This is a genomic window from Brevibacillus sp. IT-7CA2 (assembly GCF_949767855.1).
In the GTDB taxonomy this organism is placed as follows: domain Bacteria; phylum Bacillota; class Bacilli; order Brevibacillales; family Brevibacillaceae; genus Brevibacillus.
This window is the reverse complement of the sequence record NZ_CATKQT010000051.1, coordinates 288,358-403,700: the sequence shown is the minus strand read 5'-3', so window position 1 is coordinate 403,700 and position 115,343 is coordinate 288,358. Positions and strand designations below refer to the sequence as shown.

The following is a 115,343-nucleotide window of genomic DNA, read 5'->3' as shown; positions in this document are numbered from 1 at the left end:
GAGCAGTACGCCAAAGCATTGGAGAAGTACGACAAGGCGCTCAAGGAAATGAAAGGGCGCGATGATTTTAACGAACCTGAGATTTTGGAGAAGAAAGAAAAGACACAATCGTATGTGCTCGTCATGCAGTGGAAAAAGGAAGGCGATCTCTTGTTTGAGGGGCAGGATTACGCTGGTGCGGAAGCCTATTACCAAAAGGCGCGCAAGCTGGCGTTGGAAACTTCCTTTGTAACAGGAGAAAAGGAGCTGCGTACCAAGCTGGACGAGGTAGCTTCCAAAAAGACCGGTATCGATAAGGAAAAGAAGACGCTCGACGGCGACAAGCTGGAGAAGCAAGGCGACGAGAGCTATGCGGCGCAAGACTTCGAGGGAGCGATCCAATCGTATACGATGGCGCAGGAAATTTATCAGGAGATTGGCGTGCTGGAAAAAGTTTTGGCGATGGAACGCAAGGTGACAAAGGCAGAGGAGAAGCTGAATCCTCCTGCTGTTCCGCCGGCAGGCCAGCCACCTGTGCAAGGGACGAGTGCTGCGAGTCAACCTCCGGCAGTTCCGGTGAATCAAACGGCACCGGTTAATCAGACGGCTCCTGTAAATCAAACGGCTCCGGTAAATCAAACGGCTCCGGTGAACCAGACGGCACCGATTAACCAAACTGCGCCGGTTAACCAGACAGTCCCAGTCAATCCGGTGGCTCCAACGTACCAACCAGTTCCGGCGCACCAAGTAGTGCCGACTAATCAAGCAGTTCCACCTGCCGAGACAGCTCCGGCGACTCAGCCAGTTCAGCCACCGCAAGCTAATCCACCAGCTACAGCCAATCCGACACAGGAGGAGGCAGCGAAAACGCCATGAAAGAGATCGTACTGGATCGTTTGAACAAAATGGAGGAGCTGGAGCAGCGCAGGTTGCTCAAGCAGATCATGAACGGTGTCTTCCTCAACCTGGTCGAGTATCAGGAGGAGATGCAGAAGAAGCTGGAGGAGCGTGTTTTTACTGAGATCGAGGACAAGGAAGATAAGCATGACATCTACGTGACCCTCTGCCATCGCGATGACTTTGATCCGATCCACGAGTATTTGTACCCGATGATTCCTGGCGATGAGGAAAAGAAGATATGTGATCGTAAAGAGTTAGCGGTCAAGCTCAGCAACCAGGAAGAAGCGGTCATGATGACGATCTTTTTAGAATGTGAGTACGACAAGATACAGGCGCTGATGATGAGCAAGCGAACCTTCAAGGGTCGGCTGAATACGGGAGGCAATCACTATCCAATCGAGGTGCGCCTCCAACAAAGCCGTGTGTATATGGAAGAGCTGGAAAAGCTGTACAACATGTTTCAAAAGAACGGGATGCCGTGGAAAACGGTGAATCACCCTTACGCTAGCAAGTTTTTCGATGTCATTCTGGTTGCCTGTGAGGGCACGTTTACAGAAGACGAAGAGATACTGGAAATGTCGATTACCCTCGATGAGTGGGAGCCTTACAAAAAGCTGGACGTTATCCCGTTGTGGAACATCGAGCGTTTGGGTTTAAAAAACATCGGCTTTCCCGTTCCTGCCATTGACCGGGTGAATTTTGAGCATGTCCTGTCGTTACGCAAGACAGGCAGTGAGCACGGATATTTGGTGGATGGAGATGAGGAGCTGATTCGCTACATCAAGCGGTCACCGGAAGAGCTGACGATCGTCTCACCTCAGGAGAAGTCGGGAGTTTGGAACGTATGCAAAATTACACAGCCTGTCACGACCCGCATCGGAAGACTCGATTACGAATTAGTGTCCAATCGCCGCAAAAACAGCTTTGTTGGGAGCTATGCACGGAAGCAGGCGATGACCGTACGAGCCAAAGGAGAGATTATCCGAATCGTCCATTCCTTTGAGGCCGCTGAGCAGTTGGAGCTAGTGAATGTTGAGATCCGGGACAAAAACAATCGGCCTCCCGCTACGTACGGCTTGAATCCGTTCATTAGCGATAACGTTCGTGTAGAAAACGACAAGAAGATCATGGCTCTCGGCTTTCGGAGACGCGGGGCGAACAGCTTTATTCTCCAAGACATGATGAGCTTCCTCGTCTCCGAGGTTCAGATGTATTTTCCGGAATACAAGTGTGAAGGAGAATGGGCTTGAATTACATCTGGGATTTGGTTATTCGTGCAAAACGCGCCGGGATTGCCAATAAAGACATCCAGTTCAAAGCGGCCAAAGTGTATTCCCCCTATATGGAGCTGAGTCATGAGGCCATCAACGCCAAAACGGTGGACAAGACAGTAGAAGTGAATCCGTACTACCGTTTCGACGATATTTTCCGTGACCTTTTTGATGCCAATTACTCGGACGATGCAGAGCTTCGGCATACCTTGTTTGATATCATCATCCATTTGCTGGCCGAGATCGATCTGTCGCAAGGGATGAACAAGCGTGAATACCACATCCGCTTTGTATTGCGCGACTTGGAAGCGGGGCTGTTCGGTAGTCGGGTACAGGAAAATATCCGGCTTTTTACCAAAGAGGAGCGAGAGATTATTGCAGGCAATATTTTGCGCTTGTATGAGACCGGTGAAGCAGTGTACCTGCTCAAGGATACGATGCGCAAAATTTTCTCCCACTCTACCATTTACGCTAATTGCGAAGAAAAAGATGAGCTACTGATTTACGTCGGGCAGTCGGAGAGTGAAACCGCACATGCCAAGCTCGCTTTAATCAAGGATATTTTTTTGCCGGTTCGGTTCCATACAGAGATTTATTGGCGAAATCATTTCGGCATTTTGGATGTCGAAGAAACGATGCAAATCGACAGTGTTGCACTGTACTAAAGGTTTTTGACCGATTGACCCCAACGAAGGTCGGGAGAGAGGAGAGTTGGGATGACTACCTATTCATATAAGCTTCATCTCCAAAAAGGCAGCGGGGATGGAAATCAACGCAATCATCCAGGCGAAGCGACCTACACACAGGACGAGCTGATGGAGATGACGACCTTTCAGCTACGCAATATATGTTACAAGGAAAAGCTAGTCGGCTCTGTCGTGAACAATCTCGATCGGGAGGGACTGCTGCACACGATTCTGCGTTTTCGCGGCGCAGAAGAAAACCTCCTGATTGAGCGTGCTGTTCCAGGTGGTGTTGAACGCCTCGAAGCCGTACTCCACAAATATTTAAACACACCGATGCCAGGTGTAGATACGATCAAAATTCCAGCGAAGATGTGCTTGTACATGGGTCTCGCCATTGACAGGCTGGACAACTATCGCGTCGAATCCTCACAGGGCTTGTCCGAATCCAATGTGCTTCTGGTGAATGACCATATGGAGCTATGTGGCATTCTGCATCTGCACAAAGAAAAAGACGATAGGAGAGCGGGGCATTTTACGCTGCACGCTCACCAAGATGCTCAGTTGAGAAAAACCGTCAATCAAAACTATAGCCTGCTCTTTTTCCGCAAACAGGACTCGGAGTATTTGTACAAGGCGTATCACCAGGACCATCCGTTGCCGCCTGTCAATCTCCACTACTACAAAGTACCGGTGACTGACCTCGAGATCAGGGAATTGGAAGAAACAGATGCCGTTCTCGCGATTGATTTTGGTACCTCCTCGACGACAGCGGGTGCTTTTCTCGACCATCAGTATATCAGCTCCCCTTCTAGCAACGACTTGTTGAATGGACGCATACGCATGAATGCGATCAATTACGTCTCTTTCCCCGATACCACGCAAAAAAACGAGGAATGGATCGAGGTGCTGCCGACGGCTGTCAGTGTAGCGGATTGCTCCTCTCCACACGATGTTCGCTTTCACATCGGTTATGAAGCACTTCGGCACATGAAAAAGAACGGATACAGCACAAACGCGACCGTGTTTCAAGGCATCAAGCGCTGGGTGAACAGCTATCACAAGATCGAAGAGGTCATGGACAGCCAAGGGAATACCGCGACTGTGAAACGAAGCGACATCCTGCGCCAATACCTTCTTCACGTCATTCAAATGGCCGAGCATCAATTCAAATGCCGCTTTCGTCATCTGCATATCACGAGTCCGGTTAAGCTGAAAACGCAGTTTCTTGAGATGTTCACCGAGATTTTACCTGAGTATCGCATCGAATCAGAGCACGCCCTCGATGAAGGAATGGCCGTCCTGTTTAACACGATTGCGGATCAAATTGACAAAAACAGCTTTCTGGACGGTGAGACATATCAAGCGCTCGTCATCGATTGCGGTGGAGGAACGACCGATCTGTCATCCTGCCATTTCCGGATCGAGGACGGACATATCTCCTATCGCATCGATATTGATACGACCTATGAAAACGGCGACACCAATTTTGGCGGCAACAACATTACGTATCGCATCATGCAATTTATGAAAATCGTCTTTGCGGACTATTACGGAAAAGGGCGGCAACTGATCGACATCGACCAGATCATCGACATCCCCGGATCGGAAATATTCCGGTACGTGGATGAATACGGCGTCGACTCCGTCTATGAACGCTTCGAGGCGAGATATCGAGAAGCTGAGGCGATTTTGCCGACTCGCTACAAGGAGTACGAAAACAAGAGCCGGGACGAGTATCAGCGTGTCCGCAACAATTTTCACTTTTTGTGGGACCTCGCTGACCACATGAAAAAAGAGTTTTTCCGCCAGACTGGCATTCTGCGTAATCGCTTCACATCCGATACGGAAAATCGTCAAGAGCCTGATCTAAAGCTGACGGCAGTCGAGCGATGGGTGTTGTCGATACGGGAGGATGGTCGCTTCCGGGATGTGTTTGATTTTCCTGATGTCGTCTTCAACGCCAAAGAGATCAATCACCTGATCAAGGCGGATATTTACGAGATTTTGCGCGACTTCTTGGACGATTTTTACCAGCAGGGAAGGCTGGCTGACTTCTCGATCATCAAGCTGACCGGGCAGTCGTGCCGGATTGATGTTTTCCGTGAAGCGCTCAAAGAGTTTGTCCCTGGACGCAGTATCGAGTTCCGGCAAAAGTCGGAAGATGCGGGCAAGGTGCCAGACCTGAAGCTGTCTTGCTTACGTGGAGCACTGCGCTATCAAAGTGCCAAAAAGGCAGGCTTCATTGAAGCGAACATTACGAATCATGCGCCGATCGTCCCGTATTCCGTCACCGCCTTCACTCATAACAAGCAAGAGAGAGTGCTTATTCACAGTCAGGAAAAGCTGAGTCTCGTGCATGGCTCTATCTCGCGTCCCTACGGCGTGAGCGAGGTTGAATTTTATCTCAAGGAAAATGACGGCCAGCTGCGCCAACGGTACTTGTACATGGATGATCCTGCCCAATACAAAACCGTGTTGTATGAGGACATCGCGAGCAAGTACGGTACACATATCCCGCAGGATGAGACTGACTCGATTCAAAATGGCGAGTCGAAATACTTTGTTTTTGCGAGCGGTAGCGAGTGGGGATTCCATGTCGTGCCAGTAGCTCGTCTGAATGAACAGCTTGTTTTGGGGAAAAAGGTTTTCTTTGCTTTTGAGAGTGACTTGTCCGAGCTGGATTTCTTTGACGGGATGAAATGATCAAATAACCAGGCAGCTTAAATGAACAGGAAGGGGGAACAGCGGTGTTTTCCCATCTCTATCCCAATTTTCATAAAGGGCGAATTCTCAAGCGAGAGATGCTTGAAAATCTGCGTGATTACCCGCGGCATTTTGTAGATTTATACTTTCAGGATTATACAGACGGCATTATTTCCGGGATGGATATAACGATAGGCGAAGGGCACCTCACTGTCGGCAGAGGGATCGTCAAGCATCAAGGACGGATTTATTTGTTCGACCGCGAAGAGCGTGTCCCTTATGAGGCCACAGGTATGGAGACGGTCCTCAAGATTCGCTTTCATGAGGAGACTTCGCTGACTGACTACTACGTTTACGAGACGTCGTATATTCTCGATCAGGAGATAGAGTCACGCCCTGATGAAAGGGAGTTGGGGCGCTTCAAACTCAAGCAAGGAGCAAGGCTTCGCGGTGATTATCAGGATTTAGCCGATATGGCGACCGAATTCAATACGTGGAATATCGTGCATGTCGAACATGCCGGGAGAAACGAGCCAACACTTGCTCCTTACATCCTGCGGTATTTTGCCAATGAAATGCTGAAGACTGTCACCAATCACCCGTATGATCTCGCCTTTGTCATGCAGTGCTTGAATGCGGACAGAGTAGAGCGGGGACTCATTCTTCATTATATAGGCAACAGACTGGGGACTGGTTACCGCGAGTACACGAATCTACAGATTCTCAAATACCTCGCACGCATATTGGATGACGCCAAGAGTGGCGGAAAGTCCTCAAAAACGGAGTGGAAAACAGGCGGGCGTCAGCGGGTTATTGTTGATTAACGAGAGGATGGTGAATGGAAATGGCGCGCATGGATGAAAGCATTATCGGCATGTTGAATGAGCTTTCCGGTGAGGATGCACAGCCAGCAGCAATACGTTTTGGTCCGAAGGGCAAAAACCGACTGGATGTGGTGAACAAATCATTTATTACAGTCGGTGAAGAGAGAATTCCCATGGAGGACAAGCGCGTCCTCGACGATCTCGTACAGATTAGACTCCCAAAGACATTTTCCATCATGAGTCCAGAAGTAGCTGCTCTGAAGTATCCATCGGAACGTAGGCCTTCCCTGATTTTTACGAACGAAACAGCGTCAATTAACCTGGCGTTTACCTATACCGAGAGCAAGCTGATCGATTCTCCTGCACAGCTGAAGGCCTTCATGGATGTCATGAAGCAGGTTTTGCGGAGAACACAGCCGCTCGCCCGTTGGCAGGAGGAAGGAATACGTGAGATTGCGGGGACCAGCGTCGGATTTTTCGAGTTTGTTGCGCCCGCATTGGATACGGACATTTACAACCTGATCAGCTTTGTCTCCCTACAGGGACGCGCTCTTCTCTGCACGTTCAATTGCACGGAGCAGGAGCTGTCAGATTGGAAGTCGGTAGGCTGGGGGATCATGGATTCCTTGTCGCTCGTATCCACCAATTCGGATGAAAATGGGAAGGGAGAAGGGAAAATATGAGTCTTCCTGTCATTGCCTACAACAATTTGCAAATCTCTCCTTATCAATTGACGCATCTGGTAGAACTGACGATTACGAAAAAGATCAATGAGCATGCCCGCCTGACATTTACGGGGATTGTACCAGAAGAATTGAAGGACAGCTATGTAGAAATGACGGAAGCACAGACCCCGATCGAAATCAGTCAGGTGGATAACGAAGGCAACGCCACGCCGCTTTTTGCGGGGATCGTTCTGGAGATAGGCATCAAAGCCGTACGAGACGTGTATTATTTGTACGTCGAAGCCGTCTCGCCTACGTACAATCTCGACGTGAAGCGCAAGAGCCGTTCGTTTCAAAACAAAGCCATGACCTACGGTGCCCTTTTGAAAACAATCGCAGGAGAATACCCAGGCATGGACATTATGGACATGGCCTCCAATGGTGGGAAGCTGGGCTCCTTTACCATGCAGTATCAGGAGACGGATTGGCAATTTCTCAAGCGGCTTGCTTCGCGTTTTCAAACTGGACTGATGCCAGCATCCGTTTTTGAAAAGCCAAAGTTCAGCTTTGGTGTGCCAGAGGGTGCATCGAAAGGCAAGCTGGACGATTTTCATTATCGGGTGCGCAAAAATTTGAATGAATACCGCCATTCCTCGGAAAACGGGGTCAAGGGTGTGGATGAAAATGATTACATCTTTTACGAGGTAGAGACGGATCGCGTGCTCGATTTGGGCAACGGTGTTGATTTCAAAGGGAAGAGCCTGTATGTGTATGAGGCCCATACCGAGATGAAGAAAGGCTTGCTCAAGCACAAGTATTTGCTTGCGTCCAAAAAAGGAATGAGCCAAAAGCCGCTCCACAATTCGCTCATTGTAGGGGCATCGGTGCAGGGGAAAGTCATTGAAGTCTCAAAAGACAACGTCAAAATCCACCTCGATATCGATGAGAGCCAGAGCAAGAGCGAAGCGCACTGGTTCCCGTACTCTTCGGTTTATACAGCCGAAGGAAACAGCGGTTGGTATTGCATGCCTGAGCTCGATGACTACGTTCGCGTCTATTTTCCGAGCAACAAGGAAAGTGACGGGATTGCGATCAGCTCTGTCCGGAAAAATTCAGACGAGGGCGAAACGAACAAGCTCGGGAATCCTGATATCAAATACTTCCGTACGGCCAACGGAAAAGAACTGATGTTCAGCCCGTCGGAGGTATTGCTTAGCGCAAAGGACGGGGAAATCCTCATTCGCATGACCGACGCGGACGGCATCCAGATTTTCAGCAAGAAAAATATCAAGGTTGTCTCCGAAAAGGACATTTTGATGGACTCTGCCACGAAGGTGATTATCTCGGCGAAAGAGGAGATCAGTCTCACCTGCAAAGAGAGCAACATCAAGATGGACGGAAATACAAGCATCGTCGGGCAGGAGCTCAAAACCAATTGACACACATGGTTGCCACGCGGGTAACCGTGTGTTTGGTGTATGCAAAAACGGTGAGAAGAAGGGGGGATTGGCATGGAGAGAGAGGAAGCCTTGCAGCATTTCAAGGAGCACGAGGTGCCGAAGAGAACCATCGCCAGCCTGCATGCCTTGGATGCTTACTATCAGGCGAATAAAGAGAGGTTGGCAAAAGAATTTCTCCGTTCATTTGAAGCCATATGCCGACGCGTGGTTGATAAGCAGGGGCAAGGGACAAAGGGCAAACTGGCGCACTTGACCTATTCCATGCTGCGGACGGAGCTTCTTCTTGGAAGCAGTCATTATTTGCTGGAAGCTACGGACAGCAGTTGGTTTTTCGATCCGGTGGAATGTCAAACCAGCTATGATGCCAGCTGGGCTTTCCGCTTTTTGGATCGGCTCGCAGACGAATGGAACGAGGCTGCCAGAGCGTATGCCGGACATGTAAGACTTCCCGATATCGAACGGATCAAGCTCGTGGAGGCAGAGAAGTTTCATCAATATGTCGTTCACCTGATCCGTTATGCCATGGTGCAGGCTGTACAGCTGGAAGTCTTTCAACAGGTGGACAAGGAGCCGGAGCTGGAGGTGCGTGTCGGAGAATATCTGGATCAAAGCGAGATCGTGTATTGTCTGGACACTCGCCACAAAGATTCCGGGATGATCCGTGCTTGGCTGGAAGAAAAGCAAGAGCTGGAATACGGCTACAAGGTTTTGGCTGGCCTCGATCTGGGGCAAGGGCAATTCGATGGTCTTGATCTTCGTTATTCGGACCTCTCTGACAGTCAGTTAACGAAAGCAACCCTTCGCGAAAGTGTTTTAGTCGGAACGAGATGGCATCGTGCTCAGCTAAAAGCAGTTGATTTCGGAGACAGTCTCATCCATGGAGCGGATTTTACCAGAGCGAATCTACTAGGGGCGAGTTTTCGTGAAGCATCCGGGCCAAGGGGACTTTTGGAACCAGATGCGTGGGAGATGCCTGGTTTTGATGGCGTCTTGTTCGTCGGGGCGGACTTGACCGGGACTGATTTTACTGGAGCCGATCTGCGCGGAGCAGACTTTACAGATGCGATTTTGACCGGAGCGAATTTTAGCGGCGCGCTTTTGGAGAGAGCCGTATTCTCGCAGGAGGCAAGGGAGTCCATTCTGTTGGATGAGCTTCAGGAACGACATGTCATTTGGCGAGAGGGGAGTCAGGTATGAATTATTTCATCTTGTCACAGGACGAACGAATCGCGAGTGCGGTAGAGCCAACTAACGTTTTTGACGTCATTCAGCAGGAGTGGCTCACCCTGGATTATCAGGAAGAGCTGGGCGAGGCGATCATCCAGTTCGACATCAAGCAAAAGAAAGAGAACGACTACCTGGATTTTCTCGACAGACCGATTCCGCTCTATTCCAATCGCTTAAAGACAATCATCCACAAGTTCGCGCCGAAGCTGTTTGTCAAATCTGTCGTGCTGGTAGACAGGGAGCGGATCAAGCAGGATTTGTACTGGCTGATGATCCTGCCGCGTGTGAACTGCCTGTCCGAGCAAAGCGAGCTTCACAGGGACGGCTCCCTCAAAAGGCTGGTTCTCGATCCAGAAAAGATTGGGCGTCATACGATTTTTCAAATCGAAGGCATTCGCGAACCGTATATCATCATCGATTTGCGGCTAGCGGAAGCTTTGCTGCGCAGGGACTTTTTCGGTATCCGCTTGAAAAAAGCAGAGCAAGCAGGGAGGAGAATGAGTCATGCCCATGATTGAAGATGTTGATGTTGTACCGTCGTCCGCTCCGAAGAAAAGCTACGTCGTGGCGGGAGCAATTCTCACGTGCGACTACGGGAGCCAGAAGAACAAGCTGAAAACGCCGTTTAGTCATGGCGTTTACATTCGCAACCAGGCACAAATGAACGTGAATGACTATATGCCGCAAGTGAACATCATGCCGTTTGGCAAATGCAAATGCGAGAAAAATCCAACTGTCGCGGCTGCTACTGCTGCCAACAACGGCGTACTCAAGCCAATGCCATGCGTTCCCGTGGTCACGATGCCCTGGATCGATGGCAAGGCAGATGTACTCGTGGAAAACCATCCCGCCCTGTTAAACACCAGCACGAACATGTGCATATATGGAGGCTGCATTCGCATCGAAGACGACGGACAGGAGCAATAGTGAGGGGGATTGTATGAATACGACAGAGAAGCTGGCTGGCTACGAGAATATCCAGTTGGTCTCACCCTTTGAAATCCAAAGCCTGCAAGATGTCAGAATCGTGAAGAAAGTCAATGAGCACGCCAGACTGTTCGTCACCGCAATTATCCCGGAGGAAAAAAGCGACCGTTACATTGAGATGGCGACGAGTGAGGATGAAGTTGCGCTGAATTTGGTGGAAAACGGTTCGCTTACGAAGACATTGTTCAAAGGACTCGTGGATTCCGTCAGTGTCAACTTTGTTCACGGCGTGTACCATTTGGAGCTGGAAGCGGTCTCGTATACACAGCGAATGGACGGACAGCGCAAAATGCGCTCTTTTCAGCATAAACAAATGACGTATACCAGTCTGCTCGATGAAATCACGAAGGACTATCCCGGTTCGGATTATTTGGACCATGCTTCGAACGGAGCGCCGCTTGGGACCATCGCCATCCAGTATCAGGAGACAGATTGGCAGTTTTTAAAGCGACTGGCCTCCCGCTTCGGCTCTATTCTCATCGCTGAAGCAGTCGCGGATAAGCCAAAGTTCTGGTTCGGCATGCCCGAGGGACGCACTGCTCAACTGACAGACGCCAGCTACACCATCAGCAAAAGGCTATCTCCCTATATGGAAACGACCGAAAACGGCTACGCGGCAGGTATGTCGGAAAACGATTTTCTCACCTATGAAGTAGAAAGTGGACAGGTCCTCCAGCTCGGGGACCGCGTGAACTATCAAGGAAAAGAGCTGGTCGTCGCCGGGTCAACAACAAGGATCGAACATGCCCTTCTCATTCACACCTATCAGCTCATGCCCGAAGCAGGCATCCGGCAAAACCCCATCCGCAACGACGACATATGTGGTGCTGCCCTGGAAGGCAAGATCATCGACATCCAGAAGGACACCGTCAAAATTCACCTCGACATCGATCCGAAGCAGCCCAAGGCAGAGGCGAGCTGGTTCCCGTATGCCACGGTCTACTCGGCGGAGGGCAACAGCGGCTTTCACTGCATGCCGCAAATGGGCGATTCCGTCAAGCTGTACTTCTCCACGCCAGATGAAGAAGGTGCCATGGCAGTCAGCTCCGTGCGAAAAGGGGGAGGCAGCACGGCGAAAACGGGCAATCCCGGCATCAAGTACTGGGGAACCAACTTTGGCAAAGAGCTGATGATGGGCGGCAAGGAGCTCGTTCTTACTGCCAAGGAGAGCAAGGAAGGCAATATTTTTATCAAGCTGCACGAAGAGGACGGCATCGAGATTCACAGCATGCATCCGATCGTATTTTCCTCGGAAAAGGATATGGAGATTACGTCAGATACCAAGGTTGAGATCAAGGCCAAGGAAGCGATCTACCTTATGTGCAGCACCAGCAGCATGATTTTGGACGGAGAAGTGGATCTTCAAGCGCCGAAGATTGAGATGGTCGGGCTGACGAAGGCGCCTGTGGTTGTGGAGGATTTGCCGCAGGAGGAGGAAGAAGAGGAAGAGGAGCAGCAGGAAGAGGAAGAGTCTGGCTGGGGTGGATTTCTGGATGGTGTACAGCTAGCGCTGGATGTTGTGGGACTCATTCCGGGTTTGGGAGAAATAGCGGACTTAGCGAATGCAGGGATCTCGCTCGCACGTGGAGACTATGCAGGAGCGGCGCTATCTCTGGCGGCGTGTATCCCTTTTGCAGGCTGGGCGGCAACCGGAGCCAAGCTGGGAGCCAAAGCGCATAAAGCACTAAAGGGAACGAAAGCGGGACAGAAAGTGCTTGAGGTAGCAGACTCAGCGGCGGATGTAGTGAAGAACGTAGCAAATGTCGTCGAAAGCACCGTAGGGAAGGTCTGGACGGCTGCCCGCAAAACACTAGACGAGATGGATGTGATGCAAGCCGTCCAGCGAATCAAGGAGCAGTTGTACGCTAGCGTCATGGCCGCAAAAGATGCAATCATCAACAAGGCGAAGCAGATGAAAGAACAGCTCAAGCAAAAAGCTAGGAAGCTACGCGATGATATGCAAGAAGGCTTGCAGAATTTAGCGGATAGTTTAAGTCCTCAGTTACAATTGGCGGAAGGGTTTCCAGTAAAATTCTCGAATAAAAAAGATGTGGTGGAGCTTGCCCCTACGGAGAACCAACTGAAGTGGCGCGAAACATATGGTGGACCGAATGGACAGAAGCCTAATCAAAAGCCACCTGAAACCGATGGGACGAGTAAAGGTGGTTTAGGTGGTAAAAAGGCTGAAGATATCGAAAAAGAAATTAAGGATTTAGATGAAGAAATAGCGATATTGAAAAAACAAGGAAATGAAGATGAACTCAAGAGATTAACCCGAAAAAGAAACAAATTGGCCAATAAACTAGATACTAAAGATGATATTAGTAAGAATTTCGACTTAAAATCTGCGAAGGAGTATGAGCGAAAAATCGATAATTCAAAACATTTCCCTCATGATAAAGGTGATTTTGGAGAAGAAGTAACAAAGATTGTAGCGAAAGATAATGGCTTAGGTGATGACGTTTCAGAAATGTTCCAAGTCGGGAGAAACGGTATAGATGCTGCATTCCTATCAAAAGGGCCGCCACCTAAGTTAACATTGATTGAATCGAAAGCATCAGATTCAGCTAGCTTTAGTTATTCCGATAAACAAAAATTGGGCGGAGAAAAATATTTCCAAAATATGATTGATAGTGGTGATGCCAGGTATGTGGATTTTGCTCGAAAATTAAAAAAATTAAAAAAAGAGAATCCCGGACTTCAATATGATTTTATTAGAGTAGAAACAGATATTAAGATAACCAAAACTGGATTCGGAGTAGATGAATTAAAAGTAAAAGATTGGAGTAAAGAAATCGAGTAACCATAAGGAGAATTAAAATGCTCAACCCTAAAAAATTAGAAATGGCGTATAAAAGATACAAGGAAAATTTTACAGATGGTATCCGATATGAAGATATAAAAGAGGAATATGATGATAGCAAGAGAGAAATCACTGATATAGTGGAATACAATACCGTAGAAAAGGATCATATTTTACTAATAAATTTAGCCTCAATTTATTCATATCACTTGTCAAAATGGAAAAACGATGTGCTGGCTAATGGCGGAAGTCAAGCGGAAGGATTAAAAAACATGCAAATGGTAGTATTTTATCAGTGCATGGGGCAAGATCTTTATAAAATCCGGTATCCGCAAATGATAGTAGAATACTCTTTTAAGGGAGTTTTAGCATCTTTAATTCATTTCACGATGTTTGGGTGGGAGAAAGAAGAAAATATATTATTTGATTTTATTGTTGATCATTTCGGCGGGCCTTTAATGGAGGTAAGTGATGACAACAAGCATACTTGGTTTTTACTTGAGTTATACTTGAAATATAGAAATAAAACAATTATGGGGACAAATCAAAAATTACATTTAACTGTTAAAGAAAAGTTTAAGAAAGCTGGGCTACAATGCGGTTTAATACCTGAAGATCTAGATGTTTATAGTGAAGTGTTGGAAAGATGGTCAACACCTAGTTCGGAAGAAATCGAAAATTTGGTCGGGAAAATGGTGTTGTATCATTCACAATTAGCCTCAGAAATAGGACAACTAGGTGAATTTGGTGACTTCAGATATGGATTCTATCCTTTTGAAATTTTGTTCTTGCTTTATGTGAGGAAACAAATGGATTTGTATGTCCCGAAACAATTTGAAGATCTATTGATGAATACCCCAGAAGCGAAGATGGTGTTTGGAGACCCTGAACCATACCCTGAATGGGACCCTTTGTTGCTCCAGATAGATAATTTTTATCGTAAAAATTACCCAGAATATATCCCGAACAAACATGGAGTATTGTTTCGATAAATAATATACGGGGGAAGTCAATATGTATGGTCAAGGTATAGCACAGCTGATATTCCCAGATAGCAAAGATTTAGAAGAATTTATTAGTGATCATGAAGAGCTGGACTTACACGAAAGCTTATTAAAATATGGACTGTCCACAAAGAAATTTTTGTTTCTTGATTATAAAGGTGAGCAGTATCAGGAGATCGTCAATTATATTCTGGATTATGAATTCAGTCTTCAAAATGAATTAGCTTCACAAGAAGAACTTGAAGAGCTCGGAAATTTTGAGTATGAATATGTACCTGAAAAGATAAGGGAAGCAAACAGGATACTATCACAAAGGGGATTTGGATTATTTACTTATCCGACCTCTGGTGACTTTTATGCATTATTCATCGCCCGGCTGGAGAATAAAACAAGATTACTGGAAGTAGAGCTACTTGCTGACGAAAGAATTCCTTTAAAAGAAAGATATATAAAGTATTATTCCTAAGATGGAGAAAACTGCTGATCCATGATTCAAAAGCGGCAGTGACTACGTGGAGACGAGGATTTTAAAACAAAAGAATATTATTCTAGCATTGGTAGACAGGTCAATCATGTGCATTTACTAACATGATTGACCTGTTTTTTTTGTAACTTTTCTTTCCAGCTCAACTAACAGACGCTAGCTACACTATCAGCAAAAGGCTATCTCCCTATATGGAAACGACAGAAAACGGCTACGCGGCAGGTATGTCGGAAAACGATTTTCTCACCTATGAAGTAGAAAGCGGACAGGTCCTCCAGCTCGGAGACCGCATGAACTACCAAGGCAAAGAACTAGTCGTCGCCGGGTCTACAACGAGGATCGACCATGCCCTTCTCATTCACACCTATCAGCTCATGCCCGAAGCAGGCATCTGCCAAAACCCCATCCGCAACGACGACATATGTGGTGCTGCCCTGGAAGGCAAGATCATCGACATCCAGAAGGACACCGTCAAAATCCACCTCGACATCGATCCGAAGCAGCCTAAGGCAGAAGCGAGCTGGTTCCCGTATGCCACGGTCTACTCCGCAGAGGGCAACAGCGGTTTTCACTGCATGCCGCGAATAGGTGACTCCGTCAAGCTGTACTTCTCCACGCCAGACGAAGAAGGTGCCATGGCAGTCAGCTCCGTGCGAAAAGGGGGAGGCAGTACGGCGAAAACGGGCAATCCTGGCATCAAGTACTGGGGAACCAACTTTGTCAAAGAGCTGATGATGGGCGGCAAGGAGCTCGTTCTTACTGCCAAGGAGAGCAAAGAAGGCAATATTTTTATCAAGCTGCATGAAGAGGACGGCATCGAGATTCACAGTATGCATCCCATTGTTTTTTCTTCGGAAAAGGATATGGAGATTACGTCAGACACCAAGGTTGAGATCAAGGCGAAGGAAGCGATCTACCTCATGTGCAGCACCAGCAGCATGATTTTGGACGGGGAAGTTGATCTTCAAGCGCCGAAGATTGAGATGGTCGGGCTGACGAAGGCGCCTGTGGTTGTGGAGGATTTGCCGCAGGAGGAGGAAGAAGAGGAAGTCGTTGAGGAGGAGGAAGAAGAGGAGAAGTCTGGATGGGGCTTCCTCGATAGCTTACAGCTTGGACTCGATATCGTGGGGATGATCCCTGTCATCGGGGAAGTGGCAGACGTCGTCAATGCGGGGATATCTGTCGCACGTGGCGACTATGCGGGTGCCGCTATGTCCCTTGCAGCCGCGATTCCAGGTGCGGGTACGGCAGTAACTGCGGCCAAGCTGACGACGAAAGCAGTGAAGACAACAAAAGCGATGACCAAGGCAACGAAAGCGGTCAAGGCGACGGCCAATGCAGCAAGCGCAGTGAAAGGCAAGGTCGTCACTGCTGCGCGGAACATTCAGGAGAGTATGGATAAGCTTGCCGCTGTGCAGAAGCTGAAGAAGAGCATGGTCGGCAAGTTCATGCAGAAACCTGTTGTGAAAGAAGTGCTCAAAGAAGCCGGATCTGAGGCATTAGATTATGCAACGGACGGTGTCTTCTCGACCGTAACGGGAATGGCCTGGGCTCGGAAAAGAATCAAAGGGAAGCACAAGAAACCAGGCAAGGTAAGAAAGATGAACGTCAAAAAAGTAAAACCGAAAAGCTGCATCAAAGACCCGATCCACGGCGGCACCGGAGCGCAGTTTATCGTTCATCCTGCCCTCAAGCTGTATGGAGCCGAGACGTGGACGTTTGAGCTGCATTACAACTCCCTGCTTTTGCAAGAGGGAGCACTGGGAAAAGCATGGACACACAATTACGAAATGCGCCTGGAATTCCTGGATGAGACACGCGAAGAAATTACGGTGTGGTGGAATGCTGGCCGGGCCAATACCTTTACTCGCGTTCAGGACGGATTATACCGGTCCAGCGATGCGGATGTCTTTTTTGACGAACTGCGGGAAAGACAAGACGGCTATACGCTGTGGGTCAAGGAAACGAGAGAGACGTACGATTTTGCCAGAAATGGACAAGCACTTCGCCATACGGTGGCTGCCGGAATGTCGCTGCTCTTCAGCTATGACCAGCATGGCAGGCTGAATCGCTTGACAGAAGAGCGGAGTCGTCGAGCGTTTTCAATGGAGTATGGGGCGGATGGTTTGGTGTCAGCATTGTCCGATGGGACTCGCTCCCTTCGCTTTTCGTATGATGCCGACCGCAGGCTGACTCGCTACACCAATCCGAATGGTGTTGTCACTGACTTATCCTATACAGGAAATGACCAACTGGAATCTCTGGCATCCGATGGCGTCATCGTCTACACGAATACGTTTGACGAAGAAGGGCGCATCATCTGCCAGACAGACGCGGCGGGCATCCCTGGTTATATTCATTACGATACCGAGAGCCACCCTGGCATGATGGTCACGACCTTCACAGACGGCAATGGGCATGTCGAGATCATGATCCATGACGACAATGGCCAATTGCTGGAGAAGACCGAGAAGGATGGAACCGTCACCAAATACTCCTATAATGAGTGGGGACAAACGACTTCTGAAACAAACGGAGCGGGCGAAACAACCACTTACACGTATGACCATCGCGGGAATCTGGTAAAGGAGACAGATCCTCTTGGCCATACAAAGACGTATACGTACAACGAAAATGACCTACTGACAGCAGAAGAAGACGCGGAAGGCGGAGTCACGACTTACGCCTATGATGAACACGATCGGCTGGTCAGCATTACACGACCAGACGGCTGCACCTCTTCCATCGGGTATAACGAATATGGGCAAAGAAGCACTTATATTGATTTTACAGGAGCAAAAACTACTTATCATTACGATGGACAGGGAATGCTCGTTTCCGCTCAGGACCCAGAGGGCCGCATCTTCCGTGTTGGCTTCGACCCTACAGGCAGGATGACAACCTTTACAGATGCTTTTGGGGGTTCGCTACGTCAGGTATTCGATGCCAATGATAATCTTGTAGGTGTCATAGATCCTCTCGGAAGGATGCATTCCTTCACCTACGATACACAGGATTGTCGGGTAGAGGAGACTACGCCGAGCGGAGTATCGACGAAGATCGATTTCCTGCGTTTTGCAGGAATTGTTCCTGTCTTGCTTTATTCGGGTGGAAAGGGTAATGAACAGAAGGGCAAGCAGGGAAATCGCACCTTACAAGGCATCTTCTATAACCTTGCTATCCAGCAGGTGAAAGTCTCTAAAGTAAGCAAACTCCCCCGTAACCCTTTACTATGAAAGAAAGCAAGAAGAAGGCAAACGAAAGGACAGGCGTTAGTCTGGATCATGCGGCGACTGGTCAACATTATCTACGGCATGATGAAGATCAAGACTCCGTACTTTGCTCCGCCCCTCGTCGAACAAGTAGCCTGATCATAATAGAATGGTAGTAGTTGGAAAATATGACTGCCACCATCCAGGAGAGGGTTAAACCTTATGCTGACATGATTGAGGTTAGCTCTACAGATGGAAATGTTCATATGTATGTTGAATTAGAAACTAAAGCCGAGAAGATTAAAGTGAGGATGAGTTTTAGAGATCCGATATTACAAAGTGACTGAACAATAACGACCTTCCTAATTGGGGAACTAAGGAGCCACCAATACCAAGGTGGTGATATAATGTTTGATATTAAAATTGATATCTATAAATTAGAAAGTGATTAAAAAAAATTATCTAGTTGGGAAGATTGGTACAAAATTGAGAAAGATATTTTTCATACTGATGAATGGCCTAGAACATCCTTTGATAGATTAGAAGAAGATTTGGATAGACCAGTACAAATAATAAAGGGGTGTGAATGGGAACCAACTACTGATTCGTTTGATATTTCTCCTAAAGTTAGTCATTTATATGAAAAAACCAGACAAAAAGTATTTGCTATTCTGGAAACTGAAGCGGATGAGGAAAATAGACAACATCCAGAATTGTACGGCAAAGGTGTATCTATTGCAGGATTTGGACAAGAGATTTTTCGAAACAAGAATGCCCAAAATGCAGTAATGAGTTACTAAAATTCCCACTTAATGAATGGGATTAGGATTAGATATTCCTTTTCTAAAATGAAGGCTATTTTATAGTTTTGAGAGGAAATACCCAGCACCTTGATTGGCTGCTTGCCTTTCAAGGTTTCATTTTTTGGTGGATGGTGACGAGCGAATTAACCATTCAACCAAAAGTTTTCAGAATAAATAAAAGAGTTAAAATAAAAAGGAGGTGGAACTTATGACCGAATTGTTGATCGAAAAAATAGATAAACTTGCTGAGATATTAAGTGATGACCCATTCAATCTGAGCTTTGCTGAAATTGTTAAAAGTCCCACTTCGAAACAATTCACAAATATCGATTGTAGTATTTTGAAAGATTACTACGTGATTACAAATAGATATGAGATAGTAAATGGAGGAGTTATTACTATATTTGGTCAAGGGAGAGTTAACACTATTCGGTCCTATGAAGAGGACATGAAAAGCATTGACGGTGATTGGATGTGTATAGGAAAAATTGAAAGAAACCCTCTGTTTATTCATAAGGCAGATGGTCAGGTAGCTTGTTTATTAGGAGATCCATTCGATCAAAATTATGTTTTGGAATCATATGGAGACGTCCTTAACTTTTTAGAAAACTATCTTTTAGGGGAACAATATAGCGAAATTGGGTTGAAGTTCGTTGAATCTGGAGGGAGTATAGGTACGATTGGCTCTAAAGATGATGAATGGTACAAAGTGCTAGAAGAGATTGGGTACACAAGAAGAGCTTGAGAATTACTCAAACTAAAGAGGTACGGTATTACACTGACTTTCATGATGAGGAAAAACAGCAGGGAAGGAGATTGTGTCATGATCATGAACGATCCGGTTTTTGGTGAGCTTTCATATTTTCTTGTTTGGTCAAAGGACGCGACCATTCATTTTTGCGGGAAAGAAACCGAGATAGCACTCACTGTTAAAGGTGAGGAAGACGGTAAATTTGATGAAGAGCAATACATGGCTTATCAATCATTCATGCAAAATTGGGAGCATCTACAACAGAGTGTTTTGCAAGCGATCCTCGACTACTACAAGCAAAAGCGGCATGAGCTCGGGTATGATATTGAATACCATGAAGATTATCCCTTAATTGAAACACAAGAGCAACTACTCGAAAGAGTCGTTTTGCTTGAAATTGTTGTTCCCTATGGAGATATTTTTGAAGGGCGAGATATCGGATTACTCTTCGATTGCACCTGGGACGAAGAAAATGGTCTAGGACTTCGCCTTCTAAATGAAGAAGTAACGGAAGTCGGCTACCAGGATGTTGCCATTTAACCTTTTGTATGAAAAGTGGAATCATGATAGAATGAGAATGTTGTGCTCTAAATGATAGCAGGAATTCTGCAAGTGAAACTAGATTACACCAAGAACGGTTATATCAAATAGTTTTCACTGAGTGACAATCCAAATCGGCCCAGGCCATTCCTGGGTTTTTTGCGTTTTCCCCAAATCCCACACTTTCCCCTTACTTTTCACGAGGTTATCCCGAACATTCCTGGCCCCCATACGGTACGATTTGTTTGTAAGAAACAATAGGAGCCAGGGAGTGTTCACACATGAAAAAAATGCTTTCCGTATCTGTAATCGCAGCGTGTTTGTTGGCAACGAGTGCGGTAGGAGCTTTTGCGGCGGAGAAAGAAGGAAAAGGAGCAGGGTGGAGCAGCCTGCCTGAAGTTCAATCACTAAAAGCATTGCAAGTAGAGCAAAAAGCTCTCCAAGATAAACTAAAAGCACAAACCCAGACCAACAAACAAGCATGGGACATTCTTTGGGGCGATGTGACGCCAGAAGCACGTGAAACCGTGAAAAGTGCGCTGGCAGAGACAAAGCCACTGCGTGAAGCAAACAAATCGCTGTCTGCTGAACTAAAAGAAGCGAAGAAAGCAAAGGATAAAGAAAAGGTAGCGAGCATCAAGGCTGAAATCGCCGCGAACCATACAGCCATCGAAGAAAAACTGGCGCAGATCCAAACAGAGTTGACGCAGGTAAAAGAGAAAAAAGCGTCCTTCAAAGAGATGAATCAACAATTGAAGCCAATCCGCACTGAAAAGAAAGAGAACAAAGAGCAAGCAAAAGAACTGAAAACAAATGAGAAGAACACAGTGAAAGAAGCAAAAGAAGTATTCAAGGCTGGTGACAAGGAGCAAGCAGCGACATCCTTGCAAGAGGCTGCTGATCTGTTGAAAGATCTGATCGAGGTACAAAGCGAGATTTTGGAGCAAAAGCAAGCAATTTCCGAGATTATTCAATAAGGAACGTCTACGAGAATAGTGACAGCCCGAATCCTGTTATGGACTAGACAGATGTTCCCCCCTCACATAAGAGACAGAAAGCCCGTTGCACGCCAGCGGGCTTTTTTTCATTTCTCCAATTCGTCAAACCTCTTTGAAGTATCTATACTAAAATGGAAGATAAAGACATAGGGGGAGGATGAGTTTCGCATGGATATTCTTGAGAGAGCGAGTACGGTTGAGAGTAGAGAGGATATGGTTCAATTCATTTCTCATTTGATTAAGGATTATCAGCAAAATAAAAAAGAGTGGGCGAATATGTCTCTAGAAGAGTTCCTAAGTGGGATGGAGTCATGGATTGAGGATTGTGATAATATGTTAGCTGATCTTGAAGATGTAGACTGGAATTTATTTACTACTATTTTAATTGCAGGAAGCCGTTATGAGTAAATAGGAAAAGCCCTTGATCCAAATTCAAGGGCTTTTGACGATATAGGGGTTATCGATTTCTTCACCGAGATTATCCAAATCTTGCGTAATATTGATGATAATTAAGTATCTCGATTTCCCTTTATGCTTTCCTAAATCAACAACTTGATGAACTTCGATGATATCGTTCTCATATTGTCGCTGAGAGTAGCATGTTTCAAACAGCGATGATGCAAGGTCAGTGTTGTCCCAATTAGCTATCTCCAATTGTACAAAAACCTGATTTTTCTTTATGTTCATCCGGCTCTTCCCCTTTATTCGTTTTCTGTTTATTTCCTTATCATCCTATAAGTGGTTGTTTGCTTGCAAATCGCAGGAATAGTCGAGGCAAAAGAAGGACTTTCATCAGGCTCCCGAGCAGATACGAAATGGTACGAAGCCTCTCTTCTTGCCTCAAAATCCTATCATTCAGGACTAACGACCCATTCAAAAAATCCCAAAAAATACCGATTGTAAGATTGTGTGTAAAATAATGGTCTTATTTGGAAGGGTGAATCCATTTCCCTAGGAGTATCGGAGGGAGGGGGTTCATCTGGCAGGGAGGGGATACCATGAGCAATCGAACACTCACTTATGGAGATATACAAGTTTCGCCCTATGAATTTACTCATTTGCAAACGATGAAAGTCGTGAAAAAGATGAACGAGCATGCGCGACTGACGCTCACAGGGATTATTTCTGAAGAGCGAAAAGATAGCTACGTAAACCAGACAAATGCGCAAACACTGATCAGTGTGGCACTGGCGGATGAATCGGGCAAGCCGAAAACATGGTTCCAGGGAATCGTCTTGCGCGTCCATGTCAAAGCGGTACGCGGTATTTATTACTTGTCGCTGGAGGCAATTTCTCATACCTATTTGTTGGATGTCAAAACGAGAAAGCGTTCGTTTCAAAACCCGGCGATGACCTATGCGGGACTCGTAAAAACAGTGCTGTCCGGGTACGGAAAAGCTGATTTTATTGACTCTGTTACGAACGGCAAGGCTTTGAATACGTTTGTCATGCAGTATGAAGAAACCGATTGGCAGTTCCTGAAGAGGATGGCGTCGCGCTTTTATACAGGTTTGATCCCGACAACGGCTTTTGACATTCCCAAGTTTTATTTCGGTTTGCCAAAAGGTCAAGATAAAGGAAAGCTTGCGGTTAGTCATTATACGGTGCATAAGCGTGTCGGGGATTATCAGAGTGATGCGGAGAACAAGGTTCCGGGAATCGATGACCAGGACTATACCGTGTATGAAGTACAGAGCGAACGAGTGCTGGAGGTCGGCAATGAGGTGAACTTCAAATCCAGACCACTTGTCGTCGGAGAAGCGGTCACGGAGGTGAAGGAAGGCATTGTCACGCACACATACAAGCTTTATCCACGCCTGGGTCTGGCGCGTAAAAAGCAGTATAACCATGCCATCATCGGGGCGTCCATCCAGGGCCGGGTGCTGCAAGTCCAGAAGGACCATGTGCGGGCCAAGCTGGACATGGATGATCAGCAGGATCAGAGCACGGCATATTGGTTCCCTTACTCCACCATTTATGCCTCCGAGGATCAAACCGGATGGTATGTCATGCCAGAGCTGAACGACCAGATTCGGATTTATTTCCCGAGTAAAAAAGAAGAGGACGGTATCGCGATTAGCTCTGTTCTCAAGGAAATCCCAGACGACGACAAGCCAGCTCCCAAAAAGAAAGCCACACCGAAAAGCAATGCAGGTGGCGGTGGCGGTGGAGACCGGATGAAGGACCCTGCTGTTAAGACGTTTCGTACCAAGTATGGCAAGGAAATCGTGCTAGCTCCTGACAAAATTGTGATCACGACAGGAGATATGTCGATCACGATCAGTGATACGAATGGAATCGATATCAAGAGTAGCCAGAACGTGAACATAACGGCAGATAAGGACATGAAGCTATCAGCTGCTTCTCTTCATATTAGTGCGGATAAAATAGAGCTGAGTGGAAAAGGAAATACGATCAAACTGGAAGACAAGATCGAGCTGAAAGGTTCGGAAATCAAGATGAACTAGAGGGGGCACTTACATCGATGAAGAAAGAGGAAGCGCTCCAGCATCTGCACGATAACACCTTTCTACCAGCATTGGCTGAAAGCGTAGCGGCACTCGAGCGCTATTTCCAGCAAAACAAGGATCAGCTCGTCCGGGAGTTCGTGGAGTCTTTTCGGCAAATGCTCAAGCATATTGACTTCATGCAAAACAACCAGGAGCTTCCTCCCGTCGGTTTTATTCACTACTCGTTGCTTCGGACAACGGTATTGGATGGCACACACACATTTTTGATAGAGGCTTATACGGATCAATGGTACTGGGAGCCAGTGGAATGCTATGCACGGTACGATGCAGCATGGGCTTTGCAAGAGGCGTCCACGCTCATTTCGCTACTGGACGAACGCCGAAAAATGTACATGGGGATCATACACGCTGCTGATGTGGAGTATATGGTGCTAAAGGAAATGGAGCTATTCTGTCAGTTTGTCACAGCGCTTGTCCGAGTAGCGATTCCAGAAGTCATCAAGCTGCCTGAGTACCAACTGATTAGGAAAGCGGATCGTCTGTACATACGAGTGGGTGAATTCAAAGACATCAGTGAAGTGGTGTACGTAGAAGAGCGAATCAAGCGGGAGGAGAAGGAGAGCAGAAGCCTGCTTGGGCAACCAAAAGGAACGTTTTGCACCCATGAAACATTCGCCCATATGGATTTGCCGCGAAGCAATGTAGACGCATTAGATTTGCGCTATTGCGATTTTAGTGGCAGTAATTTTGCAGACAGTCAGTTCCGTGAGTGTATCCTATTCGGAACAAGATGGGCCAGTAGCAAGCTTCCACGCACCGATTTCAGCCATTCGCTTCTTTGTGATGCCGATTTTCGTCATGCTGACTTGAGCGGTGCCATCTTCTCATATGCCGAGGGACAAGGGGTCAGCGCGGACGAGCTGCATCGTGTACCGGGCTTACTCGGTGTCCAATTTGCATATGCTCATTTGGAGGGAGCGGATTTTCGCCATTCTCGTCTGTATCATGCGAATTTTCATGGAGCGAATATGCGGAATGCCGTTTTTTTGGAGAAGGATCGTGAACGCTTTGCATTGAGTGAAGCACAGATGCAGCAGATTGAGTGGAAAACGGAATAAAGGAGGCGGGATGACATGCGCGATTATTATTTGCTAGCAGATGACGGTCGAATGGCTCAAAAGGTCGTACCATCGGGTCTGGGGCTGCAAAAGGAAAACACCTTCGAGCAACTCCCGCCGATATCCGTTCTCGAGGTTAACACGGATGGGGCCCATGCCTACACAGATTGGTTGGAAAATCCGATGCCGATGATTTCGGAACGGATGAAAACCATTACTGCCAAATACAATCCGAGCATACAATGGAAGCGCGTCGATTTGATTGACAGCGAAACCAATCTGCGTAACGTCCACTGGGCCATGCAAGTACCTGCTGTAGATTGCCTTTCTATGGAGACTGCGTTTCATTTGAATGGAACGGTAAAGAGACTTGTATTAGATACCGATAAGATAAAGGCACATCATTTCTTTAAGATTCAAGGGATCTTGGAGCCGTATATCGTGGTGAGTCTGGATGCTGCGGAAAGCTTCCTTCGCAGAAGCTTGAACGGATTTGTTTTGCAAAAAGTAGAGCAGGCACTGCGGAGGGAGCTATGACGATCTACTGGGATGAAAAGATTTTGGATGTATGGAACAGCATCCAGACACGGCGTCAACTCGCTGAAATGGAAGAACAACGGGTGCAATTGACGCTTGAGGAGTGTCTGGATGGCGTGCGAAAAGGCTACCTGGAGTACGAAGGGCGCAGGTTCGAATTCGCGGAGAATATCCTCTTTGACGGGCAGATTGGCATTCAGCTGCCCCGTTCGATGCAGCTCATGCCGAGGGGACGCGGGTCAAATAGCGGAGGGCATTCTCAGCACGAGCAGATTTCCTATAAAGAGGAAGAGAGCGCGGTCATGCTCGGGATGAATCATATGGCACATCTGTTGCCCATGAGCGGCGTGGAACCGTTTGTGCAGGCGATGACAGCACAAGTCAAAAAGGCGCAGGCAGGCTTGCAGGTCGTACATCATGAGCTTATCGAGCTGGATGGATGCAGGGTTGCCTGCAGCGAATTCATCATCCCGGTCGAGGACAAAACCTACTATCAAATCTTGTTCGCGACATCGGTAAACGGGCGGGCACTACTCGGTAGCTTTCATTTTGAGTCTGAGGAAGTGCTCGTTTGGCAGCCTCTGGCCCATGCGTTGATTCGCACACTACGGGTAGAAAAAAATTGATCATGACATAACAGGGAGGTTTCGAATTGGAACAGCAGCAACATCCACAGCAATTGCAAGTGAGCGTGCCTGAAAATGAGCGGGTTATGTCGGTCAAGGAATGGATGATTACTTTTTTAATTATGATGGTACCCGTGGTCAATCTCGTGATGTATTTTGTTTGGGCATTTGGCAGTGAAGGCAATCTAAACAGAAAGAACTGGGCCAAAGCGAACTTGCTAATCTTAGGCGTTTGCATCGGGTTGTACTTGAGTGTCTTCTTTTTAATTCTGATCTTGGCATTCATTGGAGCTTCGGTTGAACAATAGCGAGAACGGTGGATTGGCAAAAAACGTGGAGGGTGTAGAATGGATCACCAAACGTATGTGGAAGGAAGCGTAGCGGAAAACGAAAAGGTCATGACAATGAAAGATTGGATACTAGTCTCGTTGTTCATGATGATTCCGATCGCGAATATTGTATTGTTATTTATGTGGGCTTTTGGTTCAGATGGGAATCTGAATCGTAAAAACTGGGCCAAAGCTAGCTTGTTGTTAATGGCCATTCTTTTGGGTTTATACTTTGTCTTTGGTACGATAATCGCAATTATAACGTTTATTTTACTCGCCATGGAAGGGCAATAAGGGACGATGCTAAGACGTCGATAAGGCATATTCCACCTCGGATCATCGAGGAGGAATATGCCTTGTTATTTAGCAGACCATTACACCAGCTTTGCTTTTTTGACGTGCTTTTTCATCAACAGATTGCCGAAATAGCAGCCGAGCAATCCGCCGACAAACGAAATCGAGCACATGATGAGAATCATACTGGGGGTTTCAAAGTAATAGAGCATCGCAGAAAGCTGCTCGGGTGTATAGCTTTTTTCCAAGGTAGCGAGATACGATTCGCGGAAGAAAATAAGCGGGACTACCCCGCAAAGAGAATAGCCGACATAAAAAACAGAATAGCTGATGGCATTGCGTACAGGATTCAGATAAGAGCCTTTTCCCCATAGGATCAGTTCGCAGATGAGTCCAATAACAGCTAAGGTAAGTAAGTAATTCGCGTAGCCAAAACCGACAAAATACAATCCAGTTAAGACAGCTGTAAAAAATAAAGTCCCAGGCTTGGCGATTTTATTAGACATGACCATATAAATCGGACCGTTGAGTAACGCGGTAAAGCCGCCAACCAGTAAATGAGAAACAACGGTAATAATCGGGGCAAACGTCATCAGTATCAGCATGACGACGTTAAAGATCGCGAGCGTAATAATATCCCGCATGGTCCATCTGCCGCTTTGGGCAGCTAATGATGTTTGGGCTTGCATGTAACATCCTCCCTCAGACATAGGTAGCCGATCTGCTTGATTAACTCTCTCTACTTGCGATCCCCCTTTGTAGGAATGCTGAAAAACAGTTTGCTAGTTGTACGTACGGTTGTCAGTATAAGAACACAATATTGATAATGAGAATCGTTGTCAAAGTAAAAAAAGCCCGTATTTCAATATTTTGGGATATTTTTCGAGCTTTTTCGCCTATTATCTCCGTATTCTTCCGTTTTTCTTGAACAATCGTCAAAATATTACAATTTGGAGGATCTGCAAAATAATCATTCTGGTGAACGTAGGACGAGAAAATCAGGGATAATCACGGAAATGTACCAGAAAACGGAAAAGGAGGGGCATGTATCTATTTGGCAATGATGCATGAGAATCATTATCATGTACGTTGTATTAAGCGTTTAAGCAAGAGACGAAATGGAGGAGTACATATGAGCATGGATACGATAGCGAAATCATGGCTGCTAGCTCAGCCGCAAGCAAAAGATAGCGTTCGCCTGTTTTGTTTTCCTTACGCAGGGGGAGGGGCCTCGATTTACAGGGGATGGGCACAGGCTTTTTCCAGTGATGTTGGAGTTTACCCAGTTCAGCTGCCAGGGAGGGAAAACAGAATTGCCGAGCAAGCTTACTCAGATATGGGAGCTCTGGTGGAAGAGCTGGCCCAAGTGATTCATCCGTATTTGGATCGCCCGTTTATTTTTTTCGGTCACAGTATGGGAACGCGAATTGCCTTTGAGCTGGCACGTACTGTACGGAGCAAATGGGGGCGTCTTCCGCTTGGCCTCATCGTTTCAGGAGGACGAGCTCCACACTTCCCGGAGCCGAAGCCTATTTACCATTTGCCTGTTGATGAATTTGTCGTAGCGCTGCGACGCTTTTCAGGGACACCAGAGGCGATCCTGCAAAGCAAGGAGCTCATGGAGTTGTTCATGCCGCTATTGCGTGGGGACTTTACCCTTGACGAAACCTATGTGTATGCCGAGGAACCCCCGCTTGATTGCCCGATTGCTGCGTATTGCGGGACAGAGGATCAGGAAGCCACGCAGGAAGAAATGGAGGCTTGGGCTAGCCATACAAGTGCCGGATTTACGTTGGAAATGGTAAACGGGGGACATTTTTTCCTGACGACAAACAAAGATGTGCTCTTGCAATCGGTAAGCAAAATGATCGGACAATACCGGAGTGCGGTAGCAGGAAAAGGGGAGTACTAACGGGATGCAGCATATGCAGCAGGTGCGAATAACCCACTTGTCTGATAGGACAAAATCAGCTCTGGAGGAATCGTCCTCTTTGTTACTGGCTAAAGGGGAAGTACATATTTGGTTGACGTCTGTGCAAGCATGGGAACACAGGATGCAGGAACTGGAAGGTATGCTGTTTGCCGAAGAACTCGATAAACGGGCACGATTTCATTTCCACGCAGACAAGGAACGCTATGTTGTCGCACATGGACTGCTGAGAAGAATGGTTGGGCGGTACCAAGGGATTTCTCCTCGCGCGGTTCAATGGGAGTGCAATTCGAACGGGAAACCGTTTTTATGTGGACCAAACAGTGATTCCGACGCACTTTTTTTCAATCTGTCGCATTCGCATGAGCTTGTGGCGGTCGCTTTTTCACGCGATCGCCTTCTCGGCGTTGACGTGGAGCATTTGCGTCACATCCCGGAAATAGAACAGCTCATGGGCTACTTTCACCCTGTGGAGCGAGAGGGAATCTTGCGTTTACCTTCTGATGAACGGCATCAGGCTTTTTTTGATTGCTGGACACGCAAGGAGGCTTTTGTCAAAGCGACAGGAGAGGGCTTGAGCCGTCCTCTCGATTCTTTTTTCATGGAAAAACAAGATGGCAGCTTCAGGGTAAACGGAGATGGAGTCAGGAGCGGGGAGTGGAAAGTTTACGGGTTTACGCCTGTCAGAGGCTATGCGGGAGCAGTTGCAATCGGGACAGGAAGACCGTAAATCGGAGCACGTGAAACGAGAATTTTCTATTATACTGATAAACTTTATCGGGTTTAGTGATTTTATATAAGTGTGTAAGAATATGGAAATCTTACAGTGAGAAACGAAGAAATCGTGAGAAAACGGAAGATAATCTACCCTATTTTTCCCAAATGTAGAAAAAACAGCGTGCAGATGATATTGACAATGAGAATCACTATCAATATCTTGTTGTTAGACAAACCAACATGATGCGTACAACGACAAGGCAGTCTCTGCATGATCCGGCTTCGGGCGCAAAGAGTGACCCGCGGTTACACAGGAGGAGGACGGAATGAAAGTAAGTACGGAGTGGTATGAGCAAGCTGCAATAGCTTATGAACAGCGTGGTTTTTGGGAGCCGCTGACACTTGGGCAGCAATTGCGCAAATGGGCGGAACAGTACCAGAACAAAGAAGCGCTGGTGGAGGACGAGGAGAGGCTCACTTATCGTGAGCTCGACAGCAAGGTGGATGCGCTTGCTTCCGGTTTTTATCACATGGGAATTCAAAAAGGCGACAATGTAGCCGTCCAGCTTCCAAATCGAATTCCTTTCGTACTGACTTGCTTTGCCCTGTTTCGCATCGGCGCTGTGCCGATTCTCGTATTGCCTGCCCACAGAGAGGCTGAATTGGACGGGATTTTTGCACTCGCGAGGCCAGTTGCCTACATCATTCCAACGACGTTTCTCGGTTTTGATTATACGAAGATGGCAGAAGATTTAGTCAAAAGACATGCATCGGTCAAATTCGTCATGACGGATGGGGACAGCCCGATCGGGAAGAACTTGGCAGAGATAAGCGGACCGCCAATCGAGCTGGAAGCGCCTTCGTACAAAGACACTGCGTTATTGCTGTTGTCTGGCGGTACGACAGGAATACCCAAGCTGATTCCTAGAACCCACGCAGATTACGTCTACAATGCAAAAGCAACCGCAGCCCGTTGCCAACTGACAGAGCGAAGCGTCTATCTCGCAGTTTTGCCGATTGCCCATAATTTCCCTCTGTGCTGCCCAGGTATCTTAGGGACACTGTCCGTTGGCGGCAAGATCGTGCTATGTAAAACTACCAGCTGCGACGAAGCTTTTCCGCTGATTGAGAAAGAGCGTGTGACCATTACCGGTCTCGTGCCTTCGATCGTGCAAGTATGGCAGGAAGTGCTGGAATGGGATACAGAAAGCGACCTGTCGAGTCTGGAGGTTCTTCAGGTTGGCGGCTCTATGCTGGATGATAATCTCGCCAGCCGCATCACGCGAGAATGGAAATGCAAGCTCCAGCAAGTATTTGGAATGGCCGAGGGGCTCATCTGCTGCACATCACTGGATGATCCAGAGTCGATCATTACCAGCTGCCAGGGCCGTCCGATTTCCGAAGGGGATGAAGTGCGAATCGTGGATGAGCATGGAAACGATGTCGCGCCAGGCGAATACGGAGAACTGATTGTGCGGGGACCGTATACGATTCGCGGCTACTACAGAGCGGAGGAACAAAACCGCGAGAGCTTTTCGCCTGATGGATTCTATCGTTCTGGGGACAAGGCTAGGATCACGCCAGAAGGAAATATTCAAATCGGTGGACGGATCAAAGAGCAAATCAACCGAGCGGGCGAAAAAATCATGCCGGCTGAAGTAGAAACGTACCTGCGCATGCACCCAGCAATTAAAGACGCGGCGCTGATCACACTTCCCGATCCAGTGCTGGGCGAGAAAAGCTGCGCATTTTTGATCACCGACGACGAAACGATCAGCCTGGCGGACGTCCATGCCTTCTTCCAGGAAAAAGGGGTGGCACGCTACAAAATGCCGGATCAAATCGAACTCATCGATTTCTGGCCGCTGACCAGCGTCGGAAAAGTCAATAAAGCCAAGCTAAAAGAACTGGCGTTAGCGCCAAAGTCAGAGACGAAGCCAGCGGGCATCGCCTATCTGGAAGAGACGTTTGCTTTTGCAGGTGATGCGCATATGGCAGCGGCACTGATTGCAGAGCGCAGCGGGTATGAAAACTACCTGCTCTATGAAAACGGAGATGAGCTGTCGCTAGGAATGGGGATTCATGCGCTTCTCTACGTGGATGGGGAGCAGACGACTTTGACTTATCGCAACGAGACTCTCCGTTTCGACAACAACGAGCTTAGTGAGACGCTCGAAAAAGCAATGGCACAGGTGCCGATTCAAAACTGGCGCGCTTATGGAACCGTCCATTTTGGCATGGCGCGTTATTATCAAGGCTTGCCGCTCATTCCAGAAGAGGATGGCTTGCTCAAGCTGTTTATTCCTGAGGTCGAGCTGCGTTTCAACAAAGGCACGGTCCTATTGAGAGCCTTGCATGAAGAGAAGCGGAGCGAATTCAGCCAGCTGCTGCGCGAGCTGTCTATGAACACACAAAGCGAGCAACAGCTGACCCAAAGAGTAGACAAGCCAAAGCTGTCCGTCCCGCAAGCCGATACATACGACGCTGAAGCCTATATGCAAAATGTGGCCGAAGCTGTACGCGAGATACAGGAACGCAAATACCACAAAGTCATCTTGTCGCGGAAAATTCCTCTTGATCACGAGCTGGATCTGGTTGCGAGCTATATTGCTGGCAGACGAGTGAATACGCCGGCACGCTCTTTCCTCGTTAGCTTGGATGGTCTCGGTGCAGCCGGTTTTAGCCCGGAGACGGTAGTAGAAGTCGATAGCGACGGATGGGTGAGTACCTTCCCACTCGCGGGAACACGGGCAAAAGGCAGCAGTGAGGACGAGGCGAACAGGCTCAAGGAAGAGCTGCTGAATGACCCGAAGGAAATTGCCGAGCACGCTGTTTCCGTCAAGCTGGCATTCGAAGAGCTGAAAATCGTTTGCGACTCAACAAGTATCGTCTTGAACGATTTTATGTCAGTAGCTAGCCGAGGAACGGTTCAGCATATCGCTTCTCGCTTGAAAGGGAAACTGAAACAAGAATGCAATTCATGGGATGCCTTCCGCGCATTGTTCCCGGCTGTTACAGCTTCGGGAATCCCGAAAAAAGAATCGATTGAAGCGATTGGCAGATTAGAGACGGTGCCACGAGGTCTGTACAGTGGATGCGTCATGACTTTTGACAGCGACGGTGCCATGGATGCCGCTCTTGTGCTGCGAACGATTTATCAAAAGGACAAGCAAGCTTGGCTGCATGCCGGAGCTGGTGTCGTAGAAATGTCTTTGCCGTCCAGAGAACTGGAAGAAACGCGTGAAAAACTGAGCAGCTTCTCCAGGCAGCTGATTGGAAAAGAATAGGGGCTTGCACGAGAGAGGAGGGAACGAGGATGTCCAAAATGCTCAATGACAGTCAGACCGCAAGTCCCGCCGCTTCCTTGAGCTATGAGGAGATGAAGAGGCAAATTCAGGCGTTGCTGCCCGCGCCTGTCGCGTTTTCCGATGATCAAAACCTGATCGAGCTGGGACTGGATTCCTTGCAAATGATGAGGATGGTCAATAAATGGCGCAAGGAAGGCGCAAAGGTTACGTTTGCCGAGCTGATCGGTGCTCCTACCTTGCGTGATTGGCAGGCGTTGCTGCAAAAAAGCAGCCAGTCGCTTCCGCGTGTGGACGAAAGGAAAGCAGATTTGGAAGTACAGGTGAATGTGCCCTTTCCACTCACGGATGTGCAATACGCATACTGGATTGGACGTCAGGATGATCAGCCTCTCGGAGGAGTCGGGTGCCATGCGTACTTGGAAATAGACGGTGCGGGCGTGGAGCCGGATCGATTGGAAACAGCGTGGGGCAAGCTGCTGATGCACCATCCGATGCTTCGGGCCAGATTTTTGGCGGATGGACAGCAAGAGGTGATGAGTGCCCCGACGGCCACTGGTGTAGTGGTCCATGATCTGCGGTCTTTTTCAGAGGGCGAATTGGCACGGGAGCTAGACCGTATACGAGATCGGTTGTCCCATCGTCGTCTGGCGGTGGAAGCGGGAGAAGTAGCCGGTTTGGAGCTGAGCTTGTTGCCAGAAGGCCGCACCCGCATCCATTTTGATCTGGATTTGCTGGTCGCTGACGTACAGAGTCTGCACATCGTATTGCGCGATTTGGCGGCAGCTTATGCACGAGGCAGCAAGCCTCTTGCACCGACTAACTGGAGCTTTGCCCAATATCTCGGGCAAGAGGCACAACGTCGGGCACAGGATAGACAGGAAGCAGCCCGCTATTGGCAGGAGCGCCTTTCCACATTGCCGGGAGCGCCAGGGTTGCCACTGAAGGAAAAGCCAGAAATGATCAAGTCGCCTGTTTTTACGAGACGGACACATTTCATGAAGGCAGTCGATTGGGCACTTTTGCAAAAACGATCCGCAGCACAGCGGGTCACACCAGCGATGGTACTGTTAACGGCTTATGCAGAAGTACTGGATCGTTGGAGCACCCATTCGCAGTTTCTCATCAACATTCCGCTATTCGATCGCCAAACCGGAGACGCTGGCATCGAAGACGTCGTTGCCGATTTTACCAATCTGCTACTGCTTGCGGTTGACATGCGGGAGCCAACCTCTTTTCTGGCGCGGGTGCGAGCTGTCCAATCGCAGTTTCATCAGGATGTAGCGCATGCGGCTTATTCCGGGGTTCAGCTGCAGCGAGATATGGCTCGTGTCCGTCAGGGAGAGCGGGATTTTGCCCCTGTGGTGTTCGCGTGCAATTTGGGTACGCCACTAATCAATGACGAATGCCGCGACACATTGGGCAAGCTCTCATACATGATTTCGCAAACGCCGCAAGTATGGCTCGATTTCCAGTCGTATGAAATGGACGGCGGGCTCCTGCTGGCGTGGGATGTAGTTGATGAGCTGTTTCCTGACGGGATGCTTGACCAAATGTTCGGTGCTTTTTGCCAGCTGATGGACTCCTTGGTGACGGAGGACAATGACTGGCAAGGTGCATCCGTGCTGCTCCCCGCTTTGGAACAGAAGAGGAACAATCAATCTGTAGACGATTCACAACAGCAATCGAATCAATGCTTGCACAGTGCCTTTTTTACCTATGCAAAAGAGAATCCACACGAGATGGCAGTAATCGATAGTCATGCTTCCGCTACTTTTTCATATGGCGAGTTAGCGACGTACGCGTTGCAGATTGCAGCGTATCTCCAAAAGCAAGGCGTTGAAGCAGGAGAACCTGTGGCAGTCAGCCTGCCGCGCGGAATCGGTCAAGTCGCTGCGGTTCTTGGTATCGTGGCACGAGGAGCATGCTACGTCCCGGTTGGAATCGGGCAGCCATCTACAAGGCGTGAGCGCATTCATCAAAAAGCGGGGATTCGCTTTGTGCTTACGGATACGGAGCTGGCGCAGACGCTGGAGTGGCCAGAAGACGCTGTTGTTCTGTCTGTTACAGATGCGTTGAATGTCTCGCCTCTGGCTGAACCCGTACCGATTTCTTTTGACAGTCTTGCCTACATCATCTTTACTTCTGGCTCCACAGGTGAACCAAAAGGGGTAGAAATCAGTCATTCCGGGGCATGGAACACCATTGCAGAAATAAACAGGCGCTACGGAATCGGGCATACGGATCGGATTTTGGCAGTTTCCTCGCTTGATTTTGACCTGTCTGTCTATGACCTGTTCGGATTGCTCAGTGTAGGCGGCTCGATGGTACTTATAGGCGAAGAGTTGCGACGGGATGCGGCTCATTGGGCGAGACTGGTGGACCAGCATCAAGTGACACTGTGGAACTCCGTGCCCGTGCTGCTCGATATGCTCTTAATTGCTGCGGAGAGCGGACCTTACGAGAGCTTGCCGCTTTGCTTGACTATGCTTTCTGGAGACTGGATTGGCCTCGATTTACCGCAACGATTGAACCAGCTCGCACCGACCAGCCAGCTTGTGGCGATGGGGGGAGCGACAGAAGCGTCGATTTGGTCCAACTTTTTTGATGTTACGTTGCCGTTGCCCACTCATTGGACATCGATTCCGTACGGTCGACCGCTCGCGAATCAGGCTTATCGGGTTGTTGATGCGCATGGACGTGATTGCCCTGACTGGGTAGAAGGAGAATTGTGGATCGGCGGAGCAGGTGTGGCAGTAGGCTATCGGGGTGATCCTGCACTAACCGCAGAACGCTTTGTCAACTGGAACGGTTCGCGCTGGTATCGGACTGGTGATCTCGGGCGTTATTGGCCGGATGGGACCATTGAATTTCTCGGGCGCAAGGACTTCCAGGTGAAAATTAGGGGGCATCGCATCGAGCTGGGTGAAATCGAATCGGCCATGAAGCAGCATCCAGGGATTCGTGATGCGGTAGTGACAGCAGTAGGTGATCCGCGTGAGAACAGGCAGCTGGTTGGATATGTGGTGCCAGAACGGGAAAGCGAATCAGCGCTGTTTGATCGTATAGAGGCTGATCCGAAAAAGAGCGAAGAATTGTGGGCAGATGTCATCGATATGGGTCGTGTGCAGACCTTGTCGGAGCATTTTGGAAGCATTAGACCGGAAGATGTCACCTCTTTTTGGGCGTACATGGAGCAACTTGCCGTTCGATTCATTTACCGCGCATTGGAGATGGCGGGAGTGAGATTTGAGCAACACGCCACCTATTCCCTCGATGATTTAATGCAGAGCTGCGGGATTCAAGAGCGTTATCGCGGGCTGGTCAGACAGTGGCTTCAAACATTGGAGGACGAGGGCTTTGTCCGTAAAGATAAATCGGATGTCTACAGCATCACGCAGGCGAGCCTGACTGAATGGTTGGAAAAGTCGCAGGCGCCCGCGCCCGCATGGGAACCGCATGCACAAGCCCTTTTGCGTTACTTGGAAAAAGTCAATGACAAGAGTGTTGCGCTTTTGCGTGGTGAGCTTGACCCGTTGGCCCATTTCTTCTCGGAGGAATTAAGTCTGACTCCGAATGATCTGATGCAGACACTCCCTGGCGCAAAGCATCGTGACAGCGCAGCGCTGGCGCTGGTCGAAAGGCTGGTACATCGTCTTGGAGAAAGGTCTGAATCGGGACCGATACGTGTGCTGGAAATCGGAGCGAGGAGCCTAGCACTGACGGAATCATTGCTGGTTGTACTCCCGGCAGATGCGACACATTTTACATGCACAGACACCTCGACTTTCTTTACGCATGCAGCTAAAACGAGGTTCCGGGAGTACCCGTTTGTGCACGATCAACTGCTGGATATCAATCAAAGTCAACTTTCTCAAGGCTTTGAAGCACATCAATTCGACGTTGTTATTGCCTCTGATTCCTTGCATCGTGCGAAAAACATCGGGATGGCCCTCTCGCATGTACAAAGCCTTTTGGCTCCGGGAGGCATGCTGATTTTGCTGGAGATGACCCGCAACAGCCGATTGCAGCAAATCAGCACGGCATTTCTCGAAGATGGCTTTACGCATTTCGAAGATGAGCGACGTAATGAACAGCTCCCCCTGTTATCGGTGGAAGCATGGCAGCAAGCGTTGCAGCAGCAATCCTTCGCACAAGTGGCAGCTTTCCCAGAACAGAACGATTTTGGTCAGCATGTACTGGTTGCGCAGGCGCCACTTCAAGCCAAGCGCTTCAACGCTGCACAACTATCTGGCTTCTTGAGTCAAAAGCTGCCTGATTACATGGTTCCGAATGCTTTTCTTTTGTTGAACGAACTGCCGCTTTCTGCAAACGGCAAGGTAGATCGGAAAGCCCTGCCGACTCCAGACAGCCTGATGAAGGCCAAAGCAGAAAAAGCGTATACAGCTCCAACGACACCAATCGAAACAGCACTTGCGGCTATTTGGTGCCAGTTATTTGAAGTGGATCGGGTAGGTGTCACAGACAACTACTTCGAGCTCGGCGGGGATTCGCTATTGGCAACCAGACTCAGTGCAATGGTTCGCAGCAAGCTTGCGGTAGAGCTGTCGTTAGGGCGCATTTTTGAAAAGCCGACGATTGCCGGACTTGCCCAGCATGTGCAGATGCTTCTGGAGGAAAAAGGAACAGCGTCAGGCTTGCCAGCAATGGTACTGGCTCCACAGTACAGGTATCAGCCTTTCCTGTTAACAGATATCCAGCAAGCCTACTGGGTCGGGCGCAGTGGTGTTTACGCCTTAGGTCATGTCTCCACGCATTGCTATTTCGAAATCGAAGGGCAGCACTTGGACCTGGAGCGGATCAATCGAGCTTGGCAACGATTAATTGACCACCATGAAATGATGCGGGCCGTGATTTTGCCGGATGGCTGGCGTCAGCAGATTTTGGAGCAGGTTCCTGCTTACCGGATCGAGGTCACTGATTTGCGGAACCAATCGGCTGAAGAAGCTGAGTCCGAGCTGCAAGCGATTCGGGAGGAAATGTCCCATCAGGTATTGTCTACGGATGCATGGCCGTTGTTTGAGGTGCGCGCATCCCGCTTTGGCGACGAACGGGTTCGCTTGCATATCAGCTTTGACAACCTGATTTTTGACGGATGGAGCATGTTTCATCTCTTGAGCGAGTGGACGAGGCTGTATCATGAGCCTGATGCGCCATTGAGACCACTAGATCTAAGCTTCCGCGATTATGTCCTAGCGCAAGAAGCGCTCAAATCTACAGAACTGTACCAACGCGATCTGGACTATTGGATGTCCCGCCTGCCAGATTTGCCGCCAGCACCACAGCTGCCTTTGGCGAAAAATCCTGACACGATTACCGAGCAGCGCTTCCATCGTTTGGAAGCCAGAATCAATCGCGAAGCATGGCAGCGGCTCAAAAAGCGGACAGCAGAGGTCGGTCTGACGCCTTCCGGGATACTGTTGACAGCGTATGCCGAAACCCTCGGTGCATGGAGCAAGAGTTCGCGTTTTACGATCAACCTGACTCAATTCAATCGATTGCCCTTGCACGCGCAGGTAGGCGAAATCGTGGGGGACTTCACTACGCTGACCTTGCTGGCAGTTGAGTTGTCCGCTGGCGAGACGATTTTGGAACGCGGCAAGAATTTGCAGCAGCAGCTATGGCACGATTTGGACCATCCTTATGTGGGCGGAGTTCAAGTCCAGCGCGAATTGGCGAAGCAAACAGGAGAGCACAACGGTGTGGCCATGCCGATTGTCTTTACGAGCGCATTGGGTGTAGAGCAGTGGAGTGGGTCTGACTCCGATGGCAAATGGCTGGGCAAGCTCGTTTACAACATCACGCAGACGCCGCAGGTATGGCTGGACCATCAAGTGGTTGAGCAAGACGGAGAACTGCTGTTGATCTGGGATGCCGTAGAAGGACTGTTTCCAGAAGGACTCCTTGCTGACATGTTTACAGCCTATTGCGAGCTGCTGCATCGACTGACAGAAGAGGATGCAGTATGGCAAGAGCCGGCACCGAGCCTGATTGCTGTCCCTCGACTGGATGCAAGAATCGCCGCAAACGATACGGGTGCGCCTGTATCCACAGAAACACTCGTCGGGCTATTTGACAAACAAGCTGCATGCCAAACGGATCAGCCTGCCGTGATCTCCACTCAGCGGACGTTGACCTATGGGGAGCTTGCCGACGATGCTGACCAAATCGCGAAGTGGCTGCGTTCACAAGGAGTCCAACCGAATACGTTGGTAGCTGTCGTGATGGAAAAAGGCTGGGAGCAGGTCGCAGCCACGCTCGGGATTATGAAGTCCGGGGCCGCTTATTTGCCGATTGACCCGTTGCATCCAGAGGAACGACGCTCTCAGCTTTTGCAAGATGGACAAGTACAGTTCGTGCTGACGCAGTCTTGGCTGGATGAGCGATTGGGCTGGCCTGCGGATATGGAGCGGCTGATTGTGGACCAGATGATGGCAAAGGATGAGGCAACCAGGGTGAACGCAGTGACTCCAGTTGCCGGGCAGCCGGAGGAGTTGGCCTATGTCATCTATACATCCGGGTCAACGGGCCTGCCAAAAGGAGTCATGATCGACCATCGAGGCGCGGTCAACACGATTGAAGATATCAATCAACGATTTGCAGTGGGGGCACAAGATCGGGTACTCGCTTTGTCCAATCTGAATTTCGATTTGTCAGTCTATGACATTTTCGGCATGCTCGCCGCGGGTGGAACGATTGTCATGCCGGATGCTGATAAAGCCAAAGACCCTGCACACTGGCTGGAGTGGCTGGAAGCTGAGCAGGTGACGGTGTGGAACACAGTTCCGGCGTTGATGCAGATGCTGATCGAATACGCCGTGGGGAGAAACCTTCACTTGCCCCAATCGTTGCGTCTCGTCTTGTTGAGCGGTGATTGGATTCCACTGGATTTGCCAGACAAGATCAAGTCGTTTTTCCCTCACGTTCAGGTGATCGGTTTGGGCGGCGCAACAGAGGCTTCAATCTGGTCAAACCTTTTCAAAATCGAAGACATTGATCCTAGCTGGAAAAGCATTCCGTACGGTCGCCCGATGGTCAATCAGCGCTACCATGTACTGAACGAATCGATGGGGGATTGCCCCGTTTGGGTGCCAGGACAGCTGTTTATCAGTGGCATTGGGCTTGCCAAAGGCTACTGGAGAGATGAAAGCAAGACGAATGAAAAATTCATCACGCATCCACAGACAGGAGAAAGATTGTACCGCACGGGGGATTTGGGCCGTTACTTGCCAGATGGCACGTTGGAGTTCCTCGGTCGAGAAGATTTCCAAGTGAAAATCAGAGGGCATCGGATTGAGCTGGGCGAGATCGAGACGGCATTGAAACGCCATGACGGGCTCAAAGACGTTGTCGTGGCCGTATCAGATGACGGTGCGGATGAAAAGCGCTTGGTCGGGTATGTGGTGCTGGATCGCGAAAAGGATTCCGCGTTATTCGAAACAGAGCTGGCCGATCCCGCTGCAAGTGCTGCTCGATGGCAGGCGATCAACAGCATGGGTCACGCGCAGGCCGATACCATTCCTGCGAGTGTCGATGTGAAAGACGTCACGCAATTCCTGATGGAGGCAGACCGCGTAAGCACCGCCTACATGTGCCGCACGCTGGAGCATATGGGGATGTTCTCGCAAGTAGGAGAAGGCACTTCATTTGCGGAGCTCATGCATCGTTTTCAGATTCACCCGCGTTATCAGACTTTGCTTGCGCATTGGCTGGAGGTGCTGGTAGAAGAAGGCTTGCTGGAAAAACAAGCTGCGGGTACGTACGTGAGTCTACGTTCATTGCGTGAAGGTGTGCCGGATGTTGTTCTGTCCGCTTCCTCGCTTCGTACGGAAGCGGCACGTGAGCTCGAAGCCGTTTTCCGCCGAGACTATCCGTTGTTTATTGGTCTGTTAACGGGTGAGCTCGATCCGTTGGAGCTCTTTCTAGCCGACGATGCCTTCTTAACACCTGCTGGATTGAGTCGCTTTGACCTGACACGGGAGTTTTACAGCAGTCTTGCCGGGGCGGTGTTCGGCAGTATCGTAAACCACCATCCGTCTGACAAAACACTGCGGGTGCTAGAGCTTGGTACGAGAGCCGGAAGCTTGACGCAAATGCTGGTGTCCACCTTGCCTGCAGAACGAAGTCGTTATTTATACGTCGACGAATCCTCCTTTTTTACCGACAGGGCAAAGAAGGAGTGGGGAGAGCAGGCTCCGCTTGAATACGGTCATCTTGACATGAACATAGCACCGCTTGCGCAAGGCTATGATCCACATTCGTTTGACGTCATTGTTGCGGACAATACGCTGCATCGCTCTCGTGATATAGGGAAAACGCTGGCGTACTTGAAAGGGCTACTCGCACCTGGGGGGCTTCTGTTCCTGGTCGAGTCTACGCGCAACAGTCGTCTGCTGCTGACCACTGTCGGCTTCTTCGAGGATGGGTTTAGCCATCTGGAGGATGAACGCAAAGCCAATCATCTTCCTCTGCTTACGGCAGAGCAATGGCGAACGGGCTTGGAAAAACAAGGCTTCACTAACGTCCTTGCCATTCCGGATAAAACTCAGGTCACAAAGGCGTTCGAGCGCCATCTGATTGTGGCGCAAGCACCGGAGGCGGTTCGTTTGTTCCAGCCGGAAAAATTGTCCGAAGCCTTGCGGAATAGCTTGCCTGACTACATGGTGCCAAGCGAGTATGTGCTGCTGGATGAACTGCCGCTATCCGCCAATGGAAAAGTAGATCGGAAGGCAATCACAAAGCTTGGCAAAAGAAAGGCAAGCATGCCGAAAAAGACGCATGTAGCGCCTTCCAACGAGCTCGAGGTCAAGCTCGCAAGCGTCTGGGAAGAGGTGCTTGGTGTAGCAGAAATCGGCATCCACGACAGCTTTTTTGCGCGGGGTGGAGACTCATTGCGCGCGATCCAATGCCTCAATCTTTTAAGAGAGAGATACCAAATTGATTTGTCTCTGCAAAGCTTGTTTGAAGCTTCCACGATCTGCACCCTTGCCGAGCTGATCAAGACGAGCACACAGGCAACGGAAGATCTCGCAGCGGATTTTGACGAGGGGACCATTTAAATAAAGAAAAACCGCAGATGAGAGAGGTGGGCTGCGACTCAGTGGCAGGCGCAGCCCCGCCTTTTCTTGGAAGAAGAATGCGGGGAGCAGGCTAGGAGGGAGAGAACGTTGGGTATCAAAAAGATTGGTATTTTGGGAGCGACTGGGGTTGTAGGCCATACAGCCTTTCAAACGATTTTGTCTAGGACGAACTATCCGATTTTGCTGGGCGGCAGAAATCCCGAGAAGTTACGTGAGCTTTTCACTGAAACGGGGGGTAGGCTGGAATGCCAGCAGGTGAATGTATTCAACGAGGAGGAACTGCATGACTTTTGCGGCCGAGTCGATCTCGTCATCAATTGTGCAGGGCCCTCCAAGCAAATCGTTGATAAAGTTGCTGTCGCATGCCTCAAACATGAGGTTCATTACGTAGATGTGTCTGGAGATGAGCATCTGTATCAACAATTGCTCACGCGAAAGCAGGAAATCGAGGAAAAGGGACTGCTCTTTATCATCTCTGCTGGCGTTTACCCGGGGCTGTCGGAAGTTTTCCCAGCTTACGTTGCTGAAAATGATTTGGACGAAATCGATTTGCTCGAAGTCTTTTTTGCAGGACAGGGCGGTTTCTCACTCAATGCGGCCTATGACATCGTTTGCAGCATTGAAGAAGATACCGGATGGGGAATGTCTTACTTCAAGCAAGGAGAGGTCAAAAAAATAGACGGGCCGTTCCACCGCAACTACACGCTGCCGCATCCAGCTGGCAAGCGCGACACGTATCCGGTAGTGACAAAGGAATTCGGCCTCATGACCAAGCAGCATAAAATTGAATCCGCTTATTTTTACAACAGCTATCAAAGCAATGCCATCCTGAATCAATTTGTGATGATCAAGGCTTTGCAGCAATACAAGACCGAGGAACAAAAAAGAGCGTCAGCCAAGCTGCTGCTGGAACAGTTTGAGGCGAAGAAGCCAGGTGTGAAAGATTTTACGATGTTCCACCTTCATACGACAGGAAAGCGTGACGGTAAAAAAGTACGGGTCTTCTCCACTCTTCTGTACCCGGGCGACTGGAATCGGATATCTGGCATCATCGCGGCCTCAGTGGCCCACTTGATCGCGGAAGATCAGAACAGAAAAACAGGCTGCTTTTTCGTGGCAGAAGGCGTTTCGGCGACACGCCTGATTGATGCGCTTCGCGAGCAGCAGGTCGAACTCATGCATTCCATCATGGAAATGAAGTAGGGGTGACGTATGACAAAGAATCGTAAGTTGCGTACCGTGGTATGCGGTTCTCGCTTTGGACAGTTCTACTTGGAAGCGGTAAAGGCATTGCCTGAGCAGTTTGAATTGGTAGGGCTGCTGGCAAAAGGAAGTGAACGCTCGCGTAAATGCGCCGAGCGAAATGGCATCCCGCTGTACACCGATGTCAATCAATTACCTGCTGACATTGATCTGGCTTGCGTCGTATTGCGTTCCACCGTGATGGGCGGCAATGGAACAGAGCTGTCGATCCAACTGCTTGCCAAGGGCATTCACGTCATTTCGGAAGAGCCAATCCACCACAAAGATTTGGCTTTGTGCCTAAAGCATGCCAAGCAAAACGGTGTTCATTTTATGACGGGAGACCTCTACGTACATTTGCCTGCTGTTCGTCGCTTTATTGCTTGCGCTCGTACGATGCTGGCTGTGCAGCCTGCCTTGTACATCGAGGCTGCTTGCGCTACACAGGTGTCCTTCCCGCTCATGCACATTTTGCAGGAAGCCCTCCCTTCTATTCGTCCGTGGAAAATCAGTCATGTCATCAAGGATGAGGGGCCGTTTCAAGTGTTGATCGGACAGCTGGGCAAAATTCCGATTACGCTACGCGCCCACAATGAAGTCGATCCGGATGATCCAGACAACCATCTGCATTTGCTGCATCGCTTGACGATTGGTGTAGCTGGCGGGAGCTTGTCGCTTACAGACACGCATGGTCCCGTCGTATGGCAGCCGCGTCTGCACGTACCGGATCTTCCCGACATTCATGGTGAGCTGACAGTGTCTCCACCCGCACGCATGCTGGAAAACAGTACACACATACTGGGACCACAGGAGACGCCGACCTATCGGGACATTCTTACGAAGCAGTGGCCGCAAGCTATCGGACGCGATTTACTCATCATGCGAGATAGGATCATGAGGCAGGTCGATAAGGCTGCGATGGAAACGCGCGCGCAGCAGGAGCTATTGTGCTCACGACAGTGGCAAGAATGGACGCAGGCATTGGGATATCCCGTGCTGCGCTCGCATGGCAGCCATGAGCCGTTGACGTTAGCATCTCTCGAACAAGCAGCCTGGAGCATTCCGGACGACGAATTCCACGACACTGCCTCACCCAATGATGCGACTTTGGCGGAAAACAACGATGTCTTTGCATGCACGGCGTTTGCCGAGAGCGAGCTAAAAGGGATCGATGCCGTACAGGTAAATACGTGCATTGAGCGCCTGGATACAGCAGCGGTGGCCTCCATGCTGCTTGCACTGCAATCCCAAGGGGCACTGACAACAGGACAGCATTCCTATGCAGCGTCAGACATTTTCACTGCTGCAAACGTAGCAGAACGTCATCATCCAGTCATCAAGCGCTGGCTGCACATCTTAACGGATCGTGGCTACCTGAAATTTACCGCTGGCGAGTATCAATGCGGCATTCAGATGACGCGAGAGGAAGTAGAACGACGGTGGGATTTAGCCAAAAACGCTTGGAATGGCAAGCTGGGCTCACCACTCGTCATGGATTATCTCAAGGACAATGCGGATCGGCTGCCACAGCTGATGGATGATACCCAGCAAGCTGCTTTGCTGCTATTTCCTGAGGGGCGGATGCATGTTGCCAATGCGCTTTATCGAGACACCCTTGTGGCGCGTTATTTGAACAAGTCGGTCGCAGAAGCAGTAGCGCGGATCGCGTTTACGACCAACTCGCTTCGTATCCTGGAGGTAGGCGCTGGGACTGGAGCAACTAGTGATGTGGTCGTGGACCGCCTGAGGGCGTTTGTTTCCAAAGGACTGAATGTGGAGTATGTCTACACGGATGTGTCCCACTTTTTCTTATCCTCTGCACGTGAAAGGTACAAAGCTTACCCGTGGATGAAATATCAGGTGGTTGATATCGACAAAGATTTGTTTGCACAAGGCCTCACAGAAGGCAGCTTCGATATCGTGATTGCGGCAGGAATGTTGAACAACGCGCGGGACACGGATGAAGTCATCCAAGGGCTGTTGAAGACCCTTGCACCGGGAGGCTGGATGATTATTACGGAGCCAACGCGAGAATTCGTAGAAATGCTCATCTCCCAAGCTTTCATGATGACTCCACCAGTAGATGATAGGAAAAATACGCAATCGACCTTCATGACTGTCCAGCAGTGGCTCGATGTGTTTCAGCGAGCAGGCGTCAAGGAGCTTGCGGTTTTGCCTGAGGAGTCTCACCCAGTGGCACCACTTGGACAAAAGCTGTTCCTCATCAAGAACAGCATCGATGTTGGCGTACGTCAGCAGCTTTCCCCAACTGAAGACGAAATGGCCAAGCTCATTTAAATAGGAGAGTGTGCATATGCCCCAAAACCTCAAGACGAATAGCGTCGAGCTCTTGATGCGCCTAGGCAGAGATGGAATTTTTTTATGGGAGGAAAATGGGAGCCTGCGTTACAGAGCCCCAAGAGGAACACTTGCAGCGGATGATTTACAGGCGTTAAAAGAACAGAAAGCAGACATTCTCGCTCTTTTGCGAGCCGAATCCCAACCGGTGAAGGTGGTGCCAGATCCAGCAGCGCGATTTGTGCCTTTTCCCCTGACAGATGTGCAGTCTGCTTATTTGCTGGGCCGGTATGAGCTGTTTGGCTATGGTGGCGTGGCGTGCCATATCTACATGGAGCTGGACTATCCCGAGCTTGATCCGAAACGGGCGGAGGATGCGTGGAACCTGCTCATTGCAAGACATGACATGCTGCGTGCAACCATTGATCCGAACGGTCAGCAGCGCATTCTGGAGAAGGTTCCGCGTTTGACGATTACATATACAGATACTAGTGGCATGGATGAGCAGGAGGCAGGAACAAGGCTCGATGACATACGCGAAGCGATGGGACATCGCGTGTATGATACAGCCAAATGGCCGTTGTTTGATATCGGATTGACGAAAACGAGCGACAGGGTTGTACTCCATGTATCGATGGAATTTCTCATCGCGGATTGGGCGAGTATTTGGCTCTTGCTGGGTGAGTTTGAGGCCCTTTACAAAGAACCGGGAAAAACATTGCCCACGTTGCCGATTACGTTTCGCGATTACGTATTTGCCGAACGCAGTCTAAGAGAGACTACGGCGTATGGCAGAGACAAAGCGTACTGGCAGCAACGGATCGATGCATTGCCACAGGCTCCAGACCTGCCAATGGCGAGACAACAGACCCAGAATGGAGACGCACGCTTTCTCCGTCGCTTCATTCGGTTAGATAATGCTTCGTGGGATGCCTTCAAACAGCGTGCCCAGCAGCGAGGATTGACGCCAACCTCCGCCGTGATGACAGCCTTTGCCGCTGTGATCGAGCGCTGGAGCCGAAATCGTGCGTTTTGCCTGAATTTGACGTTGCTGAACAGACAGCCGCTGCATGAGCGAGTCCATGAGATTGTCGGGGATTTCACATCCGTCAATTTGCTTGCGGTTGATTGGGGATTAGAGCGTTCTTTTCAGGGGCAGGCGAAAACCATTCAAAAGCAGTTGTTTGAAGATTTGGATCACCGTTTGTTTTCCGGCGTGGAGGTCATGCGCGAGCTAGCTCGCAGGCGCGGGCGTGAAGCCGCTCTGATGCCAATCGTATTTACGAGCGCGATTGGGTTAGTGGAACCAGCGGAAGGCGGTCAGCTACAGGGCAAAATTGCTGGGCATGGAATCAGTCAAACACCGCAGGTTTTCATCGATTGCCAAGCCATGGACAGCTCGGCAGGCTTGCAGGTGAACTGGGATGTGCGGGAGGGTGTTTTCCCTCTGCATGTCGTTGACGACATGTTTGATACTTTTGCAAAATTACTGCAAACATTGGCGGACAGCGAGCAAGTGTGGGAGGGAGCTGACGAAATTACGTTACCAGACTGGCAGCGAGAAGAGCGTCAGCAGGTGAATGCGACCACTACAGCTTTACCAGAGTACGCCTTGCATCAGCCAATCGTCACGCAAGCAATGACGACGCCAGATCGTCCAGCCGTGATTGACAGTGAAGGGCAGATTTCCTACGCGGAACTGGTGAAACGAGCTGCCGCAGTAGCAGGGAAGCTGAAAGAGCTGGGCTGCCGCGAGCAAGACCGCGTTGCCATCGTGATGGAAAAAGGCGCGCATCAAGTCACAGCCGTACTCGGAACATTGTTTGCCGGAGCCGTCTATGTACCTATTGATCCGAAGCAACCCGAGATGCGCCGACAGGCCATGATGGAACAGGCGGACATCCGTTATGCCTTGACGGTATCTGCCAACCAGTTGCACTGGTCAGACTCTATTCAAACGATTGCAGTAGATCAAGTTAGCCCGCAGCATGAACCATTGATACTGCCTGACCTAAACCCGGATTTGCCTGCGTACATCATCTATACGTCTGGCTCCACGGGACAGCCCAAAGGGGTCGTCATCAGCCACCGTGCAGCAGCGAATACAATCGAGGATATGCTTCGTCGCTTTGCGATCACGGAAAATGACCGCGTACTTGGCCTTGCCCAGCTGAGCTTTGATTTATCTGTCTACGATATTTTTGCCACGCTTTCTGTTGGTGGTGCGGTTGTGTATCCTCATCCCGACCGTCAAACGGATCCGTCCCATTGGAGTGAGCTGATAGCCGGGCATGACATCACCGTGTGGAATTCCGTGCCGGCCCTGATGCAGATGCTGGTCACGTATTTGGATTCCACGCCAACTGTCAAAGTTGACAGCCTGCGACTGGCCTTGCTTTCCGGTGACTGGATTCCGTTGACGCTGCCTGATCGGATGCAAAAATATCTGCCTTCTGCACAGATCGTCAGTCTCGGCGGTGCCACGGAAGCATCGATCTGGTCGAACTACCATCTGTACAAAGGACTGGAAGCAGACTGGAACAGTATTCCGTATGGCCGCCCGCTCGCCAATCAAGGCTTCCGCGTCCTCGATTCGCAGATGCGCGATTGCCCGGTGTGGGTGATCGGGGATCTGTATATTACCGGAGCTGGCTTGGCGGAGGGCTATGTAGGAGATCAACCCCTCACGGAGGAAAGATTCTTCTCCCACCCTGTCGATGGAGAGAGACTGTACCGAACGGGTGACTTGGGCCGCTACACACCGGGCGGCGAAATCGAGTTTATCGGCCGAGAAGACAATCAGGTCAAAATCAGAGGGCATCGAATCGAGCTAGGTGAAATTGAATCGGCCCTGCTCAAACACCCTGCTGTCGCCGCAGCTGGTGTCGTGCTGGATGGAGCGAGTGACGAGCCTGTTTTGCTTGGGATTGTGGAAAGCGCCCACAAGATGGATATTGACCTTGAAGCGGAAAGAGCAGAATTCGCGATGCTCGTAAATGGGATCGGTGAAGAAACGGGCATTGAGGTCAATCAGCGCATTGTTATGCTTTTGCAACAGATTGCGCGACAGCACATAAGCAAGCCTCTTCGGATATTGCAAGTCGGCGCAGAGAACGGTGCGTTGACAGCGTATGTCTCGCAAGCGTTGGAAGGCTATGATGCAGAGTATATAGGTATGGAAACAGTAGAAGAAGAGTATCGGGCACAAGGATTGGCACCGAACTCGTTCGACATAGTGTTCGCTGCGGGATCGATAGATAGCTTCGACATGAGCAAGCTGAAAGAGCTGATTTGCCCGGGCGGGTGGCTCATTCTTGCCAAGTGGACAGAGGCGTCATGGATAAGTGAGTGGCAGAAGGAAGAAGACGGTCTTGTGTTCGTTTTGCAGAATGAGGGAGAGAATCATTTGCTCGCTCATCGCGTGAAGCTGGACAAGGTGAGGGTCAGTGCCGCAGAGCTGGAAAAATTCCTTTTCCTACATCTGCCTGCCTATATGCTGCCTGCCCATCTGCAAGTCGTAGACGCACTGCCGCTTACCGGAAATGGAAAAATAGATCGCCGCGAGTTGGCAAAATGGCGCCCTGCATCGTCATTCGGACAAAATGCTGCTATGGACGCTACAGAGGGGGCTGAATCTGATCCATTGGAAGCGCAGCTTGCTCACGTCTGGGCAGAAGCATTGGGAGTCTCGAGAATCGGTCGAACACAAAGCTTTTATGAGTACGGTGCAGATTCCCTCATCATGGCGCAGGTAGCCGGAAAGCTGCGCGACAAGCTGGCGGAGGACTCGACGCACGCTGCCATCCCGTTTGATGTCTTGCTCCGGCAAATGCTCAACTTCCCGACCGTGGAAGCACTGGCTGGCTTCATACACATGCGCAATCAGGAGATGCAGCAGAGTGAGGAAATCGCATTGCCGAAAAAACGCAACAAGTCGAGCAATGCCGTGCTGATTCCATATGGCGGTGACGAATCTGGGCCGCTGCGGGTTGTGTTCCATGCCGTTTTGGGGACGATGGACAGTTTTCGTCCATTGATTGAACAGCTCAAAGCCCAGCAGACAGGAAGCATCGTCGGGATCGCTATTGACGATAGTGAGCGTTATTGCGCGCTAGAGCCGTCCGAGCTGATAGAAACCGTGGCTGATGATTATACCGAATGCTTGATCGATGTTTTGCGGGAAGCAGAGCAAAGACCTGTACAGCTCATCGGCTATTCTTTGGGCGGATTAATTGCCATTGAAGTGGCGAGAAGACTCGGGGAGCAGGGCGTCCCTATTCTGGACCTGGTTTTGATCGACATTCCTCCAATCCTGACAGAAGTGAACGACGATCTCTTGATTGAGGCACTGTTTGTTCCGAACCTGAACATCACGCTAGAACAGGCTGATTTTGGAAAAGTGGATGAGCATGATTTTACTCGGGCGATTTTGCAGCTTGTAGAAAAATACGGGGATTGCATCCCACAAGGCTCATCGTGCACCATCGGTGGAGACGAGGGGCTAGACCAGGTGGGAGAGCTGTTCCGCAAATTATCCGCGTTTGACAGAAGAGAACGCTTCACTGCTTATGTTCATGCGCTAGGCAAAATATCAGGGGAACAGATGCCAGTGGAAATGGCAGAGGGCTTGTGCAAGGTGTTTGGGCAGAGCTTTAAAGCAGCTCGCTATACTCCTTTGCCATATATGGGAGACATTCGCTTCCTGCTGGCTCGTGAGCCGTTTCAATTTTTGCCAAGCACGAGCGAAGAGACCATCGCTTTTTGGCAAGATATATGCATTGGAGAACTGGAAGTAACAGAAATCGCCGGCAACCATTACAGCTGCATGGTAGGAGAGAATACGGTCAAGCTGGCGGAGCTGTTAGCAGTACCACTCGGCACCAAATAACTTCTTCGTTTAGCAATCAAGACAGAGGCAGACAAGGACGACAAAATAACGTCCTTTGTCTGCCTCTGCTCTTTTTCCTCACCGCAAGAATTCCTACAAAATAGAAACCCTCATTTGTTCATCACGTATTACTACAGTGAAATCCAGCCCTGACCAAGTGAGGTGTTGTACATTGGCAATAGAGATATCCAAAGTGAGTACTTCAAGAGGGAAGCTCCAATATCATTGGAGTGGAAACGGCAAACCCAATATCGTTCTCATTAACGGTGGTTCGGGACCCATAGAAGGATGGATGAAGATACTACCCGATCTTTCAGAGATGTCATCTGTCTTTTCCTATAATCGATTGGGTGTTTCGGGTAGTGATAAGCCGCAAGCCCCCCAAGATGGACTCACGATTGTAGAAACGTTACGGGAGGCATTAAAGACAGTAGGATTTGAACCCCCATTTTTGCTAGTCGGACATTCATTAGGGGGATTATATGCAAATTTATTTGCCCGGCGTCACCCCTACGAAGTAGCTGGTGTTGTCTTTTTAGAATCCAGCCATCCAAAAGATATCGGTCTTGAAAAATATCAAGGTAAGGTAGTCAAAACCATTAACAAAATGCTCTCCATGTTTGACTCCTTGTCTCCCCATAAACAATTCAATGAAGTTCATTTTGTCAAAAAAACAGTGGAACAAATCCATGCAATCGAATATTTTCCCGACATACCTGTTTATGTGATTACAGGTGGAAAAGAAAATCGCATGATGCCTGAGGAAGTACGCAAAAAACGAATCGAGCATCAGTTGGAACTGCTTTCATTATCAAGCAACAGCAAACATATCCTCGCTGAAAAAAGTGGACATTTCCCTCAATTTACCGAGCCAAGAGTGGTCATAGATACGATCAAAGACTGTGCAGAACAAATACAACAAAAAACGTTCTAGCCCACCTGCCAAGCCGAGCTTTGCTACTCCTTCGTCAGTCAGTTATTCCATATCCTTTGTAGCAAATGTGTAACGGAGCTTTTCCCCTATTCGTGATATCCTGAAGATAGTAGCAATTCAGATCACGCAGAAAGGAAGAGGTCCATGTCAGCCGAGAAAAAGTCCCGACTCTGCCAACGCTCCAAACAGATTCATAACCGCACGTTTGTCGTGACCTGCAAAGAGTTTTTGGTGAAGCAAGCAGAATTTCTGTTGGACGTATTCGCCGATGTAGAAGACGAGATTGGCCCTATCAAGAACGGTGCGAAAATTCAGGTAGGCTGGACCATTCTGCTGGTTTTCGAACGGGATGGGTATTTGGAGATCGTGGCACCCGATTACGACGCGAATCCTTTTTCCGAAACAACTTCTGACCTGTCTGTGTCTTTGGTCGTGCAAATGGCGCAAAACAACTGTTTGCAAACCGTGCGAGCAGAAGGGGAAGCTGCTTTATTCCAAGATAAAATCGTGGTGGCAAAAGGTGCATTTGAACAAGAACACGTCTATTTGCAGCGTGCAGAAGATGTTCGAAAAGGTGACTCCGGGTGGTATCTCGGGCCTGTGGAAGGCGAAGTAGACAGTGACCAGCTAGAGTCATACTACGTTTACCAACTGCTAAAGCTACGTCCGTCACTTTTGCAAGCATTGGCTCTGCCACGAGGCTACATAGTCGTTTTCCAAGGAGATCAGATCGAAGCAGTCTTGGACGAGCACGATGAGAATGTATGGCCGACACTCCATTAGCGGCTGCTATTTAACTCCGCCGATACTTTATTCACGAGCTGATCCGCTTGCCGCGTCGTTTCGGGCAAACGATAGTTGGGAGAGAGCTTGGTGATCCATGCGCATGCAGTTGGCAAAGAGATTCCGTGTCCGATTGAGACGAATATTGGTTTGATATTCGGTTGTGTGCGCAAGACTCCGCCGATGATTTCACCCTGATCAATCAAAGGGGAATACACACCTCTTTCCTGTGCGGGTTCTTCGTATTCTCCTAGCAGTCTCGTTTTTCCGCAGCCAATGGTAGGAATGTCAAACAGGACGCCCAAATGACTGGCTAGTCCGAATCTTCGCGGGTGAGCGATTCCTTGCCCATCGCAGACGACGAGCTGCGGTGTTGTTTTAAGCTCCTTGAATGCACGTACCAGTGGTGGCAGTTCTCGAAAAGAGAACAAGCCAGGAATATACGGGAATTCGACGGTGTCTTGAATGACGACAGACTCGACGACATGCAGGGAAGTGGCGTCGAGGATCACGACACCAGCGACTAACAAATCAGACTCGGCATGATAGGCGACATCTACTCCGGCGATAAAGCGTACGTCCGCTAGTTGATCTTCTTTTTTTACTTGCTGGGCTAGTTGTCGCTGCAGGTTGATGGCCTCTTGCTCATCAATGTTCCAAGGATGTTGGATAATCGGTTCCATCTGGTTACCTCCGGATGATAGAAGATTTGTTCATTATATCCAATGGAAGCATTGCGCTCCAAGTCTTAGGAACAATCCTGAGAAAATACATTGACTTCTCGGATGAAAAGCACTATTTTGTAACCGACCGAATGATCATGTTTGAGATGGAACGAGGAGGGCTCGTCGTGAAAATCGCAGTAGTAGGAAGCATCAATATGGATCTCGTAACCCATGTACATCATTTGCCCAAAGCAGGAGAAACGATCACAAGCAATCACTTCGAGCTGATCCCGGGTGGAAAGGGAGCGAATCAGGCAGTAGCAGCGTCTCGCCTGGGTGCGCATGTCTCCATGATCGGAATGGTAGGAGAAGATGAGAACGGCCGAGTTATGCTGGGAGGGCTAACGGATGCGCACGTTCACATAGAGGGGATCAAATGCTCGGGTACGACAGGCATGGCTTTTATCAATGTAAGTGAGGATGGGGAAAATAACATCGTACTCGTTCCGGGTGCGAATGCGCTCGTCAGCACGGAGCATATTGCAGACAATCTGTCTATTTTAAAGGACAGCGACGTCGTATTGCTCCAACTGGAAATCCCGATGCATGTCGTGGAATATACAGTCAAAGAGGCTGCTCGACTCGGCAAGCTGGTCATTTTAAATCCGGCACCTGCACGCGAGCTATCCAGTGAGCTATTAACCCATGTACATACCTTAACCCCAAATGAAACAGAGCTTTCTATTCTCACAGGAATGCCTGTATCCACGATTGACGAAGTGCATGCCGCAGCCAAAAAGCTTTTGTCTGGTGGACCAAAGCGCGTCATCGTGACGTTGGGGGAAAAGGGTGCTCTCTTAGTAACCGACGATGAGGCGACCCATATCCCGGCTTTCCGCGTAGAGCCAGTAGATACAACTGCGGCCGGAGATTCCTTTACAGCAGCTTTTGCGGTTGGGATCACACAAGGAATGGCAGAAACCGAAGCGGCCACTTTCGCCAGCAAAGTAGCAGCGATTGTCGTTACAAGGAACGGTGCTCAACCATCCCTGCCTGCTTTCGATGAAGTACAAGCATACTCTTTTTAATGGGGGGAGAATAATGGAGAAGGTCAATGTAGCTGAAAAGTTTACGTTATTCCATGAGTATTGGAATCCCAAAATTGCAGGCGAAATCAATGACTCCTATGTAAAGCTAGTGAAATTGAAAGGAGAGTTTGTCTGGCATCAGCATGAAAATGAGGATGAGATGTTTTTCGTAGTGAAAGGGAAACTACTTATTAAGTTTCGCGATAAAGATGTTTGGTTAAACGAAGGGGAATTTCTCATTGTTCCAAAAGGTGTAGAGCATATGCCAGTTGCAGAGGAAGAGGTTCATGTATTATTGCTTGAACCAAAGACGACGCTGAATACTGGAGATCAAGTAAACGAAAAAACAGTAACAGATTTAGAGACGATATAATCAATGATCAAGCCTATTTTGAGAGATGATTTTCAAAATGGGCTTTTTCTATAGGTATGGTTTACGGTTGCAGACATCTCATTTGTTGACCGAGCGGTACATAATGTGTAATATTTCCATAACAGTTGGAAACGAAAGGAGGATTCCGGTGAGCAAACGCGGCAGACCTCGTGATTTTGATTACACGTCCATCGTAGATGTGGCCATGAAAACATTTTGGTCAAAAGGCTACAATGGTTGTTCTACGCATGATTTATGCAGTGATACTGGATTAGGTAAAGGCAGCTTGTACAATACGTTTGGCAGCAAACAGGACCTTTATCTGGCAGTGGTGGAACACTATCACGATACCGGGATTCGTGAACAGCGGGCATTATTGGAAAGTCCGGGTTCCGTGAAAGAGCGGTTGCAAAATTTTTTAGCTTGGGCATTGGTGGAAGACTTTGAATCAACGAATCCAAAGGGATGTTTGCTGATCAATGCGGGATTGGAACGGGCAAAAGACGATCCCAAGATTGAAGAAATCGTCTCCAGACATGTTGAACTTCTCAAGCAAACCATGGAAAAAGTGATGGAGGAAGGCTTGCGAACGGGTGAAATCTCTCAAAAACGATCTGCGGTGGATTTGGCAAGCTTATTTTTAAGCAGTTACTACGGCTTTCGTGTATTGAATACATCCACACAGAATCGGACATTGGCTGAACAAATTATGAAGGGGACCATGGAATCTATCTTCGGCGCGTAATGCGCTCTTTTTTTTTGAGTTATTTTTGTACCGATTGTTACAATAATTAGCGAGGAGTGTTCCTTCATGCCGTCGATGATTTATTTGTTAGCGGTAGCAATTTTTGCGATGACGACTTCTGAATTTATGGTGGCTGGGATGATGACATACTCCTAGCGACCATTGGTTCATCCTTAGGCGGGATCGGGATCAGTAGTGGCTATGGGCTTGTTTCACCATTGTGGGTAGGCGCTGGCTTAGCCATTTTCGGGTTACTTTCTTTAATGCCTTATGTGGGCAAGGGGAAAAAAAACCATACAATCCCTCTTGAAAGTCAAAGAAGGTCAAACTATAATAAAGTCAAAGAAGGTCAGGAAAGGTCAAAGATCTTCTGAATTCCAAAACAACGCTTTTGGGGGGATTGAATATGCATTGTGAAATCTGCAAACAACGAGAAGCAACTGTGACTGTTCATATACGCGTACAAAATCAGCAGCAAAAATACGATCTGTGCCAGGATTGCAAAACAAAGCTGACCAACAAAATGGGAGTGGGCATGGGCTTTAGTCCTTTCTCCTCCTTCTCTGGACTGGATGAGTTCCTGCAAGGCTTTGCCCAAGGCCGGGTGAATCCGGGCAAATTTTCCGGTCAACCGCAGCCACAAGTACCAGAGCGTGGTGGAGGCATCCTCGATGACCTGGGTCGTAATCTAAACGATGCGGCACGTGCCGGACTGATTGACCCTGTGATTGGACGCGAACAGGAGATAGAGCGTGTCATTGAGATTTTGAACCGACGTAACAAAAACAATCCGGTTCTGATCGGGGAGCCAGGGGTCGGGAAGACGGCGATTGCGGAGGGTCTCGCCCTGCGTATTACAGAAGGGCAAGTACCGACCAAGCTGAAAAACAAGCAGGTGTACATCTTAGATGTCGCCTCTCTGGTTGCAGGGACGGGAATTCGCGGACAGTTCGAGGAAAAAATGAAACAAGTGATTGCCGAACTGCAAAAACGCAAAAACGTCATCCTGTTTGTGGATGAGATTCATCTCTTGGTGGGAGCAGGTTCTGCGGAAGGATCCATGGATGCAGGGAACATCCTGAAGCCTACGCTGGCTCGTGGTGAGTTGCAGCTGATTGGGGCAACTACGTTAAAAGAGTATCGCGTGATTGAAAAGGACGCTGCTCTGGAGCGCCGCCTGCAGCCAGTCATGGTCAAGGAACCTACCGTAGAACAAGCCATCGAGATTTTAAAAGGATTGCGTCCGAAATACGAAGCATTTCACCAAGTCGCTTACTCGGATGATGTCATCCGTGCCTCCGTGGAATACTCCCATCGTTACATCCAGGATCGATTCTTGCCTGACAAGGCGATTGATCTCATGGATGAAGTGGGCTCGCGCTTGAACCTGAGATCCTCCGCGGTTGATACGTCAGAGCTGCATGAGCGGCTGGCGCAAATCAATCAGGAGAAAAAGGAAGCGACAGAGCAAGAGGCATACGAACGAGCTGCCCGTCTGAGAGACGAGGAAGCGGGCATTTTAGAGAAGCTGGATCAGATTGAGGGCAAGGAGCAACGCGTCCAGGTTGACGTCACGGACATCCAAGCCTTGATCGAGCAAAAGACTGGGATTCCTGTTACCAAGCTGCAAAGTGATGAGCAGATGAAAATGAAAAACCTGGCAGCTCATTTGGAAGCAAAAGTAATTGGGCAATCCGAGGCGGTCACACAAGTAGCGAAGGCGATTCGACGCAGTCGTGCAGGTCTGAAACCGAAAAACAGACCCATTGCTTCCTTCCTGTTCGTCGGTCCAACTGGCGTAGGGAAAACAGAACTATCCAAAGCATTGGCAGAGGAGCTGTTTGGTACCCGCGATTCCATGATCCGCCTCGATATGAGTGAGTACATGGAGAAGCACTCGGTATCCAAATTGATCGGTTCACCTCCTGGTTACGTCGGTCATGAAGAAGCAGGTCAGCTGACGGAGCGCGTACGCCGCAATCCGTACAGCATTATCCTGCTGGATGAGATCGAAAAAGCACACCCGGACGTGATGCACATGTTCCTGCAAATTCTGGAGGATGGCCGTCTGACAGACAGTCAGGGCCGTACGGTGAATTTTAAGGAGACGGTCATCATTGCGACGAGCAATGCCGGTGTGAGCGAGCGAAAAATCTCCGTTGGCTTTGGAGCAAAAGCGCCCGAGCCTGCCACCGTGCTGGATTCTCTAGGGGCGTACTTCAAGCCGGAGTTCTTAAACCGCTTCGACTCGATCATTTCCTTTGCGCATCTGGAAAAACAGGATTTGGTCAAAATCGTCGATCTGCTGCTGCAAGATGTCATGGGAAATCTGTCTGAGCAAGGAATGGAGATCAGCGTGACAGTTGCCGCAAAAGAAAAGCTGGCTGAACTGGGCTACAACCCTTCCTTCGGGGCACGTCCATTGCGTCGCGTGATTCAGCAATATGTCGAGGATGGCATTGCGGATCTGGTGATGGAAGAAGACAATGTGACAGCTATGGTCATTGATGTCGAGGATGATGTAATTCGTGTGAAAAAAGGATAACAGTCGTAAAAAAAGAAACCCCGATCTGGGGTTTCTTTGCTGTTTATGATCGTCTTTATTTATTCAGGACTTTCTCTTTGATGCCGTTGCTGACGCCAGTACTTTCCATTTTGAGCTGGCGGCGCTTGGTGACGATTTTCTTCACCCATAATCCGACCAAGATGAGCGGCACCACGGTGAGAAAGATATAGAGAGAAACGTTATGGACCATATTTTCCGCCATTTTACCGTAAAAATAAAACAAGAATCCGACTGCGTAAAATTTGACTGCCCGTCCAATTGCGGCATACCCGAGCAATTTCCACAACGGGAATTTCAAGCAACCCGACATGATTGTAAATACTTTAAACGGAATCGGTGTAAACGAACCGATGAAGATCGCGACTTCGCCCTTCTTTTGAAACATCTCTGTTGCAGAGTCAATCCATTCCTTCTTGAGGATTTTGTACAGAACGGATTTGCCTAGTACTTTACCGATAAAATAACCGACGGGAGTTCCTATGAGACAAGCGATGTAGCCTACCGTAGCAATCCACAATGCCTGCGAAGGATCAACGAGGCTGAGTGGCACTTGAAGAAAGAAGGCAGGAACGGGAAAGATGACTGCGTCTGCAAAAGAATGGATGAACATTCCCAAATAGCCGTATTCCATTAAGAAATCTAAAATGTTCTGAAGCATCTATTTCTCCTTTGTCATTCTATCGTTGACTGCCAGTCATCAACTCAATCGAGTCGGATCATACCAGGTAAATTATATGTGTATAGATGCGATTCTACTTCAAACTGGCCGACTATGGAACGAATTTTTTTGAATTGGGATTCACTTACTATACAACGATATACCACAATTCTTGCATTTTGAAACAATTTATACCAGAGAGTCATCCCGTAAACCATATTCCTGTATCTGATAATACGATGTAGATCGTTTTCTGGTTACTCAATAATCATTCACATCTGCCGGATATACTCAATAGTTCCATTATCGAGATTTAGTTGTTGTCCCAAAACGCACCCTCGTCGGATTTTATCTAGGACTTAAGGCGGATAGGTTAACGGTGCATGCGGCGTAACACATCCATCAACACGTCAATCCCTTGCTCAATCACTGTTTCCTTGGCATAGGAAACATTCAGCTTCAACATATTTTCCTGCGGAAAGCCCTCCAAGTAATTTTTGTCGGTAGCATCCACGAGGATTGAGCGCTTTTTTAGCTGGCTGATAACAGCATGGACTGGGATGGAATCGTTCAAAACAATGTGCGTATGAATTCCCGGATACGCAAGCGGCTGATAGGTAAACTGATGCTCTTCATTCGCCGCGAAATGGTTCAGGGACGCCATCAGCAGGTTGGATCGCCGGTGATAGGAACTGCGTATTTTTTGCTTGTGTCGCTCGAACATTCCGCTTTTTAGGTAAATTTCCAGCGCAGCTTGAGATAGCATGGAGCTGTCGATATCCATGAGCCGCTTGTGCTGGTTGAAGGAATCCTTTAGCGCGTCAGGTATAACGGCCACACCCAAACGCAGCCCGGGAAAAATAATTTTGGAATAACTTTTTAAATAGATGGTGCGAGAAAAGCGATCATAGGTAAAGAGAGGATCCGCTTTGCTGTCATGCTCAAGGTCTGCCATGTAATCGTCTTCTACAATATAGACGTCGTACTGTTGGGCAAGCTCCACAATGCGCTGTTTATCCTTTCGGCTGTACGACGTACCGAGCGGACTATGATAGCGAGGCATCGTATAGAAAAACTTGATCTCTCCTGTTCGGAAAATAGACTCCAGCTCTTCTAAATCGATTCCTTGGGCAGTACGTTTGATCCCGACGACAGGATGCTTGCGTACTTGCAAACTTTCAATGAAAAGGTGGTAGCTGGGCTGCTCAATCAGAACCGTTTCCTTGCCATTTGGAAAAGGAAGACTGCACAGCAAGGATAGAGCTTGTTGGACACCGGAGGTAATGAAAATATTACCCGGGTCCGTAAAAACCTGATGGTTCCCAAGCAGCTTGGCGATGACGGCAATGAGCGATGGCAAGCCTTGTGTGGTTCCGTATATGAAAAGATCGTTTTTATAGGTTTCAATTGCTTTATTGATGCAGTGTTGAAAATCGACATAAGGAAAGAGGTCAGGATCGGGAGCAGAGGTCGCAAAATCGATCATGGACGTATCTGCGGGTTGGATCTTCCTTTGTTTTTTCACGACGTAGTAGCCGCTTCGGTCGACCGAGTAGATGAGGTGACGCTTTTCGAGCTCATCCAAGGTGCGGATTACAGTGCTCTTGCTGCATTGATAGCGAGAGGCGAGCTCCCGAATGGAGGGAAGCCGGTCTCCGTCTCGATAGGAGAGGCTTTCAATCAATGTTTCAAGTTCATTTTGAAGCTGCAAATATTTGTGCATCCAAAAAACATTCCCTTACAGCCGGATTTGTATCGGTACAGTTACTCCTTTTTTGCATTGTAGCACGATTAATCCCCCATTACTATTAACCTAAGACGGCCGTCTGTAAAAAGTCCCCAGTAGGAGAGATACATACGATGAAAGACCAACAAAAAGCGATTCTTGCGGCATTACTGAATGCAGGGATTACCGGCTTGTCGTTTTTGTTTCTGAAAATGGCTCTCGCTGTAACCAATCCGGTTGATACTTTGGCGCACCGTTTTACCGTGGCATTTATCGCTGCATCCATACCGATCGTGTTTGGGTGGATCAAGCTGTCCATCAAACCAAAAGACATGCTCACGATTATACCGCTCGCCATGCTGTACCCTATTCTGTTCTTTACCCTTCAGGCGTTTGGACTGGTGTATACCACTTCGTCTGAAGCGGGGATTATTCAAGCAACCGTTCCGATTTTTACTATGATCATGGCGGCATTCTTTTTGGGAGAGTCTTCTACGTGGCTGCAAAAGCTGTCCACGCTTTTATCCGTAGGAGGTGTCGTGTACATTTTTGCAATGAAGGGGCTCAGCGTAAGCTCAGGCTCAGGGAGCAGTATCGGTACCATTCTCATCCTGTTATCCGCGTTTTCTTTGGCGGGCTATAGTGTTCTGGCGAGGAAAATGACAAAGTCCTTTCATTATATAGACATGACGTATATGGTGGCGTTGCTCGGATTTTTGTTTTTTAACGGCTGGTCAGTCATTCGCCATAGTGCAGAGGGGACCTTGTCGACGTATTTTGCCCCTTTCGCCAGCTCGGCGTTTATCATCTCGATTGTATTTTTGGGGATACTGTCCTCGCTCATGACGTCTTTTATGACCAACTTTGCCTTGTCCAAGATGGAAGCATCCAAACTCAGCGTGTTTAACAATTTGTCTACATTGGTTACCATCGTGGCAGGCGTCATCTTTTTGCAGGAACAACTGGCATACTACCATCTTATTGGCGCGGTGATGATTATTATCGGAGTGATTGGGACGAATTTCCTAGGGGCAAAATCGAAAAAACAGAATCGCACACCTCAACCGAAATCCACCTCTGTGTGAGAAAATAAGAAGAATACGCAACAGAGCGAATGTTTATTCATTGGCTCTGTTTGTTTTTGTGGAGGAATCGCTCTTACTTGCTGGTCGCAAAAAAATCATTTCAGACTTGGTGAAACTGTTTACAAATCGTATCATACACGATATAGTTACCTAGATTGTGAGTATAATGACATATGGTGAGATGACGGAATGAAAAAAATTATACATCTGGATTCGATTGAAAAGAGATTTGCAGATACTGTCGTCGTCCCCTCTTTTTCTCTCTCCATTGAAGAAGGGGAGTTTTTGACGTTACTCGGCCCGAGCGGCTGTGGGAAAACGACACTGCTGCGAATGATTGCTGGCTTTGAGCAGCCAACGACTGGGGAAATTTTCCTGGATGAAAAGCCACTTAAGGCTGTGCCGCCGTATCAGCGCGATATGAACATGGTGTTCCAACAATATGCTTTGTTTCCACACATGACCGTGGAGCAAAACATCCTGTTTGGTTTGAAAATGAAAAAAGTGAACGCAGCTGAACAACAAAAGCGTTTGGAGGAAGTACTTCAGTACGTCCAACTGACAGAATTGCGGAAGCGCACGCCAAAGCAGCTGTCTGGCGGACAACAGCAACGCGTAGCAATCGCACGGGCGATTATTAACAACCCACGCGTTCTGCTTCTGGACGAGCCTCTAGGTGCTTTGGACTACCAATTGCGAAAAAGCTTGCAGCTCGAATTGAAAAACTTGCAGAAAAACTTAGGGATAACGTTCATTTACGTCACCCATGACCAAGAAGAAGCGATGGCAATGTCCGATCGAATCGCGGTTATGAACAAGGGACGAATTGAACAAATTGCTTCTCCAGCAGAGATTTACAACTCCCCGCAAACCTTGTTTGTGGCTACCTTTATTGGGGAAAACAACATTTTCCGGGAAAACGGAACGAATGCAGCCGTACGTCCAGAAAAGATCAAGTTGTACCCGGTTGACTCCGATAAGGACAAGCACAAGAAGCTGGGCACCATTGCTGACGCTGTGTTCCTCGGCAATTTGCGTAAGGTATTTATCCGCCTCGAGGGGCAGGATATGACCGTAATGGCACACCAGTACGCAGGTGACGGTCTGGACTGGCAGGTGGGAGATCAAGTGGCCATTGGCTGGGCACAGACGGACGAGGTGATTCTTCCTTGTTAAACAAGAAGCCGGTAAAACTGCTCGCGCTTCCCGCCCTTTTGTGGATGGGTGCGCTTTTCGTCCTGCCTATGCTTATGATCGCCATACTGTCTTTCCTCAAAAGAGGCACGTACGGGCAAGTTGTCTATGAGCTTACGCTGAACAATTACATCCGTATTTTCGATCCGCTGTATGGCCAAATTTTTTGGGATACGCTGGTCGTAGCGGTTTTAACAACTGTATTTTCGATCTTGTGCGGCTATCCGTTAGCGTATTACATTTCACGACTGGAAAAATCGACGCAGCAAATATGGCTTTTGCTCGTGATGATTCCGTTTTGGATCAACTTCTTGGTCCGTTCCTATGCGTGGGTAATCATCCTGCGTTCGCAAGGTGTAATCAATACGTTCCTGCAATCGCTGGGCATTATTTCGGAGCCGCTGCCGCTTCTGTACAATTCGGGTTCTGTCCTGCTCGGGATGGTGTACACACTTTTGCCGTTCATGGTACTGCCGATTTATGTGTCGCTGGAGCAGATGGATCGTCGTAAGCTGGAAGCAGCGTATGATCTGGGCGCAACGCCTTGGAAAGCTTTCTGGCACGTGACTCTGCCGATGACCAAGACGGGTGTCGTCACTGGATCGATCCTTGTATTTGTTTCTTCCATCGGGATGTTCGTCGTTCCGGATGTCATGGGAGGAGCGAAATCGGCTCTGATCGGAAACGTCATTCAAAATCAATTTTTGTCTGCGCGTGACTGGCCGTTTGGTTCTGCCTTGTCCATCGTGCTGATGCTATTGTCCATGCTGTTGATTCTTCTTTATTTCCGCGCTACCAAAGCGAGCGAGACAAAGGAGGGATCAGCATGAAAACATTACGTCGAAACGCACTATCTGGATACTCGTGGCTGATGCTGGTCTTTTTGTATCTGCCAATTTTGATTCTTGTCCTTTATTCGTTCAATGATTCACGAATCAATGCCACGTGGACAGGTTTTACGTGGAAGTGGTACGTTTCTTTGTTTGAAAACAGGCAGGTCATGCAAGCGCTGATGAACAGTTTGACGATTGGGGTTATCAGCAGCGTTATTGCAACGGTTTTGGGTACGGCTGCCGCTCTGGCGGTCAAGCATTATTCGATTCGTTGGAGCACCATCTTCAATGGGCTGATGTACTTACCGATCGTCATCCCGGAGATCATGATGGGATTGGCTTTGCTCGTGCTGTTTAGCCAGGTACAGATGGAGCTGGGGAAAGTGACCCTGATCCTGGCTCACGTTACGTTTAGCATGCCTTATGTGATGGTCATTATCTCTGGCCGTTTGGCTGATATGGGCAAAGATTTGGAAGAAGCGTCTCAAGATTTGGGAGCAACTCCATGGGGGACATTGCGCTATGTGACGCTGCCTCTGATCATGCCAGGGATCATCGCAGGCTTCCTGATGGCATTTACCCTGTCGCTGGACGATTTCATTATTTCGTTCTTTGTGGCTGGACCGAATTCGACCACATTGCCACTCTACATTTACGGGTTGGTCAAACGAGGGGTTTCGCCAGAAGTAAATGCACTCTCGACACTTTTGATCGTGAGTACAGTGCTCTTGGTTGTGGTGGCAGAGATTTTCCGCCGCAAAGACTCGAAAAATAATCAATCGATCTTTTAGATACATCATGGAGTTTTCATAAAAGCACTCCCATAACTGATTTGGAGGTTGAGAGGAAAAAATGAAACGTTTCAAGTCCTTGATGATCGGCGCTTTGACCGCCGTACTTGCGGTGACTGCTGTAGGCTGCTCATCGTCATCTGAGCAAGAGCAACAAGTATTGAATATTTATAGCTGGGCAGACAACTTCGACCCAGACGTCATCAAAGATTTTGAGCAAAAATTCAACGTCAAGGTTAACTATGATGTATACGGCAGCAACGAAGAAATGCTGGCAAAAATTCAAGCGGGTGCATCCGGCTACGACCTGATTCAACCTTCCGACTACATGGTAGGCACTATGATTCAGCTGGGCCTCCTGGAAGAGTTGAACAAAGCCAACATCCCGAACATGGGCAATATCGTGTCTACGTTCAAGACACCACCTTATGACAAAGAAAACAAATATTCACTCGTATATACATGGGGAATTACCGGGATCGCTTACAACAAGAAATATGTAAAAGAAACCCCGGCAAGCTGGAACGATCTGTGGAATGAAGCTTACAAGGGCCGTGTCATCATGCTGAACGACCCACGTGAGGTTATGGGAATGGCATTGATCAAGAATGGCTTCTCCAATAGCACGACGAACACAGAGGAACTGCAAAAGTCCTTTGCTGATTTGAAAAAGGTAGTACCGAATGTTGTTGCCTTTGATACAGATAACATCAAGCAAAAGATGATTGCTGAGGAAGCATGGATTGGAACGGTTTGGTCCGGTGACGCCGCTTTCATTCACGCACAAAATCCAGATGTGGAGTACGTCATTCCGAAAGAGGGCGCAACGATCTGGGCAGATACGCTGGCAATTCCAAAAGGCGCTAAGAACAAGGAAATGGCTGAGAAGTTCATCAACTACCTGATGGACCCAGAGGTCAGTGTGAAAAACTACGAGTCTATCGGCTACAGCAACCCGAACGAAAAAGCATACCCACTGCACACTGAAGAATATCGTTCCAACAAGATGGTCTTCCTGGATACAGCAGACATTGCCCGTGCGGAGTGGCTGGTGGATGTAGGAGAAACCTTGCAGCAATACGACCGCTACTGGACTGAGATGAAGAGCGGCAGATAAATAGTGGTGAACGAACCGAGATGGAGTATTTCCGTCTCGGTTTTTTTGTTTTCATTTTGTCTGGGAGCGTACTCTTCGGTTTGAAAGGGGAATAGAGCGAGGGCATTGGAAAAATAATAAGGGGACACCATAAATTGGGGTAAACATAAGATGACAACCAACATGATTTCTGAATCCGTTAGCGAGACACGAGAAAGATTATGGGATCAACTGCGAAATCCGCGAATGGTGTTTCGTAACCTTTCTTGTGGAACCAATAGCTTGTTGCTAGCCTACATCCCCTATCTAGTAGATAAGGTAATTCTCCAGCAGGTGTTGCTTCCCTATTTCGAAAGGTTACCTGACGAACAGATCGTTCCTGATACGATTTTGGGGAATGCTCCTGTTGCTCATGTCACCCAAACCATGGATTACAGCCAAGTCAGCGAATATCTCGTGAGGGGATGGATTTACCTTCAAATAGAAGGAATGGCGTGCGGGATTCTTCTCTACGTAGCAAGAATACCGAGTCGTTCTTTGGGAGAGGCTCAGGTCGAAACCCAGATTTTCGGTCCTCAGGTTGCTTTTACCGAAGCATTGGAAACCAACTTAGGGGTCCTACAGGGATATCTGTCGACTGATTTGCTTACCAACGTATCCATTACGATTGGGAAACGTAGCAGGACGAATGTGGAAATATGTTACATGGAGGAACTGGCTGCTCCTGAAAATGTTCAAACCGTCATTCAGCGTATAAGCGATCTAGATATAGACGGCGTGATTGACAGCGGTAAATTGGTTCAACTGATTGATGACAATACGTTCTCTATTTTTCCGCAGTTAATCCTAACAGAACGGCCTGATCATGTAAGTGAAGCGCTGTTGGAAGGAAAGGTTGTCGTGTTTGTGGAGGGCAGCCCGTTTGCTATCGTCGGCCCCAGTTCCTTCGTTGACTTTTTCAAGGCGAATGAAGATCTCTATATCCGGTGGCAAATGGCTTCCTTTATTCGATTGTTACGTTTCTCGGCCCTATTTGTCTCTTTGTTTTTTACAGCTACTTATGTGGCTGCACTTACGTTCCACTATGAAATGATTCCATCTGCTCTCCTTGTATCGCTCGTAAAGTCTCGTTCCAAGGTACCTTTTCCCCCATTGTTTGAAGCATTGCTGCTTGAGATGATTATTGAATTCTTGCGTGAGGCTGGAGCAAGACTTCCTTTCAAAGTTGGGCAAACAATAGGGATTGTCGGCGGTATCGTAATTGGACAGGCAGCCGTCGCAGCGGGTTTTACCAGTAACATCTTGATCATGATCGTGGCACTCAGTGCATTAGCTTCGTTTACTTTTCCTTCCTACATGATGAGTACGGCAGTACGTATCCTCCGCTTTCCGATTATCCTGTTAGCTGGAATTTGGGGAGGTTTTGGTATTATGCTTGGCGCGTCTTTTCTATTGATACACATCCTGCGTCAATCAAGTCTGGGACGTCCGTTTTTTCTCCCCTTTTTTCCTTTTCGCTTGCAGGATTTTAAAAACAGTCTGATCCGGTTTCCTTTTTACTCTCTCGGCAAGCGTCCGGTTATGACACGTTCTCCTGACGACACCCGTGCGCCTGATGAAGTCCGGAAAAAAAGACCAGTTCAGTAGTTAGGTGTTGAATGTGAATGTCACTGTCCACTTTTCGTCGAAATAGCCATATGGCTATCAGCGTCTCTCTTGCGCTATTTATGGTCCATAGCAATCAGGTTGGAATCGGCATAGCGGGCGTCCAACGCTTTATTTATGATAGGGTGCAGCAAGACGCCTGGATTTCGGTCATAATAGCAGGCATTATGACCCATATAGCAGCGTGGTTCATGCTAAAAATCTTAGCGAAATACAAAGACATGGATTTGTATGACATTCATCAAACTGTATTTGGAAAATGGCCTGCCCGTGTTCTTAATTTCATCTTTATCGTATATATCATGGGCTCTGCCTTAACGATCTTGAGAGGGTACATCGAGATCATTCAGTCATGGATGTTTCCAGAAGTGCCTTCCTGGATATTAAATGCCTCCTTGCTTTGCCTGGCCATTTATGGAGTGACGGGTGGCATTCGGGTGTTGGCTGGCATTAGCTTTTTTTCTGTCGGGCTGACGGTTTGGCAGTTACTGCTCTTGTTTTACCCCATGCAATATGCCGATTTTCATTTATTGCAGCCAGTCTTTCATCATGATCTTGTAGAGCTTATGGACGGTGCGAAGAAGATGTCTTTTTCCATCATCGGATTTGAGATTATTTTGTTCATCTATCCGTTTGTGAAGGAAAAGGAATTGCTACCGCGATATGTACATGGTGGGCTGTTTATGACCACCTTCTTGTATGTGGCAGTCATGCTGGTTACACTCTTGTACTTTCAAGGGGAACAGCTTCAGCATCTTATATGGGCAACGCTCATGATGATGAAAATTGTAGAGTTTCCGTTTTTGGAGCGTTTTGAGTTTGTGTCTATCTCACTGTGGATGCTCATCATGCTGGATAATTTGCTGATGAACTTGTGGGTAGCCATGCGGGGGGTTCATCATATTAGTGGGGTCAAGGAGAGGATGGCCCTTATCGGGATTGTTGGTGTCATGTTTTTTGCTAGCAATTTTTTGGAAACACGCCAGTCGATTAATCTCATCACGGATATTTTCGGTGGAGTAGGTTTCTATATCATTTTTATTTATCCCATCGTGCTTTATGTAGTGATTCGGCTGTTTCGGAAGGGGGCGGTCCGGACATGAAAAGGTTACGGTTGCTTGTTTACTACTTAGTAGTGGTCGTGTTATTGAACGGCTGTGGGGAGCAGCACGTATTAGAAAAATTGGGACTGGCGGTTGCAGTAGGGTACGATCTTAGTAAAGACGGAAAGCTGTTAGGTACCACGGTATTTTATCAAATTGACCCGGAGGCACGTGAGTTAGTCACTGTGATTTCTGGCACAGCGCATACAAGCAAAGGACTTACCGTTTCACAGAACAGGGAATCTTCCAAAAAAATTGTAGGAGGTCAAATACGCGTCGTGGTCTATCACGATGAGTTAGCACGTAAAGGGATCCTTTCTCTTGTGGAAAACTTAACACGTGATGCCTCCATAGGAAGTAATGTCTATTTAACGGTAGCCAAAGGACGAGCTTATGATATTTTGACACATCGTTACCCCGAAAACAGCAACATTGGAATTTACCTGTATCAAGCCATACGACAGAACGTCGATGGAGAGAATATGATCTCCTCGAAACTTCATGAGTTCATGAAAGATTATTATGCAATCGGGAAAGATCCCGTGATGCCTTATATCGAAAGAGTAAAGAATGAATTGCATATTAATCAAATTGGTCTGTTTCGAGATGATCGATTGGTGGCAGAGATTACATCAAGGGAGGGATTTTTCCTCAAGATATTACGGGAGCGTTACAATAAGGGAGAATTGGAAATAAACATTTCCCTCGATAAAAAGCGTTTTTTTACTGTCATTGAACATATTTCAAGCAAAAAGCAAATGAAAGTTCTGGATTTGGAGAAACCAAGATTTTCTGTGAAAGTCAAGATGACAGCGCAGATTCAGGAAATGGCTGAAAAAATCGATTTATCAAAGCCTGAGCAGTTGAATAAGGTACAAAAAGCAATCGAACTGGCGGTTAAAAAAGAGACGGAACATTTACTGGAAAAGTTAAGAAAACATGATGTAGACCCAGTAGGTTTTGGGGAAATCTACAATATAGCCAGTCAAAAGAGCGGGAAAAAGAAATTGAGTAGAGATGAATGTCGGGAAATCATGAAAAAGGCGAAATATGATGTAGATGTCGAGATCAAGATTTTACGTACAGGCGTCATTGGGTAAAAGGAACAAAAAATACATAGACAAGTGAGAATTCGGGGTGAGATAGTGAGGGAGAGGTGAGAAAAAATGGAAAACAGGCAGGCTGTTCAAACAGGCTTTCTCGAAGCCAATGGCGCAAGTATTTACTATGAAGTAGCAGGGGAAGGCGAACCGCTCTTATTGATCCACGGCTTCAATCTGGATACAAGGCTATGGGATGCCCAGCTGCAAGCATTTGCACAGACGTATAAGGTCGTTCGCTTTGATATCCGTGGGTTCGGTAAAACACTGGCGACTGACGTTCCTTTTACCTTGTACGACGACGTGAAAGCAGTTCTGCTAGGTCTAGGTATCGAAAAAGCGCATGTGGCTGGGCTTTCGTTTGGGGGAATGGTCGCGCAGGAGTTCGCCCTTGCTTATCCGCAGATGGTGAGCAGCTTGATTCTAGTCGCATCCGGCTTGTTTGGTCACCCAAGAAGTGAACAAAGGTTGCACGATGTGGAACGATTCAATCAAGTATGTCAGCCTGGCACGACAGAGGAAGCGTTGGAAATGACGGCACAAATGTGGTTTGACGGTCCTGGTCAGCCGGTAAATGAGCAAGCTCGCGAAGCACGAAACCGCTTTAAAGAAATCAACAGACACGCCTTTTCGCTGCCGGAGTTTGGCGTTGGATTGGAAACTTTATCACCCTCGCCAATCGAGCGTTTGGAAAATATCAAAGCCCCGACACTCGTTATTGCAGGAGCGCGGGATTATCCCGATTTTCTACAGATCGCCGATGTATTGACCGAACGGATTACAGGCGCCCAAAAAGTCATCTTGCCTGACTCAGCCCATATCCCACCGATGGATCAACCAGAGGTATTCAACAAACTCGTCCTGGAATTTCTCGAACAAAGCATTGTAAGATCATCCTAATACAGTTTGAAAAGGCATAGATCGGAGAGGATTACCGCTCATGCCTTTTTTTGTTTTCAACACTTTGCCACATCAGATAGCCCGATGGAGCCATATAGATTCTCGTACTATTTTGATAGGATTAAGGACGAAATAAGGAAGCAGGTGATAGGGTGACATACAACATCAGACATTATGCGGTTGTGTTTTTGCTCGCCTTCATACTTGTACTGACAACGAGTATGACAACTGCTTACGCCCATGCTGGCTTGATGAGCAGCTCACCGCAAGATGGTGAGGTACTGAAGGCGAATCCAGGACAAATATCTGCGCGGTTTACCGAAACATTGGAGCCCGATCTAGTTAACGTGCGTCTATTTGACTGGGATGGCAAGGAAATAAAAGTAGAGCGGCCGACATTGCAGCCGGGTGATGCCTCGCAGCTTAATGCGAAACTGCCAACCGATTTGGCTGAAGGGACGTATTCGGTTATCGTATCTGTCGTTTCCGAGGACGGACATCCGATCGAAGAGAAGCTCACGTTTTCCATCGGACAAAAAAGTGCAGTCGTGGTTCCACCAAATGAGCAAAAAGCGGATTCAAGCTACTTGATCATGTACCGCTATTTGGCGCAAGGAATTATTCTCGTAGGTGGCGGCTTGTATCTGGTAGCGTGGGCAGCACAGCGTCATGGCTTGCCTTCACTTGCCCAGCTCATCGGGATTGGCAGACAAATTGGATGGAGTTTGGCGATCATCGGACTTATATTTTTGTGGTTCTTGTATGACGAATCGTTAACCGCTGTATCACTTACGCAAGCACTGTGGCAGATGGACGGGAACTTGCTCAGTCAGTCTCCGTTTGCGATTATGCTGCTGGTGTCCTTTGTATTACTGTTATTAATCGCGATCCCCAATATGGTGTCTGGCTGGTATGTGGGAATCTGGATTCTTTTGATCAGCGCACAAGCTTTTGGTGGTCATGCATGGGGCATTGCCCCTGTCTGGCTGTCCATTTTGCTGAGACTGTTGCATGTATTGACCGTCGCCGTGTGGATAGGGGCACTTGTCTACTTGCTACTTACAGTCAAAGTGGCTGAAAGAGGACAGGAGTCGTTCAAGAGGTTCTTTTTGCAGACAGTTGCTGTGGCGGCAGTGCTTGCTGTCGTGACGGGTGTTGTTATGCTCAGCGTGCAGACGGATGTCATGAATATTTTTCAGAGTACAACGGCATGGAGCTATCTGTTATACGGAAAAATAGCAAGTGTCTGCCTCATGCTTCTTCTAGCCTTTAGGCAAACAAGACGCTGGCGGACGAAAAATTCCTTGCAGTCAGCTTACTTGCGTTGGGAGATTGTATTCGGGATTATCGCTGTTCTGGCCGGACTTTGGATGAGCCAAATCAACTACCCGACTGCGACGACAAATAATCAGGCCGTGATTCAAACAGATTCAAACTAGGGAGGATTTCATACGATGAAAATGAAAAAATGGATGAGCAGTGTACTGGTAGCAGGTGCAGTTTTGACGTTGGCGACAGCAGCACAAGCACATGTGAACGTATATCCGAAAGAGGCTACTACAGGCTCCTATGAAAAATACACAGTACGTGTCCCAGTAGAAAAAGACGTCAACACGACAAAAGTGAAGCTGGAATTCCCGGCAAATGTGAAGGTAAATTCCGTACAACCGATTCCGGGCTGGACCTACGAGTTCGAAAAAGATAAAGACGGTGTGAACACAGCGCTTGTGTGGACAGCAACAGAAGGTGGAATCAAGGCGCATGAGTTCCAAGAGTTCACGTTTGTCGGGGCAAACCCGAAAGAAGAGGGCCAATTGGCTTGGAAGGCTTATCAGACCTATGCAAATGGCGAGGTTGTGGAATGGACAGGGGACAAGGATTCCAAAACGCCAGCGTCTGTCACTACCATTAAGACTGGTGTAGGCGAAGCAGGGCATGAGCATGGACAAGAACAAAAGCCGGCAACCGCTCCTGCCGGGGAAGCGGCGAGTGCAGGCGGCAACAATACCTTGCCATTGGTACTTTCTGGTTTGGCGTTGCTGATCTCCATCGTTGGTCTGTTTAGAAAAAAAGCGTAAGTGCTTCATAATTTAGCTGTGCAGTGTGTCCAATCATGCTGCACAGCTTTTTCCATTGTATGGCAATTAAAATCATTCTATAATAGCTGTAATTACTTTCGGAGGTGCATATCACATGTTAAAAACACTATTCAGAGCAAGCAAGTACACAGGAAGGAAAAATAGGAACGGCAGCATGACGCGTACGCATTTTGCACAGTAGAGGATTGTAGAGTAACAATCAGTATGTGAAAACGGAACGCGTCATCTGCCTAAAAAAGGGTGGATACTGCTTCCATGTTCATGAATGCGACAAAAGTATATACGATTAAAAGTTTTTTGATTTCCCTGGCCAATACGACCATGTTCACGACCTATGCGCTTTATTACATTGTGACACTGGGTTTTAACCCGTTTGAATTGCTTTTGATCGGGACGGTATTGGAGTTATCCGTGTTGGTGTTTGAAGGGATAACAGGTGTAGTGGCGGATACGTACAGTCGCCGTCGCTCCGTCATTATCGGGATGTTTTTGCTGGGAATCGGATTTGCGATGCAGGGGATCGTTCCTGCGATTGATGCTTGGGTACCGTTGGTTTCTGTCTTCGGCTTGGTGCTGTTTTCGCAAGTCGTCAGTGGTCTCGGGTATACGTTTATCAGTGGAGCGGATACTGCATGGATTGTGGATGAGGTCGGAGAAGAGAAGATCGGTACGACTTTCATGAAGGCCAAGCGCTACTCTTTGTTTGGGAATCTGCTCGGGATTGCACTTAGTGTGGCATTGGCAACACTCGCTCCCAATTTGCCTTACCTCATTGGCGGCCTCATGTATTTGGGGCTTGGTGTCTTTCTGATTCTGTTTATGAAGGAAACCGGTTTTATTCCTCGTGAGCGTGAGCAAGGTGCTTCCCACGTGAAGGAAATGATTCAGACGTGGACTTCGGGTGCCAAAGTGATTCGCAGTCAGCCGATTCTCATGCTGATCTTGTTCGTGACACTATTTACGGGTGCAGCTTCTGAAGGGTATGACCGTTTGTGGGAAGCGCATTTGATCGGAGAAATTGGCTTTCCAGAGCTCGCTGCTATTTCGTTGCCAATGTGGTTCGGGATCATTGCCGCACTCGCTAGCTTACTCGGCCTCATTGTCGTAGGTGTTGTGGAAAAAAGGCTGGATGTGAATAATGAGCGGGTTGTCCTTGTGGGGATGTTCACGTTGACGGGACTCAAAATTGCAGCGATGATTGCTTTTGCCTTTTCCCCTAGCTTTAGCTCGGCGTTAGTAGCATTGCTGTTGATCGGTGTGATTCAGTCATTAAGCAGTCCGCTGTATGATACGTGGCTGAATCTGAACATTGAGAGCAGTGTGCGAGCGACGGTTTTGTCGATGATGGGCCAGTCCAATGCCTTGGGACAAACGGCAGGTGGTCCGGCTGTCGGATGGATCGGGACCCGTTTTTCGATTCGCGCTTCGCTGGTTGCGGCGGCCATCTTGTTGGCACCGATTTTGATTGTGTTCGGACGTGCGCTTAGAAAGCGCTGAGTTGTAACAAGCATACGGCATGTGTCCATTTTTAGGGCGCATGCCTTTTTGGTTGAGGCAATCGTTGGGTGGCGAAGCGCAATCAGGATGCACGTCGAGCACCTTCTCTACCGTGAGTGGTGTATCTTCACACTCTACGATTTCATCAATCTTCTGAAGCCTGGACTTTTTTTGTATAATCAAGAAAAAATAAACCTTCAAAATAGAGATAGGTGTGGAGCATCGTATGGAAGATAAATTAACATTGATTAAGGTTTTTGCTGGCACAAGTTCACAGGGAGCAGTTTTAGAAGAGCTTCCTGCAGAATACCTAAGCGATCAAAAATTCAAATTATGTGCATCTCCAGGGCTAGCTCTAGGCCTTGCGAAAGGAGATACAATAAAACTCCATCCCAACGGAGATTTTGAATTAATAAAGCATGGTGGAAATTTCTGTATTCAAATTTACAAAGAGCAGCCTATCAAAGAAAAGATAGAAGCAGTTGAATCTATAGTCAAAAAAGAACTTTCAGGCTCTCTAGATGGATTTCATAATGGTTCACTCGCGTTTACTGCTCCAATCAGTAATGGATTTGATGCAACCAATCATACGTTCAATAAAATTAGAGACGTACTAGAAGCAGAGTACTATTACTCTAATATTTACAAGAATCCATATGATTTTGACGATGAAGAGTTAGTTAGTTGGGCGGAAGATCTGGACTAATCGTTTGAAAACGTCAGTTCTTCGGCACTCCGCACTATCTCTGGGATGGGGACTCGTATGTGTTTATGGGTCTCTTTTTCTTTTGTAAAGGAGAACTTGCGAACGCGTGTTCTCTTTTGGTATGATGATCTCAACAACATGAAGACACATTTTGTGGTGGTGACAGCCTGATGATTCAGGAGTTGAGAAGGTACGCAGCCCAGCAGCAAGCAGTGGAGATCATCTATTTGAAGAAGGATGGAGTGGCTAGCAGGCGTACGGTCCGTGTGGTGAATATCGATGAGAACAAAGGGAGCTTGAAAGCATACTGTTATATGAGGAAGGCGTATCGTGTGTTTGTGTTGGATAACATTTTGGCGATCGCACCTGTGTCTGGACATTTTGCCGGATGAAAAGGAATCACCCTCCACGCCCCCAGCCTGTTCCAGCGATACTATGTTATACTAAATAGGTAAACAACTTCAAAAAAGAGGAAGGGCGGGGACAAACAATGGAGTTCTTCATTGTCATCGTCATCATGTTTTTGATCGTAGTATTTGTCTTGGCGTCCAAAGCTGCAAAAGGCGGAAGTGGGCGCTCTCATTCCTCTTCAGACAGCGGGGGCGGAGCCTTCTATGTCGACAGCAGTCACAATCATCATCATCGAAATCACGACTCAGGCGATCGTTGGGATAGCTATGACAGCGGAAGCGATAGCGGTAGTGGTGGAGACAGTGGTGGTGGCGGAGATAGCGGAGGCGGCGGCGGGGGAGATTGACGCTGTTGCATTTTGTTTCATTATGGTACAATAATTGGGAAATATGATTCCAAACCTGAATGGTAGGTTTGCTAAAGGAGAGATGTTTTATGGTAGTCATCAAATTTGTTCAGAGTGTCGTAGTCGGGGTCACAGGAATCCTCCTTTCAAGCGAACAGTAATACCGTTCACCAAATGAGGATTCGACTGTGACTGGTTCAGGCTGATAGCCGTATATTTAACCAATTGCAGGGGGAATCCGCAGTGAATCAACTAACCAATCAACAAGTATTGCAATCAATGGGCTGGAATGAGTATTTTGCTAATCATTTTGCCCCTTATGCCGAGCAAGGCTACAGTGTGGGACGTATCACACTCGAACATAAACGTATTTATCGTCTGTGGAGTGAGCATGGCGAACTCTTGGGCGAAGTAACGGGTAAGCTTCGTTATGAAGCCATCGGACGAGAAGATTTTCCGGCTGTCGGGGACTGGGTAGTGATCAGTGCTCGTCCAGAGGAAAAGAAAGCCTCAATCCACGGACTTCTTCCACGTAAGAGCAAGTTTTCCCGCAAAGTAGCTGGGGATACTGTGGAAGAGCAGATTGTGGCGGCTAACGTCGATACCGTTTTCCTCGTGAATTCCTTAAATAATGATTTAAATCTGCGCAGGATAGAGCGCTATCTCATTCTTGCGTGGGAAAGTGGAGCCAATCCAGTGATTGTGCTTTCCAAAGCAGATTTGTGTGACGATCTGGATGCATGTATGGCAGAGATAGAATCAGTCGCAATCGGAGTGCCTGTTCACATAGTCAGTGCTGAGCAGGGAGAAGGACTGGATCAGCTCGCACCTTATCTGGGCGAGGGCCAGACGATTGCCTTGATGGGTTCCTCTGGTGTTGGCAAATCCACGTTGATCAATAAATTGAGCGGAGCGGAGATGCAAAAAGTCAGTGGCGTGCGTGAAGGTGATGACCGTGGCCGCCATACGACGACACATCGCGAACTGTTCCGATTGCCGAGTGGTGCTCTGATGATCGATACACCGGGCATGAGGGAGCTGCAGCTCTGGGAGGCAGATGAAGGCTTCCGCGGTGCCTTTGACGATATCGAGTCCATTGCGGAAACATGCCGTTTCAATGATTGTAAGCATATGCGCGAGCCTGGCTGTGCAGTTCAAGTTGCCATCCAAGCTGGATCATTGGAAAAAGCACGCTTTGACAGTTACCTGAAGCTTCAACGCGAATTGGCACATCTGGCACGTAAAGAAGATGCAAAGCTTGCAGCCGCCGAAAAGGATAAATGGAAGAAGCTCAATGTTCAAATGCGGCAGAAAAAACCGAAGAGATAAGTACGTGAGCCCTTGAGAAATCAGGGCTCTTTCCTTTATTTGGGCAAGTAAGCGCTTCCTTTTACTTTCAAAAATTAACGCTTGCTCATAACGCGAGAGTTATGATAGATTTGGTCAATACTCGTTATTACACTTCGAAATAAATAGATAGGTAGCTCGTATAATTTTGGGGATAAGGCCCAACCGTTTCTACCAGGTGACCGTAAATTACCTGACTACGAGTGAAAGTGCGTCTAGGGTTCCGTCTCTTTCTTTCCTATTCCAATAATAGGGTTGAAAGATAGCTGGTCCGAGCGACGCAGGCACGAATGATGTGTCACACCTAAGGGATAAAAGCCCAGAGGGACAGTTTCACTTGGCGTTGGTTTGTTATGTAGCCCGCTTGTGACACTGTCCGCTCTGGGCTTTCTATATTTCAGCAGGCCACAGGCATAAAAAAGTGGCCGGAACCATATCCGAGGAGGAAGAATTGATGAAAGAATTACAAGAGCGCATCGTACAGGACGGCAAGGTACTGTCGGCATCCGTTTTGAAGGTGGATGCGTTTTTGAACCACCAGGTAGATCCACAATTGACGATGAAGATCGGACAGCGTTTTGCCGAGCTGTTCGCTGGTGAAAAAATCACAAAAGTCGTGACGATTGAGGCAAGTGGAATTCATTTTGCTTTGGCGACTTCCTTTGCATTGGGTGTTCCCTTTATCTACGCGAAAAAGAAAAAAGCTGTCACGTTGACAGAGGAAGTATACTCTGCTCCTGTTCATTCCTTTACCCGTCAGGAAACGTATCAAATCAGTGTTTCCCGTCAGTATTTGTCCAAAGAAGACCGCGTATTGATTGTCGATGACTTCTTGGCTACGGGAGCTGCTCTGGTGGGACTTACGAATATTGTCAAAGATGCCGGTGCTCATCTTGTCGGGGTTGGCGCTGTTATTGAAAAAAGCTTCCAGGAAGGCCGCGGTCTCTTGGAGCAAGCTGGCGTACGAATCGAATCATTGGCACGTATTGAATCGATGTCACCAGAAGGCATTCACTTTATTGAAGAAGAACCTGCACACGTATAATCAAAATATTAATAGGAGGTAAGGGTTCACTCATGCTAGCCAAACATAAGATTGTTACTTTGGGCTTACAGCACATTCTTGCCATGTATGCAGGAGCCGTCGTCGTACCGTTGATTATCGGTGGTGCTTTGAATCTGACTCCTACGCAAATCGCTTATTTAATTGCTGCCGACCTTTTCACATGCGGAATCGCGACGCTCTTGCAAGTCCTTGGCACTCGTTATACAGGGATTCGCCTTCCTGTTGTGCTAGGCTGTACGTTTACAGCAGTAGGACCGATTATCGCGATTGCTTCTACGAGCAATTTAGCCACCGCTTACGGTGCCATCATCATATCGGGTATATTCGTTGTCTTGGCAGCTCCACTGTTCGGCAAGCTGCTGCGCTTTTTCCCAACCGTGGTACAAGGTTCAGTCGTTACGATCATTGGACTGTCGCTCATTCCCGTTGCGATGAACAACGCGGCTGGCGGACAAGGCATGCCGGACTTTGGACAACCGCACAATTTGCTTTTGGCTTTAGGAACATTGGTTATCATTTTGCTTATTAATCGTTTCTTTACCGGATTTATTCGTGCGATTTCCGTATTGCTCGGCTTGATTGTCGGTACGGCTGTAGCTTACATGATGGGGATGGTCAGCTTCGCGAGTGTAGCGGAAGCCTCTTGGTTTAGCGTGGTTGAACCGTTTTACTTCGGTACTCCACAGTTCAGTATTGTGGCCATTGTTACCATGATTCTCGTCAACATCATCAGCATGGCTGAGTCCACAGGCGTTTACTTTGCTCTCGGTAAAGTGACCGATACAAAAGTAACGGATCAAGATGTAGTCAAAGGATTGCGCGGGGAAGGAGTTGCAATTGTACTGGGCGGCATTTTCAACGCATTCCCTTACACGGCTTTTTCGCAAAACGTCGGTCTGGTTTCCTTGACTGGCATTAAATCGCGTGACGTGATGATTGGTGCCGGTGGAATCCTGGTAGTTCTCGGATTACTGCCGAAGCTGGCTGCGCTGACAACGGTTATTCCTAATGCAGTATTGGGTGGAGCGATGATCGCCATGTTCGGGATGGTAGTTGCATCTGGTATCAATATTCTTTCACAGGTTGATCTGAACAAAAACGAAAATCTGTTGATCGCTGCTTGCAGTATCGCTGTTGGACTAGGTTCTGCTGCGGTTCCGGCGATGTTTGATCAACTGCCTACTTTGGCAAAAATGATGCTGCAAAATGGTATCGTGACAGGTTCTTTGACGGCCGTCATCTTGAACATCTTGCTCGTTCATACGAATAAAAAAGTATCTCAGACTGCTCCGGCAAATGTAACTGTTTCGGAAGCGTCTTAACCTTATCAAACAATGAACCGCCACTTCCTGATTAGACAGGGAGTGGCGGTTTTTCCTTTTATCGTGGCTGCGGTGGAGAGAAGAATATTTCCAGTCTAGGCTCCAGGCTCCGTCCCTCGGGGAAGTATGGACTGCCCGCTCCGAAGGGATTCGCGGGGAAACGCAAAAGTGGTAGCCGCTTCGTAGCGCGAGCACGGTTGCGTTTCTGTTGCCCGCGAATCCCTTCTCCGCTCGGTAGGACTCCACAAGTCGCTACGTCTGGAAATATTCTTCTCTGGCGTAGCTAAATGCATTTTTCAATCTTTTTAAGGCGTTAAAAAATCGAATTGCGCTGAAAGCTCGTAGCGGAAACAGGAGAAAAAAGCGAAGATCTTAGGGACACCGACCGAGACGCAATCCAAAAAGCGAAACACGCCTTTAAGCGTCCACCTCTGAAAAACATCCTGATTTTCCCGAGGCAGGCGCCGATTTTATTTTGACTATGCATCCGGTCTCAGACCCAGTCGAAAATAATGCTCGCAAGATTTTGGTAGATACGTCTGGAAATATTTTTCTCTGGCGTAGTTCCTCGTTTATTTTCAATCTTTTTAAGCTCTTAAAAAAACAACCAGCTAGTAGAGGAAACAGGAGAAATAAGCGAAGATCTTTGGGACTCCGACCGAGACTCCATGCAAAAAGCGAAACACGCTTTTAAGCGTCCACCTCTGAAACACATCCTGAATGGACTACTTTGGACGCGGTTTCGCTTTTTGCATGGAGTCGGGCAGTCAATCCCACAGGGGGAGGCCCAAGAAGCTGGAGCGTTTTCTCCTGTTTCCTCCCACCACTACAGTTCGAACAAAAGGTTTTTCACTTCCGTAAAAAAGGCTTCCCCGCAATGACAAGCGTCCAACAGTGCTGGCCAAGTTTTACATACGATGACCATGTAAAACAAACTACCTCCAGAAAGGAAGGGGTGCCATGGCAACCTTTCAGGAAGCGCTCCTTGCCAAGAAGCATTTGGTCAACAGGTGGAAGCGAATGCCGGGCGTAATTGGCATCGGGATTGGCTACGCAAACGGAAAAAACAAAAAAGGTGGCGCCTGCATTGTGATGTATACCGTCAATGCGAGTGCCGCCGTGAAGAAGAGCTGCCCGAGTTGCGTCCTTGTCAAAAGACAGGTGGCGACAGCCCATGTATCTGTTCCTGTTCGAACGGTCACCTCTGGACGGTGCCATTGTCATCCTGCTGTACGTCCCTCTGCAACGAATTATCGCAGCAGAATCAGACCTGTGATCGCTGGATATAGCATCGGCTACCCAGGGGCGTCCGGAACGGCTGGGTTAATCGTTGCGCGAGGAGGCCAACGGTTCGTGTTAAGCAACAATCACGTCCTGAATCGTAACAATACGGGCGGCTATACCGAGACCATCCAGCCTGGAGGAGCAGACGGCGGCCGTTCAGGAAGAGACCGAATTGGACGCTTGTATCGCTATGTTCGGCTTCGAAAAAATGCAGGTAATCGAATGGATGCAGCGATTAGTATCCCTACTTCCAATCGACTCCTTGCCCCTCGTTATGCAACAGTCGGCAGAGTACCAGGTGTGATTCGTTCGTATGGCATCGGGCGCAGATTGAAAAAGGTGGGCCGTTCATCAGGGCTGGCATGGGGAACGGTTGAATCAATCCACACCGATATTGATGTCAGTTACGGGAACTACGGAGGTCTGGGGACCGTCCGTTTTCAGAATCAGACGGTCATCAGAAGTACGGTTCCCATCTCCTTGCCTGGAGATTCTGGCTCTGTTTGGCTGACTGCGGGCAACTACGCTGCAGCTGTGAATTTCGCTGGTTCAGCCAATGGCAGGCTCTCGATTTCGTATCCTGTTGTCTGGGCCTTACAAGCGTTTGGCGTCGGGGTAGCAAGAGCAGCCGGGACAACTGGTAGGCCAGTTGCCAAAGCCAAAAGAGTCAGGAGAAACAACGCTCGTACTAGACCGCTGTCTGCCACTGAGTTAAACCGTGTCCAAACAAAAAAAGCTGCCTCCAAAAGGCAGCCGGGCAAGAAAAAGACGAATAGATAATAACATTAGGAAACTTCTTCGGCTAACTGATCCAGTACGTGGAGAATGCGTTGTGAGATATCTTCTAGCGTATCAAACGTAGCTTCTGCTTCCTCTAGTTTTCCTTGCTTGACGAAGTGGTAAATCCGTCGAACAGTTTCGTGGAACTGTCGATGAGGCGCATTTAATTGCTTGAAAGAAGGCAAGGTGCTCAATGTTGGATTGTTCAGGGCTTCGACATACCAAATCCCCAAGCGGCATTGATGATGGTCGACGAGTTCTTTTTCATCAATGTGGTGATACCCAAGCATGAAGTTGTACAGCCACCATCTCCATAAGAGATGGTCAGTTTTGACGATTCGCAAGTAATGCTTGGTCTTTAAGTGGCTCGTTTGCGTGATGCTCAGCTTGTGCAGGCTGTTAATGCCGGCGCCAACATCATAGACGTTTTTACCTACATTCGAGACGTGCGAGGAAACCTGCTCCATATTCGTCAGGACTTGCGATATGCGCATCGAAATATCATCTGTGGCAGCAGACTGCTCTTGTGCCAATGCTGCGATGTGTCCGGTCGAATGTCCGACAGTCTCAATATTTTGCACAATATCTCCTAATATCCCAATTGCATCACGTGTCTGAATCACTTTATCGCTAAAATGGTCACTCATGAGAGTGGCCGTTTCTTTTACCTGGATAGCTTCATTCTGGACATTGTTGATTGTGGCTGTAATACTTTGAACAGATTGCTTGGTCTGTTCAGCGAGCTTTCGTACTTCATCTGCCACGATAGCAAAGCCGCGCCCGTGTTCGTTGGCTCGCGCTGCCTCAATCGACGCATTCAATGCAAGAAGATTGGTTTGATCGGCAATATTGCGTATGACTTGGACGACCTGGGAAACTTCTGCAATGGATGTCATTAGCTGCGAAATTTTCGTTTGCATCTCTTGGAATTCATCTGCCATGGAAAGAAAGCTGGTCAATGACTCTTGGATAATATCTTTGCCCATCGTCGCTTGCTCGATTGTAGTGGAAGCACTCTCTGCGACAGAGACGGCTGATTGAGCCACTTTTTGCACAGATTCACTTAGTTGCTCGGCAGCAGATCCCACATTGCCAGCTTCCTCAGTCGTATCCTCAAGCGTGTCCAGCACATGCTTGAATTTATCGATCTGAATCACTAGCTCCAGAACTTCGCCCAGGCGATCAATCACTTTGTAATCATTATCCTCCTGATACGATTGGAGGACGATCTGCGAATCAAGCGTGATGATCTTCATGAGTGCCAACAGGACGGAAGATAGTTCTTGAGGACGTTTCGAATAGGTGTTAATGATTGCGGGAATCAAATATTCATAGACCCGCAAGTAAGAGCCGGTATACCATTCTGGCGCAAGTCCAATTTTGCTGTGGACCTCTCCGATTTTCTTACGCCCGGCTACATAGGCGTCGTCAAGCTTGCCATGTGGAAGCGATTGCAAATAGTGACGAAAGGATACGGCCAATCGATCAACCGTCGTATGCGTTTCGATGATCTGCATAAGATGGGAGTATTGGCAAAGCATGTGGTAATGACGCTCTGTAATGGCCTCTAGGTGTTCTGTTAGGAGTGGTTCAATTTGTTTCAACCGATCAAGGTCTGTCTGACTCATTTGCAAAAAATGAACTTTCCCCTGTAGCTGATCGGGCATTTGGATATCGCTTTTTTGAATTGAGGCGGAAACGGTTTGAGCGCCACGCTTACCAAACATAAAATCCCTCCATATTTTTACGAAAAACGGGCCTATTCATAAAAGGAATAGGCCATAAGTGCTTTTTAGATTATAGCACTGACGTATGGAGCTGAATCTTTGGAACTATTGTGATTTTGTGAAAAGTATATTAAGAAATGGGCAAAGTCATCAATTATTCAAAAAAAGTCATGTGATGCTTTTCGTCCCGGTAATAAGCAAGACGGTCCTGGAGAGTGCCTGTATGTAATTCGAACTTATGCCCATCAGGGTCGGTGAAATAAATGGAGCGTTTATCCCGCTCCGAACGATCCCGTCCATGCAAAATAGTAACGCCATGCTTTTCTAAATGAGCATACCACTCATCAAATGACTCTTCTGTGATAGTGAAGGCCATGTGTGTATAGGAGTGAGCAATTTCATTGCGTGGGATGCCTGGTTCCTCATTCAGCGCCAACCAGTAGCCATTTAGGTCAAAGTAAGCCAGCTTTCGACCTCGTACAAGTGGTTTAGCATGCAGTACATCCCGGTAAAAACAAAAAGATTTCTCCAGATCTGAGACAGAGAAAAGCAAATGATTCAATCCTTGGAGTTGCGGCAATACGTCCCCCACCTTTTTAGCAGTAATCTTGCAACTATTGCTATTGTATGGGGAAAACAGGCAAACCACCAGTCTACTTCGGGTCTGCCTGCAATTTGTTTAGGATTGACTTTGTTGAGCTTGCGCTTGGGTTTGCAGCGTGGATTGGACTTGGGATACCATCGTTTGCGCTTGGGCAATTTCCTGAGACGCTTGCTTCAAGGCTTCTTCGGCGAGCTGTGGATTGGCTGCAGATTGCTCGATGGCTTGCGTAATCATATTTTTTGCCAGCGTGGTGGCTACCTCTGCTTTTTTAAGCGAGTCGGTGTTAATTTGGCTAGGCATGATGTACCTCCTGCGGATTTCGATGATGGGAACACCGTATTAATTTGCCCCGCACGCAACGGTTTATGTATATGGATACGCGTCCAACCGTTTTCCTCCCGTGATGCATAGTCTGACAGGGGGAGGGACGTCAGATGAAAAAGCAATGGGTGCAAGTCATTCGATTGGCAGAGCAGGCTTTCTTTACGATTATCTTTTCCGCGCATAAGCGGGTGGGGGATCGCGGAATCATTTTGCCAAAGCGGTTCAATTCCAAGTTGAAAATTCGCCGTTTCATGCAAAAATTCATGACCCCTTGTCTGGCAAATCGAGTGATCGGCAATCTTGATTTGCGACGAATAAATGGACGGCTCGCGATCCCTGTAGGGGATACGATAGGGGCACCACCGATTGTAAAATCAAAGGTCCTGTCTTCGGGTAGCAGATGTGCGACGCTTGTGGTATGGTTTGCCTTCGATCCAAGTGATCGATTTTTCCGTGTGTACCAGTTGAAAAAGCTTCCGAATGGGCGCTGGATCGTTGTCGGGCGTCATCCGCTGGACTATCCGTTTAACCTTCCGCAGGATTTTCGAAAACGACAAATTCCATGTGGGAAAATCTGTACACCATGGAGAGGGAAGGTAAAAACTAGGAAAAAATGACTATATTCCAAAAAAATCCGGTATTGCTATTGGTTCAATTTGCCTGTATAGTATGTAAGTGTTGCAATACTTATCGGAAATTGTCGAATGAGAGAAGGTCCGATATTGCAGGCAATCGGGAAGTAGCTCAGCTTGGTAGAGTACTTGGCTTGGGACCAAGGGGTCGCAGGTTCGAATCCTGTCTTCCCGACCATGTTTTATTTTGAATAGGCCGGTATGGCGGAATTGGCAGACGCGCGCGACTCAAAATCGTGAGGGAAACCGTGGGGGTTCAAGTCCCTCTACCGGCACCAGCAATCTATACATATGGTTTTCGTTATAAGGTGGGGAACAGTGAGTAGGCCTGTTTCTCACTTTTTTTTGTACTTAAAGTCATTGTCAATTATTCCAACAATAGAGTTGCCAAAGGGGAGACGACAGTGATTAAGGTAATGATAGTGGAAGATGAAAAGCCTATCCTCGGTCTCATGAAGCATGTAATAGGGCAAAACGATCACTATACCATCGTCGGAGCTTTCATACATCCACTGGAGGCGTTAGCTAGTCTATCCGATCTGTGTCCTGATGTTGCATTTTTAGATGTCGAGATGCCGAAAATGAATGGACTTGAGCTTGGATCCAAAATAAATGAGTTGTCTGAGCACACAAAGATTATTTTTACGACTGCCTATAAGCAGTACGCTTTGGATGCGTTTAAGGTGTATGCGTTTGACTATATTTTAAAACCGGTTACGCCTGCGGCCATTGAACGAGTGACGAATCGGTTAATGAAACAGCTGCAAATGACGGCACCGATGAAACAAGTCGAAAAGAACGTGTCCATCCAATGCTTCGGTGGTTTGGATGTTCGTAATGGAAGTGGTGAAGTGGTTCGTTGGCCGACGAAAAAGAGTGAGGAGTTGTTCGCCTACTTTCTCTGCCATCCCAAGCAGGATATCAGTAAGTGGCATCTGACTGATCTGTTATGGCCGGAGATGGACGAAAGCAGAGCCACGCATAACCTACACAATACCATGTACCGACTGAAGAAAATCATGAAGGAGCAGGAACTCTGCATCGATATACAAAAAACGGGTGAAGGCTATCTATTTCACCCGATGGATCAGACGTACGATTTATTGGCATTCCAGCAATTCGATCTCTCTTCGTTAAAGGATAGGCAATGCGCAGGGGGAGCCGAAAACTTGTGTGCAATGTACAAGGGGGCCCTTTTTGATCGCAAGGATTTCTTGTGGAAAGCCCCTCTGGAAGAACGGTACCGGAAAAAGTATACGGAGCTGGTGTGCAAACTGGTATCGTTCGACATGGCCTCAGAGGAGTTACCAAGGGCCGTGCGCAGGCTAGAAGAGTACTTGGCGGTGTACCCTTTGCACGAGGAAATGAATGTCGCTTTGATGGACATTTACGCAAGGGGCGAACAAAAACAGAAAATCGTCCAGCACTATGCCAAATTCGCTGATGCCTATCGGCAAGAGTGGGACATGGAGCCGCCGCGGGAAATAAGCGAGTGGGTATCACGCATGGCTGGACAGTGACGCAGGAAGATATCATGTGGACCACAGATTATGTGAGAAGTTTGGGAGAAGGTATTGCTATCATTCCTAGAAAAAGGAAGAAGGCGAGTTTCATGCAATTCACCATTATATCTGTGGGAAAAATCAAAAATGATATCTTGCCGCGAGTGGAAGCATACAGCAAACGCTTGGCCGTCTATTGCAGAATGAACATTGTTGAAATTCCAGAAGAAGCTCGAATGGAAACGATGAGCAGGGCTGAGATCGAACAAGTGAGGCAGACGGAAGGACAAAAAATTCTCGCGCAAGTCAAACAAGAGCAGCATGTCATCGCCCTCACTGGAGAAGGAGAACTATGGACCCCAAAGCGACTATCTGTGCAAATTGAAGATTTGTCGATGGAGGGCCGAAAAGAGATTCTCTTTGTCATTGGCGGCTCACTTGGCTTATCAGAGGAAGTCTTAGTCAGGGCTAATGATCGGCTGGCACTTCCGAAGAAGGCATATCCGCATCAGTTGACGCGTTTAGTCGTGTTGGAACGTTTGTACAGAGCGCTGCGAATCAGCTTGGGAGAGCCAATGCGGTAGTCTAGTTCAACAAGAAGATGATCATTGGAAAAAGGGGTCTCGAAACTATGAGGCTCCTTTTTCTTTGTACGTAATAACATTGTGAGATTTTTGTGAGGGGGAAATGGTACTCTTAGAACAAGGAGATCGTACTTATTCGAGCTCTGTCGGGGAAGGGGATACATTTTTGGAGCGAAGGAATTTCCTGATGCCTGCCGGGATTGGATTGGTTTTTTTACTTTCCATAGCGGTATTTATCGGGATCTATATACAAACCTTTCCTAGTCGGGACATGCCCATGGCGAAGCGAGGAGTGCTCGATTTGTCGAGCTGGGATTTTCAAAGCCAAGGCTTGGTCAATTTAGATGGGGAATGGGAGATATATCCAGGTGAATTGCTTTCACCTGAAAATTTTCGACGAGGGCAACATGCAAATGTCTCGTATCTGGTCGTGCCTGGAACGTGGAAGGGAGACAGCGTCATCGATAGTATCGACCGGAAAGGTGCTGCAACCTATCGATTACATGTAAAGCTCCCAGAAGAAGGGCAAATCTACGGATTGAAAACAAAGAGCATTCGGATGTCCCACCGATTATTCCTAAACGGAAACGAAGAAGGTGCGAGTGGACATCCTGCCGTAGTGAGTGAAGCCCATCAACCAGGGAATACGCCATATACTGTGTTTTTTTTCGCAGATGACAAGGATTTGGAGATTGTCATTCAAGTGGCGAATTTCATGTTTTTCACCGGGGGGATTGCGAGCTCGATTCAACTGGGCTTGGATGAGGATATTGCCATTTTAAACAGCACCTTGCTCGGAACAGATATTGCCTTTGTCGTAACACTGGGGATCATGGCTGCGTACCATCTTAGCTTTTATTTTCTCCGCATGAGGGAGAGAACTTATTTGTTCAGCGGCAGCTATATGATTGTTCTTGGTATTTATCACATGGTTTTTGGAGAGAAGATGCTGCTGCAGCTTTTTCCTTCGATCCCTTTCACAGTTGCGTACAAGGCACAAGATGCCTCCCTATTTGCGAGCTCAATCTTGCTCGCCCTATTTTTCTGTTCCATTGATACGAGGATTCTATCCCGCAACTGGCTGGTGAAGCTGACAGCGCCCATTTTTCTCTACATCCTTGTCATTCTCGTCTTGCCCTACTCCTTCTATACGAATCTGAAAGGGCCTCTCTTGATTTATGTGCAAATCATGCATTTCTTCATAATGGGTAGGCTGATTTATTTATCTGGCAAGAGTCAGAGGGATTCGTCCGACCGAAAAGAACTGCTGCTTTTCATTGGGGCGAGTATTTCCATGTCGGTCAGTCTCATTGATGGTCTTCTATACGCAGAAAACATAGTGCCCACTGATCTTGCGGGAAAAATCGGCATCCTCTATTTCATTACCTTCATTAACATTCTTTTGGCAGTTCGATTCACGAATGCGTATGAAAAGACAGAAATTCTCTCCCATCAATTGAAGATTTCCAATCAGATCAAAGATGAATTTTTGACGCATACTTCGCATGAGATGAAGACACCGCTGCACGGGATTATCAATATCACGTCCCATTTACTAGAAGATGAGAGTAATATGCTGTCTTCCAAACAAAGACAAAATCTTTGGCTCGTCAAGGATACATCGATCAAGCTGTCCATGCTGGTTGGTGATTTACTCGATGTTACTCGCCTGAAGCATGGGGAGCTGCGCCTTCATTTCTCGATTGTGGATATCAAGGTCATCACTCAAATTGTCTTTGACGTACTGCAATTCGAACTGCTGGGGAAAGATGTCCGGCTGGAAAATCAGGTCCCCGCTAACATTTGGGTGTATGCAGATGAGAATCGGCTTCGTCAAATCATGTATAATCTCGTACACAATGCCATCAAGCATACGAATGTAGGCTCGATTAAGGTAACGGCGGGCGTGGTTGGGGGCCAGGTTCGTATTTCTGTTGAGGACACGGGGATAGGAATTGCACCGGATAAGCATGAGGCCATTTTTGATTACTTTGAGCAGGTGGATCAGCTATTGCCACAGGATGGGTATACAGGCATGGGTGTAGGCTTATACATCAATCGCAAGCTGGTTGAACTCATGGGAGGAGAAATTTGGGTAGAGAGCTCGGAGCTTGGCAAAGGCACACGTATGACATTTACGCTGGCGACGGGGCATCAGCAGATGGTCACGCAGGAGCTTGCCGCAACGGCTCAAGAGAGGCAGCGGGAGGTCAGTGAACAGATTCCCCTCAACATTTTGGATGATCACCAATACACCATCATGATTGTCGATGACGAGGCATCCAACATTCACACCTTACTGAACATTCTTTCCAAGCATCGCTATAATGTGATTTCGGCCTTTTCTGCAAAAGAAGCCATGAAGAAAATCAAGGAGCATCCACAACCTCATCTCGTCATTCTGGATGTGATGATGCCAGGAGTTTCGGGGATTGAGCTGTGTCAGCTGTTGCGAACACAGTATTCGATTCTAGACTTGCCGATCCTGTTTGCATCCGTCAGAGATACCCCTCAAGCCATTGCGCTCGGCTATAGAGCAGGGGCGAACGACTATGTGACCAAACCGTTTGATGCGGAGACACTCATTGCTCGCGTGCAGACACTGATCTCGATGAAAACCTCTATTCAGGAGGCAATTCGCAATGAACATGCGTTTCATCAGGCTCAAATCAAGCCGCACTTTCTCTATAACGCTTTAAGTAGTGTCATTTCTTTCTGTTATACCGATGGAGAAAAGGCAGCGTATCTCATCACCATGCTCAGCCAGTATTTGCGTTATATTTTGGATATGGATCGAACGACGCTGTTCGTTCCGTTATTTCGGGAAATGGAGCTCATCCATGCTTATGTAGAGATCGAAAAGGCTCGTTTTGGGGAAGGCTTCGACTTTGTGTGTCACGTAGATGAAGGGATTCTTGATAAAGAGATTCCTTCCTTGAGTATCCAACCGTTTGTAGAGAATGCGATCCGACATGGATTGTTCGAAAAGGACGAAAAAGGTCACGTGACGCTTACCATTGTGGACGGAGGTCATTACATCAAGGTCGTGATTGAAGACGATGGGGTCGGTATTGCAGATGATCTCCTGTATCAAATGTCAAAAGGCGAGAATCAAAAAGGAAGCATCGGCATCCAAAACATCCGCAGACGATTGGATACCATTCCTGGTGCTACCTTGAGTATCACCTCTGAAATGGGAAAAGGGACAAAAGTCGTCATGTACATACCTACCCCTGAGGGGATGCATGCTACAATAGCGTAGTATAGAAGGAAAAGGAGGCGAGAACGTTGAGACTTGCAGGAAAACAAGTGGTTTGCTTCGTCGAAAGTGAATTTGAGGATCTCGAGCTCTGGTATCCGGTGATGAGACTGCGAGAGGAAGGCGCTACCGTCCATTTCGTCGGCCCGAAGGCGAATCATGTCTACATAGGGAAGTACGGTGTACCGTGTGAGGCTGACAAAGCGATGGCAGAGGTCAATCCTGCCAACTATGCAGGCGTACTCGTTCCAGGAGGGTGGGCACCTGACAAGCTGCGCCGCTATCCGGAGGTGCTGTCGTTTGTGATTGCGATGCACGAGGCGAAAAAACCGATTGGACATATTTGCCACGCGGGGTGGGTGCTTGCTTCTGCAAAAATTTTGCGCGGGGTAACCACGACATCGACGCCAGGCATTAAAGATGATATGGAGAATGCAGGCGCGATTTGGGTAGATGAAGAGGTTGTAGTAGACGGTCACATTGTTGGTTCACGTAGACCGCCTGATCTGCCTGCGTACGCCAAAGCGTTTGCTGATTTGCTGGCACAACAATAGGAAAAGAAGGAATAAAGGGCTTACTCGAAATGCTGAGTAAGCCCTTTATTGATGTTGTTAGAGCTTTTGTTATGAATTGGAGTTATTCCGTTTCTTCCACGGCGGATCGCCTAACTCATGAATTTTGTTATTAATTTTAAAAAAAAGATAGGGAATTAAAAACGCCAAGACCGTCCCTGCGAAGGTCAAATAAGGAGGGACTACGCCTAAAAATTTGAACATGGGATCACCTGTTGTTTTGGCGTTCGGTACGGTTAATTGCACCGATATTGCGTAAATAGACCTTTGCTTGAACTTTTATCTCACTTTTTTCATACAGATGCTGCCCTGTTTCCCAGTCCTGCCGAATCTTTTTCCATAGCGAAAAATGATGCTGCTTCAGATAGCTACCAAGCTTGATGACATCCACTTTCATCTGCTTATGGACCTTCCTGATGGTGTCATTGCTCATTCGCTCGATTTCTTCGGCAAACACTTGTTCAAGCTTCTCCATTGCAATGTTATTCAAGTAATCCATTATGGCGTAAGACTCGGCCAATGTGCCTTCACATTCGATTTTTATCGTGAATTTCATGTGCTGCCGATCTCGTAAATCTGTTTCAATGCTATGTTTGATCCCTTGGATGTTCATCGAGACGAGGTTGTTTTTAAACTTGCCTTTTACCATACCTCCCCTAACTTTTCCCGTGAGAAAATTCAGTCCCTCCGTCTCTTCTTCCCCGAGAAAACCCATCAACTGATTGTCATGGGTAAAAACAGCGGCGCCTGCTAATTTTACTTCCTGCTCTTCGGGTCTGATGCGCGGAATCACAAAACTGTACGGACTGAGAAGCTCCTCGTGGCCATCGCCCAATCGGACCTCTGGAAGCATGCGGGAATTTTTTTTGACGTTTTCTCCAATCGAATTGACGTAAATAGCGGGCAGCTTCTCTGTTTTCGGTTTGACTTCCAGTACTTCTTTGGCGGGACCATTTGAGATAAATATCTTGCTGCTTCGTCTGGAATCTGGATCACGCAGATAGAAATCGAGTGCTCTGGCAAAACCGTTTTTCGTACGGGCGACGTCTTCGGAGACGATCAGGATCTTCATATGCTGATAAAACGGAGTTCTGCTGGTCCGGGTAGCCAATTCGCGGGAAATCTCGAAAAGAGAATCCCCCTCGGATATGAGGTTGTGGTAAGCCTCATTGGCTGTGTTTTGAGCACCGCCGCTTCCTTGGCCGCCGGAGACCAATCCACCGGGGACGACGAATTGATGTGTGACGAGAAAGCGCTCTTTTACTTGAGGTTTGTCTGGAGCCTCTTGTTTTGCTTGCTGCTCGGCTTCATTCGTACGAGGTTTATCAATCGCTACGCCTACCACAAATCCTCGCTCCTCAATTTGAACCTGATCCCAGCATCCAGCCAGCAAAGTCGATAGAAGCAGGAAGATGCAGAAATTAGTGAGCTGTCTATTCATGACCCTTTACACCTCGTATGACAGCGATGAGGAGCAGCAAAATCGGACATAAATAGACGACGATCATTCCGAAATAAGTGATGTTGTCTGCAAACGTGAAGAAATCAACCAGGTTTTGCGGGAGCATCGCGACAAAATAAATCATGGGAGAAAGAATGAGCACCCAAATTGTTTTGTGTACCTTGTGGAACATGGACGACAAGTTGAGCACGGTAATATCGAGCCACATCGCACTTGTGTTGAAGATTGTCATGATCCAGATGGTGAAGAAAATGGACTCCACCCGTTCAAAAAAGCCGCCGGGGATTTCGACCTCTTTTGCCAGCTCGATGGTTGGATAGGTCAAGTTCGTTGCAACGTCAGCAGAGAAGACCCCGATGACAAACATGTAAATGGTCATATAGAGCAGAATGGGAATCGAGAGCCCTAGTGTTACGGCTCTTGCCCCTTCTTTAGGGTTCTTCATCAGCATGGTGTAAAACAGGATAATCTCGAAGCCTGAATAAGACAGTCCGACCGCTCCGGTTCCTTTCAAGAGTGCGCGCCAGTCTGAAGAGAAGAAGGGCCGGATATTTTCCACCTCGAACAACTGGGTCGTAAAGAGCAAGACGATGAAAATGACGACGAGAACGACAGGCAGAAAGAGCAAGTTGAGCCGCAGCATGGAAACGCGTGTTCCAACTACGGCATATTGAACGATCAAGAGAAAGGAGAGCGTGATCATCTCAACCGGTGTATTGTAAAACAGGTACTGTTTGGCGATATTTCCAATTGCCCGGATTTCAAACGAGACGAAAAGCATGGTGTAAATACAGACGAGCAAGGTCAGGATGTAGGCGACTGGTTTGGTTGCGATGATCGAGGTGAATTCAAAAAAGCTTTGTCTGGGAAATCGAGCTGCCAGTTTGGCAAGCAGCCAGCCAATCACACACGCGCAAAAACCGCTCAGAACAACCGAAATCCATCCGTCGAAAGCCCCTGTTGCCTTGGCTAGGGTGCGGGGAAAGGTCAGAATGCCGACGCCGATTGTGACAGAGGCGATGCTGATCCCCATATGATTTTTGCTGATCAATTTCTCCGCCAAGGTTTGTGCGCTCACTTACGATCCTCCTGTCGGCATGCGATTTTCGTCTTTCGGGTGAAGGGCATCGGGCCGGGTCTTCAAAAAGGTAACCGGCGCGCGCAAGATCATGTCCTTCCAGTCCCGCGGCATCTGTGGAGCAAGAGGTGCCAAATATGGATATCCGATGCTCGTCAGATTAGATAAGTGAATCATGATAACAATGAAGCTTAACACCACGCCGTAAATACCAAAGATGGCAGCCATGAACATGGCAAAAAATCGAATCATCCGAAAGGCGATGGCAAGGTGATAAGCAGGGATGGCAAAAGAAGCGATGGCAGTGAGGGCGACGACGATGACCATGACAGGACTGACGATACCCGCAGAAACCGCTGCGTCACCAATGACGAGACCTCCGACGATCCCGACGGTCTGGCCGATCGGTTTCGGTAAGCGTAATCCGGCTTCCTGCAACAGCTCCATCGTAGTCACCATCATGATCGCTTCTACGAATGCCGGAAACGGAACTCCATCACGTGTGGCTGCAATCGAGAAGGCGAGATCAGACGGGATCAAGCCAGGGTGAAAGGTGACGAGAGCAATATAGAAAGCAGGTGAATAGACGGCCAGAAAAGCGGCCAGATAGCGCAGTAGCCTCGCCAAGGAACCGACAATCCAACGCTCGTAGTAGTCTTCTGGCGAATGCAGCAGCAAGCCGATGGTGACAGGCAGAATGAGCACCATGGGAGTCCCGTCGAGCAATATCGCAAGGCGGCCTTGAAACAATGCTCCACTCACTTTGTCGGGACGCTCCGTGTTATGAATCTGAGGAAAAGGCGACAGAAAATCATCTTCAATCCATTGCTCGATAAAACCGGACTCTTCTACCTCGTCAACATCGATCGTGGAGATTCGTCGTCTCACTTCATTCAGCAGTTCTGGATCAACAATGTTGTCAATGTAGGCGATAATCACATCTGTCCGGCTGCGTCTGCCTATGATGGACCCTTCAAAGCGCAAGTTCGGGTCTTTGATACGTCTGCGTATATGAACGGTGTTGTCCCGAATACTCTCCGTAAAGCCATCCCGGGGACCTCGCACTAAGCCTTCGGAGACCGGCTCCTCAATGGCGCGAGTTTTCCATCCCTTGCTGTCGATCATAATGACTTCGGTCGATCCATCTACAAAAAGGGCTGTATCCCCTGAAAGAATGCCTTCGAGTGTTTTTGTCAAATCTGTTGCTTTCGATATTTCAACGACAGAAAGGACTTCCTCATAGAGCATCCGGACAATCTCATCTGGTTCAGTCGGCACCACTTTGGAAGCAGTCGAGATCATCAACTGGATTTGTCCGAGGACTTGCGTATCCAGCATATCGCAGTTCGCCAATCCATCAATCGCAATAACGGCACAGGAATGTTTGGTGTTGCCGATCGTAAAGGAACGAATTAATAAATCGTGTGGGCTGCCCAGCACGGTCTTAAACGTCTCCGTGTTTTGCTGCAAACTGGTCGATAGCGTAAGCGTAGGATCATTTCGCTGCTGCAAACGCTGTGCGATAAGAGAGGGAGTTTTCTTTTGGCGACGCTGGGACAAAAATCTGCGCATCATTTGAAGTTCCTCCCGTTCAGAATGCGAATATCATGTTAGTGCGATTTTTTCCAGATGGGAGGAAAATTATGCGGAAGAATAGGCGAATGCTAAATCTTTCATAGTTTTGAATTGAACTCATCTGTGACCTATGTTACATTCGGCATGGTAGAATAGAGAGTAGTAAAAGGAAGTTCAACAGGTATTAGTAGAGAGAGTAGGAATGATGGAGAAGGGTGGAATAGAAGTGCTTGACAGTCAAGTATTGATCCGGGAAACGGACTTTTCCCGACTGGCACATACATGGGAAGAACTCGCGGAAGTAATGAAATCGCAGGGAGACGAAACCACGCCACACAAGCTCATTCAACTGGCCGCGAAAACAAAGCGCGCTGAGCTGAATATTGCGTTTTGCGGACATTTTTCCGCTGGAAAATCAACGATGATTAACACGCTTCTGGGTGTCAATTTGCTACCGTCCAATCCGATTCCGACTAGTGCGAATGTCGTCAAGATTCGCGGCGGAGAAAAAGCGGCTCGCGTCTTCACCATGAACAGCGGAGTCCTTACATTTGATCCAGATACGGAGATGGAGAAGCTCAAGCAGTTTGCTGTTGACGGAGATACGGTAGAATCCGTAGAGGTTTCCTATCCAGGAACATTCCTTGACGAATACGCCAGCTTGCTCGATACCCCGGGCATTGACTCCACGGATGCGGCACACAAAATCGCTACAGAATCTGCGCTGCATTTGGCTGACGTCGTCATTTACATGATGGATTATAACCATGTTCAAGCCGAAGAGAACTTCAACTTTACGAAGACGTTGAAGGACCGTGACAAGCCAGTCTATCTGGTTGTGAACATGATCGATAAACATATTGATTTCGAATTGGATTTCGATAGCTATAAGGAGAGTGTCGAGGAAGCATTTGCGACCTGGAACATTCATCCGGATGGTATTTTTTACACGTCGCTTGCGGAACCAGATCATCCTGAGAACATGTATGCGGAATTTAAGGGCATGCTTGCACAGTTGATCGCTGATCGTGAAAAGCTGGTTGGCACGAGCGTTCGCAGTGCTGCCGAGCATTTGATCGACGAACACATCCAAGTAGTAAGAACAAGCCAGACAGATCAACGCCAGCAGTGGGAAGCCCAACTGGATGGTCTGGAAGTAGAAGGCATTGACAGTCGTAATGCAGCGGCTGTGCAGGAAGCGCTTGAGCAGGAGGAAGCGACAGCAGCGGCTCTAGAGCAGCGTGCTGAGGATGCCCGAATGCAGATGGAAAAAGAGCTGAGTGTACTTTTGGACAACGCTCGTTTGACTTATTTCAGCACAAACGAGGCAGCACGAAGCTACTTGGAGAGCCGCAAGCCGGGCTTCAAGGTGGGGTTGTTGTTTGCAGGCAAGAAGACAGAGGAAGAACGCGCACGTCGCGAAGAAGCCCTTCTCGTCGAGTTCCGCGAAAAAGTGGCGGGAAATCTCGACTTCCATTTCAAAGAATGGCTCGGCAAGCAGCCGCAAGTGTTTGATTTGCGGAGCGAAGAATATCACGCCAGCGTTCACGCTACCAAGATCGAGATTACGGGCGAGTTCCTGAGCAAGCACATCAAAGAGGGTGCGGCTTCGAGTGAGTACGTCCTGAACTACTGTGCGGATATTTCCAGCGGGATGAAGCTGGAATACAGACGCGTGGGCCTGTCCTTCATTGCACAAGTGGTTGAGATGATCAAAGAGCAGGTGCGTGTCGAGAGTGCTGCTCAAGGTGAGCGCCTTGGTGTATTGCGTGAAATGGCAGCGCTGCATCAAAAGCTGGCAGGACTGGCAGCGAGAGAAGAAGAAACCAAGGGTCGTCTGTTGGCGATTATGCGTGGAGGAGAACTAGTAGCATGAATCAACTACGAGACAAACTAATTGCGGCAGCAGAGCGTCTGCGACGCGCAAGTGAAGAAGTCGTTTCCGTACCAGGAATGCAAGCACAGGCTCAGGCGATGCTGGATCGAGCAGATCGCCTGACTGCCAATCGTTTTACCGTTGCACTGTTTGGTGCTTTTAGCGCAGGAAAATCCTCGTTTGCCAACGCCTTGATGGGCGATCTCGTGCTGCCTGTATCGCCGAATCCGACGACAGCGGCGATCAACAAAATTATGCCGCCTACGGATGAACGCCCGCATGGAACTGTGCGTGTCGTTTTGAAGGAGCGCGAAGCAATCGAGCAGGATGTAATCCGTTCACTCGCTGTGTTTGGACTGGTTGCATCTGATCTGGATGGGGCATTGGCTGAGCTGGGCAAGATCGACGTCGCCCAAATCCCGCCTACGGCAAAACCTCATTACACCTTTTTGAAAGCTGTTACAAAAGGATTACCAGAAATGGCTGCTCATTTGGGTGGAGAACTGCTGGTGGATATGCAGGCATTCAAAGGCTTTGTAGCCAAGGAAGAAAAAGCTTGTTTTGCGGAATACATCGAGCTGTTCTATTCCTGCCCGCTGACAGACCAGGGCATCGTTCTCGTCGATACGCCTGGTGCGGATTCCATCAATGCGCGTCACACAGGTGTGGCGTTTGAATACATGAAAAACGCGGATGCGGTCCTGTTCGTGACCTATTACAACCACGCCTTTGCACAGGCTGACCGCGAATTTTTGCTGCAAATGGGGCGCGTCAAGGATACGTTTGAAATGGACAAAATGTTCTTTATCGTCAATGCTTGTGACCTCGCAGCAAACGATGAGGAATTGCAGGGTGTCCTTACCCACGTAGAGAAAAACCTCCTCTCGTGCGGCATTCGCCTCCCACGTATTTATCCGGTGTCCAGCCAGACTGCTCTGTTGGCACGGATGCACGAAAAAGGCAAGCTGGCAGCTTCTGCGGAGAAAGTATACCGCCAGCGCACGAATACGGCTGAAGGCGAGCCGCTGATGCCGGCTGATGAAGCATTCAAATTCTCGGGAATGGCTTCGTTTGAAGCAGAGTTCCTCCGTTTTACGATTGAAGAGCTGACGCAAATTGCTGTGAATGCTGCAATCGGTGAAATCCGTCGCGCCCATGATACCATGACAGAATTCATGCGTATGGCACAGTCCGGGGAAGACGAGCGTCTGTTGCGCAAAGAAGCAGCAAGCAACGCCAAGACACAGGCTCTGTCAGCTGTTGAAGCACTGTCTACCGCTTCGTTCGAGCGCGACTTGGCAAAAGAGCGCGAGGAGCTGCTCTACTACGTTCGCCAGCGCTTGTTCTTCCGTTTCAATGAACTGTTCAATTTCGCTTTTAACCCGGCTGTCATTAAGGACGATGGACGCAACATGAAGCAAGTACTGCAAGGATGCTTGACTGATCTTCTGCGTTCGATCAGCTACGACTTGGCACAGGAGCTGAGAGCGACTACCCTTCGTTTGGAGAAATTCACGAACAAGCAGGGGACAACACTTGTTGCGGCGTGGCAAAAGGATGCACAAGGCTACGCAGCGGGGTTGACCTTGGCACCTTATCAGCAGCGGCAGGTGGAGACACTGTCCTTTGCTAACGAACTGCCAGTAGCTGAATCTGCATTTGCATCAGCGATTTCCTTGTTCAAAAACACCAAAGACTTTTTCGAGCAGGATGGCAAAGGGAAAATGCGTGAAGAACTGGAGAAGCGCATGCAAGAACCAGTGAGCGGGTATATAGAAATCGGAAACAAGCAGTTGGATGAGCAGTTTTCTACGCTGTTCCAAGAGCTGGTGGCAAGTGAGCGCAATCGTGTCATCGACCAGATCAACGAGTATTTCACCGGTCTGTTTGCGGCTCTTGAGATGAATATCGATCTCGACGAGCTGGCGGCAAAAGTGAGTCGTGTGGCGGCTGAGTTGGAGTAATCAATTTTCCTACAAGTAAAAAGGGCAGTCCCTACGTCTTGTTCAGACCAGGGATTGCCCTTTTTCATTTCCGATTCTCCCATTCCTCCCGCAAAATTCCCATCTTAATCGCATCGTAATATTCACCGCGAACAATCCTTGCTTTGCGTACCCGCGCTTCTTCTACCATTCCCATGTGAGCAGCGAGCTTGATCATCCGTTCGTTGCCGGACCACGTACCAATGCCTAAACGGACCGTATCCATGTGGGTAAACAAGTAGTCGATCCACATCTGAAACGCTTCCCGGCCATAGCCATTTTGCCAATAGCGGGAGTCGTAAATGACGATTCCGATTTCACACCAGTTCGTCTCTTCGGATACCCAATAGCGACCTACACTGCCTTTTAGCTCCCCGTCAATCTCAATCATCAGCTCGGTTCTTGGTGCATCTGTCCCGACGAGAGCCAGAGACTCCTGGTGGCGTGGGAGGGCACGATACTCTTCTTTTGTGTACGGATCAAGAGGTTTATAGGGACCATTCCAGTTGAGATGTTCGCGATCTTCTGCTTCATATTTCCAATAGTAGATCGTATCCATATCTTCTGCTCGAATATCTCGCAGAACGACCTTTTCTCCTTGCAAATGAATACGCATGACTGGTTCTCCTTTCGTGTGGGTGAATCTGGTACAATCATTGTAAAATAGAACTGCTCCTATACATAGTGACAGTTTTGGAGGGTTAGATAGGGACAGATGGGAGGTCCGCTGATGGAGTACATGCCGATCATGGATGCACAGAGCAAGGAACCTCTGTATCAGCAGCTATACAAGCAATTGAGCAAACGGATTGCATCCGGAGAGATACCGTCCGGAACCAAAATGCCGTCGATCCGTCAGTTGATGAAAGCAAGTGGGGTCGGAAAAAATACGATTGAGGCAGCCTATCAGCAACTGCTCGCAGAAGGCTACATCGTGAGCCGGGAGCGAAGCGGCTTTTTTGCTGCCGAGATCGAGAGATGGTCAGAGCCAGTAGATCAGGATGAGGAGATTGCCTTGTACTCGACCATCTTGAAAAAGAAAAAAGGGGAGCATCTCACCTGTCGTTACAACTTTCACGGCTCTGTCATCGATACGAAGTCGTTTCCTTACGCGGCATGGCGCTCTTGCATGCTGGAAGCGCTGGATGTTTATCCGGAGGACTTTTCTTTTTACGGGGATGATCAAGGAGAGTGGGAGCTGAGAGAGGAGCTTAGTAAATATTTGCGCAGAGCACGTACGCTCATTTGTCAGCCTGAGCAAATCATCATCGGCACCGGATTACAGCAGGCTCTCAGCTTTTTATGTCTGCTCTTGGCAGATCGACATCGTGTGGTTGCGATTGAGGAGCCTGGCTATGCCGATGCACGAATCGTTTTTTCCCAGCACGGCTATGAGGTCGTGTCCATCCCGCTAGCGGAAGACGGGCTGTCCATTGAAGCCTTGGAGAAAAGCAACGCAACGGTCGTGTACACGACGCCTGCCCATCAATTTCCGTATGGGATGGTCTTGCCAATCGGTCAGCGTCAGCAATTGCTGCAATGGGCAAAGAGAAAGAACGGAATCATCATCGAAAATGATTACGATGGCGAATTCCGCTACAATGTCCACCCTACGCCATCTTTGCAAGGGATGGATCGGGACGGATGTGTTGTTTATATCGGCAATTTTTCCAAAGCATTTTCTCCAGCACTTCGCTTGGATTACACGGTACTTCCGAGGCAATTGCTCGGGCGATATTTGGAAGCATTCCAGGCGTATCCTTCTCCGGTTTCCCGCCATTTGCAACGAAGTATGCAGTTGTTCATGCAAAAGGGCTACTGGGAAAAGCATGTCCGAAAAATGCGCACCGTCTATCACCGCAAGCATGATGCACTGCTTCGGGCGATACAGACCTACATGCCCCAGGAAGTCCGAGTATTAGGACAGTCAGCAGGGCTGCATATTTTGCTGGAGGTAGATACTTCCCGAACGGAGAAGGAGCTGATCGAGGTGGCGCGTGCGGCCGATGTTCGCGTTTATCCGAGCGGCCATAACTGGGCTAACGATCCGACGAATGTACGGCCACGAATCATCGTTGGATTTGGTGGAGTGGAGGAACAAGACATTGCGGTAGGAATCAGTCGTTTGGCAGAAGCTTGGTTTTCGTTATGATCTGCGCTTTTGCCGGATCTTCTCGTTCTTATCCTTGTCCTCACCTTCTTCTTCCTCTGACTCTTTCTTTTCGATTTTTTGCTCATGGAATTCAACTGGCGTTTGCCCGAACACGCGATCTAGCGGGGTGTAGTAATGCTCGACTGGTTTCTTTTGGACAAAAAAGCGGTAGCAAGCCATCCCAAGCACGCCAAAAATCAAGAGGGAAACGCCAATAATCAAGCCGGACATCATCACCATCATTTTTTGTCCCTCCTTTTTATGAGGTTATGGATGATTTACGATGAGGGTCCCAAATAGTTTCAACAGAAAAAAGCAGCCTATGGCGTGGGACAGGGCAATTGTCCAGCGCATAGGCTGCTTGGCTTTTTTTCGGCAAGGATTATTTCATGCTTTTTTGGTACTCATCAAACTGAGCGCTGACATCATTCGAAGGCTTGCTGGTCAAATGGCTGACAACCACGATGGCGAGCAGGCTAATGGCAAAGCCGGGAACCATCTCGTAGAGGAAGTCCTTGAGCACATCAAAACGAGTCCAGATGATAACGGTAAGCGCACCAGCGACCATTCCCGCGAGAGCACCCCATTTGTTCATACGCTTCCAATAGAGGGAGAGCAGAATGACAGGCCCAAACGAAGCACCGAATCCGGCCCACGCATACCCGACGAGATCGAGGATCGTGTCATTTTTATTCAAGGCGAGCAAAAAGGCGACGACAGATACAAGCAAGACAGACAGGCGGCCAATCGTGACCAGCTCTTTATCAGTGGCAGAACGGTTGAAGAAGGTCTTGTAAATATCCTCGGTCAAAGAGCTGGAAGTAACGAGCAGCTGAGAGGAAATCGTGCTCATGATCGCTGCCAAAATCGCCGCCAGCAAAAAGCCGGTAATCAGTGGATGGAACAGGATCGTACCCAGTTGGATGAAGATCGTCTCAGGATCGCTCAACGTCCAGCCTTGCTTGGAGTACAGGGCGATACCGACCAGACCTGTCAGCATGGCGCCAGCGACGGAGAAAATCATCCAACCCATACCGATGCTGCGTGCTTTTTTAATCTCACTGGTGGACGTGATCGCCATAAAGCGAACGATAATGTGCGGTTGTCCGAAATAACCGAGACCCCATGCAAACAAGGAAATGATACCGAGCAGGCTCGTCCCTTTAAAAATATCGAGCAAAGAGGGATCGACAGCGTGGATCTCCGTAAACGTTTCTCCAAATCCACCTGCTGTAAGTACGGTCACAAGCGGAACGAGAATGAGCGCGATGACCATAATGAGTCCTTGTACAGCGTCCGTCCAGCTTACAGCGAGGAAGCCACCAAACAATGTGTAAGCAATGGTGACCAATCCGACAATCCATAGTCCCGTTTGATAACTCAGATGGAAGGTGTTTTCAAACAACACGCCTCCAGAAACGAGACCAGATGAGACGTAAAAAGTAAAAAAGATCATAATAACAAGAGCCGAGACAAGACGAAGCATCCGAGACCCATCTCCGAAACGATTTTCCAAAAAAGCAGGAATCGTAATCGAGTTGTTGGCAACCTCCGTATACGAACGAAGACGGGGAGCGACATACAGCCAGTTGGCATAAGCACCGAGAGTCAGACCGATGGCAATCCAGGAAGCGCTAAGACCTTGGGCAAACATGGCGCCTGGCAGGCCCATCATCAACCAGCCACTCATGTCGGATGCGCCTGCACTGAGCGCGGTTACAGTTGGACCGAGCGACCGACCGCCGAGCATGTAGTCTGTCAGATTAGAGGTACGCTTGTAGGCATAATAGCCGATTATAAGCATACCTGCCATGTACACAATAATAGATGCGAGCAGCATATTCATTGGCATCACCTCGTTGTGTTTAGTATTTATGAATTTTATATGAACATCTTACACGTTATCATGCCCAATTATAAAAATCTATAAGGAAACACAGAAAATTTTGTAGAGCCTCAATAAAAAGTTTTTTAATAACACGAAAAAGCCCGCGATGATTGATCGCAGGCTTTTCTCGAAATGTTTTCCAAATTACTGAACTTGAACCTGACCGTTTCCGTCGAGAGTTACTTTGAATTCCTTTACGACAGTAGGCTCCGCACCTTGGTTGTTCAAATCGTGCTTGAGCACTTTGAAAGTACCATCGGCAGAGAGTGTGCCTGTATATTCAACACCAAACATGTCAGATTTGTAAAAGCTGAAGTTCGCTAGCTCGGTCTTTTGCAATTCTTCTACGAGCAACTGACCATCTCCGCTGAACATCGCATTACGCAATGCTTCAGAGGATTCGTATTTTTGCTGGAGGTATGTTTGCAGCTGTTTGGCGACTTCAGACTCGGCCAGTTGTTTGCCGGCGTCCAGAACTTGTTGGCCCGCTTCGACAGCCTGTTTGCCTGTCTCAATCGCTTGTTGACCTGTTTCTACTGCTTGCTGAGCGGTTTGGACCCCTTCGGATATTTCCGAGCAGGCAGTGAGCAGTAGCGCAAATGCAATAATCAATACTTTTTTCATGTGATTCACTCCTTTCTGGCGTGACGATTCATACTTTATTTATTTTACCGTATATCCACTGACTTCGCATCCGCATATGATGGGGTAAGCGTAAGAGCTGCACTGATTACAGGGAGGAAACACAATGATTCAAGGGAAAGTAAAATGGTTCAGCAAAGAAAAGGGCTATGGGTTTATCGAGCGCGATGGAGGACCTGATGTATTCGTACACTATTCTGCGATCACGGGGCAAGGTTACCGGAATTTGGAGGAAGGCGAGCAGGTGGTTTTTGAGATTGTGAATGGACAGCGGGGGCTGCAAGCAGCCAATGTAGCGAAGAAAATCGTGTAAAAGAGGTATCATCTTCTAAAAACACATGACGAAGGACTTCCTTCGATTTCAAAAACGCCGTCATACCTGTACAAGGCAGACGGCGTCTTATTTATGTCACGTAGCTTTCAGGATTGTGATCAAAGGTTGTTGTAGAGAAAGACTGACAAAGCAATGACCAGAGCGATCGTAATGATGCCGTAAATGATCAACAGGTTGCGGGAACGTTGTTTAAAGCCCCGCACTTTAGATTCGGATGGGTTAATTCCGATTTTTATCGTAACGACGAGACCTATAAGAACAAGTACAATAATAGCAATAATGAAAGGCAAAATACTCATAACAGCCAGTCCTTTCTGTATGGCACAGTCATCCTGCTGGATATACACAAGGATGCATACGGTAGCTTACTTCGATCATATACCGACCGCACAAAAATGTTGCCATCCACTTGGGGATTATTTTGCCCATCCACTTGCCATGAATGCATCCGCTAAGCGCGAAACTGCCTCAGGGATCTGATCTAGGGTAGCTCTGCCAAAGGTGAAGCGGACATATCCTTGCTCTGCCCCGAAAAGATGTCCTGGAACGAAGACAACACCCCGTTTGACTGATTCTGTAAGAAGAGTTTCGCCGCTCCATTCCCCTTTGAATTTGCACCACAGGTGAATGCCTCCTTCTGAACCGACCATTTCTACTTGATCACCGAACTTGTCTTGAAGCGAGGAGACTAGCTGATCGTGCCGTAAGGGCAGCTCTGTTCGCAAAAGATCGATGTGACTCGCAAACTGAGGCGATCCGAGAAAGCGATTCGCTAGCCATTGCGGAAAAATGCTATGTCCAAAATCAAACTGCTGTTTCGCATCTGCCAGTCTTTCCATGACAGTAGGGGGCCCGACGATCCAGCCGATCCGTAGACCTGAGGCGACGATTTTGGTCAAAGAGCTGATGTAGAGTACTGTTCCGTGTTGATCCAGCGATTTTAAGGTTGGGACGGGCTCCCTCGAAAAACTGGTCAAGCTGTATGGATCATCCTCGATGATCGGAATCCCATTTTCATAGGAGAACGCGAGCAATTCCTGGCGCCGTTCCAATGAAAGCAGTGTCCCTGTCGGGTTTTGATAATTCGGATTGAGAAAAACCATTTTGATGCGGTGCTGTCGGTGCAGTTGGGCCAAGTGCTTCGGGTCGATTCCGTCCCGGTCGACTGGCAGCGAGAACGTACGCAAGCCAGCGGAATGAAAAAGCGGCAAGGAATAACAGTAAGACGGCTCCTCAATGGCAACCGCATCCCCTGGCTTTAACAGACATTGAACGACGAGATGAAGAGCCTGCTGCGCGCCTGATGTGATCAGGATAGAGGTAGCAGGTGCTGCGATGCTTCGCCATGTTTTCATATGGAGACTCAATGTCTCTCGCAAAGCCCAATTGCCCTGCGGATGCTCATAGCCGAGATGAGCCGGGAAGTCATCGGGGGTCATGAGCTGCTGGAGTGTTTGATTGGGGACCAGATCGGTAGAGAGCTCGCCACTCGCTAAATCGATCAAGTCATTTTCCTGTGTTTCACGACGGATTTTGCGAATCAACGGTAAATTCGGGCGAAACGACCCTGACTCTGTCAAATGACGCCAGTTCGGAACGCGGGTCCGTGCCAGTCCCCAAATATCTCGGCTGACGATGGTGCCACTACCTTGTATGCGCTCGATCATACCTGCTGCTTGCAGCTCATCGTACGCCGCGACGACGGTCGAACGGTTGACGCTCAGTTCTTTGGCTAGCGTGCGCTCCGAGGGCAAATAGCTGCCAGGACCGAATTCACCACTGCTGATTCTTTGCTCGATTTGCTCTGCTATTTGTTTATATAAGGGCTTTGTAGCCACAGAAGATATGCCATCCATCACGAATCCCGCTTTCTACATTTATCCATTTATTATATCATGACATTCCGATCTTTCATTTTTGTCTCGGTCAGGTAAAATAGATGAGATGGAAGGAGAGATGGACGATGAAACAATACCTGGATTTGTGCCAGCGCATTTTAGATGAGGGTGTCACAAAAGAGGATCGGACAGGCACCGGAACGACCAGTGTTTTTGGGCATCAGATGCGTTTTGACCTGAGTGAAGGCTTTCCAATGGTCACGACGAAAAAGCTGCATATGAAATCGATCATCCACGAATTGCTCTGGTTTTTATCGGGCGATACCAATGTCCGCTACTTGCAGGAAAACGGCGTGCGGATCTGGAACGAATGGGCCGACGAAAACGGAGATTTGGGACCGGTATACGGAAGCCAATGGCGCTCCTTTACTGGACGCGACGGCAAAACAGTGGATCAGATTCAATGGGTCATTGATGAGATCAAACGCAATCCGGACTCTCGCCGCTTGATCGTTAGTGCGTGGAATCCGGCTGAATTGGACAAGATGGCATTGCCGCCTTGTCACCTGCTGTTCCAGTTTTACGTAGCGAATGGCAAGCTGTCCTGCCAGCTGTATCAACGTAGTGGCGACACATTTTTGGGTATACCTTTTAATATCGCTTCCTACGCTTTGCTGACGCATATGGTGGCGCATGTCACCGGGCTTGAAGTGGGCGATTTTGTTCATACGATCGGAGATGCTCATCTGTACCTAAACCATATCGAGCAGGTTAAGCTCCAGCTCACTCGCGAGCCGAAACCACTGCCGAAGCTCGTGCTCAACCCAGAAGTGAGTTCGATTTTTGACTTCAAATACGAAGATATTGAAATCGTCGGCTACGAATCCCACCCGCACATCAAAGGCGAGGTGGCCGTATGATCAGCCTGATTGTTGCCTATGCCCACAACCAAGTCATCGGAAAAGATGGCGACATGCCGTGGCACCTTCCTGCCGACTTGAAAAATGTGAAGGAATTAACGACAGGAAAAACGATCGTGATGGGACGCAAAACGTTCGAATCGATCGGCAAGCCGCTGCCTAACCGCAGAAATGTCGTCCTGACACGCAGCCAGGACTTTCACCCTGAAGGTATAGATGTTGTCCATACGAAGGAAGAAGTGCTCGCAATGGGCGATGTCATCATCTTTGGCGGCTCGGAAATTTATCGCCAGTTCCTCGATGTTGTTGATCGTCTGTACATTACGGAGATCGATTTGGAAACAGAGGGCGATACGTTTTTCCCGGCATGGGATCGCGATGCTTACACCTTGGTGGACAAGCGTGAGGGTATCGTGGATGAGAAGAACGTTCATCCGCATGCGTTTTACGTGTATGAGCGAAAAAATAGCTGATAATCGAAAATGCCTCGTTGCTGAGGCATTTTTTTGTTTTTTTTTCACCTTTTTTGCTAGGTCGCTCGTCATGTGAATACTCGACATATGTATGGAACCACATGCATATAAACGATAGAAAATAGCAGGGACGAACCCAAGGAGGTGATCGGGATGAAGGTAGACTTTCACGTCCAACTGGAGGAAGGGCCGTATTCGCTGGACTGGTTGCTCAAGCAAGCGGAATCATTGCGCCCTCTCGTAGAGCATGCCGAAGTGAAGGGGAGCAGAAAATGGGCAAGTATGCTGACCAATGGGTTGGCAGAACGCCTTCAACAAGGCCCGTATTCACGAGATTGGCTGGAATTGTATCGATTACGTGCCAAACAGGCGGGGATTCAGCAAGTTTGCGTGGTCGAGCACTTATACCGTTTTCTTGAGTATCGGTCGTACTACGAACAGCATGTGCACATCGGTTCTGATCGCTTGGGGACCGCGCAGCGCAAATGGCTGAGTCAAGTCGCAAATGACTCACTGGACAGCTTTGTTGTTTTCCTGCAAAAAGAGCGGCTTCGTTGGGCGGAGGATGGAATTGAGCTGCGTGTGGGGATTGAACTGGATTATTTTTCAGGTGGAGAAGAGACACTGCGGCATGTCATCAATCAATATCCTTGGGATGTGTGCATAGGGGCCGTGCATTTTCTGGAAGGCTGGGGCTATCCGATCCACGATGTACGAGAACGCTTTGGAAGACAGGAGCTAATCGGATTGTACAGCCTTTATTTTGATAAGCTGGAGCAGGCGATCGAATCGCAATTATTCGATGTGATTGCCCATATCGATGGCATCAAAGCGTTTGGTGTACGACCAGATGAAACTGCCCTATTGCCGTATTATCAGCGTGTGGCCCGAGCTCTTGGACGCAGGGGGATTGCGACGGAAATCAATACAGGCTACGGTCTGGCGAGTCAGCTCCGGGAATTTTCGCCCAGCTATCGTTTTTTGGAAATTTTGTTCCAGAATGAGGTGCCCATCACCTTGGCGTCTAGCGCTACTGCACCTGATCAAGTCGGTCAGCAGTTGGACGAGGCTCGAGCCCAGTTGAAACGGGTAGGCTATACGAGCTTTGCGGTCTTTGAGAAGCGAAAACGCAGCATGCTCGTTCTGGATTAGTCAAGCTCCCCATTTGACCCATGATTCTGCTATGATGGGAGAAGAATGGTGCATCCAGGGGGAGGAGTAAGAACCATGGCCTTGCAGGAACAATTAAAAGAGCTGCTTAAAGAGATGGAGCCGCAAATCATTAGCTGGAGGCGTCATCTGCACCAGCATCCCGAGCTTTCCTTTCAAGAGGAGAAGACCCCAGCCCTCATTGCCGAAATATTGAGAGGACTTCACTTTGATGAGGTTCGCACAGGTGTTGGTGGTAGAGGTGTCATCGGAGTTTTGCGTGGAGGGCGCCCGGGTAAGGTAGTCGCGTTGCGTGCGGATTTTGACGCACTGCCGATTCAAGATCAAAAAGAAGTGCCGTATAAATCTACCGTCCCTGGTGTCATGCATGCGTGTGGTCATGATGCACACACTTCCCAGCTATTAGGACTTGCTGCTGTTTTGGCAGCACATCGTGAGCAGTTTGCCGGTGAAATTCGCTTTGTCTTTCAGCATGCGGAAGAGGAAAATCCGGGCGGAGCTACCCAAATGGTTGAGGATGGTGCTGTAGATGGCGTCGATGCGATCTTTGGCGTTCATCTCTGGTCGATGTTCCCTGTGGGGAAGGTGTACATTAGCGCAGGTCCACTCATGGCGAATACGGACGACTTTTCCATCGAGATCAAAGGAAAAGGGGGACACGGTGCTGTTCCAGAAGAAACCGTCGACTCCATTGTGATCGGTTCACAAATCGTCGGTCATTTGCAAACGATTGCCAGCCGCAATGTCAGCCCGTTAGAAAGTGTGGTCGTGACCGTGGGGACGTTCCACGGCGGAGATAGTACGAACATCATCGCAGATAGCTGTCGTCTGACAGGGACTGTCCGCTCCTTTTTGCCAGACGTCCGCGATCGTGCGGAGCAGCGCCTGACAGAAATTGCGGAGGGGACAGCTGCCATGATGGGAGGCAGCGCTACGGTTGTCTACGATCGAGGGTATCCAGCCGTCATTAACCATGAAAAAGAAGCAACGATCGCACAGGAAGCAGCCATTGCTGCATTCGGAGTTGGTCGTGTGGAATCGATGAAGCCGTTGATGGGTGGCGAGGACTTTTCGTACTACTTGGAAAAGGTGCCCGGCGCTTACTTGTTCGTAGGAGCAGGCAATCCAGAAAAACTGGCGACATATCCCCATCATCATCCACGATTTGATATCGACGAGGATGCCATGCTGATCGCAGGCGAGCTCTTGGGACGAACAGCGCTGCACTATTTGGAAACACATTAACGATAAGAAAATTCATGAAAGATGCGCTTTTGCCTACATAGGACAAAGGCGCTTTTTTTTGTTTTCAACCATAAGCTATACGAGGCTAGTTAGAAAATCGAACAAGGGAGGGAGTGGCCTTTCGGTGAGAAAACGGATAGGCGTACTGACCTACCGAGGAGAATCAGGCTTTGTCGAGCCCGGCTATTTGCGAAGGCTGGTAGAGGCAGGAAGAGAAATGGGGGCAGAGGTTTTTTTGTTTAGCCCACAAGATGTCCAGTTTGCAGAAAAGCGGATCAACGGTTTTGTACCAGATGGCACGAAGTGGAGACGAGAGCGCTTTGCCTGGCCCGATATCGTCATTGACCGATATCGCTACTATCCATTGCCGAAGCATCGTGCCTATTTGCCATTTCGCAAGCAAGACTGGTTTCGTTATGCGAATAACCGCTTCTCGAACAAATATGTCGTTCATCAGATTTTGATACAAGATCCTGAGCTACAGCGCTGGCTTCCCGAAACACACCCCTACGACAGACAAACGCTTGCTGCGATGCTTGCCGATCATCGTCTGGTTTATCTCAAGCCGACAAACGGCACAGGTGGCAGAAGCATACTGCGTGTGGAGAAACGAGCAGGTCGCTACCTTTTACATGGCAGGACCAAGAAGCAAGCCAAAAGCTGCGAAAAACTGGCGACGCTCACAGAGGTGTGCGAGCGGCTGGAGCATTGGATGAAGAATGAGAAGAGCGGAAACGAGCAGTTTTTTCTTCAACAGGGGCTACGGTTGTCACTGGTTCCCAAGCGAACAGTAGATGCTCGCCTGCTTGTGCAAAAGGACGGAAAGGGTCAGTGGTGTTTGACCGGGATGGGCATTCGCGTTGGGCCGATACAATCGTCCACCTCGAATTTGCATGGAGGGGGAACCGCTTTGCCTGCAGTTTCCTTTTTGGTCCAACGATTTGGTCAGGAAATGGCAGAGCGGATTGCGCTGGAATGCAAGGAGCTCGCGATCAAGACTGTCACACGCATTGAAGAACATTTCGGCCTGATGATGGAGTTTGGCTTTGACCTGGGGATTGATGTTCACGGGAAGGTTTGGATTATTGAGATTAATCCGAAGCCAGGCAGAGAAATTTTCAAGCAGATGCGTCAGCACAAGCGATATGCGACGGCGGTTCGACGGCCGTTGGAGTATGCGTTGTATCTTGTTAATAAAAACAATGCAGCTAATTAAAGGGGATCTTCCATAGAGGAAGGTCTCTTTTTTTGGTATTTTCGTTTCTTTTAGGAGGGGGACACGGCATAATAATAAAAAAATGCACAAGAGGTGAAAGGCACATGCAAAAACAATCATTTTCCATCGCACTTGACGGGGAGTTAACGCTGCGCGGTGACATTCATACGGAGGAAGCGGCTGGGTCAGCACAGCCACTACTGCTATTTTGCCATGGTTTTAAAGGCTTCAAGGATTGGGGAAGTTTTCCCTACGTAGCCGATGAGCTGGCCAAGCAAGGCATTACCACGATTCGCTTTAATTTTAGCTGCAATGGCGTAGGTGAGAGCTTGACGGAGTTCGACGAGCTGGAGAAATTCGGGCGCAATACGTATGCGCGTGAACTGGCTGATTTGCAAGCGTTGACGGAACGGATTTTGTCAGGCGAGCTACCATTACCCGATTATGTGGACAAAACGAAGCTGTATGTATTGGGACACAGCAAGGGCGGCGGTGACGCGATTTTATTCGGAGCAAACAACCCGCATGTGGCAGGGATTGTGACCTGGAACGGAATCGCTCATGTGGATTTGTTCGACAAGAAGCTGCGCCAAGAAATAGAAGAGACAGGCGTCGGATACATAGCGAATGCGCGAACCGGTCAAGATATGCCAATCACGAGAGTCGTGATCGAGGACGTGGACAACAATCGCCAGAAATACGATATTTTGGAACTTGTTTCTACGATGGAACAACCACTGTGCATCATCACAGGAGAAAAAGATTATGTCCGTCTGGTAGAGGGTGCAAAAAGAATGCATCAGGCTGCCAAGAACAGCGAGCTGCACTGGATAGAAGGCGGAGATCATACATTTAACACGCGTCATTCGTTTGCGGGTACATCGGCTCCACTGGAAGATGCGATCAAGCAAACTGTCGCATTTGTCCGCACCCCACGGACATAGAAAAAACCTCTATTTTCCTGCGTTTTCTTTTCCATTTGGGCTGTGGTATACTGGGAATCGTCTAACGGTTAGAATGATGTGATTATTCAGAAAAATAACAGAACAGGTGGAGAAGAAACATGAATAGCAAGGTGTATCTGTATGATACGACCCTGCGAGATGGTACGCAGGGAGAGGGGATCAGCCTGTCGGTAGAAGACAAGATAAAGATCGCACTGCGGCTGGACCAGTTTGGTATCGATTTTATTGAAGGCGGTTGGCCGGGCAGTAATCCAAAGGACATGGCTTTTTTTGAGCGTATCCGGGAGATTTCGCTGCAGCACGCTAAGGTAACGGCTTTTGGCAGTACCTGTAGACCGAATGTAGCAGCGGCGGATGATGACAATCTGCAAGCGTTGATCTTAAGCGGAGCAGGGGCGGCAGCAATCTTCGGGAAATCATGGGACTTGCACGTGACGGATGCTCTCAAGACGACATTGGAAGAAAACGTGCGAATGGTCGCTGATTCGGTCGCATTTTTAAAAGAAAACGGACTGACGACTCTCTTTTTGGCAGAGCATTTCTTCGATGGGTACAAGGCGAATCCGCGCTACGCATTGCGAGTGCTGGAAGCGGCAGAAGAAGCTGGAGCTGACTGGATCGTTCTCTGTGATACAAATGGCGGGACACTGCCGCATGAAGTCTATGATATTGTCAAAACGACTGTGGGCCACCTGCGGACGCCTGTAGGCATTCATCCGCATAATGACAGCGGAGTGGCGGTTGCCAATGCACTAGCTGCAATTCAGGCGGGCGCACAGCAAGTACAAGGAACCATTAATGGCATTGGTGAGCGCTGTGGGAACGTCAACTTGATCTCAGTGGTTCCGAATTTGCAGCTCAAGCTCGGCCATCACTGTGTGAGCACTGATCAATTGCAGGAGCTGACACAGCTCTCGCGCTATGTAGCGGAAATTGCCAACATGACGATGCCGAACAACCAGCCGTTTGTCGGGTACAGTGCTTTTGCTCACAAGGGTGGTATTCACGTAAGCGCCGTTATGCGCGATCCGAAAACGTACGAGCACATCGAGCCAGAAAATATCGGCAACAAACGTCGCGTACTCGTTTCGGAGCTCGCTGGCCAAAGCAATTTGCTCGCCAAAATGGAAGAGCTGGAGATCGATCTTTCGTTGGATCGCGAAAAGGCGAGAGAAATCATTACACACATCAAAGAGCGCGAGTTCCAAGGCTATCAATATGAGGGAGCAGAGGCTTCGCTCACGCTGATGCTGCTGGAAGCCTCCGGCAAGCTGAAAAACCTGTTCAAGCTAGACTCCTTCAAGATCATGCTGGAAAAGGCAGCCGTCCAATCGATCACGTCGGAGGCGACCGTGAAGCTGCGTGTAAATGGGGAGTCTGTCCATACGGCAGCTGATGGCAATGGTCCGGTGAATGCACTGGACAATGCGATGCGAAAAGCGTTGGAAAGCTACTACCCGTGCATTGCAAAAATGCAGCTGGAAGATTACAAGGTGCGTGTCTTGGACGAAAACGGCGCGACTGCCGCAAAAGTACGTGTCCTAATCGAATCCTCTAGCAACGGCGAAAAGTGGAGCACAGTCGGCGTCTCCACCAACGTCATCGAAGCGAGCTGGGAAGCGCTGGCAGACAGTATCCGTTACTTGCTGTGGAAAGAAGGCTGCGAGGAAGTCGGAAGCCTTGCTTCTTCCGGGACGCGTGTAGGGATTGTGAATCATTAGCAAAGTGAACCAGCCCAGGCAGATGCCGTCGGGCTGGTTTTTCTTTGGTTTACAAGTTTTAAAAGGTCCGATCAACGTACAAGGCTAGTGAGAAGAAAAAGCACAGGGCTCGTAGACCTTGACAACGCCTCCCCAGTCGGAACTTCCAAAAGGGGACCACGCTTGTCGAACACTTCTTCTCTGAGAAACTTCCGCCCGTAGGGTGGCTTTGGCTCGACGGTCCCCTTTTGGAAGTGGAGACGGTCAGTGAACCCCTCCTGCTGGCGTGTCAGAGTCGAAGAGAACTGTGCTTTTTCTTCTCCTCCACCATGTTGACTCAAAAAAGACCTTCGGTCACGGTTTTCCAGAAGTACCAGGCCGATCGATCAGCTGCCGCAGCTTTGTCTCCGTGGCAGAATTCGGGTCAGGCGTGTAAATGCTACACCGCAAATCCGCATTCCCGGAAACTTGCAGCGAAGTCAGATGAAAGAGCATTTTCCCTGCCTTGGCATGACGGAATTCTAGTAAAACCTCCGGGGCTGAGCTGACACGGCTCTGCTCCCAAAGGTCGTGAAAGTCGGGATGAACCTGCCGCATTTCACTTAAAAACTGCTCGTACCACTCGTCCTCTACATACTGACCGTAATTGGCGCGAAAAATAGCAAGAAAGCCGCTGACGAAATGCTCCCAGTTGACGGCCAGCCGTCGTAATTCCTTGCGCGTAAACACCAGGCGGATCAAATTGCGCTCTTCGTAAGGGAGTTGTTCAAAATCGAGAAAGACATGTGCGGCTGCCTCGTTCCAGCCTACAATATGACTGCGACGATCTGAAATAATGGTTGGACACGAGCGCAACTCTTTTAAGATTCGTTTGAGGGCAGGATTGATCTGCGGCGGTTCATCTTTTTGCACGTCTTGCCCGACTCCCGTGCCTGTCTCCAGTGCCAGCGCGTACAAATATTTTCGCTCATCGACGGTAAGCTGCAAGGCTCTCGCTATCGCATCTAGAACAGAAGGCGAGACCTTGATGTCGCGGCCTTGTTCCAGCCATGTATACCAGGTCGAGCTAACCCCTGCGAGCTGAGCAACTTCTTCTCTTCGTAGCCCGGGTGTTCTTCTGCGTGTCCCAGGAGCCAGCCCGACCGATTGTGGCAGGATTTTGGCGCGCTGCGCTTTTAAAAAAGTAGACAGTGCTTGCAAACGCGTTTGCTGATTCATGGTACACTCTCCATTTCCTCAACTGGTTAAGTTTGTTAAACTAGTACTCATTATACTAGGATAAACAACAACTTGTAATAGGATAACGCATGTGACAAGATGATTCCATAAGGCACTCAAATTGGAGGCTATTCATGGAAAAAGTCGTTGTCACAGGTATGGGAGTGATCTCCCCGATCGGGAATACAGTAAATCAGTTTTGGAACAGTCTCGTGCAAGGGAAGTCTGGTATCTCACACATTGATACTTTTGATACAGCACGCAATAAAACGAAAATCGCAGGTTTGGTACGAGATTTTGATCCGGTGGAGCGTTTTGGGCGCAAAGAAGCGCGGCGAATGGATCGCTTTTGCCAGTTTGCCCTTGCTGCTGTAGAAGAAGCGCTAGAGGATGCAGAACTTCAGCTGGACGAGTTGGACCGCGAGCGAGTCGGGGTTTATGTAGGCTCTGGCATCGGTGGGGTAGGGACGCTTCTAGAGCAGCATAACGTTCTACGTGAACGAGGTCCTGAGCGGGTCAGCCCGACGCTTGTTCCCATGCTCATTTCCAACATGGCAGCAGCGATGATCAGCATCAAGTACGGTCTATACGGTCCGACCATGTCACCTGTTACTGCTTGCTCGATTGGGAATACGTCCATCGGTGAGGCTTTCCGGCTCATTCGGGCGGGCGGGGCAGATGTCGTCATCGCAGGAGGGTCTGAGGCCGCAGTGACAGACATATCTCTCGCCAGCTTTAGCAATGCGACGGCAGTGTCCACAAGAAATGATGCTCCATCAGGAGCGAGTCGGCCTTTTGATGCCCAGCGGGATGGGTTCGTCATGGCAGAAGGTGCCGGGATTGTGATATTGGAATCAGAATCACACGCCAAGAAAAGAAACGCCCGCATGTATGCCGAGGTGATTGGCTATGGGGCAAGCTCTGACGCCTATCATATGGTGGCGACACATCCAGAAGGAATCGGTCCCTACCGCGCGATGAAATGGGCCCTCCAGGAAGCAGGGGTGCAAACGACAGACGTGGATGTTATCAGTGCGCACGCGACCAGCACAGAGATCGGAGACCGTTCCGAGACACTGGCAATCAAAAAGCTGTTTGGCGAGGATGCGTACCGTGTACCGATCACCGCCAACAAATCGATGACGGGTCATATGTTTGGTGCAGCCGGGGGGGCGGAGGCGATCGCCCTGATTAAGAGCCTGCAAGAAGGAATCATTCCCCCGACGATCAATCAGGAGGAGCGAGACCCGGACTGCGATCTGGATTATGTGCCAAATACAGCGCGTAAAGCCGCGCTCCACATCGGCATGTCCAATTCCTTTGGCTTTGGCGGTCATAACGCAGTCATCGTATTGAAAAAAGTGTAACGGATAGAGTTTGTATTCGGAGTCTCCGGTAGACTGTGAGAGCACATAAAAAAGCGTCACTCCATGTACGCAGGAGCGACGCTTTTTCATTGTGTCAAACAGAACTAGGATTGCTTTCTCATCGCACCCAGCTCTTCAACGATGGCGGTCATTTCATTGATGCCAAACGCTGCTTTTTTCTGCACCATGTTGTACAGGTACAGCAAATCCTCGTAATGAACGAGATCGAAATCCTCTGGGCGCATCACCGCTGTATTCGCCATGTTCAGCTTTGCTTTGATGCCCTCGATAATAACGGCCAGGTTTTCTACAGTAGGTTGATTCAGGTCAGCCATACTTTCTCTCTCCTCTCGACAAAGCTGGTATTTATTTCGTCAGTTGCCCACGTGTGACGCCCAACTGGTTGGTTGACTTCAGGGTACGCCATACGTGTGTACCGCTAACTTCTCCGCGCAATGCTTTGCGATACAGACTGATTACTTCTTTCACGCGCTCTGGCTCTTCTTCCAAAAACTCGATGCGGTAGCTGCCAACATTCAGAGAGCGGAACTCGCTCAAGTACTCAGCACCGGACTGGTCAATCGCGTTATATACGGTATTGCGGCAACCGGTATCCACACGTATAGGGTGAGAGAAACCAACGCGGTCTTTCAAGGAAATGCGGGAGGTCTCACATGGAGTTCCGCAGTTTGTATGATCAGTACCTTCACTCATGAATGTGC

General features: G+C 48.5%; 93 protein-coding genes, 2 tRNA genes, 2 pseudogenes and 1 riboswitch (2 of these 98 only partly in view). Of the genes and pseudogenes, 77 read left to right on the top strand and 20 right to left on the bottom strand.

Features of this window, described 5'->3' with window-relative positions:
* The 20 genes and pseudogenes from ACM6JA_RS25360 to ACM6JA_RS25265 all read left to right on the top strand — a co-directional run.
* On the top strand, positions 1-855 hold the 3' end of the coding sequence (locus tag ACM6JA_RS25360) for a serine/threonine protein phosphatase (protein ID WP_414854614.1). The gene continues 1,053 nt to the left of window position 1, outside the view; 855 of the gene's 1,908 nt are visible here — the last part of the coding sequence; its start codon lies off the left edge, out of view; it ends in the stop codon at positions 853-855.
* Positions 852-2,129, top strand: a complete 1,278-nt coding sequence (locus tag ACM6JA_RS25355; RefSeq protein WP_414854613.1) for a normocyte-binding protein — start codon at positions 852-854, stop codon at positions 2,127-2,129. Before ACM6JA_RS25360 ends, ACM6JA_RS25355 begins: the two co-directional genes overlap by 4 nt.
* Positions 2,120-2,815: a hypothetical protein gene (locus ACM6JA_RS25350; protein WP_039961353.1), complete on the top strand. Its 696-nt coding sequence runs from the start codon at positions 2,120-2,122 to the stop codon at positions 2,813-2,815. The genes ACM6JA_RS25355 and ACM6JA_RS25350 overlap by 10 nt, the downstream gene beginning before the upstream one ends.
* Before the next feature lie 51 nt (positions 2,816-2,866).
* Positions 2,867-5,539 carry a molecular chaperone gene (locus ACM6JA_RS25345; RefSeq protein WP_414854612.1) on the top strand — a complete coding sequence of 891 codons (2,673 nt, stop codon included), beginning with the start codon at positions 2,867-2,869 and terminating at the stop codon, positions 5,537-5,539.
* 44 nt (positions 5,540-5,583) lie between these two features.
* Complete coding sequence (locus ACM6JA_RS25340) at positions 5,584-6,363, top strand: DNA and RNA helicase (RefSeq protein WP_414854611.1); 780 nt, start codon at positions 5,584-5,586, stop codon at positions 6,361-6,363.
* A gap of 14 nt (positions 6,364-6,377) precedes the next feature.
* Complete coding sequence (locus ACM6JA_RS25335) at positions 6,378-7,046, top strand: hypothetical protein (RefSeq protein WP_414854610.1); 669 nt, start codon at positions 6,378-6,380, stop codon at positions 7,044-7,046.
* Positions 7,043-8,467 carry a contractile injection system protein, VgrG/Pvc8 family gene (locus tag ACM6JA_RS25330; RefSeq protein ID WP_173611961.1) on the top strand — a complete coding sequence of 475 codons (1,425 nt, stop codon included), beginning with the start codon at positions 7,043-7,045 and terminating at the stop codon, positions 8,465-8,467. The genes ACM6JA_RS25335 and ACM6JA_RS25330 overlap by 4 nt, the downstream gene beginning before the upstream one ends.
* A 72-nt stretch (positions 8,468-8,539) precedes the next feature.
* A complete protein-coding gene (locus ACM6JA_RS25325) occupies positions 8,540-9,685 on the top strand; it encodes a pentapeptide repeat-containing protein (protein ID WP_414854609.1) in 1,146 nt (381 codons plus the stop codon).
* Positions 9,682-10,233 carry an imm11 family protein gene (locus ACM6JA_RS25320; protein WP_414854608.1) on the top strand — a complete coding sequence of 184 codons (552 nt, stop codon included), beginning with the start codon at positions 9,682-9,684 and terminating at the stop codon, positions 10,231-10,233. The genes ACM6JA_RS25325 and ACM6JA_RS25320 overlap by 4 nt, the downstream gene beginning before the upstream one ends.
* Complete coding sequence (locus ACM6JA_RS25315) at positions 10,220-10,642, top strand: DUF4280 domain-containing protein (protein WP_048034243.1); 423 nt, start codon at positions 10,220-10,222, stop codon at positions 10,640-10,642. Before ACM6JA_RS25320 ends, ACM6JA_RS25315 begins: the two co-directional genes overlap by 14 nt.
* Positions 10,643-10,655: 13 nt before the next feature.
* Positions 10,656-13,505 (top strand): contractile injection system protein, VgrG/Pvc8 family, encoded by a 2,850-nt coding sequence (locus ACM6JA_RS25310; protein ID WP_414854607.1) that lies wholly within the window; start codon positions 10,656-10,658, stop codon positions 13,503-13,505.
* A gap of 17 nt (positions 13,506-13,522) precedes the next feature.
* The gene (locus tag ACM6JA_RS25305; protein WP_414854606.1) at positions 13,523-14,497 is read left to right on the top strand and encodes a hypothetical protein; all 975 of its coding nucleotides are present in this window, start codon (positions 13,523-13,525) and stop codon (positions 14,495-14,497) included.
* Between the two features lie 22 nt (positions 14,498-14,519).
* On the top strand, positions 14,520-14,975 hold the full coding sequence (locus tag ACM6JA_RS25300) for a hypothetical protein (RefSeq protein ID WP_414854605.1): 456 nt from the start codon (positions 14,520-14,522) through the stop codon (positions 14,973-14,975).
* Positions 14,976-15,184: 209 nt separating this feature from the next.
* A pseudogene (locus tag ACM6JA_RS25295) lies at positions 15,185-16,846 on the top strand (DUF6531 domain-containing protein); the annotation flags it as partial.
* A gap of 1,218 nt (positions 16,847-18,064) precedes the next feature.
* Positions 18,065-18,364, top strand: a pseudogene (locus ACM6JA_RS25290) (IS110 family transposase); the annotation flags it as partial.
* A 392-nt stretch (positions 18,365-18,756) separates the two neighbouring features.
* Complete coding sequence (locus ACM6JA_RS25285) at positions 18,757-19,005, top strand: hypothetical protein (protein WP_414854604.1); 249 nt, start codon at positions 18,757-18,759, stop codon at positions 19,003-19,005.
* A 211-nt stretch (positions 19,006-19,216) separates the two neighbouring features.
* Positions 19,217-19,753 (top strand): hypothetical protein, encoded by a 537-nt coding sequence (locus tag ACM6JA_RS25280; RefSeq protein ID WP_414854603.1) that lies wholly within the window; start codon positions 19,217-19,219, stop codon positions 19,751-19,753.
* 78 nt (positions 19,754-19,831) lie between these two features.
* A complete protein-coding gene (locus tag ACM6JA_RS25275) occupies positions 19,832-20,299 on the top strand; it encodes a DUF6985 domain-containing protein (protein WP_414854658.1) in 468 nt (155 codons plus the stop codon).
* Between the two features lie 281 nt (positions 20,300-20,580).
* Positions 20,581-21,276 carry a hypothetical protein gene (locus ACM6JA_RS25270; RefSeq protein WP_414854602.1) on the top strand — a complete coding sequence of 232 codons (696 nt, stop codon included), beginning with the start codon at positions 20,581-20,583 and terminating at the stop codon, positions 21,274-21,276.
* Positions 21,277-21,465: 189 nt separating this feature from the next.
* A complete protein-coding gene (locus tag ACM6JA_RS25265) occupies positions 21,466-21,705 on the top strand; it encodes a hypothetical protein (protein ID WP_414854601.1) in 240 nt (79 codons plus the stop codon).
* 24 nt (positions 21,706-21,729) lie between these two features.
* On the opposite strand, the gene ACM6JA_RS25260 is transcribed toward ACM6JA_RS25265, so the two are convergent.
* A complete protein-coding gene (locus tag ACM6JA_RS25260; RefSeq protein ID WP_414854600.1) occupies positions 21,730-21,984 on the bottom strand; it encodes a hypothetical protein in 255 nt (84 codons plus the stop codon).
* Positions 21,985-22,295: 311 nt separating this feature from the next.
* On the opposite strand from ACM6JA_RS25260, the gene ACM6JA_RS25255 reads away from it, so the two are divergent.
* The 6 genes from ACM6JA_RS25255 to ACM6JA_RS25230 are packed head-to-tail and all read left to right on the top strand — an operon-like array spanning position 22,296 to position 26,672.
* Entirely contained in the window at positions 22,296-23,765 is a 1,470-nt protein-coding gene (locus ACM6JA_RS25255; RefSeq protein WP_414854599.1) for a contractile injection system protein, VgrG/Pvc8 family, read from the top strand.
* A 17-nt stretch (positions 23,766-23,782) separates the two neighbouring features.
* Positions 23,783-24,886 (top strand): pentapeptide repeat-containing protein, encoded by a 1,104-nt coding sequence (locus ACM6JA_RS25250; RefSeq protein WP_414854598.1) that lies wholly within the window; start codon positions 23,783-23,785, stop codon positions 24,884-24,886.
* Positions 24,887-24,901: 15 nt separating this feature from the next.
* Complete coding sequence (locus tag ACM6JA_RS25245; protein ID WP_414854597.1) at positions 24,902-25,423, top strand: imm11 family protein; 522 nt, start codon at positions 24,902-24,904, stop codon at positions 25,421-25,423.
* Entirely contained in the window at positions 25,420-26,049 is a 630-nt protein-coding gene (locus ACM6JA_RS25240) for a hypothetical protein (RefSeq protein WP_414854596.1), read from the top strand. The genes ACM6JA_RS25245 and ACM6JA_RS25240 overlap by 4 nt, the downstream gene beginning before the upstream one ends.
* 26 nt (positions 26,050-26,075) lie before the next feature.
* Complete coding sequence (locus ACM6JA_RS25235; protein ID WP_414854595.1) at positions 26,076-26,357, top strand: hypothetical protein; 282 nt, start codon at positions 26,076-26,078, stop codon at positions 26,355-26,357.
* 39 nt (positions 26,358-26,396) lie between these two features.
* Complete coding sequence (locus ACM6JA_RS25230; protein WP_007728054.1) at positions 26,397-26,672, top strand: hypothetical protein; 276 nt, start codon at positions 26,397-26,399, stop codon at positions 26,670-26,672.
* Between the two features lie 80 nt (positions 26,673-26,752).
* On the opposite strand, the gene ACM6JA_RS25225 is transcribed toward ACM6JA_RS25230, so the two are convergent.
* On the bottom strand, positions 26,753-27,361 hold the full coding sequence (locus tag ACM6JA_RS25225) for an MptD family putative ECF transporter S component (protein WP_414854594.1): 609 nt from the start codon (positions 27,359-27,361) through the stop codon (positions 26,753-26,755).
* Positions 27,362-27,810: 449 nt separating this feature from the next.
* Here ACM6JA_RS25225 and ACM6JA_RS25220 point away from each other — a divergent pair, with 449 nt between their 5' ends.
* The 9 genes from ACM6JA_RS25220 to ACM6JA_RS25180 all read left to right on the top strand — a co-directional run bounded on the left by ACM6JA_RS25220 (position 27,811) and on the right by ACM6JA_RS25180 (position 51,870).
* On the top strand, positions 27,811-28,584 hold the full coding sequence (locus ACM6JA_RS25220; RefSeq protein WP_414854593.1) for a thioesterase II family protein: 774 nt from the start codon (positions 27,811-27,813) through the stop codon (positions 28,582-28,584).
* Positions 28,585-28,588: 4 nt separating this feature from the next.
* Positions 28,589-29,332, top strand: coding sequence for a 4'-phosphopantetheinyl transferase family protein (locus tag ACM6JA_RS25215; RefSeq protein WP_414854592.1), 744 nt, complete (start codon positions 28,589-28,591; stop codon positions 29,330-29,332).
* 313 nt (positions 29,333-29,645) lie between these two features.
* Entirely contained in the window at positions 29,646-32,606 is a 2,961-nt protein-coding gene (locus tag ACM6JA_RS25210) for a salicylate synthase (protein WP_414854591.1), read from the top strand.
* 29 nt (positions 32,607-32,635) lie between these two features.
* On the top strand, positions 32,636-41,704 hold the full coding sequence (locus ACM6JA_RS25205) for an amino acid adenylation domain-containing protein (RefSeq protein ID WP_414854590.1): 9,069 nt from the start codon (positions 32,636-32,638) through the stop codon (positions 41,702-41,704).
* A gap of 108 nt (positions 41,705-41,812) precedes the next feature.
* On the top strand, positions 41,813-42,928 hold the full coding sequence (locus tag ACM6JA_RS25200) for a saccharopine dehydrogenase family protein (protein ID WP_414854589.1): 1,116 nt from the start codon (positions 41,813-41,815) through the stop codon (positions 42,926-42,928).
* A 9-nt stretch (positions 42,929-42,937) separates the two neighbouring features.
* Complete coding sequence (locus tag ACM6JA_RS25195) at positions 42,938-45,265, top strand: Gfo/Idh/MocA family oxidoreductase (RefSeq protein WP_414854588.1); 2,328 nt, start codon at positions 42,938-42,940, stop codon at positions 45,263-45,265.
* A 16-nt stretch (positions 45,266-45,281) separates the two neighbouring features.
* Positions 45,282-50,153 (top strand): amino acid adenylation domain-containing protein, encoded by a 4,872-nt coding sequence (locus ACM6JA_RS25190; RefSeq protein ID WP_414854587.1) that lies wholly within the window; start codon positions 45,282-45,284, stop codon positions 50,151-50,153.
* A 55-nt stretch (positions 50,154-50,208) separates the two neighbouring features.
* Positions 50,209-51,087, top strand: coding sequence for an alpha/beta fold hydrolase (locus tag ACM6JA_RS25185; protein ID WP_414854586.1), 879 nt, complete (start codon positions 50,209-50,211; stop codon positions 51,085-51,087).
* Positions 51,088-51,231: 144 nt separating this feature from the next.
* Positions 51,232-51,870 carry a hypothetical protein gene (locus ACM6JA_RS25180; protein WP_414854585.1) on the top strand — a complete coding sequence of 213 codons (639 nt, stop codon included), beginning with the start codon at positions 51,232-51,234 and terminating at the stop codon, positions 51,868-51,870.
* Here the strand turns inward: ACM6JA_RS25180 and nfi are convergent.
* Complete coding sequence (gene nfi, locus ACM6JA_RS25175) at positions 51,867-52,553, bottom strand: deoxyribonuclease V (protein ID WP_414854584.1); 687 nt, start codon at positions 52,551-52,553, stop codon at positions 51,867-51,869. The two genes, ACM6JA_RS25180 and nfi, sit on opposite strands and share 4 nt — an antisense overlap.
* Before the next feature lie 167 nt (positions 52,554-52,720).
* On the opposite strand from nfi, the gene rbsK reads away from it, so the two are divergent.
* The 4 genes from rbsK to ACM6JA_RS25155 all read left to right on the top strand — a co-directional run bounded on the left by rbsK (position 52,721) and on the right by ACM6JA_RS25155 (position 57,286).
* A complete protein-coding gene (gene rbsK / locus ACM6JA_RS25170; RefSeq protein WP_414854583.1) occupies positions 52,721-53,623 on the top strand; it encodes a ribokinase in 903 nt (300 codons plus the stop codon).
* A gap of 10 nt (positions 53,624-53,633) precedes the next feature.
* Positions 53,634-53,996 (top strand): cupin domain-containing protein, encoded by a 363-nt coding sequence (locus ACM6JA_RS25165; protein ID WP_217364761.1) that lies wholly within the window; start codon positions 53,634-53,636, stop codon positions 53,994-53,996.
* Positions 53,997-54,144: 148 nt separating this feature from the next.
* Positions 54,145-54,741 carry a TetR/AcrR family transcriptional regulator gene (locus ACM6JA_RS25160; RefSeq protein ID WP_414854582.1) on the top strand — a complete coding sequence of 199 codons (597 nt, stop codon included), beginning with the start codon at positions 54,145-54,147 and terminating at the stop codon, positions 54,739-54,741.
* 406 nt (positions 54,742-55,147) lie between these two features.
* Complete coding sequence (locus tag ACM6JA_RS25155; protein WP_414854581.1) at positions 55,148-57,286, top strand: AAA family ATPase; 2,139 nt, start codon at positions 55,148-55,150, stop codon at positions 57,284-57,286.
* 55 nt (positions 57,287-57,341) lie between these two features.
* Here the strand turns inward: ACM6JA_RS25155 and ACM6JA_RS25150 are convergent, their stop codons facing one another.
* Positions 57,342-57,965, bottom strand: coding sequence for a YqaA family protein (locus ACM6JA_RS25150; RefSeq protein ID WP_414854580.1), 624 nt, complete (start codon positions 57,963-57,965; stop codon positions 57,342-57,344).
* Between the two features lie 373 nt (positions 57,966-58,338).
* A complete protein-coding gene (locus ACM6JA_RS25145) occupies positions 58,339-59,688 on the bottom strand; it encodes a PLP-dependent aminotransferase family protein (protein ID WP_414854579.1) in 1,350 nt (449 codons plus the stop codon).
* Between the two features lie 137 nt (positions 59,689-59,825).
* On the opposite strand from ACM6JA_RS25145, the gene ACM6JA_RS25140 reads away from it, so the two are divergent.
* The 19 genes from ACM6JA_RS25140 to ACM6JA_RS25050 all read left to right on the top strand — a co-directional run bounded on the left by ACM6JA_RS25140 (position 59,826) and on the right by ACM6JA_RS25050 (position 80,316).
* Positions 59,826-60,776 (top strand): DMT family transporter, encoded by a 951-nt coding sequence (locus tag ACM6JA_RS25140; RefSeq protein WP_414854578.1) that lies wholly within the window; start codon positions 59,826-59,828, stop codon positions 60,774-60,776.
* Positions 60,777-60,965: 189 nt separating this feature from the next.
* On the top strand, positions 60,966-61,952 hold the full coding sequence (locus ACM6JA_RS25135) for an ABC transporter ATP-binding protein (RefSeq protein ID WP_007725079.1): 987 nt from the start codon (positions 60,966-60,968) through the stop codon (positions 61,950-61,952).
* Positions 61,953-61,996: 44 nt separating this feature from the next.
* Entirely contained in the window at positions 61,997-62,800 is an 804-nt protein-coding gene (locus ACM6JA_RS25130) for an ABC transporter permease (RefSeq protein ID WP_414854657.1), read from the top strand.
* On the top strand, positions 62,797-63,594 hold the full coding sequence (locus ACM6JA_RS25125) for an ABC transporter permease (protein WP_414854577.1): 798 nt from the start codon (positions 62,797-62,799) through the stop codon (positions 63,592-63,594). Before ACM6JA_RS25130 ends, ACM6JA_RS25125 begins: the two co-directional genes overlap by 4 nt.
* Before the next feature lie 61 nt (positions 63,595-63,655).
* Positions 63,656-64,711, top strand: a complete 1,056-nt coding sequence (locus ACM6JA_RS25120; protein ID WP_414854576.1) for an ABC transporter substrate-binding protein — start codon at positions 63,656-63,658, stop codon at positions 64,709-64,711.
* A gap of 150 nt (positions 64,712-64,861) precedes the next feature.
* Positions 64,862-66,337, top strand: coding sequence for a spore germination protein (locus ACM6JA_RS25115; RefSeq protein WP_414854575.1), 1,476 nt, complete (start codon positions 64,862-64,864; stop codon positions 66,335-66,337).
* Positions 66,338-66,354: 17 nt separating this feature from the next.
* Positions 66,355-67,458: a GerAB/ArcD/ProY family transporter gene (locus ACM6JA_RS25110; protein ID WP_414854574.1), complete on the top strand. Its 1,104-nt coding sequence runs from the start codon at positions 66,355-66,357 to the stop codon at positions 67,456-67,458.
* Positions 67,455-68,558, top strand: a complete 1,104-nt coding sequence (locus tag ACM6JA_RS25105) for a Ger(x)C family spore germination protein (protein WP_414854573.1) — start codon at positions 67,455-67,457, stop codon at positions 68,556-68,558. Before ACM6JA_RS25110 ends, ACM6JA_RS25105 begins: the two co-directional genes overlap by 4 nt.
* Positions 68,559-68,624: 66 nt before the next feature.
* Positions 68,625-69,458 carry an alpha/beta fold hydrolase gene (locus ACM6JA_RS25100; RefSeq protein ID WP_414854572.1) on the top strand — a complete coding sequence of 278 codons (834 nt, stop codon included), beginning with the start codon at positions 68,625-68,627 and terminating at the stop codon, positions 69,456-69,458.
* 152 nt (positions 69,459-69,610) lie between these two features.
* Positions 69,611-70,897, top strand: coding sequence for a copper resistance protein CopC (locus ACM6JA_RS25095; protein ID WP_414854571.1), 1,287 nt, complete (start codon positions 69,611-69,613; stop codon positions 70,895-70,897).
* 15 nt (positions 70,898-70,912) lie between these two features.
* Positions 70,913-71,536: a YcnI family protein gene (locus ACM6JA_RS25090; RefSeq protein WP_414854570.1), complete on the top strand. Its 624-nt coding sequence runs from the start codon at positions 70,913-70,915 to the stop codon at positions 71,534-71,536.
* A gap of 276 nt (positions 71,537-71,812) precedes the next feature.
* Positions 71,813-73,054 (top strand): MFS transporter, encoded by a 1,242-nt coding sequence (locus ACM6JA_RS25085; RefSeq protein WP_414854569.1) that lies wholly within the window; start codon positions 71,813-71,815, stop codon positions 73,052-73,054.
* Between the two features lie 226 nt (positions 73,055-73,280).
* Entirely contained in the window at positions 73,281-73,760 is a 480-nt protein-coding gene (locus tag ACM6JA_RS25080) for a DUF4265 domain-containing protein (RefSeq protein ID WP_414854568.1), read from the top strand.
* Positions 73,761-73,930: 170 nt separating this feature from the next.
* On the top strand, positions 73,931-74,152 hold the full coding sequence (locus tag ACM6JA_RS25075) for a WYL domain-containing protein (protein WP_007725054.1): 222 nt from the start codon (positions 73,931-73,933) through the stop codon (positions 74,150-74,152).
* Between the two features lie 98 nt (positions 74,153-74,250).
* Entirely contained in the window at positions 74,251-74,517 is a 267-nt protein-coding gene (locus ACM6JA_RS25070; RefSeq protein ID WP_414854567.1) for a hypothetical protein, read from the top strand.
* A 243-nt stretch (positions 74,518-74,760) separates the two neighbouring features.
* Positions 74,761-75,846, top strand: a complete 1,086-nt coding sequence (gene rsgA, locus ACM6JA_RS25065; RefSeq protein ID WP_414854566.1) for a ribosome small subunit-dependent GTPase A — start codon at positions 74,761-74,763, stop codon at positions 75,844-75,846.
* 136 nt (positions 75,847-75,982) lie between these two features.
* A riboswitch (purine riboswitch) is annotated at positions 75,983-76,084 on the top strand.
* A 234-nt stretch (positions 76,085-76,318) separates the two neighbouring features.
* Complete coding sequence (locus ACM6JA_RS25060) at positions 76,319-76,909, top strand: xanthine phosphoribosyltransferase (RefSeq protein WP_414854565.1); 591 nt, start codon at positions 76,319-76,321, stop codon at positions 76,907-76,909.
* A gap of 32 nt (positions 76,910-76,941) precedes the next feature.
* Positions 76,942-78,252 (top strand): nucleobase:cation symporter-2 family protein, encoded by a 1,311-nt coding sequence (locus tag ACM6JA_RS25055; protein ID WP_007725043.1) that lies wholly within the window; start codon positions 76,942-76,944, stop codon positions 78,250-78,252.
* Between the two features lie 960 nt (positions 78,253-79,212).
* Positions 79,213-80,316 carry a hypothetical protein gene (locus ACM6JA_RS25050; protein WP_414854564.1) on the top strand — a complete coding sequence of 368 codons (1,104 nt, stop codon included), beginning with the start codon at positions 79,213-79,215 and terminating at the stop codon, positions 80,314-80,316.
* 5 nt (positions 80,317-80,321) lie between these two features.
* Here the strand turns inward: ACM6JA_RS25050 and ACM6JA_RS25045 are convergent, their stop codons facing one another.
* From ACM6JA_RS25045 to ACM6JA_RS25035, 3 genes are all read right to left on the bottom strand, one after another.
* Positions 80,322-82,043, bottom strand: a complete 1,722-nt coding sequence (locus ACM6JA_RS25045) for a protoglobin domain-containing protein (protein WP_414854563.1) — start codon at positions 82,041-82,043, stop codon at positions 80,322-80,324.
* 154 nt (positions 82,044-82,197) lie between these two features.
* Positions 82,198-82,623, bottom strand: coding sequence for a metallothiol transferase FosB (fosB, locus tag ACM6JA_RS25040; protein ID WP_414854562.1), 426 nt, complete (start codon positions 82,621-82,623; stop codon positions 82,198-82,200).
* A 99-nt stretch (positions 82,624-82,722) separates the two neighbouring features.
* Positions 82,723-82,947 (bottom strand): hypothetical protein, encoded by a 225-nt coding sequence (locus tag ACM6JA_RS25035; protein ID WP_007722024.1) that lies wholly within the window; start codon positions 82,945-82,947, stop codon positions 82,723-82,725.
* Positions 82,948-83,081: 134 nt separating this feature from the next.
* On the opposite strand from ACM6JA_RS25035, the gene ACM6JA_RS25030 reads away from it, so the two are divergent.
* The 7 genes from ACM6JA_RS25030 (at position 83,082) to ACM6JA_RS25000 (ending at position 89,502) form a co-directional block, all read left to right on the top strand.
* Positions 83,082-83,588, top strand: coding sequence for a hypothetical protein (locus tag ACM6JA_RS25030; RefSeq protein WP_414854561.1), 507 nt, complete (start codon positions 83,082-83,084; stop codon positions 83,586-83,588).
* Between the two features lie 116 nt (positions 83,589-83,704).
* Positions 83,705-83,781: transfer RNA gene (locus ACM6JA_RS25025), tRNA-Pro, on the top strand.
* Positions 83,782-83,798: 17 nt separating this feature from the next.
* A tRNA-Leu gene (locus tag ACM6JA_RS25020) sits at positions 83,799-83,881 on the top strand.
* A 126-nt stretch (positions 83,882-84,007) separates the two neighbouring features.
* Positions 84,008-85,123: a response regulator gene (locus ACM6JA_RS25015; protein WP_414854560.1), complete on the top strand. Its 1,116-nt coding sequence runs from the start codon at positions 84,008-84,010 to the stop codon at positions 85,121-85,123.
* A gap of 92 nt (positions 85,124-85,215) precedes the next feature.
* On the top strand, positions 85,216-85,689 hold the full coding sequence (locus ACM6JA_RS25010) for a 23S rRNA (pseudouridine(1915)-N(3))-methyltransferase RlmH (protein WP_414854559.1): 474 nt from the start codon (positions 85,216-85,218) through the stop codon (positions 85,687-85,689).
* A gap of 103 nt (positions 85,690-85,792) precedes the next feature.
* Complete coding sequence (locus ACM6JA_RS25005; protein ID WP_414854558.1) at positions 85,793-88,951, top strand: ATP-binding protein; 3,159 nt, start codon at positions 85,793-85,795, stop codon at positions 88,949-88,951.
* 26 nt (positions 88,952-88,977) lie between these two features.
* The gene (locus tag ACM6JA_RS25000; RefSeq protein WP_414854557.1) at positions 88,978-89,502 is read left to right on the top strand and encodes a type 1 glutamine amidotransferase domain-containing protein; all 525 of its coding nucleotides are present in this window, start codon (positions 88,978-88,980) and stop codon (positions 89,500-89,502) included.
* Positions 89,503-89,728: 226 nt separating this feature from the next.
* Here the strand turns inward: ACM6JA_RS25000 and ACM6JA_RS24995 are convergent, their stop codons facing one another.
* From ACM6JA_RS24995 to ACM6JA_RS24985, 3 genes are read right to left on the bottom strand one after another with little or no spacing between them, the layout of a single operon-like run.
* The gene (locus ACM6JA_RS24995; RefSeq protein WP_414854556.1) at positions 89,729-90,961 is read right to left on the bottom strand and encodes a Ger(x)C family spore germination protein; all 1,233 of its coding nucleotides are present in this window, start codon (positions 90,959-90,961) and stop codon (positions 89,729-89,731) included.
* On the bottom strand, positions 90,954-92,060 hold the full coding sequence (locus ACM6JA_RS24990) for a GerAB/ArcD/ProY family transporter (RefSeq protein ID WP_414854555.1): 1,107 nt from the start codon (positions 92,058-92,060) through the stop codon (positions 90,954-90,956). The genes ACM6JA_RS24995 and ACM6JA_RS24990 overlap by 8 nt, the downstream gene beginning before the upstream one ends.
* Positions 92,061-93,635: a spore germination protein gene (locus ACM6JA_RS24985; RefSeq protein WP_414854554.1), complete on the bottom strand. Its 1,575-nt coding sequence runs from the start codon at positions 93,633-93,635 to the stop codon at positions 92,061-92,063. It abuts the gene before it with no gap.
* Positions 93,636-93,837: 202 nt separating this feature from the next.
* On the opposite strand from ACM6JA_RS24985, the gene ACM6JA_RS24980 reads away from it, so the two are divergent.
* Positions 93,838-95,511, top strand: coding sequence for a dynamin family protein (locus ACM6JA_RS24980; protein ID WP_414854553.1), 1,674 nt, complete (start codon positions 93,838-93,840; stop codon positions 95,509-95,511).
* Positions 95,508-97,475 (top strand): dynamin family protein, encoded by a 1,968-nt coding sequence (locus ACM6JA_RS24975; RefSeq protein WP_414854552.1) that lies wholly within the window; start codon positions 95,508-95,510, stop codon positions 97,473-97,475. The genes ACM6JA_RS24980 and ACM6JA_RS24975 overlap by 4 nt, the downstream gene beginning before the upstream one ends.
* Before the next feature lie 64 nt (positions 97,476-97,539).
* Here the strand turns inward: ACM6JA_RS24975 and ACM6JA_RS24970 are convergent, their stop codons facing one another.
* Positions 97,540-98,109 carry a GNAT family N-acetyltransferase gene (locus tag ACM6JA_RS24970; RefSeq protein WP_414854551.1) on the bottom strand — a complete coding sequence of 190 codons (570 nt, stop codon included), beginning with the start codon at positions 98,107-98,109 and terminating at the stop codon, positions 97,540-97,542.
* Positions 98,110-98,223: 114 nt separating this feature from the next.
* Here ACM6JA_RS24970 and ACM6JA_RS24965 point away from each other — a divergent pair, with 114 nt between their 5' ends.
* Complete coding sequence (locus ACM6JA_RS24965) at positions 98,224-99,645, top strand: PLP-dependent aminotransferase family protein (protein WP_414854550.1); 1,422 nt, start codon at positions 98,224-98,226, stop codon at positions 99,643-99,645.
* Here the strand turns inward: ACM6JA_RS24965 and ACM6JA_RS24960 are convergent.
* The 3 genes from ACM6JA_RS24960 to ACM6JA_RS24950 all read right to left on the bottom strand — a co-directional run bounded on the left by ACM6JA_RS24960 (position 99,640) and on the right by ACM6JA_RS24950 (position 102,157).
* Complete coding sequence (locus ACM6JA_RS24960) at positions 99,640-99,888, bottom strand: DUF3951 domain-containing protein (protein WP_414854549.1); 249 nt, start codon at positions 99,886-99,888, stop codon at positions 99,640-99,642. The two genes, ACM6JA_RS24965 and ACM6JA_RS24960, sit on opposite strands and share 6 nt — an antisense overlap.
* Before the next feature lie 139 nt (positions 99,889-100,027).
* Positions 100,028-101,491, bottom strand: a complete 1,464-nt coding sequence (putP, locus tag ACM6JA_RS24955; RefSeq protein WP_414854548.1) for a sodium/proline symporter PutP — start codon at positions 101,489-101,491, stop codon at positions 100,028-100,030.
* A 186-nt stretch (positions 101,492-101,677) separates the two neighbouring features.
* A complete protein-coding gene (locus ACM6JA_RS24950) occupies positions 101,678-102,157 on the bottom strand; it encodes a hypothetical protein (RefSeq protein WP_414854547.1) in 480 nt (159 codons plus the stop codon).
* A gap of 124 nt (positions 102,158-102,281) precedes the next feature.
* Here ACM6JA_RS24950 and ACM6JA_RS24945 point away from each other — a divergent pair, with 124 nt between their 5' ends.
* Positions 102,282-102,488, top strand: a complete 207-nt coding sequence (locus tag ACM6JA_RS24945) for a cold-shock protein (protein WP_007728716.1) — start codon at positions 102,282-102,284, stop codon at positions 102,486-102,488.
* Positions 102,489-102,607: 119 nt separating this feature from the next.
* Here the strand turns inward: ACM6JA_RS24945 and ACM6JA_RS24940 are convergent, their stop codons facing one another.
* Positions 102,608-102,808 carry a hypothetical protein gene (locus ACM6JA_RS24940; protein ID WP_007728714.1) on the bottom strand — a complete coding sequence of 67 codons (201 nt, stop codon included), beginning with the start codon at positions 102,806-102,808 and terminating at the stop codon, positions 102,608-102,610.
* A 117-nt stretch (positions 102,809-102,925) separates the two neighbouring features.
* Positions 102,926-104,365: a PLP-dependent aminotransferase family protein gene (locus ACM6JA_RS24935; RefSeq protein ID WP_414854546.1), complete on the bottom strand. Its 1,440-nt coding sequence runs from the start codon at positions 104,363-104,365 to the stop codon at positions 102,926-102,928.
* Between the two features lie 107 nt (positions 104,366-104,472).
* On the opposite strand from ACM6JA_RS24935, the gene ACM6JA_RS24930 reads away from it, so the two are divergent.
* The 7 genes from ACM6JA_RS24930 to cimA all read left to right on the top strand — a co-directional run bounded on the left by ACM6JA_RS24930 (position 104,473) and on the right by cimA (position 112,057).
* Positions 104,473-105,267, top strand: a complete 795-nt coding sequence (locus tag ACM6JA_RS24930; protein ID WP_414854545.1) for a thymidylate synthase — start codon at positions 104,473-104,475, stop codon at positions 105,265-105,267.
* Positions 105,264-105,740 carry a dihydrofolate reductase gene (locus ACM6JA_RS24925; protein WP_414854544.1) on the top strand — a complete coding sequence of 159 codons (477 nt, stop codon included), beginning with the start codon at positions 105,264-105,266 and terminating at the stop codon, positions 105,738-105,740. Before ACM6JA_RS24930 ends, ACM6JA_RS24925 begins: the two co-directional genes overlap by 4 nt.
* Before the next feature lie 153 nt (positions 105,741-105,893).
* Positions 105,894-106,892, top strand: coding sequence for a histidinol phosphate phosphatase domain-containing protein (locus ACM6JA_RS24920; RefSeq protein WP_414854543.1), 999 nt, complete (start codon positions 105,894-105,896; stop codon positions 106,890-106,892).
* 75 nt (positions 106,893-106,967) lie between these two features.
* On the top strand, positions 106,968-108,155 hold the full coding sequence (locus tag ACM6JA_RS24915) for a M20 metallopeptidase family protein (protein WP_414854542.1): 1,188 nt from the start codon (positions 106,968-106,970) through the stop codon (positions 108,153-108,155).
* Positions 108,156-108,279: 124 nt separating this feature from the next.
* The gene (locus ACM6JA_RS24910) at positions 108,280-109,371 is read left to right on the top strand and encodes a YheC/YheD family protein (RefSeq protein WP_414854541.1); all 1,092 of its coding nucleotides are present in this window, start codon (positions 108,280-108,282) and stop codon (positions 109,369-109,371) included.
* Positions 109,372-109,475: 104 nt separating this feature from the next.
* Entirely contained in the window at positions 109,476-110,315 is an 840-nt protein-coding gene (locus ACM6JA_RS24905; RefSeq protein ID WP_414854540.1) for an alpha/beta hydrolase, read from the top strand.
* A gap of 119 nt (positions 110,316-110,434) precedes the next feature.
* Positions 110,435-112,057, top strand: coding sequence for a citramalate synthase (cimA, locus tag ACM6JA_RS24900; RefSeq protein WP_414854539.1), 1,623 nt, complete (start codon positions 110,435-110,437; stop codon positions 112,055-112,057).
* 333 nt (positions 112,058-112,390) lie between these two features.
* On the opposite strand, the gene ACM6JA_RS24895 is transcribed toward cimA, so the two are convergent.
* Positions 112,391-113,254: a helix-turn-helix transcriptional regulator gene (locus tag ACM6JA_RS24895; RefSeq protein WP_414854538.1), complete on the bottom strand. Its 864-nt coding sequence runs from the start codon at positions 113,252-113,254 to the stop codon at positions 112,391-112,393.
* Between the two features lie 134 nt (positions 113,255-113,388).
* Between ACM6JA_RS24895 and fabF the strand changes: the two genes are divergently transcribed.
* A complete protein-coding gene (gene fabF / locus ACM6JA_RS24890; RefSeq protein WP_414854537.1) occupies positions 113,389-114,621 on the top strand; it encodes a beta-ketoacyl-ACP synthase II in 1,233 nt (410 codons plus the stop codon).
* Between the two features lie 104 nt (positions 114,622-114,725).
* On the opposite strand, the gene ACM6JA_RS24885 is transcribed toward fabF, so the two are convergent.
* On the bottom strand, positions 114,726-114,956 hold the full coding sequence (locus tag ACM6JA_RS24885) for a DUF1128 domain-containing protein (RefSeq protein ID WP_007722824.1): 231 nt from the start codon (positions 114,954-114,956) through the stop codon (positions 114,726-114,728).
* A gap of 31 nt (positions 114,957-114,987) precedes the next feature.
* Positions 114,988-115,343, bottom strand: the 3' end of a protein-coding gene (locus ACM6JA_RS24880) for a DUF3656 domain-containing U32 family peptidase (RefSeq protein WP_414854536.1). Its footprint extends 2,137 nt past the window's final position; only the last 356 of its 2,493 coding nucleotides appear in the window; the start codon falls outside the window, past its right edge — the gene reads right to left on this strand; the stop codon is at positions 114,988-114,990.

What these genes read in the sequence shown, in the direction of transcription:
- ACM6JA_RS25355 (WP_414854613.1), top strand. Translation starts at nt 852, where the DNA reads ATGAAAGAGATCGTACTGGATCGTTTGAACAAAATGGAGGAGCTGGAG.
- ACM6JA_RS25350 (WP_039961353.1), top strand. Translation starts at nt 2,120, where the DNA reads ATGGGCTTGAATTACATCTGGGATTTGGTTATTCGTGCAAAACGCGCC.
- ACM6JA_RS25345 (WP_414854612.1), top strand. Translation starts at nt 2,867, where the DNA reads ATGACTACCTATTCATATAAGCTTCATCTCCAAAAAGGCAGCGGGGAT.
- ACM6JA_RS25335 (WP_414854610.1), top strand. Translation starts at nt 6,378, where the DNA reads ATGGAAATGGCGCGCATGGATGAAAGCATTATCGGCATGTTGAATGAG.
- ACM6JA_RS25330 (WP_173611961.1), top strand. Translation starts at nt 7,043, where the DNA reads ATGAGTCTTCCTGTCATTGCCTACAACAATTTGCAAATCTCTCCTTAT.
- ACM6JA_RS25325 (WP_414854609.1), top strand. Translation starts at nt 8,540, where the DNA reads ATGGAGAGAGAGGAAGCCTTGCAGCATTTCAAGGAGCACGAGGTGCCG.
- ACM6JA_RS25320 (WP_414854608.1), top strand. Translation starts at nt 9,682, where the DNA reads ATGAATTATTTCATCTTGTCACAGGACGAACGAATCGCGAGTGCGGTA.
- ACM6JA_RS25315 (WP_048034243.1), top strand. Translation starts at nt 10,220, where the DNA reads ATGCCCATGATTGAAGATGTTGATGTTGTACCGTCGTCCGCTCCGAAG.
- ACM6JA_RS25310 (WP_414854607.1), top strand. Translation starts at nt 10,656, where the DNA reads ATGAATACGACAGAGAAGCTGGCTGGCTACGAGAATATCCAGTTGGTC.
- ACM6JA_RS25305 (WP_414854606.1), top strand. Translation starts at nt 13,523, where the DNA reads ATGCTCAACCCTAAAAAATTAGAAATGGCGTATAAAAGATACAAGGAA.
- ACM6JA_RS25300 (WP_414854605.1), top strand. Translation starts at nt 14,520, where the DNA reads ATGTATGGTCAAGGTATAGCACAGCTGATATTCCCAGATAGCAAAGAT.
- ACM6JA_RS25280 (WP_414854603.1), top strand. Translation starts at nt 19,217, where the DNA reads ATGACCGAATTGTTGATCGAAAAAATAGATAAACTTGCTGAGATATTA.
- ACM6JA_RS25275 (WP_414854658.1), top strand. Translation starts at nt 19,832, where the DNA reads ATGATCATGAACGATCCGGTTTTTGGTGAGCTTTCATATTTTCTTGTT.
- ACM6JA_RS25270 (WP_414854602.1), top strand. Translation starts at nt 20,581, where the DNA reads ATGAAAAAAATGCTTTCCGTATCTGTAATCGCAGCGTGTTTGTTGGCA.
- ACM6JA_RS25265 (WP_414854601.1), top strand. Translation starts at nt 21,466, where the DNA reads ATGGATATTCTTGAGAGAGCGAGTACGGTTGAGAGTAGAGAGGATATG.
- ACM6JA_RS25260 (WP_414854600.1), bottom strand. Translation starts at nt 21,984, where the DNA reads ATGAACATAAAGAAAAATCAGGTTTTTGTACAATTGGAGATAGCTAAT.
- ACM6JA_RS25255 (WP_414854599.1), top strand. Translation starts at nt 22,296, where the DNA reads ATGAGCAATCGAACACTCACTTATGGAGATATACAAGTTTCGCCCTAT.
- ACM6JA_RS25250 (WP_414854598.1), top strand. Translation starts at nt 23,783, where the DNA reads ATGAAGAAAGAGGAAGCGCTCCAGCATCTGCACGATAACACCTTTCTA.
- ACM6JA_RS25245 (WP_414854597.1), top strand. Translation starts at nt 24,902, where the DNA reads ATGCGCGATTATTATTTGCTAGCAGATGACGGTCGAATGGCTCAAAAG.
- ACM6JA_RS25240 (WP_414854596.1), top strand. Translation starts at nt 25,420, where the DNA reads ATGACGATCTACTGGGATGAAAAGATTTTGGATGTATGGAACAGCATC.
- ACM6JA_RS25230 (WP_007728054.1), top strand. Translation starts at nt 26,397, where the DNA reads ATGGATCACCAAACGTATGTGGAAGGAAGCGTAGCGGAAAACGAAAAG.
- ACM6JA_RS25225 (WP_414854594.1), bottom strand. Translation starts at nt 27,361, where the DNA reads ATGCAAGCCCAAACATCATTAGCTGCCCAAAGCGGCAGATGGACCATG.
- ACM6JA_RS25220 (WP_414854593.1), top strand. Translation starts at nt 27,811, where the DNA reads ATGGATACGATAGCGAAATCATGGCTGCTAGCTCAGCCGCAAGCAAAA.
- ACM6JA_RS25215 (WP_414854592.1), top strand. Translation starts at nt 28,589, where the DNA reads ATGCAGCATATGCAGCAGGTGCGAATAACCCACTTGTCTGATAGGACA.
- ACM6JA_RS25210 (WP_414854591.1), top strand. Translation starts at nt 29,646, where the DNA reads ATGAAAGTAAGTACGGAGTGGTATGAGCAAGCTGCAATAGCTTATGAA.
- ACM6JA_RS25205 (WP_414854590.1), top strand. Translation starts at nt 32,636, where the DNA reads ATGTCCAAAATGCTCAATGACAGTCAGACCGCAAGTCCCGCCGCTTCC.
- ACM6JA_RS25195 (WP_414854588.1), top strand. Translation starts at nt 42,938, where the DNA reads ATGACAAAGAATCGTAAGTTGCGTACCGTGGTATGCGGTTCTCGCTTT.
- ACM6JA_RS25190 (WP_414854587.1), top strand. Translation starts at nt 45,282, where the DNA reads ATGCCCCAAAACCTCAAGACGAATAGCGTCGAGCTCTTGATGCGCCTA.
- ACM6JA_RS25180 (WP_414854585.1), top strand. Translation starts at nt 51,232, where the DNA reads ATGTCAGCCGAGAAAAAGTCCCGACTCTGCCAACGCTCCAAACAGATT.
- nfi (WP_414854584.1), bottom strand. Translation starts at nt 52,553, where the DNA reads ATGGAACCGATTATCCAACATCCTTGGAACATTGATGAGCAAGAGGCC.
- ACM6JA_RS25155 (WP_414854581.1), top strand. Translation starts at nt 55,148, where the DNA reads ATGCATTGTGAAATCTGCAAACAACGAGAAGCAACTGTGACTGTTCAT.
- ACM6JA_RS25150 (WP_414854580.1), bottom strand. Translation starts at nt 57,965, where the DNA reads ATGCTTCAGAACATTTTAGATTTCTTAATGGAATACGGCTATTTGGGA.
- ACM6JA_RS25145 (WP_414854579.1), bottom strand. Translation starts at nt 59,688, where the DNA reads ATGCACAAATATTTGCAGCTTCAAAATGAACTTGAAACATTGATTGAA.
- ACM6JA_RS25140 (WP_414854578.1), top strand. Translation starts at nt 59,826, where the DNA reads ATGAAAGACCAACAAAAAGCGATTCTTGCGGCATTACTGAATGCAGGG.
- ACM6JA_RS25135 (WP_007725079.1), top strand. Translation starts at nt 60,966, where the DNA reads ATGAAAAAAATTATACATCTGGATTCGATTGAAAAGAGATTTGCAGAT.
- ACM6JA_RS25130 (WP_414854657.1), top strand. Translation starts at nt 61,997, where the DNA reads ATGGGTGCGCTTTTCGTCCTGCCTATGCTTATGATCGCCATACTGTCT.
- ACM6JA_RS25125 (WP_414854577.1), top strand. Translation starts at nt 62,797, where the DNA reads ATGAAAACATTACGTCGAAACGCACTATCTGGATACTCGTGGCTGATG.
- ACM6JA_RS25120 (WP_414854576.1), top strand. Translation starts at nt 63,656, where the DNA reads ATGAAACGTTTCAAGTCCTTGATGATCGGCGCTTTGACCGCCGTACTT.
- ACM6JA_RS25115 (WP_414854575.1), top strand. Translation starts at nt 64,862, where the DNA reads ATGACAACCAACATGATTTCTGAATCCGTTAGCGAGACACGAGAAAGA.
- ACM6JA_RS25110 (WP_414854574.1), top strand. Translation starts at nt 66,355, where the DNA reads ATGTCACTGTCCACTTTTCGTCGAAATAGCCATATGGCTATCAGCGTC.
- ACM6JA_RS25105 (WP_414854573.1), top strand. Translation starts at nt 67,455, where the DNA reads ATGAAAAGGTTACGGTTGCTTGTTTACTACTTAGTAGTGGTCGTGTTA.
- ACM6JA_RS25100 (WP_414854572.1), top strand. Translation starts at nt 68,625, where the DNA reads ATGGAAAACAGGCAGGCTGTTCAAACAGGCTTTCTCGAAGCCAATGGC.
- ACM6JA_RS25090 (WP_414854570.1), top strand. Translation starts at nt 70,913, where the DNA reads ATGAAAATGAAAAAATGGATGAGCAGTGTACTGGTAGCAGGTGCAGTT.
- ACM6JA_RS25085 (WP_414854569.1), top strand. Translation starts at nt 71,813, where the DNA reads ATGTTCATGAATGCGACAAAAGTATATACGATTAAAAGTTTTTTGATT.
- ACM6JA_RS25080 (WP_414854568.1), top strand. Translation starts at nt 73,281, where the DNA reads ATGGAAGATAAATTAACATTGATTAAGGTTTTTGCTGGCACAAGTTCA.
- ACM6JA_RS25075 (WP_007725054.1), top strand. Translation starts at nt 73,931, where the DNA reads ATGATTCAGGAGTTGAGAAGGTACGCAGCCCAGCAGCAAGCAGTGGAG.
- ACM6JA_RS25070 (WP_414854567.1), top strand. Translation starts at nt 74,251, where the DNA reads ATGGAGTTCTTCATTGTCATCGTCATCATGTTTTTGATCGTAGTATTT.
- ACM6JA_RS25060 (WP_414854565.1), top strand. Translation starts at nt 76,319, where the DNA reads ATGAAAGAATTACAAGAGCGCATCGTACAGGACGGCAAGGTACTGTCG.
- ACM6JA_RS25055 (WP_007725043.1), top strand. Translation starts at nt 76,942, where the DNA reads ATGCTAGCCAAACATAAGATTGTTACTTTGGGCTTACAGCACATTCTT.
- ACM6JA_RS25050 (WP_414854564.1), top strand. Translation starts at nt 79,213, where the DNA reads ATGGCAACCTTTCAGGAAGCGCTCCTTGCCAAGAAGCATTTGGTCAAC.
- ACM6JA_RS25045 (WP_414854563.1), bottom strand. Translation starts at nt 82,043, where the DNA reads ATGTTTGGTAAGCGTGGCGCTCAAACCGTTTCCGCCTCAATTCAAAAA.
- ACM6JA_RS25035 (WP_007722024.1), bottom strand. Translation starts at nt 82,947, where the DNA reads ATGCCTAGCCAAATTAACACCGACTCGCTTAAAAAAGCAGAGGTAGCC.
- ACM6JA_RS25030 (WP_414854561.1), top strand. Translation starts at nt 83,082, where the DNA reads ATGAAAAAGCAATGGGTGCAAGTCATTCGATTGGCAGAGCAGGCTTTC.
- ACM6JA_RS25010 (WP_414854559.1), top strand. Translation starts at nt 85,216, where the DNA reads ATGCAATTCACCATTATATCTGTGGGAAAAATCAAAAATGATATCTTG.
- ACM6JA_RS25005 (WP_414854558.1), top strand. Translation starts at nt 85,793, where the DNA reads ATGGTACTCTTAGAACAAGGAGATCGTACTTATTCGAGCTCTGTCGGG.
- ACM6JA_RS24995 (WP_414854556.1), bottom strand. Translation starts at nt 90,961, where the DNA reads ATGAATAGACAGCTCACTAATTTCTGCATCTTCCTGCTTCTATCGACT.
- ACM6JA_RS24985 (WP_414854554.1), bottom strand. Translation starts at nt 93,635, where the DNA reads ATGATGCGCAGATTTTTGTCCCAGCGTCGCCAAAAGAAAACTCCCTCT.
- ACM6JA_RS24980 (WP_414854553.1), top strand. Translation starts at nt 93,838, where the DNA reads ATGATGGAGAAGGGTGGAATAGAAGTGCTTGACAGTCAAGTATTGATC.
- ACM6JA_RS24975 (WP_414854552.1), top strand. Translation starts at nt 95,508, where the DNA reads ATGAATCAACTACGAGACAAACTAATTGCGGCAGCAGAGCGTCTGCGA.
- ACM6JA_RS24970 (WP_414854551.1), bottom strand. Translation starts at nt 98,109, where the DNA reads ATGCGTATTCATTTGCAAGGAGAAAAGGTCGTTCTGCGAGATATTCGA.
- ACM6JA_RS24965 (WP_414854550.1), top strand. Translation starts at nt 98,224, where the DNA reads ATGGAGTACATGCCGATCATGGATGCACAGAGCAAGGAACCTCTGTAT.
- ACM6JA_RS24960 (WP_414854549.1), bottom strand. Translation starts at nt 99,888, where the DNA reads ATGATGGTGATGATGTCCGGCTTGATTATTGGCGTTTCCCTCTTGATT.
- putP (WP_414854548.1), bottom strand. Translation starts at nt 101,491, where the DNA reads ATGAATATGCTGCTCGCATCTATTATTGTGTACATGGCAGGTATGCTT.
- ACM6JA_RS24950 (WP_414854547.1), bottom strand. Translation starts at nt 102,157, where the DNA reads ATGAAAAAAGTATTGATTATTGCATTTGCGCTACTGCTCACTGCCTGC.
- ACM6JA_RS24945 (WP_007728716.1), top strand. Translation starts at nt 102,282, where the DNA reads ATGATTCAAGGGAAAGTAAAATGGTTCAGCAAAGAAAAGGGCTATGGG.
- ACM6JA_RS24940 (WP_007728714.1), bottom strand. Translation starts at nt 102,808, where the DNA reads ATGAGTATTTTGCCTTTCATTATTGCTATTATTGTACTTGTTCTTATA.
- ACM6JA_RS24935 (WP_414854546.1), bottom strand. Translation starts at nt 104,365, where the DNA reads ATGGATGGCATATCTTCTGTGGCTACAAAGCCCTTATATAAACAAATA.
- ACM6JA_RS24930 (WP_414854545.1), top strand. Translation starts at nt 104,473, where the DNA reads ATGAAACAATACCTGGATTTGTGCCAGCGCATTTTAGATGAGGGTGTC.
- ACM6JA_RS24925 (WP_414854544.1), top strand. Translation starts at nt 105,264, where the DNA reads ATGATCAGCCTGATTGTTGCCTATGCCCACAACCAAGTCATCGGAAAA.
- ACM6JA_RS24920 (WP_414854543.1), top strand. Translation starts at nt 105,894, where the DNA reads ATGAAGGTAGACTTTCACGTCCAACTGGAGGAAGGGCCGTATTCGCTG.
- ACM6JA_RS24915 (WP_414854542.1), top strand. Translation starts at nt 106,968, where the DNA reads ATGGCCTTGCAGGAACAATTAAAAGAGCTGCTTAAAGAGATGGAGCCG.
- ACM6JA_RS24905 (WP_414854540.1), top strand. Translation starts at nt 109,476, where the DNA reads ATGCAAAAACAATCATTTTCCATCGCACTTGACGGGGAGTTAACGCTG.
- cimA (WP_414854539.1), top strand. Translation starts at nt 110,435, where the DNA reads ATGAATAGCAAGGTGTATCTGTATGATACGACCCTGCGAGATGGTACG.
- ACM6JA_RS24895 (WP_414854538.1), bottom strand. Translation starts at nt 113,254, where the DNA reads ATGAATCAGCAAACGCGTTTGCAAGCACTGTCTACTTTTTTAAAAGCG.
- fabF (WP_414854537.1), top strand. Translation starts at nt 113,389, where the DNA reads ATGGAAAAAGTCGTTGTCACAGGTATGGGAGTGATCTCCCCGATCGGG.
- ACM6JA_RS24885 (WP_007722824.1), bottom strand. Translation starts at nt 114,956, where the DNA reads ATGGCTGACCTGAATCAACCTACTGTAGAAAACCTGGCCGTTATTATC.